Source organism: Pseudoxanthomonas sp. SE1, from assembly GCF_029542205.1.
Lineage (GTDB): Bacteria > Pseudomonadota > Gammaproteobacteria > Xanthomonadales > Xanthomonadaceae > Pseudoxanthomonas_A.
Genome location: NZ_CP113783.1, coordinates 3658502 through 3773844, shown reverse-complemented (window position 1 = coordinate 3773844; position 115343 = coordinate 3658502). Strand labels below are relative to the sequence as shown.

90 protein-coding genes, 1 tRNA gene and 3 pseudogenes (2 of these 94 running past the window's edge) are annotated in these 115343 nt (G+C 66.8%); 55 read left to right on the top strand and 39 right to left on the bottom strand.

The window, feature by feature from the left end; translation table 11 throughout:
- The 12 genes from xylB to OY559_RS17745 form a co-directional block, all read left to right on the top strand.
- A protein-coding gene (gene xylB / locus OY559_RS17800; RefSeq protein WP_277727614.1) for a xylulokinase crosses the window boundary here: on the top strand, window positions 1-365 show its final stretch. The gene continues 1129 nt to the left of window position 1, outside the view; only the last 365 of its 1494 coding nucleotides appear in the window; its start codon lies beyond the left edge, outside the window; its stop codon occupies window positions 363-365.
- 44 nt (window positions 366-409) lie between these two features.
- Window positions 410-1744, top strand: a complete 1335-nt coding sequence (xylA, locus tag OY559_RS17795; RefSeq protein WP_277727613.1) for a xylose isomerase — start codon at window positions 410-412, stop codon at window positions 1742-1744.
- 43 nt (window positions 1745-1787) lie between these two features.
- A complete protein-coding gene (locus OY559_RS17790; protein WP_277727611.1) occupies window positions 1788-3200 on the top strand; it encodes a sugar porter family MFS transporter in 1413 nt (470 codons plus the stop codon).
- Window positions 3201-3205: 5 nt separating this feature from the next.
- Complete coding sequence (locus OY559_RS17785) at window positions 3206-5761, top strand: glycoside hydrolase family 3 protein (protein WP_277727610.1); 2556 nt, start codon at window positions 3206-3208, stop codon at window positions 5759-5761.
- Between the two features lie 79 nt (window positions 5762-5840).
- Window positions 5841-7403, top strand: coding sequence for a sodium/sugar symporter (locus tag OY559_RS17780; protein WP_277727609.1), 1563 nt, complete (start codon window positions 5841-5843; stop codon window positions 7401-7403).
- 139 nt (window positions 7404-7542) lie between these two features.
- Window positions 7543-8205: a thermostable hemolysin gene (locus OY559_RS17775; RefSeq protein WP_277727608.1), complete on the top strand. Its 663-nt coding sequence runs from the start codon at window positions 7543-7545 to the stop codon at window positions 8203-8205.
- An 8-nt stretch (window positions 8206-8213) separates the two neighbouring features.
- On the top strand, window positions 8214-9704 hold the full coding sequence (locus tag OY559_RS17770; protein WP_277727607.1) for an AMP-binding protein: 1491 nt from the start codon (window positions 8214-8216) through the stop codon (window positions 9702-9704).
- The gene (locus tag OY559_RS17765; protein WP_277727606.1) at window positions 9701-10375 is read left to right on the top strand and encodes an iron-containing redox enzyme family protein; all 675 of its coding nucleotides are present in this window, start codon (window positions 9701-9703) and stop codon (window positions 10373-10375) included. Before OY559_RS17770 ends, OY559_RS17765 begins: the two co-directional genes overlap by 4 nt.
- Window positions 10375-11214: an SDR family oxidoreductase gene (locus OY559_RS17760; protein ID WP_277727605.1), complete on the top strand. Its 840-nt coding sequence runs from the start codon at window positions 10375-10377 to the stop codon at window positions 11212-11214. The genes OY559_RS17765 and OY559_RS17760 overlap by 1 nt, the downstream gene beginning before the upstream one ends.
- A gap of 4 nt (window positions 11215-11218) precedes the next feature.
- Window positions 11219-11860, top strand: a complete 642-nt coding sequence (locus OY559_RS17755) for a tetratricopeptide repeat protein (RefSeq protein ID WP_343228736.1) — start codon at window positions 11219-11221, stop codon at window positions 11858-11860.
- Between the two features lie 24 nt (window positions 11861-11884).
- Window positions 11885-12559: a response regulator gene (locus OY559_RS17750; RefSeq protein ID WP_277727604.1), complete on the top strand. Its 675-nt coding sequence runs from the start codon at window positions 11885-11887 to the stop codon at window positions 12557-12559.
- 17 nt (window positions 12560-12576) lie between these two features.
- Window positions 12577-13944: a sensor histidine kinase gene (locus OY559_RS17745; protein WP_277730051.1), complete on the top strand. Its 1368-nt coding sequence runs from the start codon at window positions 12577-12579 to the stop codon at window positions 13942-13944.
- Between the two features lie 58 nt (window positions 13945-14002).
- On the opposite strand, the gene OY559_RS17740 is transcribed toward OY559_RS17745, so the two are convergent.
- From OY559_RS17740 to nirK, 5 genes are read right to left on the bottom strand one after another with little or no spacing between them, the layout of a single operon-like run.
- Entirely contained in the window at window positions 14003-14242 is a 240-nt protein-coding gene (locus OY559_RS17740) for a hypothetical protein (RefSeq protein WP_277727602.1), read from the bottom strand.
- 59 nt (window positions 14243-14301) lie between these two features.
- Entirely contained in the window at window positions 14302-14757 is a 456-nt protein-coding gene (gene azu, locus OY559_RS17735; RefSeq protein ID WP_277727600.1) for an azurin, read from the bottom strand.
- A gap of 55 nt (window positions 14758-14812) precedes the next feature.
- Complete coding sequence (locus OY559_RS17730) at window positions 14813-15379, bottom strand: SCO family protein (RefSeq protein ID WP_277727599.1); 567 nt, start codon at window positions 15377-15379, stop codon at window positions 14813-14815.
- Complete coding sequence (locus OY559_RS17725) at window positions 15376-16158, bottom strand: formylglycine-generating enzyme family protein (RefSeq protein ID WP_277727598.1); 783 nt, start codon at window positions 16156-16158, stop codon at window positions 15376-15378. The genes OY559_RS17730 and OY559_RS17725 overlap by 4 nt, the downstream gene beginning before the upstream one ends.
- A 7-nt stretch (window positions 16159-16165) precedes the next feature.
- Window positions 16166-17227, bottom strand: coding sequence for a copper-containing nitrite reductase (gene nirK, locus OY559_RS17720; RefSeq protein ID WP_277727597.1), 1062 nt, complete (start codon window positions 17225-17227; stop codon window positions 16166-16168).
- 315 nt (window positions 17228-17542) lie between these two features.
- Between nirK and OY559_RS17715 the strand changes: the two genes are divergently transcribed.
- Window positions 17543-19507 (top strand): TonB-dependent copper receptor, encoded by a 1965-nt coding sequence (locus tag OY559_RS17715; protein ID WP_277730050.1) that lies wholly within the window; start codon window positions 17543-17545, stop codon window positions 19505-19507.
- A 200-nt stretch (window positions 19508-19707) separates the two neighbouring features.
- On the opposite strand, the gene OY559_RS17710 is transcribed toward OY559_RS17715, so the two are convergent.
- Genes OY559_RS17710 through OY559_RS17690 form a run of 5 tightly spaced genes read right to left on the bottom strand, consistent with a single transcriptional unit; the run spans window position 19708 to window position 23009 of the window.
- Window positions 19708-20943 (bottom strand): hypothetical protein, encoded by a 1236-nt coding sequence (locus tag OY559_RS17710; protein ID WP_277727596.1) that lies wholly within the window; start codon window positions 20941-20943, stop codon window positions 19708-19710.
- Window positions 20940-21206, bottom strand: a complete 267-nt coding sequence (locus OY559_RS17705) for a DUF2249 domain-containing protein (RefSeq protein WP_241045656.1) — start codon at window positions 21204-21206, stop codon at window positions 20940-20942. The genes OY559_RS17710 and OY559_RS17705 overlap by 4 nt, the downstream gene beginning before the upstream one ends.
- Window positions 21191-21340, bottom strand: a complete 150-nt coding sequence (locus tag OY559_RS17700; RefSeq protein WP_277727595.1) for a hypothetical protein — start codon at window positions 21338-21340, stop codon at window positions 21191-21193. Before OY559_RS17700 ends, OY559_RS17705 begins: the two co-directional genes overlap by 16 nt.
- Window positions 21341-21345: 5 nt before the next feature.
- On the bottom strand, window positions 21346-21744 hold the full coding sequence (locus OY559_RS17695; RefSeq protein WP_343228735.1) for a SirB2 family protein: 399 nt from the start codon (window positions 21742-21744) through the stop codon (window positions 21346-21348).
- Window positions 21745-21752: 8 nt separating this feature from the next.
- Window positions 21753-23009 carry an NnrS family protein gene (locus tag OY559_RS17690; RefSeq protein WP_277727593.1) on the bottom strand — a complete coding sequence of 419 codons (1257 nt, stop codon included), beginning with the start codon at window positions 23007-23009 and terminating at the stop codon, window positions 21753-21755.
- Between the two features lie 164 nt (window positions 23010-23173).
- Between OY559_RS17690 and OY559_RS17685 the strand changes: the two genes are divergently transcribed.
- On the top strand, window positions 23174-23416 hold the full coding sequence (locus OY559_RS17685) for a hypothetical protein (protein WP_277727592.1): 243 nt from the start codon (window positions 23174-23176) through the stop codon (window positions 23414-23416).
- A 74-nt stretch (window positions 23417-23490) separates the two neighbouring features.
- On the opposite strand, the gene OY559_RS17680 is transcribed toward OY559_RS17685, so the two are convergent.
- From OY559_RS17680 to OY559_RS17645, 8 genes and pseudogenes are all read right to left on the bottom strand, one after another.
- A complete protein-coding gene (locus tag OY559_RS17680; RefSeq protein WP_277727591.1) occupies window positions 23491-24096 on the bottom strand; it encodes a hypothetical protein in 606 nt (201 codons plus the stop codon).
- A 743-nt stretch (window positions 24097-24839) separates the two neighbouring features.
- A complete protein-coding gene (locus tag OY559_RS17675; RefSeq protein ID WP_277727590.1) occupies window positions 24840-25529 on the bottom strand; it encodes a hypothetical protein in 690 nt (229 codons plus the stop codon).
- A 161-nt stretch (window positions 25530-25690) separates the two neighbouring features.
- Window positions 25691-27313: pseudogene (locus OY559_RS17670) on the bottom strand (DUF6119 family protein).
- A gap of 183 nt (window positions 27314-27496) precedes the next feature.
- Window positions 27497-28308, bottom strand: a pseudogene (locus OY559_RS17665) (restriction endonuclease).
- 329 nt (window positions 28309-28637) lie between these two features.
- Complete coding sequence (locus OY559_RS17660; protein ID WP_277727589.1) at window positions 28638-30911, bottom strand: nitric-oxide reductase large subunit; 2274 nt, start codon at window positions 30909-30911, stop codon at window positions 28638-28640.
- 251 nt (window positions 30912-31162) lie between these two features.
- The gene (locus OY559_RS17655; RefSeq protein ID WP_277727588.1) at window positions 31163-31918 is read right to left on the bottom strand and encodes a helix-turn-helix domain-containing protein; all 756 of its coding nucleotides are present in this window, start codon (window positions 31916-31918) and stop codon (window positions 31163-31165) included.
- Between the two features lie 19 nt (window positions 31919-31937).
- Window positions 31938-33335: an oxygen-independent coproporphyrinogen III oxidase gene (hemN, locus tag OY559_RS17650; RefSeq protein ID WP_277727587.1), complete on the bottom strand. Its 1398-nt coding sequence runs from the start codon at window positions 33333-33335 to the stop codon at window positions 31938-31940.
- A gap of 103 nt (window positions 33336-33438) precedes the next feature.
- Complete coding sequence (locus OY559_RS17645; RefSeq protein ID WP_277727586.1) at window positions 33439-34422, bottom strand: precorrin-2 dehydrogenase/sirohydrochlorin ferrochelatase family protein; 984 nt, start codon at window positions 34420-34422, stop codon at window positions 33439-33441.
- Window positions 34423-34512: 90 nt separating this feature from the next.
- On the opposite strand from OY559_RS17645, the gene OY559_RS17640 reads away from it, so the two are divergent.
- The 15 genes from OY559_RS17640 to OY559_RS17570 all read left to right on the top strand — a co-directional run bounded on the left by OY559_RS17640 (window position 34513) and on the right by OY559_RS17570 (window position 50870).
- Window positions 34513-35085, top strand: a complete 573-nt coding sequence (locus OY559_RS17640; RefSeq protein WP_277730049.1) for an ANTAR domain-containing response regulator — start codon at window positions 34513-34515, stop codon at window positions 35083-35085.
- A gap of 24 nt (window positions 35086-35109) precedes the next feature.
- The gene (locus tag OY559_RS17635) at window positions 35110-36189 is read left to right on the top strand and encodes a CmpA/NrtA family ABC transporter substrate-binding protein (RefSeq protein ID WP_277727585.1); all 1080 of its coding nucleotides are present in this window, start codon (window positions 35110-35112) and stop codon (window positions 36187-36189) included.
- A gap of 418 nt (window positions 36190-36607) precedes the next feature.
- Window positions 36608-37777 (top strand): nitrate/nitrite transporter, encoded by a 1170-nt coding sequence (locus OY559_RS17630; RefSeq protein WP_277730048.1) that lies wholly within the window; start codon window positions 36608-36610, stop codon window positions 37775-37777.
- Between the two features lie 47 nt (window positions 37778-37824).
- The gene (gene nirB / locus OY559_RS17625) at window positions 37825-40245 is read left to right on the top strand and encodes a nitrite reductase large subunit NirB (RefSeq protein WP_277730047.1); all 2421 of its coding nucleotides are present in this window, start codon (window positions 37825-37827) and stop codon (window positions 40243-40245) included.
- Window positions 40246-40258: 13 nt separating this feature from the next.
- Window positions 40259-40612: a nitrite reductase small subunit NirD gene (nirD, locus tag OY559_RS17620; RefSeq protein WP_277730046.1), complete on the top strand. Its 354-nt coding sequence runs from the start codon at window positions 40259-40261 to the stop codon at window positions 40610-40612.
- The gene (locus tag OY559_RS17615; protein WP_277727584.1) at window positions 40612-43374 is read left to right on the top strand and encodes a nitrate reductase; all 2763 of its coding nucleotides are present in this window, start codon (window positions 40612-40614) and stop codon (window positions 43372-43374) included. Before nirD ends, OY559_RS17615 begins: the two co-directional genes overlap by 1 nt.
- Before the next feature lie 64 nt (window positions 43375-43438).
- On the top strand, window positions 43439-44188 hold the full coding sequence (gene cobA / locus OY559_RS17610; RefSeq protein WP_277730045.1) for a uroporphyrinogen-III C-methyltransferase: 750 nt from the start codon (window positions 43439-43441) through the stop codon (window positions 44186-44188).
- Window positions 44189-44309: 121 nt separating this feature from the next.
- Window positions 44310-45554: a molybdopterin molybdotransferase MoeA gene (glp, locus tag OY559_RS17605; protein WP_277727583.1), complete on the top strand. Its 1245-nt coding sequence runs from the start codon at window positions 44310-44312 to the stop codon at window positions 45552-45554.
- 56 nt (window positions 45555-45610) lie between these two features.
- The gene (locus OY559_RS17600; RefSeq protein WP_277727582.1) at window positions 45611-46111 is read left to right on the top strand and encodes a molybdenum cofactor guanylyltransferase; all 501 of its coding nucleotides are present in this window, start codon (window positions 45611-45613) and stop codon (window positions 46109-46111) included.
- Between the two features lie 35 nt (window positions 46112-46146).
- A complete protein-coding gene (locus tag OY559_RS17595; RefSeq protein WP_343228733.1) occupies window positions 46147-46380 on the top strand; it encodes a periplasmic nitrate reductase, NapE protein in 234 nt (77 codons plus the stop codon).
- A 21-nt stretch (window positions 46381-46401) separates the two neighbouring features.
- Window positions 46402-46896, top strand: coding sequence for a ferredoxin-type protein NapF (napF, locus tag OY559_RS17590; RefSeq protein ID WP_277727581.1), 495 nt, complete (start codon window positions 46402-46404; stop codon window positions 46894-46896).
- The gene (locus OY559_RS17585; RefSeq protein WP_277727580.1) at window positions 46893-47210 is read left to right on the top strand and encodes a chaperone NapD; all 318 of its coding nucleotides are present in this window, start codon (window positions 46893-46895) and stop codon (window positions 47208-47210) included. Before napF ends, OY559_RS17585 begins: the two co-directional genes overlap by 4 nt.
- The gene (gene napA, locus OY559_RS17580; RefSeq protein ID WP_277727579.1) at window positions 47207-49699 is read left to right on the top strand and encodes a periplasmic nitrate reductase subunit alpha; all 2493 of its coding nucleotides are present in this window, start codon (window positions 47207-47209) and stop codon (window positions 49697-49699) included. The genes OY559_RS17585 and napA overlap by 4 nt, the downstream gene beginning before the upstream one ends.
- Window positions 49700-49709: 10 nt before the next feature.
- Window positions 49710-50267, top strand: coding sequence for a nitrate reductase cytochrome c-type subunit (locus tag OY559_RS17575; protein WP_277727578.1), 558 nt, complete (start codon window positions 49710-49712; stop codon window positions 50265-50267).
- A 3-nt stretch (window positions 50268-50270) separates the two neighbouring features.
- Window positions 50271-50870 carry a NapC/NirT family cytochrome c gene (locus OY559_RS17570; protein WP_277727577.1) on the top strand — a complete coding sequence of 200 codons (600 nt, stop codon included), beginning with the start codon at window positions 50271-50273 and terminating at the stop codon, window positions 50868-50870.
- Window positions 50871-50874: 4 nt separating this feature from the next.
- Here OY559_RS17570 and OY559_RS17565 read toward each other — a convergent pair whose 3' ends face one another.
- The 3 genes from OY559_RS17565 to OY559_RS17555 all read right to left on the bottom strand — a co-directional run bounded on the left by OY559_RS17565 (window position 50875) and on the right by OY559_RS17555 (window position 61342).
- Window positions 50875-52299 (bottom strand): nicotinate phosphoribosyltransferase, encoded by a 1425-nt coding sequence (locus tag OY559_RS17565; protein WP_277727576.1) that lies wholly within the window; start codon window positions 52297-52299, stop codon window positions 50875-50877.
- An 89-nt stretch (window positions 52300-52388) separates the two neighbouring features.
- Window positions 52389-52643, bottom strand: coding sequence for a hypothetical protein (locus OY559_RS17560; RefSeq protein WP_277727575.1), 255 nt, complete (start codon window positions 52641-52643; stop codon window positions 52389-52391).
- Window positions 52640-61342: a glycoside hydrolase family 94 protein gene (locus OY559_RS17555; RefSeq protein ID WP_277727574.1), complete on the bottom strand. Its 8703-nt coding sequence runs from the start codon at window positions 61340-61342 to the stop codon at window positions 52640-52642. Before OY559_RS17555 ends, OY559_RS17560 begins: the two co-directional genes overlap by 4 nt.
- Before the next feature lie 841 nt (window positions 61343-62183).
- Here OY559_RS17555 and OY559_RS17550 point away from each other — a divergent pair.
- Genes OY559_RS17550 through OY559_RS17540 form a run of 3 tightly spaced genes read left to right on the top strand, consistent with a single transcriptional unit; the run spans window position 62184 to window position 64914 of the window.
- Window positions 62184-63161, top strand: a complete 978-nt coding sequence (locus tag OY559_RS17550) for a glucokinase (protein ID WP_277727573.1) — start codon at window positions 62184-62186, stop codon at window positions 63159-63161.
- Entirely contained in the window at window positions 63158-64168 is a 1011-nt protein-coding gene (locus OY559_RS17545; protein WP_277727572.1) for a glycosylasparaginase, read from the top strand. The genes OY559_RS17550 and OY559_RS17545 overlap by 4 nt, the downstream gene beginning before the upstream one ends.
- A complete protein-coding gene (locus OY559_RS17540) occupies window positions 64165-64914 on the top strand; it encodes a copper homeostasis protein CutC (protein ID WP_277727571.1) in 750 nt (249 codons plus the stop codon). The genes OY559_RS17545 and OY559_RS17540 overlap by 4 nt, the downstream gene beginning before the upstream one ends.
- Here the strand turns inward: OY559_RS17540 and OY559_RS17535 are convergent.
- Window positions 64911-67265 carry a GH92 family glycosyl hydrolase gene (locus OY559_RS17535; RefSeq protein WP_277727568.1) on the bottom strand — a complete coding sequence of 785 codons (2355 nt, stop codon included), beginning with the start codon at window positions 67263-67265 and terminating at the stop codon, window positions 64911-64913. The two genes, OY559_RS17540 and OY559_RS17535, sit on opposite strands and share 4 nt — an antisense overlap.
- A gap of 352 nt (window positions 67266-67617) precedes the next feature.
- On the opposite strand from OY559_RS17535, the gene OY559_RS17530 reads away from it, so the two are divergent.
- The 10 genes and pseudogenes from OY559_RS17530 to OY559_RS17485 all read left to right on the top strand — a co-directional run bounded on the left by OY559_RS17530 (window position 67618) and on the right by OY559_RS17485 (window position 85638).
- Window positions 67618-70332, top strand: coding sequence for a beta-mannosidase (locus OY559_RS17530; protein WP_277727567.1), 2715 nt, complete (start codon window positions 67618-67620; stop codon window positions 70330-70332).
- A complete protein-coding gene (locus OY559_RS17525) occupies window positions 70329-71612 on the top strand; it encodes an AGE family epimerase/isomerase (protein ID WP_277727566.1) in 1284 nt (427 codons plus the stop codon). The genes OY559_RS17530 and OY559_RS17525 overlap by 4 nt, the downstream gene beginning before the upstream one ends.
- On the top strand, window positions 71605-74964 hold the full coding sequence (locus OY559_RS17520; protein WP_277727565.1) for a GH92 family glycosyl hydrolase: 3360 nt from the start codon (window positions 71605-71607) through the stop codon (window positions 74962-74964). The genes OY559_RS17525 and OY559_RS17520 overlap by 8 nt, the downstream gene beginning before the upstream one ends.
- Before the next feature lie 346 nt (window positions 74965-75310).
- A complete protein-coding gene (locus OY559_RS17515; RefSeq protein ID WP_277727564.1) occupies window positions 75311-78397 on the top strand; it encodes a TonB-dependent receptor in 3087 nt (1028 codons plus the stop codon).
- A 228-nt stretch (window positions 78398-78625) separates the two neighbouring features.
- Complete coding sequence (locus tag OY559_RS17510) at window positions 78626-81031, top strand: GH92 family glycosyl hydrolase (RefSeq protein ID WP_277730043.1); 2406 nt, start codon at window positions 78626-78628, stop codon at window positions 81029-81031.
- Between the two features lie 76 nt (window positions 81032-81107).
- Window positions 81108-82265 (top strand): LacI family DNA-binding transcriptional regulator, encoded by a 1158-nt coding sequence (locus OY559_RS17505; RefSeq protein WP_277727562.1) that lies wholly within the window; start codon window positions 81108-81110, stop codon window positions 82263-82265.
- A gap of 120 nt (window positions 82266-82385) precedes the next feature.
- Window positions 82386-83630, top strand: a pseudogene (gene fucP / locus OY559_RS17500) (L-fucose:H+ symporter permease); the annotation flags it as partial.
- Between the two features lie 3 nt (window positions 83631-83633).
- On the top strand, window positions 83634-84659 hold the full coding sequence (locus tag OY559_RS17495) for a carbohydrate kinase family protein (protein ID WP_277727560.1): 1026 nt from the start codon (window positions 83634-83636) through the stop codon (window positions 84657-84659).
- Between the two features lie 229 nt (window positions 84660-84888).
- Window positions 84889-85335, top strand: coding sequence for an Hsp20/alpha crystallin family protein (locus OY559_RS17490; protein WP_277727559.1), 447 nt, complete (start codon window positions 84889-84891; stop codon window positions 85333-85335).
- 60 nt (window positions 85336-85395) lie between these two features.
- Window positions 85396-85638, top strand: coding sequence for a hypothetical protein (locus OY559_RS17485; RefSeq protein WP_277727558.1), 243 nt, complete (start codon window positions 85396-85398; stop codon window positions 85636-85638).
- A gap of 241 nt (window positions 85639-85879) precedes the next feature.
- On the opposite strand, the gene OY559_RS17480 is transcribed toward OY559_RS17485, so the two are convergent.
- The 4 genes from OY559_RS17480 to OY559_RS17465 all read right to left on the bottom strand — a co-directional run bounded on the left by OY559_RS17480 (window position 85880) and on the right by OY559_RS17465 (window position 90515).
- Window positions 85880-86821 carry a ribonucleotide reductase barrel domain-containing protein gene (locus tag OY559_RS17480; protein ID WP_277727557.1) on the bottom strand — a complete coding sequence of 314 codons (942 nt, stop codon included), beginning with the start codon at window positions 86819-86821 and terminating at the stop codon, window positions 85880-85882.
- Between the two features lie 53 nt (window positions 86822-86874).
- Window positions 86875-88878: a PAS domain S-box protein gene (locus OY559_RS17475; protein ID WP_277727556.1), complete on the bottom strand. Its 2004-nt coding sequence runs from the start codon at window positions 88876-88878 to the stop codon at window positions 86875-86877.
- An 8-nt stretch (window positions 88879-88886) separates the two neighbouring features.
- Window positions 88887-89639 carry a response regulator gene (locus OY559_RS17470; RefSeq protein ID WP_277727555.1) on the bottom strand — a complete coding sequence of 251 codons (753 nt, stop codon included), beginning with the start codon at window positions 89637-89639 and terminating at the stop codon, window positions 88887-88889.
- A gap of 162 nt (window positions 89640-89801) precedes the next feature.
- Window positions 89802-90515, bottom strand: coding sequence for a helix-turn-helix domain-containing protein (locus OY559_RS17465; protein WP_277727554.1), 714 nt, complete (start codon window positions 90513-90515; stop codon window positions 89802-89804).
- Window positions 90516-90771: 256 nt separating this feature from the next.
- On the opposite strand from OY559_RS17465, the gene OY559_RS17460 reads away from it, so the two are divergent.
- Entirely contained in the window at window positions 90772-91413 is a 642-nt protein-coding gene (locus OY559_RS17460; protein ID WP_277727553.1) for a BON domain-containing protein, read from the top strand.
- Between the two features lie 149 nt (window positions 91414-91562).
- Complete coding sequence (locus OY559_RS17455; protein WP_277727552.1) at window positions 91563-92108, top strand: GNAT family N-acetyltransferase; 546 nt, start codon at window positions 91563-91565, stop codon at window positions 92106-92108.
- A gap of 101 nt (window positions 92109-92209) precedes the next feature.
- Here the strand turns inward: OY559_RS17455 and OY559_RS17450 are convergent, their stop codons facing one another.
- Entirely contained in the window at window positions 92210-93055 is an 846-nt protein-coding gene (locus tag OY559_RS17450; protein ID WP_277727551.1) for a universal stress protein, read from the bottom strand.
- Window positions 93056-93151: 96 nt separating this feature from the next.
- Complete coding sequence (locus OY559_RS17445; RefSeq protein ID WP_277727550.1) at window positions 93152-95587, bottom strand: cation-translocating P-type ATPase; 2436 nt, start codon at window positions 95585-95587, stop codon at window positions 93152-93154.
- Between the two features lie 606 nt (window positions 95588-96193).
- Here OY559_RS17445 and OY559_RS17440 point away from each other — a divergent pair.
- A complete protein-coding gene (locus OY559_RS17440; protein WP_277727549.1) occupies window positions 96194-96664 on the top strand; it encodes a hypothetical protein in 471 nt (156 codons plus the stop codon).
- 143 nt (window positions 96665-96807) lie between these two features.
- On the opposite strand, the gene OY559_RS17435 is transcribed toward OY559_RS17440, so the two are convergent.
- The 3 genes from OY559_RS17435 to OY559_RS17425 all read right to left on the bottom strand — a co-directional run bounded on the left by OY559_RS17435 (window position 96808) and on the right by OY559_RS17425 (window position 99974).
- On the bottom strand, window positions 96808-98118 hold the full coding sequence (locus OY559_RS17435; protein ID WP_277727548.1) for an NAD(P)/FAD-dependent oxidoreductase: 1311 nt from the start codon (window positions 98116-98118) through the stop codon (window positions 96808-96810).
- Between the two features lie 673 nt (window positions 98119-98791).
- Window positions 98792-99574 carry a hypothetical protein gene (locus OY559_RS17430; protein WP_277727547.1) on the bottom strand — a complete coding sequence of 261 codons (783 nt, stop codon included), beginning with the start codon at window positions 99572-99574 and terminating at the stop codon, window positions 98792-98794.
- Window positions 99575-99897: 323 nt separating this feature from the next.
- Window positions 99898-99974 (bottom strand) — tRNA-Met (locus tag OY559_RS17425).
- Window positions 99975-100090: 116 nt separating this feature from the next.
- Here OY559_RS17425 and OY559_RS17420 point away from each other — a divergent pair.
- From OY559_RS17420 to bfr, 3 genes are all read left to right on the top strand, one after another.
- Complete coding sequence (locus OY559_RS17420; RefSeq protein ID WP_277727546.1) at window positions 100091-100690, top strand: RNA pyrophosphohydrolase; 600 nt, start codon at window positions 100091-100093, stop codon at window positions 100688-100690.
- A 67-nt stretch (window positions 100691-100757) separates the two neighbouring features.
- Window positions 100758-100970, top strand: coding sequence for a (2Fe-2S)-binding protein (locus OY559_RS17415; protein WP_277727545.1), 213 nt, complete (start codon window positions 100758-100760; stop codon window positions 100968-100970).
- Window positions 100971-101090: 120 nt separating this feature from the next.
- Complete coding sequence (bfr, locus tag OY559_RS17410) at window positions 101091-101567, top strand: bacterioferritin (protein WP_142126194.1); 477 nt, start codon at window positions 101091-101093, stop codon at window positions 101565-101567.
- Here bfr and OY559_RS17405 read toward each other — a convergent pair.
- The 3 genes from OY559_RS17405 to OY559_RS17395 form a co-directional block, all read right to left on the bottom strand.
- Entirely contained in the window at window positions 101534-104038 is a 2505-nt protein-coding gene (locus OY559_RS17405) for a hybrid sensor histidine kinase/response regulator (RefSeq protein WP_277727544.1), read from the bottom strand. The genes bfr and OY559_RS17405 overlap by 34 nt on opposite strands.
- A gap of 2 nt (window positions 104039-104040) precedes the next feature.
- Entirely contained in the window at window positions 104041-105942 is a 1902-nt protein-coding gene (locus OY559_RS17400) for an EAL domain-containing protein (RefSeq protein WP_277727543.1), read from the bottom strand.
- An 82-nt stretch (window positions 105943-106024) separates the two neighbouring features.
- The gene (locus OY559_RS17395; protein ID WP_277727542.1) at window positions 106025-106645 is read right to left on the bottom strand and encodes a DUF4126 domain-containing protein; all 621 of its coding nucleotides are present in this window, start codon (window positions 106643-106645) and stop codon (window positions 106025-106027) included.
- Between the two features lie 98 nt (window positions 106646-106743).
- Between OY559_RS17395 and OY559_RS17390 the strand changes: the two genes are divergently transcribed.
- Genes OY559_RS17390 through OY559_RS17365 form a run of 6 tightly spaced genes read left to right on the top strand, consistent with a single transcriptional unit; the run spans window position 106744 to window position 111014 of the window.
- The gene (locus OY559_RS17390) at window positions 106744-107478 is read left to right on the top strand and encodes a DUF6776 family protein (RefSeq protein WP_343228732.1); all 735 of its coding nucleotides are present in this window, start codon (window positions 106744-106746) and stop codon (window positions 107476-107478) included.
- 1 nt (window position 107479) lies between these two features.
- Window positions 107480-107911 (top strand): bactofilin family protein, encoded by a 432-nt coding sequence (locus OY559_RS17385; protein WP_277727541.1) that lies wholly within the window; start codon window positions 107480-107482, stop codon window positions 107909-107911.
- A gap of 47 nt (window positions 107912-107958) precedes the next feature.
- The gene (locus OY559_RS17380; protein WP_277727540.1) at window positions 107959-108687 is read left to right on the top strand and encodes a DUF6776 family protein; all 729 of its coding nucleotides are present in this window, start codon (window positions 107959-107961) and stop codon (window positions 108685-108687) included.
- A 37-nt stretch (window positions 108688-108724) separates the two neighbouring features.
- Window positions 108725-109111 carry an iron-sulfur cluster insertion protein ErpA gene (gene erpA / locus OY559_RS17375; RefSeq protein ID WP_277727539.1) on the top strand — a complete coding sequence of 129 codons (387 nt, stop codon included), beginning with the start codon at window positions 108725-108727 and terminating at the stop codon, window positions 109109-109111.
- A gap of 44 nt (window positions 109112-109155) precedes the next feature.
- A complete protein-coding gene (gene nudC, locus OY559_RS17370; RefSeq protein ID WP_277730041.1) occupies window positions 109156-110082 on the top strand; it encodes an NAD(+) diphosphatase in 927 nt (308 codons plus the stop codon).
- 38 nt (window positions 110083-110120) lie between these two features.
- Window positions 110121-111014 (top strand): hypothetical protein, encoded by an 894-nt coding sequence (locus OY559_RS17365; RefSeq protein ID WP_277727538.1) that lies wholly within the window; start codon window positions 110121-110123, stop codon window positions 111012-111014.
- 59 nt (window positions 111015-111073) lie between these two features.
- Here the strand turns inward: OY559_RS17365 and OY559_RS17360 are convergent, their stop codons facing one another.
- The 5 genes from OY559_RS17360 to OY559_RS17340 all read right to left on the bottom strand — a co-directional run bounded on the left by OY559_RS17360 (window position 111074) and on the right by OY559_RS17340 (window position 114544).
- The gene (locus tag OY559_RS17360; RefSeq protein WP_277727537.1) at window positions 111074-111343 is read right to left on the bottom strand and encodes a CD225/dispanin family protein; all 270 of its coding nucleotides are present in this window, start codon (window positions 111341-111343) and stop codon (window positions 111074-111076) included.
- An 85-nt stretch (window positions 111344-111428) separates the two neighbouring features.
- Window positions 111429-111851 (bottom strand): DUF2752 domain-containing protein, encoded by a 423-nt coding sequence (locus OY559_RS17355; RefSeq protein ID WP_277727536.1) that lies wholly within the window; start codon window positions 111849-111851, stop codon window positions 111429-111431.
- Between the two features lie 4 nt (window positions 111852-111855).
- On the bottom strand, window positions 111856-112218 hold the full coding sequence (locus tag OY559_RS17350) for a CD225/dispanin family protein (protein ID WP_277727535.1): 363 nt from the start codon (window positions 112216-112218) through the stop codon (window positions 111856-111858).
- 19 nt (window positions 112219-112237) lie between these two features.
- Complete coding sequence (locus OY559_RS17345) at window positions 112238-112537, bottom strand: CD225/dispanin family protein (RefSeq protein WP_277727534.1); 300 nt, start codon at window positions 112535-112537, stop codon at window positions 112238-112240.
- A 111-nt stretch (window positions 112538-112648) separates the two neighbouring features.
- Complete coding sequence (locus OY559_RS17340; protein ID WP_277727533.1) at window positions 112649-114544, bottom strand: MFS transporter; 1896 nt, start codon at window positions 114542-114544, stop codon at window positions 112649-112651.
- A 143-nt stretch (window positions 114545-114687) separates the two neighbouring features.
- Between OY559_RS17340 and OY559_RS17335 the strand changes: the two genes are divergently transcribed.
- On the top strand, window positions 114688-115343 hold the 5' portion of the coding sequence (locus tag OY559_RS17335; protein WP_277727532.1) for an NADH:flavin oxidoreductase/NADH oxidase. 451 nt of this gene lie beyond the right edge of the window; 656 of the gene's 1107 nt are visible here — the first part of the coding sequence; its start codon is at window positions 114688-114690; the stop codon falls past the right edge of the window.

The following is a 115343-nucleotide window of genomic DNA, read 5'->3' as shown; positions in this document are numbered from 1 at the left end:
ACAGCCTGAAGTACGGCTTCGATGCCTTCGTGCGCGCGGGCATGTGCTTCGATCGCATCGTGCTGACCGGCGGCGGCAGCAACAGCGCGGCGTGGCGGCAGATGGTGGCCGATGTGTTCGGCCTGCCGGTGGAGGTGCCCGTGCAGTCCGAGGGTGCGGCCTTCGGTGCGGCCCTGCAGGCGCTGTGGGCGCTGGGTCGTGCAGAAGGCGAGGGCGCGTCCATTGCCGACATCACGCACGAGCACATCGCCTTCGATGCGGCCTTGTCCGCCACGCCCGATGCGTCCCGCGCGCAGGCCTATGCGACGGCCTACACCCGCTTCCTCCAGCACCTCGATGCCGTCACCCCGCTGCAACGCGGCTGACGTCCCCCCCGCGACACCTCGCACAACCACAGGATCACCGCAGCATGAACACCCAGCCCTTCATCGGCGCCAAGGAATACTTCCCCGGCATCGGCCGCATTCCCTTCGAAGGCCGCGGCTCGGACAACCCGCTGGCGTTCAAGGTCTACGACGCGCAGAAGAAGGTCGGTGGCAAGACCATGCAGGAGCACCTGCGCTTCGCCGTCTGCTACTGGCACACCTTCTGCAACGCCGGCCATGATCCCTTCGGCCCGGGCACGCGCCACTTCCCGTGGGAGGCCGGCACACCGATGGCCACGGCCGAGGCCAAGGTCGATGCCGCGTTCGAGTTCTTCACCAAGCTGGGCGTGCCGTACTGGTGCTTCCACGACATCGACCTGGCGCCGGATGCGGACGACATCGGAGAGTACGAGAAGAACCTGAAACACATGGTTGCCTTGGCGAAAGAGCGCCAGAACGCGACGGGTATGAAGCTGCTCTGGGGCACGGCCAACCTGTTCTCGCATCCGCGCTACATGAACGGCGCCTCGACCAATCCGGATTTCGCCGTCGTCGCCCGCGCGGCGGTGCAGGTGAAGGCGGCGCTGGAAGCCACGGTGGAACTGGGTGGCGAGCACTACGTGTTCTGGGGCGGCCGCGAAGGCTACGCCTCGCTGGTCAACACGCAGATGAAGCGCGAGGTGGAGCACTTCGCCCGTTTCCTGACCATGGCGCGCGACTACGGGCGCAGCATCGGGTTGAAGGGCAACTTCCTGATCGAGCCCAAGCCGATGGAGCCGATGAAGCACCAGTACGACTTCGACAGCGCCACGGTGGCCGGTTTCCTGAAGGAGCATGGGCTGGCGAAGGACTTCAAGCTGAACATCGAAGCCAACCACGCCACGCTCTCGGGCCACACGTTCGAGCACGACCTGCAGGTGGCCAGCGACCATGGCCTGCTGGGCAGCATCGATGCCAACCGCGGCAACGCGCAGAACGGCTGGGATACCGACCAGTTCCCCACCGATCTGTACGACACCGTGGGCGCGATGCTGGTGGTGCTGCGCCAGGGTGGGCTGGAGGGCGGTCTGAACTTCGATGCCAAGGTGCGCCGCGAATCGACCGACCTGGAAGACCTGTTCATCGCCCACATCGGCGGCATGGATGCGTTCGCGCGCGGGCTGGAAGTGGCGCATGCGCTGCTGACCGAGTCGCCGTGGGAGCAGTGGCGCAAGGAACGCTATGCCAGCTTCGACAGCGGCAAGGGCAAGGACTTCGAGAATGGCACGCTGGGGCTGGCCGATCTGGCGGCACTGGCGGCTACGCAGGGCGAACCGAAGCAGACCAGCGGCAAGCAGGAGCGCTACGAGAACCTGCTCAACCAGTATCTGCTGCGCTGAGCGCGGCGGACCAACGACACCAGGATCGAGGAAGGGGACGGCAATGAGTCAGGCAATGACGGGGGGCGAGAACACCAGGCTGATCGTGCTGATCAGCGTGGTGGCGACGATCGGCGGGTTCCTGTTCGGCTTCGACAGTGGCGTGATCAACGGCACGGTGGATGGACTGCGACAGGCGTTCGACTCGGATTCGGTCGGCACGGGATTCAACGTTGCCTCGATGCTGCTGGGTTGCGCGATCGGTGCCTTCTTCGCCGGTTGGCTGGCGGACCATTACGGTCGGCGCAATGTGCTGATCGTGTCGGCGGTGTTCTTCCTGATCTCGGCATGGGGCTCGGGCATCGCCACCGGGTCGCTGGAGTTCGTGATCTATCGCGTGCTGGGCGGGTTTGCGGTGGGCGCAGCCAGCGTGATGTCGCCGGCCTACATCAGCGAGGTGTCGGCCGCGCAGTATCGGGGGCGGCTGGCCACGGTGCAGCAGATCGCGATCATCGGCGGCCTGTTCGCCGCGTTCCTCAGCAACTATCTGCTGGCCAAGGTGGCCGGCGGATCGGTGACGCCGTACTGGCTGGGGTACGAAGCCTGGCGCTGGATGTTCTGGGTGGAAATCCTGCCGGCGGGGTTGTTCCTGGTGGCGCTGCTGTTCATTCCCGAGAGTCCGCGCTACCTGGTGGCCAAGGGCAGGAAGGAACAGGCACTGGTCGTGCTGAAGCGGCTCTATGGCGAAGCGGCCGGTGTCCGTAAGCTGGGCGAGATCGATGCCTCGCTGGCTGCGGACCACCATCGTCCACGCCTGTCGGATCTCATCAGCAAGACAACGCGCAAGGTGCGTCCCATCGTGTGGGTCGGCATCGGCCTGGCCACGTTCCAGCAGCTGGTGGGCATCAACGTGGTGTTCTACTACGGCGCGGTGCTGTGGCAGGCCGTGGGCTTCTCGGAGAACGATGCACTGCTGATCAACGTCATCTCCGGTGCACTGAGCATCGGTGCCTGCATCGTGTCGATGTTGCTGGTGGACAGGATCGGCCGCAAGCCGCTGTTGTGGATCGGCTCGGCGGGCATGGCCGTCACGCTGGGGTTGGTCGCCTTCGCCTTCGCCACAGGCAGCCTGGACGCGGCCAGCAAGTTGCAGTTGTCCGACAGCATGGGCGTGCTGGCGCTGGTGGCCGCGAACCTGTACGTGGTGTTCTTCAACCTGTCCTGGGGCCCGGTGATGTGGGTGATGCTGGGCGAGATGTTCCCCAACCAGATCCGCGGTTCGGGCCTGGCTGTCGCCGGGCTGGCCCAGTGGGGTTCCAACTTCCTGATCACCTGGACCTTCCCGATGCTGCTCACCGGCATCGGACTGGCGGGGGCCTACGGCCTGTATACGATTGCCGCTGCCATCTCGGTGGTCTTCGTGCTGAAGTACGTGCACGAGACCAAGGGCCGCGAACTGGAGCAGATGGAAGGATGAACACCATGACGAACCGCAACTTCATGCGTGCCCGCAGCGGTGTGCTGCTGGCCGCGCTGGCATTGGCGCTGGCTGCCTGCAAGGGCGATGGCAAGGCCGGGGCGCCCGCACCGCAGGCTCAGGCGAATCCGTGGCCACAGGTGGCCTGGCCGCTGGCCGAGGACGCCGCACTGGAAAAGCGCATCACCGACCTGATGGCCACGATGACGGTGGAAGAGAAGGTCGGCCAGCTGGTGCAGGGCGACATCGCCAGCATCACCCCGGAAGACGTGCGCAGGTACCGGCTCGGTTCCATCCTCGCCGGCGGTAACTCCGATCCGGGCGGCCGCTACGACGCCGCGCCTGCCGAATGGCTGGCGCTGGCCGATGCCTTCTACGAGGCGTCGATGGACACCTCGCAGGGCGGCAAGGCGATCCCGGTGATCTTCGGCATCGATGCCGTGCACGGCCAGAGCAACATCGTCGGCGCCACGCTGTTCCCGCACAACATCGGCCTGGGCGCGACGCGCAACCCGGACCTGCTGCGCCGCATCGGCGAGATCACCGCGCTGGAAACACGCGCCACCGGCATGGAGTGGGCCTTCGCGCCGACGGTGGCGGTGCCGCAGGACGACCGCTGGGGCCGCTCGTACGAGGGCTATTCCGAGTCGCCCGAGATCGTCGCCAGCTATGCCGGCGCGATGGTCGAAGGCCTGCAGGGCAAGGCCGGTACGCCCGGCTTCCTCGACGGCCGCCACGTGATCGCCTCGGTGAAGCACTTCCTGGGCGATGGCGGCACCACCAACGGCAAGGACCAGGGCGACACGAAGATCAGCGAGGCCGAGCTGGTGCGCATCCATGCCGCCGGTTATCCGCCCGCGATCGCGGCGGGCGCGCAGACGGTGATGGCGTCGTTCAACAGCGTCAACGGCGAGAAGATGCACGGCAACAAGCCGTACCTGACCGATGCGCTGAAAGGCCGCATGCAGTTCGGCGGCTTCGTGGTCGGCGACTGGAACGGCCACGGCCAGGTGAAGGGCTGCACCAACACCGACTGCCCGGCCACGATCAACGCCGGCCTGGACATGGCGATGGCGTCGGACAGCTGGAAGGGGTTCTACGAGACCACGCTGGCGGCGGTGAAGGCGGGCACGATCAGCCAGGAACGCCTGGATGACGCGGTGCGCCGGATCCTGCGGGTGAAGTTCCGCCTGGGCCTGTTCGAGGCGGGCAAGCCGTCCGCGCGCACGGTGGGTGGACAGTTCGCGCTGCTGGGTTCACCGGAGCATCGCGCGGTGGCGCGCCAGGCCGTGCGTGAATCGCTGGTGCTGCTGAAGAACGCGGGCGGCGTGCTGCCGCTGGCGCCGAAGCAGCGCATCCTGGTCGCCGGCGACGGCGCCCACGATGTCGGCAAGCAGGCCGGTGGCTGGACGCTCAACTGGCAGGGCACCGGCACAACGCGCAAGGACTTCCCCAACGCCGATTCGATCTACGAAGGCATCGCGCAGCAGGCGAAGGCCGCCGGTGGCGAGGCGCTGCTGTCGGTCGACGGCAAGTACACGCAGAAGCCCGACGTGGCGGTGGTGGTGTTCGGCGAGAACCCGTACGCGGAGTTCCAGGGCGACCTGCAGACGCTGCTCTACAAGCCGGGCGATGACGCCGACCTCGAATTGATCAAGCGACTGAAAGCCGAGGGCATCCCGGTGGTGGCGGTGTTCCTGAGTGGACGCCCGCTGTGGATGAACCGCGAGATCAATGCCGCGGATGCGTTCGTCGCGGCATGGCTGCCGGGCTCGGAAGGCGCAGGCATCGCCGATGTGCTGCTGCGCAAGGCCGATGGCAGCGTGCAGCACGACTTCAAGGGCAAGCTCAGCTTCAGCTGGCCGCGCACCGCGACACAGTACGCCAACAACGTGGGACAGGAAGGGTACGACCCGCTGTTCGCGTTCGGCTTCGGCCTGACCTATGCGGACAAGGGCGACCTGGCCGCGCTGCCGGAAGAATCCGGCGTGAGCGGCGACGAAGGGGCGACCGGCGTGTTCTTCGCGCGCGGCGATGCCGGTTCCGGCATGGCGTTGCGTCTGGAGGCCGCCGACGGGCAGGGCGTCACCGTCACCAAGGTGCCGGAGGCATTGAACGCGGATCTGTTGAAAGTCACCGGCGTGGACCACCTGGCGCAGGAAGACGCGCGTCGCCTTGCCTGGTCGGGCAAGGGCGAAGCGGTCGCGGCGCTGCAGTCGCACACGGCGCTGGACCTGCAGCGCGAGAGCAACGGCGACGTGATGCTGCTGACCACGTTGCGCGTGGACGCCGCGCCCAGTGGCGAGGCCTGGCTGTCGGTCGGTTGCGGCACCGGATGCAGCGCGCGCGTACCGTTGGCACCGACGCTGGCGAAGCTGCCGGCCGGCCAGTGGACGCGGGTCGGCGTGCCGCTGAAGTGCCTGGCCAAGGCCGGCGCCGATGTCAGCAAGCTGGATCGGCCGTGGGCGATCGGCAGTGCCGGCACCATGACGATCTCGGTCTCGCGCGTCGCACTGGGGTCGCTGGACCAGGCGGAGCAGGCGGTCGACTGCCCGCGCTGACGGTGAGCGCATTCCCGGGCGCGCATGCGTCCGGGAATGCATCGCGGCATCGCTTGTCGTTTGGGGATAGGGGAACGGGATGACACTGTCGGGACTGGATATCGCCATCGTGCTGGCCTACCTGGCCGGCATCTTCGTGCTGGCGCAATGGGTGTCGCGCGAGAAAGCGGGGCATACGAAGGATGCGAAGGATTACTTCCTCGCCAGCAAGTCGCTGCCGTGGTGGGCCATCGGTGCATCGCTGATCGCGGCCAACATCTCGGCCGAGCAGATCATCGGCATGTCCGGCTCCGGCTATGCCATCGGCCTGGCGATCGCCTCGTACGAATGGATGGCGGCGGCCACGCTGCTGATCGTCGGCAAGTGGTTCCTGCCGGTGTTCCTGCGCAACGGCATCTACACCATGCCGCAGTTCCTCGAACAGCGGTACGGCACGCGCATCCGCACGCTGATGGCCGTGTTCTGGCTGGGGCTCTACGTGTTCGTCAACGTCACCTCGATCCTCTGGCTGGGCGCCATCGCGGTGTCGCAGGTCACCGGCATGGACCAGATGCTCGCGGTGGTGCTGATCGGCGTGTTCGCGCTGCTCTACCAGCTCTATGGCGGGCTGAAGGCGGTGGCGCTGACCGACATCGTGCAGGTGTCGCTGCTGGTGCTGGGCGGCCTGCTGGTCGCGGGCCTGACGCTCAACGAACTGGGCGAGGGCGCGGGCGTCGTCGCCGGCTTCCATCGGCTGTGGGACGCGCAGCCGGGCCACTTCGAGATGATCCTCGACAAGGACAACCCGTTCTACAAGGACCTGCCGGGCCTCAGCGTGCTGCTCGGTGGGATGTGGATCATGAACATCAGCTACTGGGGCTTCAACCAGTACATCATCCAGCGCGCGCTCGCGGCGAAGGACATCGGCGAGGCGCAGAAGGGCGTGCTGTTCGCCGCGTTCCTCAAGCTGCTGATGCCGGTGATCGTGGTGCTGCCGGGCATCGCCGCGGTGATGCTGGCGCCGGGGCTGGACAAGCCCGACCAGGCGTATCCGACGATGATGCGCCTGCTGCCTACCGGCATCCTCGGCCTGGTGTTCGCCGCGCTGGTGGCCGCGATCGTCGCGTCGCTGGCGTCGAAGATCAATTCGGTGGCGACCATCTTCACCCTCGACTTCTACGCCAAGGGCAAGCGCCAGCACGATGAAACGAAGCTGGTGCGCGTGGGTCGCATCGCCGCGGTGGTCACGGTCGTGCTCGGCATCCTGGCGGCGAAGCCGCTGCTGGGCAGCTTCGACCAGGCGTTCCAGTACATTCAGGAGTACACCGGCTTCTTCACCCCGGGCATCGTGGTGATCTTCGTGCTGGGCCTGTTCTGGAAGCGCGCCAACGAGGCCGGCGCGCTGGCGGCGGCGATCGGTTCGTTCGCACTGTCGATCGTGCTGAAGCTGGCCTGGCCGGCGCTGCCCTTCATCGACCGTGTGGGCCTGGTGTTCCTGCTGGCGCTGGTGCTGGCCGTCGTCGTGTCGCTGGCGACGCCGCACGCACCGGAGAAGGACATCATCCAGACCCGCGATGTCGACTACCGCACGAGCGGCGCATTCAACATCGGGGCGGTCGCGGTGATCGCGATCCTGGTGGCGCTGTACACCGTATTCTGGTGATGCGTGGTGCGCGATGTTCAGAGGGGATTTAGATCCGCCGTGATGCGGCGCGGATTCTCACGAATTCGTGCCGGGAATCTAATGAGCGCTTAACTTCGAGCTAATCGACCCTTAATCGAGCGATTCCAGCATGCACGCCATGCACTGGATCCGCTCCCACATCGTACTTGCCCCGCTGCCGGGACGCTTCGCCAGCGTCCAGCTGATCGATCGCCACGATCCCGACCGGGACGAAGTCGAGTCGTTCATCAGCCACGTCTACCGCGAACGCTACGGCGCGGCGCTGCGCAGCTTCTTCCCCCATCTGCTCGCCTACCGCGACAGCGACGGTCGGCTCGCCGCCGCCGTCGGTGTACGTGCCGGGGGCGAGGGGCCGCTGTTCGTCGAGCACTACCTCGATGCGCCAGTCGAACAGGTGATGGCGCACCGGCAGATCGCGCAGATCGACCGCCGCCAGATCGTCGAAGCCGGCAACTTCGCCGCCACCACGCCCGGGATCGCGCGCGAACTCATCCTGCAGCTCTCGCTGACCCTGCAGTCGGCGGGCATGACATGGGTCCTGCTGGTCGCCACCCGACAGTTGCGCAATGCGTTCGAGCGCCTGCATCTGCCGATGATCGAGCTGGCTGAAGCGCGTGCCGAACGGCTCGGTGATGCCGGTGGAGACTGGGGCTCCTACTACGCGTCGCGGCCACGACTGATATGCGGCAACCTCGCAGAGGGCGTGGCCTACCTGCGGGGCAGGCACATGCCGCGGACATGCAGCGGCACTCCCGATCTTTGCCTGGCGGGGTCACCATGAGGACGCCGATGGATGTCGTCCTGCGCGAGTCCGAAGGCAGCGGACGTCCCCGCCTGATCACGGCGCAAGGCACCCTGGATGACAGGGCGCTTGCGGCACGGATCGGGCATCTCGTCGAGTGGATGACGAAGATGGACATCCGGCGTGTCGCCAGTCGCCTGGACAACGGGCCGAGCTGGTTCGTGCTGGACATGGCGATCCGTGAAACCGGCGGCGTGCATGTGCCGCTGCCGATGTTCTTCTCCGATGCGCAGGTGCTGCACGCACTGGCCAACAGCGGGGCGCAATGCGTCGTCACTTCCCGCGAGGACGCCATGCCGCCCGGCGTCGAGGCGCTGACCGGCTTCCTCGATGGCGAGCGCCTGGCATGCTGGCGTGCGCAGGCGGACGAAGCCGCGGCACCGGCGCTGCCGCATCGCACCGGCTGCATCACCTATACGTCCGGCACGACGGGTCGCCCACGAGGCGTGTGCCTGGATGCGCACACGCTGTTCGGCGTGGCCGGATCGCTGGTGGATGCCGCCGCTGCGATCGCGCCTCGCCGGCATCTTTGCCTGATGCCGCTCGCAACGCTGCTGGAGAACGTGGCCGGACTGTATGCCGCCCTCCTGGCGGATGCGGAGATCGCGCTGCCGTCGCTGTCCGAGATCGGCTACACCGGCGCGACCGGCCTCGACGTGCCCACGCTGCTGCGTTGCCTGCACCGCTACCAGCCCGAAAGCGTGATCCTGGTGCCCCAGTTGCTGTTGGCACTGGTGATGGCGGCGGAGCAGGGTGCTCCCTTGCCCGCCTCGTTGCGCTACATCGCGGTGGGTGGTGGGCGCGTGGGGCCTGGCCTGCTCGCGCGTGCGCGCGTGCTCGGCCTTCCCGTGTTCGAAGGTTATGGTCTGACAGAGTGCGGTTCCGTGGTGTGCCTGAATCGCCCTGGCGCTACGCGCGATGGCAGCGTCGGCCAGGCCTTGCCGCATGCCGGTGTCTCGATCGTGGATGGCGAGATCTGCGTCGACGGTGCACGCGCACTGGGTTATCTCGGGGGCGACCCGCTGGAAGAGGGGCCGTTGCGCACGGGCGACCTGGGTTATCGCGACGACGAAGGTTTCGTGCACATCACCGGGCGACGCAAGAACGTCTTCATCACCGCCTTCGGGCGCAATGTGTCGCCGGAGTGGGTGGAGAGCGAGCTGCTGGCGCATCCGGCCATCGCGCAGGCGGTGGTCTGGGGCGAAGGCCAGGCGGACAACGTGGCGGTGCTGGTGCCACGCCGGCCCGACGTGGACGACGCGCAGATCACGCATGCACTGGGGGAGGTCAACGCCGGACTACCCGACTATGCACGCGTCGCGCGCTTCGTGCGCGCCGCCCCGTTCACCGCGGACGCGGGCCTGGTGACCGCGAACGGCCGTCCGCGCCGCGCCGCCATCCTCGACCGCTACCAGGCCGATGTCGACGCCTGCTATCGCCTCATCCCGAACGTTTCCCCCTCCGGAGTCACCGCATGAGTTTCCATGACGAGCTGGTCGCACAGACCATGCGCGAGCGCGACAGCCTGCTTTCCATTCCCCTCATCCAGTCCGCGCTGGCGGGCAGGATAGCGCGCGAGGATTACGTGGCCTTCCTCACCCAGGCCTATCACCATGTCCGCCACACGGTGCCCCTGCTGATGGCCTGCGGTGCGCGCCTGCCCGCGCGTCTGGAATGGTTGCGCACGGCGGTCGGCGAGTACATCGACGAAGAGATGGGGCACCACGAGTGGGTGCTGGACGATATCGCGGCATGTGGCGAAGACCGCGCCGCGGCCGCGATGTCGTCGCCGTCGTTGGCGACGGAGCTGATGGTCAGTTACGCCTACGACACCATCCAGCGCGGCAATCCGGTCGGCTTCTTCGGCATGGTGCTGGTGCTGGAGGGCACCAGCGTTGCGCTCGCCACGCGCGCCGCCAACACCCTGCAGACCTCGCTCGACCTGCCGCGCAATGCATTCGGCTACCTGCTGTCCCATGGCGACCTGGACATCGAACATGTCGGGTTCTTCAAGCGCCTGATGGATCGCCTGGACGACCTGGGCGACCAGGCGGCGGTCATCCATGCCGCACGACGCTTCTACGTGCTCTATGGCGACATCTTCCGCACCCTGCGTGCCGATGGCATGCGCCTGGCCGAGGCGGCCTGATGGAACTCGCCGGCAGAACCGTGATCCTGACCGGCGCCAGTGGCGGCATCGGCCAGCCATTGTGTGCGGCGCTGGTCGCCGCCGGTGCGCGCGTGCTTGCCGTGGGGCGCGACGAGGCTAAGCTGCGCCGGGTCGCGCAACACATGCCTGAGGGCAGTACGTCGTGGGTCGTCGCCGATGTGGCGACGGAGGACGGTCGCGCCCATCTGCTGCGCGCGGCGCAGGCCGCGAGCCCGCTGCCTTCGGTGCTGGTGCTGGCGCACGCGCAGGCGGCATTCGGCCTGTTCGAAGAGCAGGACCCTGTGGAAATGGAGCGGTTGGTGCAGACCAACCTGGTGGCGCCGATGCTGCTCGCGCATGCCTTGCTGCCGCTCCTGAGGACGCACGCATCGGCCGCCGTGGTCGTTGTCGGCTCCACCTTCGGCAGCCTGGCGTTCCCCGGCTTCGCGGCTTACAGCGCCAGCAAGTTCGGCCTGCGCGGACTGACCGAAGCGCTGGCAAGGGAATACGCCGATACCGGCCTGCGCTTCCAGTACCTGTCGCCACGCGCCACCCGCACGCCGTTCAACACGCCCGCCGTCGATGCGCTGAATGCCGAACTCAAGGTCAGCAGCGACGTGCCGGCCGAAGTCGCGCGCCAGCTCGTCGCGGCCATCGTGCAGGGCCGGTCGCGCATGCAGATCGGTTGGCCGGAAAAACTGTTCGCGCGCATCAATGGGCTGGTGCCCGGACTGGTCGATCGCAATCTGCGCAACAGCCTGCCCATCGTCCGCCGGCATGCGCGACGACCACGATCATCCACCGAGGAGAACATCCACCATGAACCACGCTTACGGTAAGTCCATGCTCTTCCTGATTCTCATGTCGACAACGCTGCTGGTCGGGATTGCGCTGGCAGGCGAACCCGGCGCCACCACGACCGGCCAAGTACGCGACCGTTGGGCGCAGATCAACTACCAGGTGCCGAAGGCACAGCGCGAACCGGCTTTCGAAGAGCTTGCGCGCCAGGCCGCGAAGATCCGCGAGGCACACCCGCACGATGCATCCGCGCTGATCTGGGAAGGCATCGTGCTGTCGAGCCTGGCAGGCGAGAAGGGCGGGATGGGGGCGCTCGGGCTGGTGAAGCGCGCGCGTGCCGATTTCGAGGCGGCCATCAAGATCGCGCCTGACGCGCTGGATGGTGCGGCCTACACCAGCCTGGGCGCGCTGTACTACCAGGTGCCGGGCTGGCCGCTTGGCTTCGGCAACGACGACACGGCGCGCGCCATGCTCCGCAAGGGGCTGGCCATCGATCCGGATGGCATCGACGCCAACTACTTCTATGCGGATTTCCTGCTCGACCAGAAGGACTGGACAGGCGCGCGCGCGGCGTTCCAGAAGGCGTTGGCGGCACCGGCGCGGCCAGGCCGGGAAGTGGCCGATGCCGGTCGCCGCCGCGAGGCGGAGAGCAAGCTCAAGGACATCGCCGGTCACCTTGCCAACTGAGGGGACGGGCACCAGACTGGCCGCATGCGCATCCTGCTGGTGGAAGACGACCCGTTGCTGGGCGAAGGCATCTGCATCGCCATGCGACGCGGTGCCTTCGCGGTCGATTGGGTGCAGGATGGTGCGAGCGGACTCACGGCGATGCGCGATGGCGAATTCGACCTCGTGGTGCTGGACCTGGGATTGCCGCGGATGGATGGCATCGAGGTGATACGGCAGGTACGCGCTGCCGGGAACCCGGTGCCCATCCTCGTGCTGAGCGCCCGCGAACGGCCGTCCGATCGTACGCTGGGGCTGGACGTCGGTGCGGACGACTACCTGGGAAAACCATTCGATACCGCCGAACTGCTCGCCAGGGTGCGTGCGCTGATCAGGCGAAGTTCCGGAAGGGCGACCCCTTCGCTGGAAGCGGGGCCTCTGCGCCTGGACCCGGCCACGCTCACCGCGACCTGGAAGGGACGAAGTGTCGATCTGACCCGGCGTGAGTTCGCACTGCTGCGCGTCCTGATGGAGCAGGGTGGCCGCCCGATGGCGCGCGACACGATCCAGCGGCACCTCTATGGCTGGAACGAGGATGTCGCAAGCAACGCGGTGGACGTGCATGTCCACCAACTCCGCCGCAAGCTGGAGCCGGCCGCCATCCGCACGGTGCGCGGCATCGGATATGCCCTCGGCGACGTTGCCGGAGACGCTGCATGAGATCGATGCGCGCGACGCTGCTGTTGCTGCTGCTCGGCACGCTGGGCATCGTGATGTCGGCGGCTGGCTGGCTCAGCTACCGCGCGGGTCTGCAGGAGGCTGGCGAAATGTTCGACGCCAGGCTCGTGCAGTCCACCCGCGTGCTCGTGAGTCTGGTCGACGAGCCCTTGAGCGAGCTCAATGCCTATCCGGGTGAGCCGATCGTCCTGCGCGGCTGGCATGGCGAGGCCCGGGGCGTCGGCGAAGCGCTCGCCTTCGATGACGGCCACGCGTACGAGAACAAGCTCGCATTCCAGGTGTGGGACTCGGAGCAGCGCTTGCTGCTGCGTTCGGACAGCGCCCCGACGACTCCGCTGGCGGTGGCTGAACCCGGGTTCTCCGATGTCGTGATCGAAGGCGCACGCTGGCGCACGTTCACGCTGCGCTCGTCGAATGGCCGTTGGTTCCAGTCTGCCGAGCTTTCCGATATCCGCCAGGAACTGGCCACCGATATCGCGGGAGGGACACTGCTTCCCTTGCTGCTGGCGCTTCCGCTGATGGCGCTGGTGATCTGGTGGAGCGTTGCCTTGGCCACGCGCTCGCTGCGTGGCCTGTCGATGGAGATCGGCCAACGCCATCCGGAGCGGCTGGTGCCGCTGGATCCCGCCGATGTGCCGCGCGAGGCGCAGGGGCTGGTGAGTGCCATCAATGGATTGCTGCAGCGGCTGGACGTCGCGCTCGCACGCGAGCGCAACTTCGTTGCGGACGCCGCCCACGAACTGCGGACGCCGATCAGCGCATTGAAGGTGCATGCGGACAATGCGCGCCACGCCCTCGACGAACAGGATCGGGCACAGTCACAGGAACTGCTCGGCATCAGCATCGAGCGCGTGGAACGACTGGCGTCCCAGCTTCTTTCGCTCAGCCGGGCCGAGAGCCTGGGAGGCGAGCGCGAGCGTTCCAGGCTCGATCTCGATGCGCTGGTGAGGACGGAGGTGGATGAACTCCGGCCGTTGGCGGAGCGAAAGAACCAGGAGATCGTCCTGACGCTGGAAGGCGTGCAGCTGTGGGGAGACGAGTTCACGCTGGGCCTGCTGGTGCGCAACCTGATCGAGAATGCGCTGCGCTATACGCCGGCAGGGGGCGTGATCGAAGTGCGGATCTTCGTCACGGGCACGCATGCGGTGCTCACGGTGGAAGACAGCGGCCCAGGCATCCCCGAGGACGAAAGGGAACGGGTTTTCGACCGTTTCTACCGCCGTCTGGGCGGGGGAAGCGACGGCAGCGGGCTGGGGCTCGCCATCGCCGCAGAGGCTGTCACTGCCCACGGTGGTCGCATCCATCTGGGGGGTTCCGCGCGCCTTGGCGGCCTGGTCGCACGCGTGGAGCTGCCGATCAACAAGTGAGCGGACGGATCGGCACGGGGTTGGTCGTCGGGATGAGGCTGGCGGCAGGTAGTCCCGGTCACCCGCTGCATCCACCGCAGCACACCGACGGCAGGCGTTCGATGGTGTCGGGCGTGACGCGATGGCCCGCCTGCGCGAGGGCCATCAGCAGTTCCACCGCGAGTGCGCTGGTGGAACAGCGCAGGCATCCTGACGGGGCATCCAGGTCCAGCACCGCTGCGGGATCCAGGTCCTGCAGGTGGCGTTCGATGACGGCCAGGTCGATGGGGGCATCGCCCAGGCGGATGAGATATTCCATGGCCTGCACCACAAGAAAGATGCACCGCCCGCAGGCGGCGCATCATCTGACGGATCGGATTACTTGGTGACGACCAGCTTGCCCTTCATCAGGGTGGAGTGGCCGGGGAAGCTGCAGAAGAAGCTGTAGTCGCCGCCGGCGGTGAGTTTCTTGCCCGGGAAGGTGATCTTCGTCTTCTGGCCGCCGCCCACCAGCGAGGTGTGTGCGATCACGCGTGCGTCGCCTGCGGGCACGTAGGCGCCGGCAGCGCCCGCCTTCATGCCGTCGCGGGCGACGCCTGCCAGGTCGGCGGTCTTCGACACCACCACGTTGTGACCCATCGCGGCGACCGGCAGCTTGCCGCTGTGGATCAGTTCGATGGTGATGGTCGGGCAACTGGCGGAAACGGTGGCTTCCTTCAGGTCGAACTTCATCGCATCGTCGCCCTTCAGGCTGACGGTGCAGTTGCCGGCGGCGTGCGCCATGCCGGCGGCGCTGAGCAGGGCGATGGCGACGAAGGTACGGGACAGGTTCATGGAGAGGCTCCTTGGGGAATGATGAGGATCGGGAAGAGGTGTGGGTGCCATGTCATCACGGCTCGGCGAGCACTGCCTTGACCTGGATCAGGAACGCGGGATCCGCCGCGGCTCCGGTCACCTCGCTGCGCGCACGCACGCGGCCGTCGGCGTCCAGCAACACCAGCATGCTGGTGTGGTTGATGCTGCCGTCGTCGCGGAAGCGGTAGCGCACATCCAGCACGCTGGCGATCGCACGCACGTCGTTGCCGGCGGGCGCCAGGAACTGCCAGCCCTCCGGCACGCGATGGCGGCGGGCGACCTCCTGCAAGGCGGCCGGCGTGTCGCGCGCCGGGTCCAGGCTGACCATCACCATGCCCAGCTTCGCCCGTTCGCGCGGCGCGAGCTGCTTCTGCACGCTCTTGGCGTTCTCGATGATCAGCGGGCACATCAGGTGGCAGTTCGTATAGAACATCGACACCACACGCGGCTGGCCGCGCAGCGACGACCACGCGACGGGTCGGCTGCCGGCATCCTGCGTTGTCGCCTGCAGGTGGTAGACCGAATCGCCCGGCAGCGACTGCGCGTGCAGGCTGCCGGCAAGGGCCAGCGTGGCGGACAGGAAGAAGGACAAGCGTTTCATGGCGTACTCCTTGCGCAGCGGAAACCGAGGTTGCCCAGGGTGGCCCCGGGTTGCAGTGCCGACAGCAGGACGAAGCGCTTGACCACGCCGTAGTCGCCGGGATCGTTGAAGGCCAGCGCAGTGGCGCCGCAGTAGCGCAGGCTGTCGCCATCCTGCTGGCCGCGACGGTCGCCATCGCCCAGCAGCGAGGCGTAGTCCTCGCTCCACTCCCAGTACGCGCCGTGCAGGCCCTGGATGCCGTATGCATTTGCTGGCGTGTCGGGCGCCGCATCGATCGCATGCGGCGTGCCGTCGTTGACCTGGCGCATCCGCCATCGCGGATCGCCGCGGGCGTCGCGCCGGGTCGCATCGGCCGCTGCCGCATATTCCCACTCCACGAAGCGGGGCAGGCGCGCCTGCTGCTCGCGGCAGTAGGCATCGGCGGCGTACCAGTTGACGTGCACGGCCGGGGCGTCCGGATCGACGCCATCGCCCGGGGCATCGGCGCTGGCCCAGTGGCCGAGATATCCCGGGCTGGCGAACACCGTGGGAATGCGGTCGCGTCGCCACTGCGACTGGCGCGCGACGAAACCGGCGAACTCGTGGTTGCTGACCGGCCGCGCCATCAGCGAGAACGAAGCCACCCGCACCACGCGGGTGGTCTCTTCGAAACGTACCGAAGAACGGAAGTCGCCGCCCTCGACGTGCCGGTACCCGTTGCCTGCATCGCCGGCAATGGCGAGCGCCGACGCCATGGCGAGCAGGAAGAGCGAGGCGGTCGAGGGCAGCGTCCGTTTCATCGATGGCTCACTTCCTGTCGGCCGGCTTGGCTTCCGGGTACTCGATGTCGTGCTGCTGGCCCGTGTAGATGTCGGGGTTCTTCTCGCCCTCCACCTTCAGGATGCCCAGCGAGCCCTTGTGGAACGTGCGGAAGATGCTGTGGTCCACCAGCACGAAGTTGCCCGGCACGTCCGCCTTGAACTCGACCATGGCCGAACCGCCCGCCGGGATCAGCGTGGTCTGCACGTTCTCCTGGTACTTGCTGCCGCCTTCGGTGTAGACCTTGTCGAAGATCTCGCCGATCACGTGGAAGCTGGACACCAGGTTGGGGCCGCCATTGCCGACGAACATGCGGATCGTCTCGCCCGCCTTGGCCGTCAGCGCGTTGTCGCCCTGCAGCGCGTCCACCGAGCCGTTGAACACCACGTAGGTCGGATGTTCGTCGATCGCCTTCTCCAGGCTGAAGGGCTGCAGGCCGGGTTCGCCGTACGCGCCTTCGGTGTAGAAGTCGCCCTGCACCACGTAGAACTCCTTGTCCACCGGCGGCAAACCTTCTTCCGGCTCGACCAGGATCAGGCCGTACATGCCGTTGGCGATGTGCATGCCGACCGGCGCCATCGCGCAGTGGTAGATGTACAGGCCGGGATTCAGCGCCTTGAACGAGAACTGCGTTTCCTTGCCTGGCAGGGTGAACGTCGCTTCGGCGCCGCCGCCCTGGCCGGTGACGGCATGCAGGTCGATGTTGTGCGACATGTGCGAGTCGTGGCGGTTCTTCAGCTTGAACTCCACCGTGTCGCCCTTGCGCACGCGGATGAAGCTGCCCGGCACCGTGCCGCCGAAGGTCCAGAAGTTGTAGGTCACGCCATCGGCCATCCGCATGTCCTTCTCGATCATCTCGAGGTCGACGACGACATGGGCCGGCGTCTTGCGCGTGAGCGGCGCGGGCACCATCGGGGGCGCCGTCAGCACGGCATGGATGGTTTCGCCGGCCGGGGCGATCCTGTCGCTGGCGAGCGCGGGAATGGCGAACATCGCAGCGAGCGCGCCGGCGAGGGCGCAGGGGAGTACATGGGGATGCAGGCGTTTCATGGCGCTTTCCTTCGATGGGTCGTGGTGGGTGTGCATCCATGGTGGAAACGCACTGCGACGCCGACGTTGATCTGGATCAATCGTCGACGGCCGGAAGCGGGAATTCGCGCATCGGCTTGACCAAGGTCAAGCGCGTCGGGGGCTGCGACAACGCGTCGCATCTGCACTCCAGGGTGCGTCGCGAGAATGGGCGCATCACACGAAGGGAGATGCGCCATGACCCGTAACCTGCTTGCCGTGGCCCTGCTGGGCGCGCTCGCCAACATGCCGTTGGCGCATGCGGGCGACTCGCATGCCGCGACGCACGCCGATGCGATGCCGACGACCACGCTGGACGGCATCGTCGTGGTGGGCGTCGCGCCCGCGATGGCGACCACCTTCATCACCGACCCCAAGCTGCCGCGCCAGCCGGTGCCCGCCAGCGATGGCGCCGATTACCTGAAGACGATCCCCGGCTTCTCCACGCTGCGCAGTGGCGGCACCAATGGCGATCCGGTGCTGCGCGGCATGTTCGGCTCGCGCATCAACCTGATGACCAACGATGGCGCGATGAGCGGCGCATGCCCGTCGCGCATGGACAACGCACTGTCGTACATCGCGCCGGAAACCTACGACCGCCTGGTCGTCATCAAGGGGCCGCAGACCGTGCTGTGGGGCGGCGGCGCTTCCGCCGGCACGGTGCGCTTCGAGCGCGAGATCCCGTACTTCGCCGAGCCCGGCGTGCAGGCGTCAGGCAGCGTGCTGGCCGGCAGCCACGGCCGCAACGACCAGGTGCTGGACATCAGCGCCGGCACGCCGCGCGGCTACGCGCGCGTCTCGGCCAACCGTTCCGAAGCCGACGACTACGAAGACGGCAACGGGGAGCGGGTGCCTTCCGCATGGAAGAAGTGGAATGCCGATGCTGCGCTCGGCTGGACGCCGGGCGAAGATACCGTGCTGGAGCTGAGCGCAGGCATCGGCGATGCGGAGGCCCGCTATGCCGGGCGCGGGATGGACGGCGCGCAGTTCGAGCGCGACAGCCTCGGGCTGCGCTTCGAGAAGAAGCACATCGGGGGCGTGCTGGACGCCGTGGTCGCCAACGTCTACCAGAACGACGTGGACCACGTGATGGACAACTACACGCTGCGCGATCCCGACCCCACCGGCAGCATGCCGATGCCGATGGCCAGCAACGTGGCGCACCGCACGCGCGGCGGCCGCGTGGCGACGACCTGGCAGAAGGATCGCTGGGAAGTGACCGCCGGCCTGGACCTGCGCGCCAGCCGCCACAGCAAGCGCAGCGCGATGGGACGCGGCGCCTATCTCGCCATGCCGTGGTCGGTGGACGCCAAGTTCCAGAGCTGGGGCGCCTTCGCCGAATCGCACTGGCACATCACCGACAAGCACCACCTGATGAGTGGCCTGCGCATCGATCGCGCGGAGGCGCAGGATCTGCGCGCCATCACCGCCGGCATGATGCCGGCGCCGAACCCCACCGCCGGGATGACACGCAGGGAATCGCTGCCCAGCGCGTTCGCCCGCTACGAGTACGACATGGGCGGCCGCTGGGGCGCGTATGCCGGCCTCGGCCACACGCAGCGCAAGCCGGACTACTGGGAACTGTTTTCGCCCACGCGCGGCCCGGTGGGTTCCGCCAATGCCTTCGCCGGCGTGCAACCGGAGCGCACCACGCAGCTCGACATCGGCGCGCAGTACAAGGGCGCGAAGGTGGATGCGTGGGTATCGCTGTATGCCGGGCGCGTGCAGGACTTCATCCTGTTCGACTACGCCGCCGGGATGATGGGCAGCACCACCCGGGCCCACAACGTGGACGCGAACATCCGCGGCGGCGAAGCCGGCATCGACTGGCGCCCGGCGCCGGGGTGGAAGCTTTCCGGTTCGGCGTCCTATGCGTGGGGCGAGGTGCGCGACACCGGCATCGCACTGCCGCAGATGCCGCCGCTGGAAGCGCGCCTGGCCGCCAGCCGCGAACACGGGCCGTGGACATGGGGCGCACTGTGGCGCGTGGTGGCGGCACAGGACCGCGTCAGCACCACGCAGGGCAACGTGGTCGGACGCGATCTCGGGCCGAGCGCGGGCTTCGCAGTGTTCTCGCTCAATGGCGGCTACCGCTTCAGCGAACGCGCGCAGCTGACCGCCGGCATCGACAACCTGTTCGACCGCGCCTACAGCGAACACCTCAACCTCGGCGGGAACAGCGCCTTCGGCTATCCGGCCGATCCGGTACGCATCAACGAACCCGGCCGCACCGCCTGGGTGAAGCTCAACCTGCGCTACTGACGCGAGGGAATCGGCGGGCATCGTCGCCGGGCGGTCGTGGCCCCTCAATGCCGTTCGTGGAGAACCTGTCGAACCGCGCTCTTTGCGAGAGATCAACGGGCCATGGTCGCCCTGCTTCCGCGTGGAAAGCGTGGTTCGACAAGCTCACCACGAACGGGTCTGTCGTTCAGAACTTCCCGCGCGCGAAAAGTAACGGAGAATCAGCCATCGTCGCGCCGCCACGTCGCCGCCTGCCGCCAGCAGCGCCATTGCCCGTGCAGGCTCAGCGCATAGGCGAGCGCGATCGCGAAGCCGGCGGTGCGGGCCAAGGCCGGTACGAGCGCGGCCATCACCAGCAGCAAGTCCGCGATGACATGCACGGCGAACGCGCGTCGCTTGTCCGCTTCCGCGAACAGGCTGCCCACGCCCGGTACGCGGATGCCCCGCGGGATGCGCTGGCGCAGTGCGATCCAGGTCAGGAAGCCGGTGATCTCCAGTGCCATGCCCACGACCAGCAGAGGCAGGCCGACGCCGAGGACCAGCGTACCGACCAGCAACAACGGCATGCCGGACCACAAGGCTGTGACGCTCGCGGCAAGCAGGGCTGCACAGCCCGCTTGCCAGAACCGGCGCAACGTGGGATTGCGGCGATGCGGTGCGCGTGCCTGCAATACGAACACGGCGATGCCGAAGACGGCGAAGGGCCATGCCGCCACGCGCCACGCCGCGTCGGGCAGCAGGTTCACCTGTGCGGCGGCCACGATGCCGAGCGTTGCCAGCAGGCTCGCCTGCCACACGCGTGACGCCACGGACGACACCGCATGCGTGCCCTGCAGCATCGGCAGTGTGATGCTGCCCACGGCGGCCAGCAGGCCCAGGACCCAGCCCAGCGTGCCGAACACCGCATGCAGGTCCACCAGACCAGGCGGCGCGGGCACACGCCAGCCGGTGCGTGCAGCAAGCAGCAGCAATCCCAGCGCCGTCGTCATCGCCAGCGCGATCAGCGCCAGCCCGATGCCATGGCGGACGACGCGCTGCCCGTTGCCTCGCAGGACGGCGACCAGTGCCAGCGCCGTGAACACCGCAAGCGATCCCCCGAGCAGCACGCCGGCGGGCACGGCGCACGCACGCGCCTGCGATGCCAGGGTCGCCAGCAGCAGGACGACGCCGAGGTTGAACATCGCGTGCAGCCACGGCACCAGGCGAGGGCAGGGAAGCGGACTGCCCGCCGCCACCGGCAGGAACTGCACCAGGCTGCCCAGCATCGCGTTGCCGAGCAGGCCCAGCGCGAGCATGTGCACCAGCACGAGCGTGGCCGGCGTCCAGCGCGAGAGCAACGCCACCTCGCCCTGCCACGCCAGCCACAGGCCGGCGACAAGGCCCCAGGCCAGCGCGAACTGCAGGAAACGCATCGGCACCAGCGACGGAGGCGCCTGCGCGAACGCCAGACCGCTCATGCCGCGCGCGGCGGTTCCAGTGCGTGCCTGTCCTCTGCGTGGCAGATCGCGATGCAGGCGCTGCCCGTGGTGCCCGCGTAGACGTGGTAGGCGAAGCCTTCGTCATCGAGGATCGGCAGCAAGGGCACGGGTGGATGCGGTGTCAGCGCGACCAGCCGCTCGCCGCGCCGCAGTGTGCGCAGGCAGTCGAGGATGCGCTGCATCGGTTCGGGTGCGGCCAGGTCGCGCAGATCCAGTCGCAGCAGGGTCACGGCATGTGCCATGCGTCGTCCTCCGTTTCGTCCCGGCTGGATGCGCAATCGAGCAGTACCCCCGCCGCATCCAGCGATTCGCGCACGCAGCACGCACAGGTGCCGAAGGCGTCCGGCAGCAACGAGGTGTCCAGTGAAGTGTCCATGACGTTTAATTCCCCAGCCAGAGCAGCCAGCCCAACGGGTCATGCGCGCGCGCGATGCCGTAGACCTGCAGGAAGCACAGCACGGCCGCGCCCACCAGCAGCGCACGCGCACCGGCCCCGCGTGCGGGACGGAAGGCCGCGATGCCCAGCCCGACATACGCGACAAGAAAGGCGATCTTCGCCACCAGCCAGCCATTGGCGAACAGGCCGGACGGGAGGATCGTCAGCAGCATCATCGCGCCGGTCAGCAGCACCGTGTCGATGCTGTAGCTCAGGTAGCGCACCGCCGCCGCGCGTGGCCAGTGCATGCCGGCCAGCAGGGCGAGCGCACGCAGCGCGAACAGCGTGCCGCTGGTCATCGCGGCGCCCATGTGGACCAGCTTGATGTCGGGGTAAAAGGTCATCATGGCGCTCATCCCGGCCGCCCGTCCGCGCGCGGACGCAGGTAGATGCCGCCGATGCGACCGACCCACGGCGCGAGCGCGAGCAACCAGCCCACTGCGGCCGCCGCCTGCCACGCCATCGCATCCGGCGCGAGGTCGGCGATGACGCGCATCACCGCGACCGCCTGGATCGCGACGAAGGCGAACCACGCCACGCTCGGCATCACCAGCGGCCGTCCCGAGTGGCCCTGCGTCACCCGCGTCACCATCGCCACCAGCAGGCTGCCGAAGAACCCGATGAACATCGCATGCATCGGAGCGCGCCCCAGCACGAAGTCATCCGTTGCGAGGAAGGTCACGCTCTGCACCACATACAGCAGGAACGTCACCGGCAACCACGCGGTGCCGATGAACAGCACGGCCAGCAGGCCCGGCATCCTGCCGCGAGGCCACCAGCGATGCACCGCCCATGCGGTGAGCACGAGCAGCGGCACGTCGGCCAGCCACAGCCATGCATAGGCGTGCATCAGTTCCAGGGCGAGATGCAGCATCAGCAGCGCCCACACCACGCCCAGCCACGGCAGCGAACGCCACGGCACGTAGCCCGGCACCACGTTGCCGGCGAAGAACGGGAACATGCGGTGCGCCACCGTCACGTACACCGGCAGCAACAGGCCGAAGCTGCCCAGCTTGATGCTGGCGAAGGCCCACGTCGGTGACGCGCCCAATGCGAAGGCGACGAACATCACCAGCCCCAGCCAGCCCAGCAGCAGGCCGGCGAAGCACGAGCGCGCATGCCAGGTCTTCGCGCTGTCGTCGGCAAGCAACCGGCCGAGTGTCAGCAGCGCGGCGGTCCAGCCAGCCAACGCCATCCACAGGCCGACGGTCAGTCCCGCCTGCCAGCCTGCGACGCCGAGCAGGATCGCCACCTGTCCGCCCATCAGGCCCAGCCCCACCGGCACGTAGTGCCAGCGCTTCAAGTCGGCCATGCCCATCCAGCGCGGGAACACGGTCAGCAGGAAGCCGAAGATGAAACTGGGCAGCACCAGGTACTGCATCAGGAATGCATGCAGCCAGCCGGCGTAGATCGCGGTCTCGGGCATCGTCCACAGGCCCCAGCGCGTGGCCACCAGCCACAGCGCCCACCACAGCATCGCCAGCAGCACGTTGCCGGCGCCGACGAAGAACATCATCCGGTGCGGCGCGTGTGCGAGCCACGCGGGCGACAGGCCGGGCATCGGCGGTGCGGCACGCGGGCGGGGTGGAGGCACGATGTCGATCTTCATGCAGGCAGCTTGCCCGCGCCCGCATGCGCTCGCCTTGACATGGGTCAGGCGGGCCGCGATTCGGTGGCTGTCGTCGTCTTGATTCGGGTCAAGGCTGCGCGACTGGCAAGCCCCTACAGTTCCGTCACCCGCGCAAGCGCGCACCAACGACGACAGGAAGCCCGATGTCCGACCACGCCCCCGCATCCTCCGAGCAACGCCAGCAGGCCATGACCGAGGCGCTTCGCGCCTGGGACCCCGAAGCCGAAGTGACGATGGAATCCGGCACCGGCCGTCTGGTCGTGATGACCACGCTCCCCACCGAACGCGTGATCGCCATCCTCAAGGAGGCCGGCGAACATGCAGAAGCCGGCGACGATGAATCGCGCGGGCATAAGGCGGGGCAGTGTTGTGGAGGGTGTTCGTAGTGAGCTACGCCCGCTCGTGAAGCTGCCTTGCCTACCGGCGGCGTGCGTGGCCCCTCGCGACCCCGACGGACGGATCAGGTTCCCGCGTCTCCTGTGGGGCAGTTCAAGTAGGACGTGAGGGCCTGCTCCCAAGCCGCCGCTCCGTCGAAGGCTTCATCGAGCCCGTCGCCATTGTCCGGCAAGAAGGCGCCCATGCCGTGCTGGATCATGTAACGGGGCACGTAGTCAGGCGGACCGATCCGGCGGATTTCCGTGCACGAGGCGGCAAGACGTGCCGGATCTTCCTTCATCTTCATCGTGGCTTGCTGCAACCCGTCCTTCTTCTCTTTGGGGAGGGGGCCAAGCGCCTGCATCTGCAGCACGGTGATCGCCTGGTGCGCGCTTCTGTCGGTCACGCGAAGCATGTCGAAGCGCCCGTAAGTGCCTGCAAGCGCGTACAGCAGGGTGGCGTTCTCCAGGCTGCCGGCAGCGACGCAAGCGGCAACCCCCTGGTAGAGGTCCGCCGGCGTATGGGTGCTTCTGGCGGCGGTGGAGTCGATGCAACCGAGTGGATTGTTCGACTCAAGGTTGCCTTCGGTCTGGTGATCGACGACAACTGCAGTGTCGTTCCGAGTGCAACCCGCTACCCAGCATATCGCTGAGATCGCGAGCAGAGAAAACGCCGTCCTTGCGAATGCCATGGGATCTCCGGAGATTTCGTGGATAACGGAACGTGGATGGGTTGGAGCAAGTGGCCAGGGTAAGGCCAAAGGCCGCATCCGGGGAAACGTAACGCATCCGTGTAAAGCGCTCCCGGGCGCGCTGCGCTTACCCGGGCTACGCTGGCTAGCTTCGGTGTGATGGAGGGCAAGAAGCGATCAACGTCACCGATGTGCTTAGGGTTCTCCGCGGGGCTCGATATTTGAGCCCTAACGCCTGAGTTAGGCCGCGCCGCGAAGCGGCGTCGGCTTGAATGAACTGTTAGGATGCACCCTGCGCATACACGCGCACTGCGTTTGCTAGATTGGAGTGAAAGGAGTCAGATTCTAAGTCTCTGGCCTCTCCGTCAATGATCGTTTGGGTGATTGCCATCTCTCCACTTCCGTCCCGTGGTAGATGAATCTCTAGCCCGCAGGCGCACTGCAAAAAGGTCTCGCCGACTGAGATGACGGACTTACTGGTCATGGGTCCGCAGCCAAGGTGCGTGAACTGATAGTCAGAGAACGATATGAATCTATCGTCATTCGGGTCAAAGACGGATATTTCGACCTTCATGGCAGCCTCCATAGCGGCCCAATGCCGGACTTAAGCGAGTAGCCTGGGTAAGGCCAAAGGCCGCCCGGGGAAACGTAACCCATCCGTGTAAAGCGCCCCGGGTGCGCTGCGCTTACCCGGGCTACGCTGGCTAAACCGTAGGAACTACCGCTTCGGTTTGAATAAATTATTAGATCTCCGGCATGAAGCGTTCATATGCAATCCCCGGCTGGGTCTGGTAGTCGCGCTTGCAGTGACACGCGCGTCGACATGAGCGTCTTTCTATTGGAATGTCGAGTCCGGCGTCACTCAAAGCCAACTGTAGAGCCCCATAGGCGGCACTGAAGAGATCAACATCCTTGTCAGTCTTCATGGCTGGATCATCCAGAATAATCTTCTGCAGGTAACCATGAAATGGCAACTCACCGCCACAGTGACGAAAAACGATCATATGGTCGAATGTTCCATAGGTGAATTCGTTGCGCAGCTCCTCAGAAGATTGAAACCAACGCTGTTCTTTGGATTTCCCTTGCCATTTTGTTGGGTTTTCTTTCGTTACCCAGATGCGACCGGTGTATGTTTCCGAGATGATGGCCGCATCAAATACAAATAGAACAGGTCCGTAATGGTTTTCTCTTCTCGCTCGATCGTGGATATCGACCGAATCGGTAAAAACGTCGAACCAGATGCTATAGCGTTTATCTAGACCATCTGACGATTGCCTGGTCTGCTCTAGACCCCTATTTTTGATACTTCCACGCGATAACAAGGACTTCGCCCTTATGAAGTGACACGCCGTTAGCACGGTATTTGCATGGTGTACATGCGTCACGTTCTTTGCGTCTAAAGCATCAAAAACGGATTTCGATGGAAGGTCCATGAGAGATATAAAGTCTGAATTGAGTCGACTCGCGAAGCGCGTTTAGCTTGAATGAGCTTTTAGAGCACGATAGGTTGGGCAGAGCCTGCGAACCCCAACGTCATGTCAACCGAATTGATGCGGTGTTGGGGTTCGCCGCGCTCACTCCAACCTACGCACTGTTACCTGCCCTTTCTCCTTTTTGGAACCTTCCCTGGCGCCAACTTTACCTTCTTCACGAAGTCCTCGTCGCAGGAGATCTTTGCCACCATGACAGCTCCAAACCCGAGTTCTCGTAAGCGCATGCAAACGCTCTTCAAGACGACTTTCGCAAAAAATGGTAGATGCAAGCCAGGCTTCTGGGATTGACTGATGATGGCAAATACCACGCTGTAGTCCTTGACATCACGAGGTACCGCGTCAGGCAGAGCAAGCTTGTGAGTATCACTTAGCTTCTCATTGACGAGACCCACGTATGGTTCGTGTGCCTTCAAAAGCTAGCCTGACACCAGCCCTTGGTTGAAGAGATGTCCCAGCACGCTTGAGCTGCCGTAGTGCTTGACGTGCAGAAGCACATGCCGTCCATACGCGTCGCAGAACTCAACCTTATTGTAGATGCCACCAACAGCCAGCAGCTTTTTGTCCATCAGATCCCATTCCCCACCACTGCGGGAAACTAACTCTTTGTTGTAGTGATCTTCGCTGTCATGGTTATAAACAGGCAAGGCTCGCTCAAAATGCGGAATGTCCGCGACGTAATCGGACACGCTCCGTACAAAATTCTTATCGACTTCGAACCAATGGCCTGCGGAGAGAATGTAGGACTTCCCGTCGTGGTCGATCTCGCAATGGATGCAGCGATAAATGGGCCAACGATCGACGGGCTGCTCTTCGTCATTGACCGACATCGCATGATGTAACCGCAAGAACTCGATACTTGGATGCTCATTGGGGTACTGCCCAACCAATCCTGGCAAGTGCAAGTCAGAGGCGACTCCTTCCTTCTTTGAGTGGGTGAACTTGAATCCATTGACAACAGACCAGCCGACGACATCAGGGACCGCGAGCCAACAGTCATCGACAATCCCTTTACTGGCCCACGCTATCTGAAGCTTCTCAACGAGCTTGTCATTCAACGTTTGCGCCAACTCTCCCTTTGGCCGCAGCTGCCTGACCTGATCTACCCAAGGGAAGGTCGTCTGATACTCCTTGGATTCAAACGCTCTCAAATATCGGCGAAGCAACGGACGCAGTTTGGAAATCTCGATGTCGATCGTTACTGTCAGGGCGTCCGCACCTGCCAACTTTCGGCCAAGTTCAGTTCTATCTGGTCTCCCCACGATCCCTCGAATTAGGTCCCGTTCGATGTTGATCCCAAACTCAAGGGCGGCAGCAGCTTGGCTGGTCTGTACTCGGCTGTTCTGATCATCGACGAATGTCCGCTTGTCGATACTTCGCAGCGCATTCGCCGACACTGAGTTGAGCGTGACCAGTAGGCCGAAGCGCTCTTCAAATGCTTCTGGCTTAAGAATAAATCGTCCCTGGCCGAAGGTGATTGCAAAGAACCGGTTGTCTACCTTTACAACGAAGGCAGCGGAAGTTGTCTGCACGTTTCCTAGCTTACGGATATCTACATAGTCATCAAAAAGCTTTGCCCATTTCGGCGGTCTTGGTGGATTCTTCCTTGTGAATAGCACGCCATAAATTGAATCGCCTCTTGATATAACGTGCTTATCTACCGCACTTGCGACTGCATCTTCAGGGGCCTTAACGCTTTCTCTCAAAAGATAGACGGTGATCGACATACTTGCTCCCTTTGCATCAATCCATGTCGGAACCAAACGGTGAACAAGTAGCCCGGGTAAGGCCAAAGGCCGCACCCGGGTAAGTGCAGCGCATCCGTGTCAAGCACCCCGGGTGCGCTGCGCTTACCCGGGCTACGTTGGCTATCTCGATGAGGACCAGATTGCGAAGCAAGGCAGGCCCCCTCATCGCGTCCCCCTGCACACCGGAAACACCGGGCACCCCCAAAACTTTCGCCCGTGCGCCGATTGCTCCGCCGCACCATCGCCGCATCGCAGCGTGGACACGTCGGTGCGGATGAATCCTTCGATCCTTCCGTACTGATCACAGGTTCGCCCCTTGCCTGCACACCTTCGGCAGCGCTGTCCGTCCGCTGCACTTGCCGGATCATTGCCAGCAAGGCAGGCCCGTCTATCAACGCAATCGGCTTGCCTGCCGCAAACCGCGCCGCATCCGGCGTGAATCCCCCCAGCGCCGCAATCCGCACCTCATCCGCACCGTGATGCGCCAACAAACCGTACATCTCGCGCACCGCGCTGACCGGCACACGCTCGCGCCGCCACTGCTTGCATTGCAGCAGGATGCGCCGGCCCTCGCGGCGCAGCACCAGATCGATACCGCCATCGGCCCCACCCAGGCCCGTTTCTTCCACGGCGTAGCCGCGGCGGCGGAACGCTTCGCCCACCAGCCGCTCGAAATCGCGCCAACCCAGCGCGGCCATGCTGTCCAGGCCGGTGCGCGTATCCAGCAACCGACGCGTGTGTCGCGCCCTGAAAAACGACATGCCGGCCGCGATCACGCACAGGCCCAGGAAAACCCACGCCAGCGGCAGGAACGGATTGAAGTCCCGGAAGGCACCGCCCATCGCACTGTCGCGCGCGAACAGCAGCGGGATGCCGTGCGCGACGGCCAAGTAGCCCACGCCCCCCAGGCACAGCCCGACGGGCCATGGCAGTGCAGCCAGGTTATCGATGAAACCGCGACCACCACGTCCCATGTGGCTTCCCTTTTCACCCCGTGACGGACCATAACGCGATCAGCGGGGCCGCGCACCATCGGCCCTGCGCCGTTCGTCGGGAATCGGCATGTTCGTGCATGCGCGCGTCGAGTGAGGGGTGTGGACGTTGCGCCGGGAGAGCTTCCGGACGCGCGTGGGTCTGCAGCTTCGGCGCCCCTCATCCGGCCTTCGGCCACCTTCTCCCCGTGAACGGGGAGAAGGATTCCAGTCTGATGCCCGCGCACAAAAAAGAGCCGCTTTCGCGGCTCTCGGGCTGCAACCTGCAGCAGGTGGCCCGGCCTCCCCACCCGGAGAGGCCGGTTCCAGGGTCAGGCTTCGCTCGGTTGCGCGGCGGGCAAGGGTTCGCGGCGCGGGGCCAGCCATAGGCTGGCCACGAACCACACCAGCGCCAGCGCGCCCACGCTGAAGAGTGTGTCGGCCGGGACGCGCATCCACACCAGCATGTCCACGATCGGCTGCTGCATGAACTCCGCCGAGCGCGCGAACCAGTAACCATGCTCCAGCGCCGCATTGAGCTGCAGGATGCCCAGCGGCAGCAGCGTGAGCAGCGACATGCCGGCCAGGCCGATGTTGAGCGACCAGAACGCGGTCTTCAGCAGCTTCTCGTTCCACACCACGTCCGGCTTCAAGCCTCGCAGGCAGAACAGCATCAGCCCGATGCCGAGCATGCCGTACACGCCGAACAATGCCGTGTGGCCATGGTTGGGCGTCAGGTTCAGGCCCTGCATGTAGTACAGCGGCAGCGGCGGGTTGATCAGGAAGCCGAACAGGCCCGCGCCCACCAGGTTCCAGAACGACACCGCGATGAAGAACTGGATCGGCCAGCGGTAACGCTGCATCCATGGCGTGGCCTTGCCCATCTTCCAACTGTGGTACGCCTCGAAGCCCACGTAGGCCAGCGGCACCACTTCCAGCGCCGAGAAGCTCGCGCCCAGCGCGATCACCGCCGTCGGCGTACCGGTGAAGTACAGGTGGTGCAGCGTGCCCAGCACGCCACCGGCCATGAACACGATGGTGGCGAACAGCACCGCCACCGTGGCGGTCTTCGTCTGCAGCAGGCCCAGGCGGGTGAACAGGAAGGCGATCACCGCCACCGCGAACACCTCGAAGAAGCCTTCCACCCACAGATGCACCACCCACCAGCGCCAGTACTCCACCATCGACAGGTGCGTGTGCTCGCCCCACATCAGGCCGGCCGCGTAGAACAGGCCGATGGCCACGGTGGACAGGAACAGCAGGCTGACGATGCTGCGCGATTCGCCGCCATTGCGGATGGCAGGCCATAGCGCACGGCCCACCAGCACCAGCCAGAGGGTCAGGCCGATGAAGAGGAACCACTGCCAGAAGCGGCCGAGGTCGACGTATTCCCAGCCCTGGTGGCCGAACCAGAAGTTGTGCTCCAGGCCGAGCTTCTGCATCACCGCGAACCATTGTCCGGTGAACGCACCGACCACGATGATGATCAGGCAGGTCCACAGGAAGTTGACGCCCAGGCGCTGGAACTTCGGTTCATGCCCGGAGATCGCCGGGCCGATGTACAGGCCCATGCCCAACCACGCGGTGGCGATCCACAGCACCGCGAGTTGCGTATGCCAGGTGCGCGTGAGCGAGTACGGCAGGATGTCGGCCAGCGCGAAGCCGTAGGCTTCCTGGCCTTCCACCTGGTAATGCGCGGTGATCGCACCCAGCAGGATCTGCACCACGAACAGGGCGATGACCACCCAGAAGTATTTCGCGGTGGCGCGCATCGAGGGCGTGATCCTGATCTTCGCAAGCGGATCGCTATTCGGCAGCACCGGCGCCATCTCGTCGCCGTGGTTGACCGCGTAGTGCCAGCCCAGCAGGCCGATGCCGGCGATCAGGAACAGCACGCTGAAGACCGTCCACATGAAGGCGCTCGGCGGCGGCGTGTTGCCGACCAGCGCATCCGCCGGCCAGTTCGCCGTGTAGCTGATCTTCTCGCCAGGACGCTCGGTCACCGACGACCAGGCCGCCCACCAGTAGAACGCGGTCAGCTGGCGACGGTGTTCGGCATCGGGCACGGTGTCGTTGCGCATGGCATAGGCCTCGCGCAGGTCGCCGGTGGCCGGATCGGCGGAGAACAGGCTCTGGTAGTGCAGGCCGACCGTGGCGATGGCGTCGGCGCGATCGTTCGACAGCGTGATCGTGCCCGTTGCGGCGTCATGGGTGTTCGGCCGCATCAGCGCCTGCACGCGTGCGGCATACGCCGCCTGCGTGGCGGCATCCAGTTGCCTGTAGCTGTCCGCGCCGGTGTCGCGCTTCGCCCATCCATCCAGGATGGCCTCGGCCTCGCGGTGCAGCCAGTCCGCGCCCCAGTCGGGCGCCACGTAACCGCCGTGGCCCCAGATGGAACCGAGTTGCTGACCACCGATCGACTGCCACACCTGGCGGCCGGTCTCGATGTCCTTGCGGGTGAAGATCACCCGGCCGTCCTCCGCCACGACCTGCTCGGGCAACGGGGGCGCCTGGCGATGCACTTCGCTGCCGACCCAGAGCAGGACGGCGAACGACGCAATGAGCAGGGCCGCCAACCCCACCCACAACTTGCGTGTCGAATTCATGATGCGGCTCTCCTGAAGGAACGGCCGCATCATCGGCGCGCCGGCCCGGGGGCTCCATGACGCAGGTCAAGCGGGGGTGGAATCGGGGAGGTGCGCTTCTGTAGGAGCGCCCTCGGGCGCGATGCCCCGGCTCCAGAACTTACCGGCCCGTCTGTAGGAGCGCCCTCGGGCGCGATGCTCATTCTGCGGCCCATCAACAAGCCAGGAGCATCGCGCCCGAGGGCGCTCCTACAAGAGCCATCACCCCTGCCTCAATCCCGCAGCACGGCGAGCGCGAGGGCTTCCAGGCGGGGCAGGTCGAGGATCTCGACGTCGCGCTGCTTGATGTGCAGCAGGCCGTCCTTCTCGAAACGGCGCAGCACGCGGCTGACGGTTTCCGGGGCCTGGCGCAGGTAGTTGGCGATGTCGGTGCGCGCCATGGTCAGCTGGAAGCGGCGCGGCGAGAAGCCGCGTGCGGCCAGCCGGCGCGACAGGCCGATCAGGAACGCGGCCATGCGTTCGTCGGCGGTGTTGTCGCGCGCGAACAGCGAGGCCACGCCGATGTCGCGACTCATCAGCTTGAACAGGTGCGCCTGCAGGTTGGGCAGGCGCGCGGCCAGCAGCGCGATCTTGGGGAACGAGAACCGACACAGCATCACCGTGTCCAGCGCGATGGCGTTGCACGGATAGCGGTCGCCGTGGATGGCGTTGAGGCCGATCACCTCGCCGGGCAGGTGGAAGCCCAACACCTGTTCGTGCCCGTTGCGGTCGATCTGGTAGGTCTTCACCGTGCCCGCACGCACCGCGGCGATGGCGCCGAACGGATCGCCTTCGCGGAACACGTGCTCGCCCGCGCGCAGCGGGCCGACGTGTTCGACCAGCACGTGCAGGTCCATGAGCGCGCGCTTGTCCATGCCCTCGGACAGGCAGGCCTGCGAGAACGCACACGTGGAGCAGAAGTGCAGGGCATCGCCATCGTCGGCAACCACGCTCGCGTCGGTGCGCGGGAAGACCAGCGGCGAGGTCATGCGGATACTCCCGTCGAGGTCACACCGTGCGCGAGAAGCGAGGCGTCGAGGCTGCGGCGGTGGGCAGGTAGCGGTCGAAGCACATCGCGATGATACGCAACAGCAACCGCCCGTGCGAGGTCGCGCGCAGTCCATCGGCCGCCAGTTCGACCAGGCCGTCGTCTGCGAGCGGGCGCAGGCGCGCCAGGGCGTCAGCGAAATAGGCCGTGAAGTCGATCACGTGGCGCCGGCCGAGGTCGCGGTAGTCCAGTGCGCCGTCGCACATCAACCGCTGGATCACGTCGGCGCGGATCACGTCGTCTTCTTCCAGCCGCATGCCGCGCCACACCGGCAGATGGCCCTGGTCGATGGCCTGCTCCCAGCTGCCCAGGTCGCGCGGGTTCTGGCTGAAGCTCGGGCCGATATGGCTGATCGCGCTGACGCCAAGCCCCAGCAGGTCGCTTTCGGCGTGCGTGGTGTAGCCCATGAAGTTGCGGTGCAGGTCACCGCGTTGCTGGGCCAGCGCCAGGCTGTCGCCGGGCAGGGCGAAGTGGTCCATGCCGATGTAGACGTAACCGGCTTTACCCAGCTTGTCGATCGCGCATTGCAGCAGGCCCAGCTTCACCTCGGGCGAAGGCAGGTCGTCGGCGTTGATGCGCTGCTGCGGGCGGAACATCGACGGCAGGTGCGCGTAGCTGTAGATCGCCAGGCGGTCGGGCCGCGCCTCGAGGGTGATGTCGAGCGTGCGCGAGAAGCCTTCCAGGCTCTGCTTCGGCAGGCCGTAGATCAGGTCCACGTTCACGGACTGCAGGCCGTGCGTGCGGCAGGCCTCGATGATCGCCAGGGTCTGCTCGACGCTCTGGATGCGGTTGACGGCGCGCTGCACGTCCGGATCGAAATCCTGCACGCCCAGGCTGGCGCGGTTGAAGCCAGCGGCGGCGAGTTCGCCCACCTCGTCCGGCGTGATGAAGCGCGGGTCGAGCTCGATCGAGCAGTCCAGCCTGGGAGCGGGCGCGAACGAGAACTGCCGGCGCAGCACGTCCATCACTTCGGCGATCTGCGCGGGCGACAGGAAATTCGGGGTGCCGCCGCCGAAGTGCACCTGCTCCACGTCGCGGTCGCGGTCGAACAGCGCCGACGTCATCGCCACTTCACGGTACAGCCGGGTGAGATAGGCGGCGCCGCGCGCGGTGTCGCGGGTGATGATGCGGTTGCATCCGCAGTAGAAGCACGGACTGGTGCAGAACGGGATGTGCAGGTAGAGCGACAGCGGGCGCGGGATCGGGTCGCCGTTGGTGATCGCCGCCATCTCGCGCAGGTCGGCTTCCTGGAAGCCAGGCGAGAACTGCGGCGCGGTGGGGTACGAGGTATAGCGCGGCCCCGGCGTGTCGTAACGCCGCAGGAGCTCGGGATCGAACAGGGAGGACAGGCTGGCCATGCATGCAGCCTAGGCAGGCGCCGCTGGGCTGTCCTTGATGTGGGTCAATCGGCTGCGGCTTTCCGTCGCAGGCTTCAGGGTTGTGATGGCGCGCGCCTGCGGATCAGCGCAGGCGCCGCGACTGTCCGTTGCATTCGATCAGTTCCAGCATCGCATCGGCGCGGGCGTCATCCAGCGCGGACAGCGGTGACGTGTCGGGCCACAGCACGACCACACGCCTGCCCGCTGCCACCTGGGCGATGAGCGAGTCGGGCACGTCGCTGTCCAGCGTCGCCGCGACGCTGCGCGACGCATCGCGTCGCGCCAGCATGACGACCGCATGCTCCATGCTGTCGTGGAACAGGACATGGTCGGCCTGGTGCATCGCGCGCATTGCGTGCAGCGTGAGCTGGGGTGCGTTTCCACCGGGTAGCGTGATGAGCGTGATGGCGCCGCGCGGTGGCGGTGCGTCCCTCGACTGCAGCGCCGACAGCAGTACCCGTTCCGCGCCCCCGGTATCGGCGTTGCGCAGCCGCGCCATCACCTCGCCGTCGATCTGCGTGTCGTACCAGTGCCGTCGTTCGGCCAGGTCGGGGAAGCGTTGGCGGATCGCTTCGCGGTGGCGCGCGAACAGGGCGGCCAAGCCACCCCAGGCGTCGTCGAGCTGCGATTCCAGTTGCCGGCCGAGTCGCCGCGCCAGCATCGGTGCCGCGCCGGAGGAGGAGATCGCCACCAGCAGCGGATCGCGATCGACCACCACCGGCACCTGGAACGTCGACAATGCCGCATCGTCCACGACATTGACCAGCCGCTTGCGCGCCGCGGCTTCGCTGGCGAGCCGGGCGTTGAACACGCCGTCGTCGGTCGCAGCGACGACCAGCCATACATCGTCCAGCCACTCGGGCTCGAACGCATCCGCGAGATGCCGCACGCGCCCGGCCGCGATCCAGTCGGCCAGTTGCGCGGACACGTGCGGCGCGCACACGCGCACGCGTGCGCCCGCGCGCAGCAGCGCTTCCACCTTGCGCGTGGCGACCTCACCGCCGCCCACCACCAGCACGTCGCGCTGGTCCAGGTCGGCGAACAGCGGATACAGCGGCATCGGCATCTTCCCGGCGAAGGGGCTCGCGGTTGCGTTTGTTGCATGGCAACATGCGGGCGAGAGCCACGTCAAGCCACCGAGCCATCCCCCACGATGCTGCGCGTCCTGCTGGTCAACGACACCGACAAGCCGATCGCGGAACTGCGCGAGGCGCTGCTGGCGGTCGGCTATGACGTGCTGCCGCAGGTGGCGACCGCCGCCGGGTTGCTGAAAGCGGTCCAGGTGCAGCAGCCCGACGTGATCATCCTCGACGTCGACTCGCCATCGCGCGACATGCTGGAACAGCTCGCGATGCTGCACCGGGAGGCACCGAAGCCGGTGGTGATGTTCGCGTCCGACGGCGACGACCGCCTGATCCGCGATGCGTTGGGTGCGGGCGTGGCGGCGTACATCGTCGACGGCCTGGCGCCCGCCCGGCTGGCGCCGATCCTGCGCGTGGCGATGGCGCGCTTCGAACAGCAGTCGCACGTCCGGCAGAAGCTGGACGACCTTGAGCAGCAGTTGCGCGACCGCAAGGACATCGACCGCGCCAAGGGGCTGCTAATGGACAAACGCAACATGAGCGAGGCCGACGCGTATGCCGCCTTGCGCCAGCAGGCGATGAAACAGGGCCTCCGCCTGGCCGACGTGGCGCGGCGGATCATCGCGATGGCCGACCTGCTGGGATGAAGACATGTCGATGAAGGCACGACGATGACACCGACCACCGCCCCCGGGCACCGCACGCTCGACATCGGCTTCATGCCGCTGGTCGACAGCGCGCCGCTGATCGCCGCGTCGCGGCTGGGCCTGGACCACCGGCACGGGCTGCACCTGCGCCTGCACCGGCAGGCCTCGTGGGCCGCGATCCGCGACCGCTTGCTGTCGGGCGAATTCGATGCGGTGCACGCGATGGCGGCGATGGTCTATGGCGTGCAGACCGGCATCGGCGGACCGCGCGCCGACCTGGCCATCCTGATGGGCCTGAACCAGAACGGCCAGGCGATCACGCTGTCGCCGCCGCTGGCCGAGGCGGTCGCGGCCGGCCGTCCACTGGCGGATGCGGTGCGCGCGCTGTCGCGCAAGCCGGTATTCGCGCAGACGTTTCCCACCGGCACGCATGCGGTCTGGCTGTACTACTGGCTGGCCGCGCAGGGTGTCGATCCCGTGCACGGGATCGATGCGGTCACGCTGCCGCCGCCACAGATGCCGGATGCGTTGGCACGCGGCGAACTGGATGGCTTCTGCGCGGGCGAACCGTGGGGCGCGCAGGCCGAAGCCATCGGCGCGGGACGTCGCGTGATCCGCAGTGGACAGCTCTGGCCGGGGCACCCGGAGAAAGTGCTCGCGTGCCGGCGCGACGTCGCTGCGCTGCAGCCCGAGGTCGCGCTGGCCCTGACGACCACCGTGCTGGAAGCCTGCCGCTGGCTGGACGATCCCGCACACCATGCCGATGTCGTGGCGTGGCTGGCGGAGCCCGATGCCATCGGCCTGCCCGCCGACCGCATCGCGGCCTGCCTGCGGCCGCGCGACGGCGAACAACCCGGCGAAGGCTTGCGCTTCCACGCGGATGGAGACGCGAATTTCCCGTGGTTGTCCGATGGTCGTGGCTTCCTGCGGCAGTTCCGGCGCTGGGGCTGGTTGCCCGCGGCGCGCCATGCCGGCGACGACGACTGGCTGCACGACGTGCATCGCCTGGATACCTACCGCCAGGCGGCACGCGCGCTTGGCGTGACGGTACCCGCGCGCGACGAGCGCCATTGCGTGCTGTTCGACGGCACGCCCTGGGGCTGAGCCCCGACGCGTTTGTCGCGGCGCACGATCGCGGTGCGCCCTTGCACTTGCGGAGTGCGTCGCGCGCGTTCCCGGATCGATGGCCGGTGGCGTGTCCACGCGGATTTCAACGCTAACGGATTGAATTCTTTCGCCATTCGCGCCGCGACATCGCAAGCCACGGGATTGGCACGGCGCTTGCGTAGGTAATCCGCGTGGGCGCAACGGCGTGCCCATCACAACCCGATATCGCGGTAGGGCCAATGGCGGTCCGATCGCGTAGACAACGGCGTCTTTCCGGTGCGAACCGGAAGGCGCCTTTTTTTGTTCCCTCGCTGCAGTCGTCCACCTTGCCGCGGACGGTGTCCACCGTCCGCGTCCCCACCTGGAGATGGCGTGAATGAACCGATCGTTCTGGGAGGCCGGGCACACGCCCACGCTGTTGTCGGCCTTCCTCTACTTCGACCTGAGTTTCATGGTGTGGTACCTGCTGGGGCCGATGCAGGTGCAGATCGCCGAAGCACTGCAATTGGACACCCAGCAGCGCGCCTTGATGGTGGCGGTGCCGATCCTGTGCGGTGCGTTGCTGCGCCTGGTACTGGGCATCCTTGCGGACCGCATCGGCGCCAAGCGTACCGGCCTGCTGGCGCAGGCGCTGGTGATCGGCGCGTTGCTGTGTGCGTGGAAACTGGGCGTGCATGATTTCAGCCAGGTGTTGCTGCTCGGGATGATGCTGGGCGTCGCGGGCGCATCGTTCGCGGTCGCATTGCCGCTGGCATCGCGCTGGTATCCACCGGAACACCAGGGCACGGCGATGGGCATCGCCGGTGCAGGCAACTCGGGCACCGTGCTGGCGGCGCTGTTCGCGCCCGCGCTCGCCGCAGCATTCGGTTACCAGACCGTGTTCGGGTTGGCGTGCATTCCACTGGTGCTGACCCTGCTGGTGTTCGCCGCGTGCGCGAAGGAGGCGCCCGGCCGGGTGGTGCGCAAAGGATGGGCCGACTATGGCCGCGTGCTGGTCGGAAACCGCGATGCGTGGTGGTTCATGTTCTTCTACGCGATCACCTTCGGAGGCTTTGCCGGCTTCGCGAGCGCATTGCCCGGCTATTTCCACGACGAGTTCGGTTTCGATCCCAAGCTGGCCGGCTGGGCGACCGCGGCCTGCGTGCTTGCCGGGTCGGCGATGCGTCCGCTGGGAGGCGTGATCGCCGATCGCGTCGGCGGCACACGCACGTTGTTGGCGGTGTATCTGTCGGTGGCGCTGCTGGTCGCGGCGGCCGGCATCGGCATTGGCGGACCGCTGGGCGCGGTGAGCCTGTTCGTGCTGACGCTGCTGTGCCTGGGGGCGGGCAACGGGGCGGTGTTCCAACTGGTGCCGCAGCGCTTCGGTGCCGACATCGGCGTGATGACCGGCTTGATCGGCATGGCCGGTGGCGTCGGCGGTTTCCTGCTTGCCGCCGGCCTGGGCGTGCTGAAGCAGCAGACCGGCGGATACGGACTTGGCCTGTGGGGTTTCGCCTGCATCGCCCTGCTCGCATGGGGGCTGCTGCGCGGCGTCACCCGGCAGTGGCGCAACCAGTGGGCGGCGCTCGGCGCCGCGCGCGTCTGAGGAGCACGACGATGAAGAAGCCACGGTTGGTAGTGGTGGGCAACGGCATGGCCGGCATCCGCACGCTGGAAGAGCTGCTGAAGCTGGTGCCGGACATGTACGACATCACCGTGTTCGGCGCCGAACCGCATCCGAACTACAACCGCATCCTGCTGTCGCCGGTACTCGCGGGCGAGCAGGACTTCGACGACATCGTGCTCAATCCGCTGTCGTGGTATGCGGAACACGGCATCCGCCTGCACCTGGGCAAGGAAGTGGTGAAGATCGACCGCGTGCGCCGCTGCGTGATCGCGGCCGACGGCACGGAAGCCGAGTACGACCGCCTGCTGCTCGCGACCGGCTCGCTGCCTTTCATCCTTCCGGTCCCGGGCAAGGAGCTGAAGGGCGTGATCGGTTATCGCGACATCCACGATACGCAGACGATGATCGACACCGCGAAGGTGAAGCGGCATGCGGTGGTGATCGGTGGCGGCCTGCTGGGGCTGGAGGCCGCCAATGGACTGAAGTTGCGCGGCATGGACGTGACCGTGGTGCACCTGGCCGGCTGGCTGCTGGAACGCCAGCTCGATCCGGTGGCGGGGGCATTGCTGGAGACCTCGCTCAAGGCGCGCGGCCTGCAGTTCCGCCTGGACACGTCGACCAGCGCGCTGATCGGGAATGCCGACGGCGAGGTCTCCGCCGTGCGCTTTTCCGACGGCGAGGAGATTCCCGCCGACCTCGTGGTGATGGCGGCCGGCATCCGGCCCAACACGGCGCTGGCACAGGCGGCGGGCATCCATTGCAATCGCGGCATCGTGGTGAACGACACGTTGCAGACGTTCGATCCGCGCGTGTACGCGGTAGGCGAGTGCGCCAGCCATCGCGGCATTGCCTACGGTCTGGTCGCGCCGCTGTTCGAGCAGGCCAAGATCTGCGCCAACCACCTGGCCACCTACGGCATCGGCATCTACAAGGGCTCGGCGGTGTCGACCAAGCTCAAGGTCACCGGCATCGACCTGTTCTCGGCCGGCGATTTCATGGGCGGCGAGGGCACCGAGGAGATCGTGCTGTCCGATCCGGCGGGTGGCCTGTACAAGCGGCTGGTGATCCGCGACGACAGGCTGGTGGGCGCGTGCCTGTACGGCGACACGGGCGACGGCGGCTGGTACTTCAAGCTGATCAAGGACGGCGCCGGCATCGATGATCGCCGCGACCAGCTGGTGTTCGGCGAGAAGGCGCTGGGCGACGCCGGTACCGCGGGCCAGGATCGCGCGGCCAGCATGGCCGACAGCGACGAGGTGTGCGGATGCAACGGCGTATGCAAGGGCGCCATCGTCAAGGCGGTGCGCGCGCAGGGCCTGTTCACTGTCGACGAAGTGAAGAAGCACACCAAGGCGGCCAGCTCCTGCGGGTCCTGTACGGGGCTGGTGGAGCAGATCCTGATGAACTGCCTGGGCTCCAACTTCCAGGAAACGCCGAAGACCAAGGCCGTCTGCGTGTGCACCGATCTGAGCCATGGCGAGGTGCGCCAGGCGATCCGCGAGCACCGGCTGGTGACGCACGCGCAGGCCTACGCGTTCATGGGCTGGCGTTCGCCGAATGGCTGCGCCACCTGCCGGCCCGCGATCAACTACTACATGCTGTCGACATGGCCGCGCGAAGCGGTGGACGACCCGCAGAGCCGTTTCATCAACGAGCGCGCGCACGCCAACATCCAGAAGGACGGCACCTTCTCGGTGATCCCGCAGATGAAAGGCGGCGTGACCAACGCCTCCGAGTTGCGGCGCATCGCCGACGTCGCCGACAAATACGCGGTGCCGATGCTCAAGGTGACCGGCGGCCAGCGCATCGACCTGCTGGGTGTGAAGAAGGAGGACCTGGTCGAGGTGTGGCGCGACCTCGGCATGAAATCCGGGCACGCCTACGGCAAGTCGATACGCACGGTGAAGACCTGCGTGGGCAGCGAGTTCTGCCGCTTCGGCACGCAGAACAGCACCCAGATGGGCATCGACCTGGAAACGATGCTGGCCAACATGTGGAGCCCGCACAAGGTGAAACTGGCGGTGTCCGGCTGTCCGCGCAACTGCGCCGAATCGGGCATCAAGGACGTGGGCATCATCGCGGTGGACTCGGGTTGGGAGATCCACGTGGGCGGCAACGGCGGCATCAAGACCGAGGTCGCCCGTTTCCTGGTGAAGGTAAGGACCGCGGATGAAGTGAAGGAGTACACGGGCGCCTTCCTGCAGCTGTACCGCGAACAGGCCTACTACCTCGACCGTACCGTGCACTACCTCGACCGCGTGGGGCTGGACTACGTGAAGCAGCAGGTCGTGGACGATGCGGACAACCGCCGCGCCCTGTTCGAGCGCCTGCTGTTCTCGCTCGAAGGACTGCCGGATCCGTGGGCCGCACGCATCGCCGGCACGCAGGCGCGCGAGTACGCACCGCTGCGGCTGGATCGCCAGATCCCCGCCACGGTGGAGGACTGACATGGGCGTGATCATGTCGTGGGTCGAGGTGTGCGCGCTGGATGACATCCCGTTGCTGGGCGCGCGCGTGCTGGTGCGCGCAGGGCAGGACGACATCGCGCTGTTCCGCCCCGCCGGAGATCGCGTGTTCGCGCTCGCCGACCGCTGCCCGCACAAGGGCGGGCCGTTGTCGCAGGGCATCGTGGCCGGCGACAGCGTGACCTGTCCGTTGCATGCATGGCAGATCGCGCTGGACAGCGGTCAGGCGTGCGCCCCCGATGTGGGATGCGTACGTCGTTTCGATGTGGAAGTGCGCGACGGCATGGTCTGGCTGTGCCTGGCGGCAGCGCTGGATGCCCCGGCCGCCACGGCGGAGGCGCTGGCCTGATGGACGGCGCCGGCACAGTCAGTGCGCGCCGGACGACGCGTTCGACCTGCTGCTACTGCGGCGTCGGCTGCGGTGTGCTGATCCAGACGGAACAGGATGCCGATGGCACGCGGATCGTCGGCGTGGAAGGCGATCCTGCACATCCGGCCAACCGGGGCCGCCTGTGCAGCAAGGGCCTCGCGCTGGCCGACAGCGCACGCAGCCTGCAGGGGCGCGCACGGGTGCCGGAGTTGCGCCATCGCCGCGGCGAGGAGCGCCGTCCGGTCGACTGGGGCCTGGCGCTGGACACGGTCGCCGACCGGCTGGCCGACATCATCGCGCGGCAGGGGCCGGACAGCGTGGCGTTCTACTTGTCGGGCCAGCTGCTGACCGAGGACTACTACGTCTTCAACAAGCTGGCGAAGGGGCTCATCGGCACCAACAACATCGACACCAATTCTCGCCTGTGCATGTCCAGCGCGGTGACGGCCTACAAGCTCGCGTTCGGTGCCGACGGTCCGCCCACCTGCTACGACGATCTGGAGGCGGCGAAGACCGTACTGTTCGCAGGCAGCAATACGGCGTACGCGCATCCGGTGCTGTACCGGCGGTTGGAGGACGCGCGTGCGAACGATCCCGATGTGCGCTGGATCGTGGTGGACCCGCGCCGCACCGACACCGCCGCGATGGCCGACCTGCACCTGGCGATCCAGCCCGGCACGGACGTGGCGCTGTTCAACGGCATGCTGCACCACCTGGTGTGGGAGGGCTGCATCGATGCGGACTTCATCGACACGCATACCGCGGGCTTCACCGATCTCAAACAGATGCTGCGCGACTACACGCCGCGGATGTCGGCGGATATCTGCGGTATTCCGGCGGCCGATCTCGTGACCGCGGCGGAGTGGTTCGGTCGCAGTCCGGCAGCGCTGTCGCTCTACTGCATGGGCCTGAACCAGTCGGTCCACGGCACCGACAAGAATCTCGCGCTGATCCACCTGCACCTGGCGACGCGGCAGCTTGGACGACCCGGTGCGGGTCCGTTCTCGCTGACCGGCCAGCCCAATGCGATGGGCGGGCGTGAAGTCGGCGGCATGGCCACGATGCTGGCGGCACACCGCGAGATCGCCAGTGGCGAAGACCGTGCGGAGCTGGAGGCGCTGTGGCGATTGCCTGCCGGTCACCTGTCCGCGCAGCCGGGGCTCGCGGCGGTGGAGTTGTTCGAGGGTCTGCGCAGCGGGAAGGTCAAGGCGGTGTGGATCGCCTGCACCAACCCCGTGCATTCGATGCCCGACATCGGCCGCATTCGCGAGGCGCTGCAGCGTGCCGAGTACGTGATCGTGCAGGACGCCTTCCGCGACACGGACACCGCGCCCTTCGCTGACGTGCTGCTGCCGGCGGCGACCTGGGGTGAGAAGGACGGCACGGTGACCAACTCCGAACGTCGCGTCACGCGCGTGCGCGCCGCAGTGCCGCCACCGGCGCAGGCGAAGCCGGACTTCTGGATAGCACGCGAAGTGGCCCGCCGGCTGGAGGCAAGGCTGGCGATACCGGGGGCGCCGGCACTGTTCGATTTCGACGATGCCGGTGCCGCGTTCGACGAGCACCGCCGCCTCACCGCAGGGCGTGACCTCGACATGAGCGGCCTGGACCATGCGCGGCTGGATGCCGACGGGCCGCAGCAGTGGCCGTTCCCCGTCGACGCGTCGCAGGGACAGGCACGCCGCTACGAAGACGGACGCTTCGCCACGCCGGACGGACGTGCGCGCTTCCACACCACGCCGTACAAGCCGGTCGCCGAACCGACGTCCTCGCGTTTCCCGCTGCGCCTGCTGACCGGCCGCCTGCGCGACCAGTGGCATGGCATGTCGCGAACGGGACGCGTGCCGGCGCTGTTCGCGCATGCGCCGGAGCCGGGCCTGCGCATGCATCCGGAGGACGCGGCGCGGCGCGGCCTGAAAGCGGGCGAGCTGGTGCGCATGGCCAGCAAGCGCGGCGAGCTGGTGTTGCCGCTGGAACTGTCCGACGAAGTGGGCTCGGGCACGGTGTTCGCGGCGATGCACTGGAATGGGCAGTTCCTGTCCAGCGGCGGCATCAACGAGGTGAGCCTGCCTGCCGTCGATGCGCGTTCGCAGCAGCCGGAACTCAAGCATGCGGCGGTGCGCGTGGAGCGTGCGGAATTCGGCTGGCACCTGCTCGCCGCGCGCCGCGGCGATGCGCTGGCGATGCGCGCCGCCGTGCAGCCCTTGCTCACTCAATGCGGCTACGCCGCGCTCAGCCTGCAGGCAGAGGCCGGCGCACTCGATGGTGTCGCTTGGCTGGTGGTGCGCGCGGCGTCCGCGTCCGCGTTTCCGGAGCCATGGCTGGCGGCGCTGGCGTCGGCCCTGGCACTGGTCCCCGGCGCAGACACGCTGGAGTACCGCGATGCGCGCCGTGGTCTGTCGCGCCGCGTCGCGTGGCGGGGGCTGGCGCAGGAGAGCTTCATCGACGGCCTGCAGTGGATCGACACGCAACCGTCCTCGCAGGCGGCGTCGCTGCTGGCCACGGCGGTCGCGGGCCAGGCGTGGCACGCGTCCCGGCTGTCCGCGTTCGCCGGCACCACGCTGGGCGCACGCGACCCCATCGTCTGCGTCTGCCGGCAAGTGGGCGAATCCGCCATCCGCGCGCGGGTGGCGGCCGGTGCGGATGTCGCGGACCTCAAGCACGAACTCGGGTGCGGAACCGTGTGCGGTTCCTGCCTGCCGCAACTCCATCGCCTTGCCGCCGTGCCGGCACGCGCGTGACATCAACCATTTACAGAGGATGCCGATGCACAACGACTCCCTTCGCATGCGCCAACCGGCCGACGTGGTGCTGCTGTCGGCCGGTCCGGGCGACCTGGACCTGCTGACCCTCAAGGCGGTCAAGGCGCTCGCGGCCGCAGACGTGCTGCTGCTGGACGAACTTGTCGACCCGCAGATCGTCACGCTCGCGCCGTACGCGCGCGTGGTGCGCGTGGGCAAGCGGGCCGGATGCCGTTCCACGCCGCAGGCCTTCATTTGCCGGCTGATGCGCCGCTACGCATTGCAGGGCTTGAATGTGGTGCGCGTGAAGGGCGGCGATGCCTTGATGTTCGGGCGCGCGGGGGAAGAGATCGCATTCCTGCGCGCGGCGGGCGTGCACGTGCGCATCGTCAACGGCGTCAGTGCGGCCTTCGCGGCGGCGGCGACGCTGGGCGTGTCGCTGACCCACCGGGAGCATTGCCACGGCGTCACCTTCGTCACCGCGCACACGCATGACCATGGCGAGCCGGACTGGGCGGCGCTGGCGCGCAGCGGCACCACCCTGGCCATCTACATGGGCATGTCGCGGCTCGCATCGTTGGCGGCGGGGCTGCTGCCGCACCTGCGCGCGGACACGCCCGTCGCCATCGTGCAGGGCGCCAGCCGCGGGGACGAACGGCGCGAACTGACCACGTTGCAGGCCCTGCGTGATGCGCCGCCGGTGTTCGACGCACGGCAGCCCGGCGTGGTCCTGGTGGGGTCCGCACTGGCGGAGGCATTGCACGTCGTCGGGCACGTGCCGCTTGCCGCCGGGGCGGTGGCGGCCTGCGGCTGAGCGCGGCATGCGCGTGCGGCCGCGATTGGCAATCGCGGTGCCCGCGCACTAGGCTGTCGACGATCCGCCGTCGGCCTTCAGGGAGCGGCCGACGATGTCGCGGCACGGACCGGGAGGCGCAGTGATCGGATACCACGAAGCGTTGGCGCGGGTGCTGGAGGGCGCGCGCCTGCTCGCCGTGCAGCAGGTCGCGCTCGCCGCAGCGACAGGTCGCGTGCTGGGCCGTGACGTGGTGAGCGGCAGCGCATTGCCGCCGTTCGACAATGCGGCGATGGACGGCGTCGCGCTTGCATCGGGCGGACAGCCACAAGCCATCGGCAGCGAGTGGGAGATCGCGGCCCGCATCGGTGCGGGCGACATGCCGCGGGACGATGCGGCATACGCGTGGGAGATCATGACCGGCGCGCCGCTTCCCGCGCGCGCGGACATCGTGGTGCCGGTGGAGCGCATCGAGGCGCTCGCCATGCGGGACGCAGGGGCACCGCGCATCCGGCTGCTGGCGCAGGCCGAGCCGGGCGCGAACATCCGGCGCCGGGGCGAAGACGTGCCGGCGGGATGCGTGGTGCTGGAACAGGGCACGCTTGTCGGCGACCCACAGATGTTGCTGCTCGCCGGGCTCGGTATCGATCGGGTCGAGGTGGCGCGCCGCCCGCGCGTAGCCGTGCTGGCGACTGGCCGCGAACTGGTGGCGCCGGGCCAGCCGTTGCCGCCGGGCGGCGTCCATGACGCGACCTCGCCGTATCTCGCCGCCGCCCTGGCGACCGCGGGTGCGGAAGCCGTCCGCGTCTTGCGCGTCGGCGACGAGGTGGCGGATTTCCAGACTGCGCTCGATACGGCGCTCGCGGACGGCGTCGATCTGGTGCTGAGCACCGGCGCGGTATCCAGGGGCCATTACGACTTCATTCCGTGCGCACTGGATGCGCGCGGCGCGGAGCGGATTTTCCACCGCGTGGCGTTGCGCCCCGGCAAGCCCGTGTTGTGTGCGCGGTTGCGCGAGGGGCCGCTGTTCGTCGGCCTGCCGGGCAATCCGCTGTCGACGGCGGTGGGTTTCCGCTTCCTGGTCGAGCCGCTGCTGCGCGCATGGCTGGGCATGTCCGGGGAACAGGAATGCCGGTTGCCGCTCGCCGCCGCATGCAGCAAGCGTGCCGGGCTGCATGCCGCTTTCCATGCCACGCTGCGCTGCGACGGGGAAGGGTGCATGCGCGTGCATGCCGGCGCGGAGCAGGCCTCGTTCCGCCTGCTGCCTTTCTCGCGATCTTCCGCATGGATCACCCTGCCTGCCGAAGCGGAGCACGTCGACGCTGGCACGCTCGTGCAGGTGCATGGCTACAGCCATCTGCGGCCCCAGCCGTGGGCCCCGGCGTGAATCGGCCGTTGCCCGCGTGGCGCGCGGTTCTCCTTGCGGGTGGGCGATCGTCGCGGATGGGCACGGACAAGGCACTGCTGCCCTGGGGCGACGGCACGTTGCTGACGCACATGCCTGCGTTGCTGCGGGCGGCGGGGGCACGCGAGGTGATCGTCAGCGGCGATCGTCCCGGCTTCGACAGCGTGCCGGACGCGCAGCCCGATACCGGTCCGATGGGTGCGCTTGCACAACTCGCCCCACGCCTGCGGGATGGCGCGTGGATCGTGGTTCCGGTGGACATGCCGTTGCTGTCCATCGAACTGTTGCACGCATTGCTCGCGACCGATGCTGCATGCACGTGCGTGGAAGGCCATGCCTTGCCGATGGCGCTGCGCCTGGATGCCGACGTGCGCGCCACGCTGGAGCAGATCGGCGACCTCACGGGACGTGCGTGCTCGCTGCGAGCGCTGCAGCAGCGATTGCACACCGTCCATCTGCCGTCATCGCCATGGAAGCAGGTGCTGCGCAACTGCAACACACCGGAAGACTGGGCCGCGCTGCAGCATCCGACTTCCTGAGCTTCACCATCCGATGACCGGGGCGGGCCCGCTGCATGAATGTGATAGCCTGCGGCCGCAGCATCGTCGCACCAGTACCCACCTGCAAGGTAGGCAACATGGAGCAGAGCGAAGGATCAGCCGTTGCGAGCAAGCAGCAGGAGCGCACCGCGTTCCTGTTGCTGACGGTGGTCATCTTCCCGTTGATGGCCGTACTGATCGTGGCGGGGTACGGCTTCCTCGTGTGGATGTGGCAGCTGCTGTTCGCCGGTCCGCCGACGGGACCCTGAGCGATGGACGATGTCCGCTCGATGTCGCGTCGTGCCCTGCTGTTCGGTCGCGCGGCGACAGTACCGGCATCCGTCGTCTTCCGTCCGCCCTGGGCCAGGCCCGAGGCTGAATTCACGCACGCCTGCACGCAGTGCGATGCCTGCGTGCGCCAGTGCCCGCAGCAGGTGCTGGTGCGCTGCGCGGACGGCTTGCCGCGTTTCGACGCGACGGCGGGCGAATGCACGTTCTGCGGCGAATGCGTCGCCGCCTGCGACAGCGACGCGTTCGCTCCTTCCCTCGATCCCCCGTGGACCATCGTTGCCCAGGTTGCGGATCGCTGTCTGTCGGCGCACGGCGTGGTGTGCGCCAGTTGTCGCGACGTGTGTCCCGCCTCCGCCATCCACGTGCCGCCCGCAGCACGGGGTGCGGCCCTCGTCGACGCGGAGCGCTGCACAGGCTGCGGTGCCTGCGTCGGCACGTGCCCCGTGGATGCCATCACCCTGCAGCACGCACCGGCCACGGAGGCCATCGCATGAGCCCGCCAGGCACTGAAGCCGAAGTCCACATCGCCAGCTTCGTGGTCCAGCACCGCGACAGTGCATCCACTGCGCTCGCCGCGATGATCGACACGCACGACGATCTCGAACTCGCACTGGCCGGCGATACGCGCAGCGTGGTGATCTGCGAATCCGCAGACCGCCATGCGGTGATGGAGCGCGTGGACCAGCTGCAGTCGGTGCCGGGGGTGTTGAACGTGCTGCTGGTCTACCACCATGCCGAGCCTGCGCGTGCGCTCGATGAGCCCCTTCCCAGCCTCTCCATCCTGTCCCCGACCGGAGCCACGCCATGAGCACACGCCGCGAGTTCATCCGCCACAGCGCGCTGGCCACGGCCGCGGCGGCGGCCGGGCTGCCGCTTGCCGGGAGCGGCAGCAATGTGGTCACCGAAGGCGACCGGACAACACTGAAGTGGGACAAGGCGCCGTGCCGCTACTGCGGCACGGGCTGCGGGGTGAATGTCGCCGTGAAGGAAGGGCGCGTGGTGGCCACGCACGGCGACGTGCATGCGGAAGTCAACCGCGGCATCAACTGCGTGAAGGGCTACTTCCTGTCCAAGATCCTGTACGGCGCCGACCGCCTGACCCAGCCGCTGCTGCGCAAGAAGAACGGCGCGTACGCCAAGGATGGCGATTTCACCGCGGTGAGCTGGGACGAGGCCTTCGACGTGATGGCCGCACAGTTCAAGCGCGTGCTCAAGGAGAAGGGCAGCGACGCGATCGGCATGTTCGGCTCGGGCCAGTGGACGATCTTCGAGGGCTACGCCGCCAACAAGCTGATGAAGGCCGGCTTCCGCAGCAACCACATCGACCCGAACGCGCGCCATTGCATGGCGTCGGCGGTGGCGGGGTTCATGCGCACCTTCGGCATGGACGAGCCGATGGGCTGCTACGACGACATCGAGGCCGCCGATGCGTTCGTGCTGTGGGGCTCCAACATGGCCGAGATGCATCCGATCCTGTGGACCCGGGTGACCGACCGGCGGCTGTCGCACCCGCACGTGAAAGTGGTGGTGATGTCCACCTTCGAGCACCGCAGCTTCGAGCTGGCCGACATCCCGATCATCTTCAAGCCGCAGACCGACCTGGTCATCCTCAACTACATCGCCAACCACATCATCCGCACCGGCAAGGTCAACCAGGCCTTCGTCGACAGGCACACCACGTTCAAGCGCGGCAACGACGACATCGGCTACGGCCTGCGCCCGGAACACCCGCTGGAGGTCAAGGCGAAGAATGCCAAGGACCCGAACGGCGGGCAGCCGATCAGTTTCGAGGAGTTCGCCGCCTTCGTGGCGCCGTACACGCTGGAGAAAGCCGTCGAAATGACCGGCGCGGAGCGTGGCTGGCTGGAACAGCTGGCCGAGCTGTACGCGGATCCGAAGACCAAGGTGATGTCGTTCTGGACCATGGGCTTCAACCAGCACACGCGCGGCGTGTGGGCCAACAACATGGTCTACAACATCCACCTGCTGACCGGGAAGATCGCCACCCCGGGCAACAGCCCCTTCTCGCTCACCGGGCAGCCGTCAGCCTGCGGCACGGCGCGTGAAGTGGGCACCTTCAGCCATCGCCTGCCGGCCGACATGGTGGTGACGAACCCTGAGCACCGGAAGCATGCCGAGGAGATCTGGAAGCTCCCGCACGGTACCGTCAATCCGAAGGTCGGCTACCACGCGGTCGAGCAGAACCGCGCGCTGAAGGACGGCAAGCTCAATGCGTACTGGGTGATGGTGAACAACAACATGCAGGCCGCCGCGAACCTGCGCGAGGAGACCTGGCCGGGTTACCGCAATCCGGACAACTTCATCGTCGTGTCGGACGCATACCCCACCGTCACCGCACAGGCGGCGGACCTGATCCTGCCGGCGGCGATGTGGGTGGAGAAGGAGGGCGCCTATGGCAACGCCGAGCGGCGCACCCAGTTCTGGCATCAGCTGGTGAAGGCGCCCGGCGAGGCGCGCTCGGATCTGTGGCAGCTGATGGAGTTCTCCAGGCGCTTCACCACCGACGAGTGCTGGCCGGCCGAACTGCTGGCGGCCAACCCGCAGTACAAGGGCAAGACGCTGTTCGATGTGCTGTACCGCAACGGCAACGTGGACAGGTTTCCCACGAGCGACATCGAAGCAGGTTACACCAACGACGAATCCGCGCTGTTCGGCTTCTATGTCCACAAGGGTCTGTTCGAGGAATACGCCGCGTTCGGCCGCGGCCACGGCCACGACCTGGCGCCGTTCGACGACTACCACAAGGCGCGCGGCCTGCGCTGGCCGGTGGTGAAGGGCCAGGAGACGCGGTGGCGCTATCGCGAGGGCGCCGATCCGTACGTCAAGCCGGGCAAGGGCTTCGAGTTCTACGGCAACAAGGACGGCAGGGCGGTGATCTGGGCGCTGCCGTACGAGCCGGCCGCCGAATCGCCGGATGACGAGTTCGACCTGTGGCTGGTCACTGGCCGCGTGCTGGAGCACTGGCATTCGGGGTCGATGACGATGCGCGTGCCGGAGTTGTACAAGGCGTTTCCGGCGGCGGTGGTGTTCATGAACCCGGACGATGCGAAGGCGCGCGGGCTCAAGCGCGGCGACGAGATCATCGTGGCGTCGCGGCGTGGCGAGATGCGCTCGCGCGTGGAGACGCGCGGCCGCAACCGGATGCCGCGCGGGCTGGTGTTCGTGCCTTGGTTCGATGCCGGCCAGCTGATCAACAAGGTCACGCTGGACGCGACCGATCCGATTTCCAAGCAGACCGACTACAAGAAGTGCGCCGTCAAAGTCGTGGCCGCCTAGGAGAACGCCCGTGCAGAACAAGCATCTCTGGATCGCGGTGGGGCTGACCGTCGCCCTGATGGCGCTGGTCTTCGTGGCGGGATGGATGACAGGTCGCCCGGACGGGCACGAAGCCCCGGTGGTGGCGGTGTCCACACCCGTGGACGCGCGCGCGGTCTTCGTGCCCGGCGCGGGCCAGATCGATGCCCTCCGGCGCGGCGTGCCGGTGGACAAGGAGGGCCATCCCCCGCCGATGGCGCACGTGGAGAACGCCGACCTGAGGCGTGCACGCGCCTACCCGATGCAGCCGCCGACCATCCCGCATGCGATCGACGGCTACCAGGTCGACAGGAACAGCAACCGCTGCATGCTGTGCCATGCCCGCGCCAACGCGGCCACCTTCCAGGCGCCGCCGGTCAGCGTGACGCACTACATGGACCGCGACGACCAGTTCCTGGCGACCATCTCGCCGCGCCGCTACTTCTGCAACCAGTGCCACGTGGTGCAGACCGACGCGCCGGTGCTGGTCGCGAACCAGTTCCGCGATATCGACAGCGTGCTGTCATCGCCCCCGGCCGCGGAGGAGTAGCCCATGTGGTCACGGACCAAGCAGCGGGTGCTGGGCCTGTGGCGCACGTTGCGCCTGCCCAGCCGCCATTACAGCCTGGGTTTCCTGACGGTGGCCGGGTTCCTGGCGGGCATCATGTTCTGGGGTGGTTTCAACACCGCGCTGGAAGCGACCAACACCGAAGCGTTCTGCACCAGCTGCCACGAGATGCGGGACAACGTCTTCGAGGAGCTGAAGACCACCATCCACTACACCAACCGCTCGGGCGTGCGCGCCACCTGCCCCGATTGCCACGTGCCGCACAATTGGACCGACAAGATCGCGCGCAAGATGCAGGCATCGAAGGAGGTCTGGGGCAAGCTCTTCGGCACCATCAACACGCGCGAGAAATTCCTGGACGAGCGCCTGATCCTGGCCACGCACGAGTGGAACAGGCTGAAGGCGAACGATTCTCTGGAGTGCCGCAACTGCCACGACTACGATTCGATGGACCTCACCCGCCAGGGCTCGCGCGCGGCGCAGGTGCACAAGCTGTGGCTCGGCACCGGCAAGAAGACCTGCATCGACTGCCACAAGGGCGTCGCGCACCACCTGCCCGACATGACGGGCGTGCCGCAAGGGTGAGGGCCTACAGCCGCGCGGCTTCGGCGCGGGCGCGGATCTCGGCGAAGGTCCAGTCGCGCAGCAGGCGGCCGTCTTCCCACACGGTGACCATGGCGTCGTCGTAACCGGCGGGCTTCTCCACGTCGTCGAGCGATGCGGCGGCCGGTGGCACGGGCACGGTACGGAAGCCGCCGTACTCGCGGTGCCGCAGCAGCGTCATCCGGCCACGCTTGCTCTGCTTGCCCTTGTCGGTGACGGGATCCTTGTAGACGTCGATCCACTCGCCGTCGACGCGCGCGGCGGAACACTTCAGCGCGAACTTCTGCGTGTCGCGGTCGAGACGCTGCAGCAATGCGCCCCCCATGCCGAAGGCCAGGTTGTCGGTGGCGTAGCCGGCACTGGTGATGCGTTCCAGGATGGCGCGCAGGCTGGTGGGGTTGATGCCGTCGCCCTGGATCACGCGCACATGGTTGAGCACCCGGTAGCCCTTGCCATTGACCGTGTGGCCGAAGGCGTCGTCCAGCAGTTCCAGGCACTGGTGCACCACCGCGACCGGGTCGCCGGAATCGGGGCGGATCACCACCGTCGCGCCCGATGCGATCACCTCCTGCCGCAACGTGGTACCCCAGTGTTCCCTGATGGCATGGAAGATGTCGTAGCTGTCCGACACCACCGCGACGATCGCGCCGGGCTTCGCGAACTGCCGCAGCATGTTGCGGTAGGCATCCACCTCGTGTTCGCGGCCCCAGCTGGTGATCGTGCTGTGTTCGGCCGCCGGGATCGAGAAGCCGGCCATCGGTTCGTGGTAATGCGCCTTCGCCAGCAGCAGGCCCGACACGGTGTCGGTACCGAGGAAGTTGACCAGGTGCGCCGCGCCGCCGAGGGCGGCGGACTCGACGCTGGAGACGCCGCGGCTGCCGAAGTCGTGCAGCTTGAAAGGCAGCTGGCCGGCCGGATCGACGCTGGTGCGTTCGAGGAACTGCCGGATCGTCTGCTTGGCGTGCCAGCTGATGGTGGCCACGGTGATCGGGTACCAGATCCGCAGCAGCATCGTCTCGACGTACGACGGAACCCAGAATGCGTGCGGATCCGTGGATTCGATCGTCATCAGCGCCTGGTGCGTGGGCACCACCGTGCCTTCGGGCACCGCGCGGATGCGGAGGGGCAGGTGGCCGCCATGGCGGTCCACGATGTCGCGCCAGCCGGCCTCGTTGAACGGCTCGCCGTGCGCGGCGAAGACATCGCGTGCCTCGTCCACGTCGGCATGGGTGACGGGACGCGCGAGGTATTCCTTCAGGATCGCCTGCAAGCCGAAGAACACCGTGCGGTCGTGGATGCCGCCGCGCGATTCCACATAGAAGAACGTGGCGTCGGTGCCTGGCGGGTACTGCAGCCAGTGGCTGGCCTTGTAGCTGTCGGTGTTGAGCAGGAGGTTGCTCAGGCATCGCATGGCAGGGGTTCCGCGACCGTGGGGTGCACAGTGTCGCAGTCGCTGCCACGCGATGCCACGCGACGTCGGCAGCGTCCGCGTCGCGGCGCCTACCGCACTCCATCCCGCGGCGATGTTCCGAGTGCATCCCAGCCGCGCGTCGGTTTGCCGTGGGCGACAAGCATCGCATCCAGACGCTGCCGCACATGATCGCGGTCGTGGTCGGCGGCGTGGCCCAGGATGTCCAGCGCCAGCGCTTCGAACTGCGGCCAGAACTGCGCCTCGTGGCGGAGGTGCTGCAGCCAGGGCGGCAGCATGTCCGCCAGACGGTCCAGGTCCGCGTCGAGTTGCGCGCGCGATTTCATGCCGGTGCGCGCGGCCAGCGCGCCTCCACGCGATGCACGCTGCCGTCGTCCACCAGCGCGAACCGGAGACCCGACTGCTCAGTGCCGTCCAACCGCAACGTCGCCGTGCCGGTATCGACCTGCTGCACGGAGATGATGTACAGGCTGGCCCCGAAGCGGTAGCGAAGTTCGTACGCCGGCCAGTCGCGCGGCAGGCAGGGCGCGAGTGCAAGCTCGGCGCCGATGCGCTGCAGTCCCAGCAGCGATTCGGTCAGCAGGCGGTACATCCAGCCGGCCGAACCGGTGTACCAGGTCCAGCCGCCGCGGCCCACATGGGGCGCCACGCCGTACACATCGGCCGCCAGCACGTACGGCTCCACCTTGTAGACGGCGGTCGAGGCGGGATCCTGCGCGTGGTTGACGGGATTGATCATGCGCGCCAGTTCCCATGCGCGCTCCGTGTCGCCCTGGCGCGCGAACGCCATGGCGGCCCACACCGCGGCGTGGGTGTACTGGCCGCCGTTCTCGCGCACGCCGGGCACGTAGCCGCGGATGTAGCCGGGATCCTTCGGCGTCTTGTCGAAGGGAGGATCGAGCAGCTGGATCAGGCCCGCCTCGCGCTTCACGAGGTAGCGGTCCAGCGACGCCATGGCCTGCGTGGCGCGGGCCGCATCCGCCGCACCCGACAGGACCGACCAGCTCTGCGAGATCGAATCGATCCTGCATTCATCGCTCTGGCGCGAGCCCAGCGGCGTGCCGTCGTCGAACCAGGCCCGCCGATACCACTCGCCGTCCCAGGCATGCGCCTCCAGGTTGCCGCGCAGGCGATCGGCGTGCTCGGCGCATTCGTCGGCGAATGCCTCATCGCCGCGCAGGCGCGCAACGGCGATGAAGCGCTGCAGTGTGTCGTACAGGAAGAAGCCCAGCCATACGCTTTCGCCACGTCCCGCTTCACCGACGCGGTTCATGCCATCGTTCCAGTCGCCGGTCGCGATCAGGGGCAGGCCACGCTCGCCGAGCAGGCTGCAGCCACGCCGGAGCGCCAGCACGCAATGCCGGTAGAACGACTGCCGCAGGTACGACGTCGCCGGCATGTCGTAGTAGGACTCCTCGTCGGGATTGACCGGGCGTCCGTCGACGAAGCCCACGTCCTCGTCCAGCACGCTGGCATCGCCCGTCACTTCCAGGTAGCGGCAGGTCGCGAACGGCAGCCACAGGTAGTCGTCCGAACAGCGTGTCCGCACGCCGCGTCCCTGCGGGGGATGCCACCAGTGCAGCACATCGCCCTGCGGGAACTGGTGGGCGGCGCACAGCAGCAGGTGCGCGCGGGTCAGCGCGGGCCTGGCATGCAGCGTCGCCATGGTGTCCTGCAACTGGTCGCGGAAGCCGAACGCGCCACCGGACTGGTAATAGCCGCTGCGCGCCACGTAGCGGCATGCGAGCGTCTGGTACATCAGCCAGCCATTTACCAGCGCATCCACGCTGGCATCCGGCGTGCTGACCTGCACCGAGGTGAGCAGTCCGCGCCAGTGGATACGCACGGCATCCAGGGCATCGTGCGCGCCCTGCGCGCCCTGCACACGCCGCGCGAGCTGCAGGGCTTCTTCATGGTCCTTGCCCATGCCCAGCCGGAACACCGTCTCCGACGCTTCGCCATCGGGCAGGGAGAGCGGCACCTGGATGGCGGCGCAGGGATCGAGCCCCACGCCCAGGCGGCCGGACAGGCGTTCGCGCTGCATCGCCGCCGGAGCGCCCATGCCGCCGTTGCGTCCCAGGAATTCCGTGCGGTCGCCGGTGAAGCTGCAGCCACTGGCGTCGGTGTCGAAGAAGGCGACCCGGCCGCCGAACTCCGTGTTGTACGGGTTGCGCGCCGTCAGTACGCCGCTGCCGGCATCCTGCTCGGTGATGACGTGCATCTGCGATTTCACGCGCAGGTCGCCCAGCACCCATTCCACGTAACCGGTGGCGGAAAGCCGGCGTGCGCGGCCGGACAGGTTGCGCACCTTCAGCACCGAGTACTTGACGGCATCCTCGACCGCCACGTACACCCACAATTCGCTGGCGATGCCGTCCTCGACATGTTCGTACACGCTGTAGCCGAAGCCATGGCGCGTGCGGTACGCGCCGCGTCCCCGGCATGGCAGCGGCAGCGGCGACCACACATGCCCGGTGTCCTCGTCGCGCAGGTAGAACGCTTCGCCACCGCTGTCGGCGACCGGGTCGTTGTGCCACGGCGTGAGGCGGAATTCGTGGGCATTCTCGAACCACGTGTAGCCGGCTATGCTTTCGCTGACGACCGTGCCGAACCGGTCGTTGGCGAGTACGTTTGACCACGGTGCCGGTGTCGGACTGCCCTCGCGCGTGACGATCACGTACTCGCGTCCATCGGCAGCGAACGCACCGGTCCCGTTGTCGTGGAGGAATGCGGTGGCCACCGCTTCGAATGGCCATGTATCGTCGCCTTCGCCGACATCGGCGGGCGGGGGCAGTCCGGTCGACGTTTCCGGTTCCGGCAGCGCCGCGCGCTCTTCCCGCGGCCCCTCGGCCAACAGCGTCGGCATCAGGCGTTCGACCGGTTCGCGACGGCCGATCTGGGATGCCAGCGAGCCCGACTGGTCGCTGACGATCACCCGCGCCACCGATTGCAGCAGGATGCGGTCCTCCTGCGACATCTGGTGGCCGGGGCGCACGAAGATGCCACCCGGCCGATCCAGTACGTTCGCCTCAGGATCGGACGAGATCATGCCCAGGATCTGGTCCTGCAACTGCTGCCGGTAGCCGGCCTGGCTCTCGTTCCAGATCACCAGGTCCGCACGCAGGCCCTTCAGGCGCCAATACGCATGCGCCTGCACCATCTGGCGGACCAGGTCGATGTTGTCGGCATCGGAGATCTGCAGCAGCACGATGGGCAGGTCGCCGGAGATCGCGTGGCCCCACAGGCCGGACTGGCCGCGCTGGTTCTGCAGCAGCACATCGGCATCGGCGCGCAGCAACGGGTGCGCGTACACGATGAGGCCGGCCAGGCGCTCATAGAGCTGCGCGTCGGCCTGGGAGGCGTTGATCTGGCGCCGGACCACCTGGCTGTGGGTCCACGCCAGGTCGAAGACGCGGTCGGCCAGGCGGCGGTCCCGGTACTTGTCGATCAGGTCGGCGCAGGCATCGCGGTCCAGGCCCACGCCGTGGACCATGTCGATCATCGCGGTCTGTCCCGGCGCGAGTTCGATCCGGCATCGGATCGCCACGATGGGATCCAGCACCGAGCCTTCGCTGTCCGAAAGCGCCTCCTGGTCGGTGAGCGCATGCGGCGCGCGCGGCGTGTTGCCACGGCCCAGGAAGCGTGCGCGGTCGGTCTCGTACGAGATCGTGCCGATGTCCGCATCGTGCACCGCCACCAGGTGGAACATCCACGGCGGCACTTCATCGTGCGCGCGCGGTCGGCGCGTGCACAGCAGTGCCTGCTTCTCGCGCACGATCTCTGATTGCACGAACAGGTTGCTGAAGGCCGGGTGCAGTTCGTCGGCGATGGCGGGCGCCAGCACCACCTCGGCATACGTGGTGATCTCGATGGTGCGCGTGCGCCGGCTGCGGTTGCTCAGGCGCAACCGGCGCAGCTCGATGTCGTCCTCGGCGGAGATGGCGATCTCCAGATGGCTTTCGTAGCCGCGCTTGCGTCCGCGGAACTCGGCCTTGGCATCGGAGAAGATCGCTTCGTACTGCTCGACCGGCGCGCAGGTGGGTTGCAGCGAGGTGGACCAGTACTCGCCGCTCTCCACGTCGCGCAGGTAGCAGAAGCTGCCCCAGTTGTCGCGCGTGCCGTCCTCGCGCCAGCGCGTGACCGCCATGTCGCGATGGCGGCTGTACCCGCCGCCGGCGCTGGTCAGCAGGCCGTGGTAGCGCCCGTTGGAGAGCAGCTGCACGGCGGGGCGCGAGGCGCCCGGGTCGCGGAAGATGCGCAACTGGGTTTCCGACTCGATCGGTGCGGCGCGCGTGCCGAGCGTTTCGGCTTCGTGCGGGTGGAACACGCCCGTATGCGGGATGCGTTCCTGCAGCAACAGCAGGGTGGCCTGGAACTCGGCATCGGCCACGAAGCGCCGCTGCATCGGCTGCTGGCGCAGCAGGTGGACGAGCGAAAGGAAGCCCATGCCCTGGTGATGGGCCATGAACGAACGCACCACCACGTATTCCTGTCCGGGCGGAACCCGGGCCGGCGTGTAGTCGATGGCTTCGTACAACCCGAAGTGTCCACCGAACCCCAGCGCATCGAGCCGCTGCAGGTTCTGGCACGCTTCCTCCGGCGCCACCATCAACGCCATCATGCTGGCGTACGGCGCGATGACCAGGTCCTGGCCCAGTCCCCGCTTCAGGCCCAGCCCGGGCACGCCGAACGCGCGGTACTGGTAGTTCATGCGGGCGTCGACGGTGTTGTAGCCCGACTCGGAGATGCCCCACGGCACGTCATGGCGCGCACCGTGCGCGATCTGCGCATCCACGGCATGTCGCGACGTCTGGTCCAGCAGCGTGTCGGGGTAGCTGGGCATGACCAGCTGCGGCATCAGATACTCGAACATCGAGCCGCTCCACGACAGCAGCGTGGCGTCGCCGTTGACCTCGGTCAGCAGGCGACCCAGCGCGAACCAGCTTTCCTGCGGCAACTGGCCCTGCGCGATCGCGACGAAACTGCACAGGCGCGCCTCCGAGGCGAGCAGGTCGTAGAAGCTGCTGTCGAGCCGGTGCTCGTCCAGGTTGTAGCCGATGACGAGCAGGTGGCGCGCGCGGTCGTAGAGGAATTCGTACTCCATCAGCGAGAACTGCCCGGCGATGTGCGCCAGGCGTTCCAGCTGGTGGATCCGTTCGCGCGCGCGCCGGCCTGCCAGCGGGTTGGCCGATCCTTCCTGCAGCTCGCGCAAGGTCGGAATGCGCTGGCCATCGCCGGTGCCGGCGTCGGGGAGCAGGAACTGCAGTTCCGCATGCGCGGATCGGCAGCCTTCGACCAGCGCCGTCGGCCATTGATGCGGGTGGCCGCCGTCGGTATCGGCCGCGGGCCACGCCGACGCGATGTCATCCGCCTGCGTGGCCAACCGGGCCAGCACGCGTTCGGCTTCATCGACGGTCGCGGGCGGCTCCAGCCGCGCCAGTGCCAGTGATGCGCGGAACGCATCCACCGCGCCGGCCAGCGCAGCGCTTTCCGCGGGCACGTCCTGGCGGGCGTCTTCCAGTACGGCCAGGGTGTCGGCCAGGCCGGTGAACGTGCTGGGCGCCAGCACCGGCGCATCGACCAGGGCCAGCAGGCCCTGGCGCAGCGTCAGCAAGTGGCCTGCCAGGTTGCCGCTGTCGACGGTGGAAATGTACGCCGGTGGCAGGGGCTGCAGCGTCGCGGTGTCGTACCAGTTGTAGAAGTGCCCGCGATGGCGTGGCAGCGCATCCAGCGTGTCGAACACCAGGCGCGTACGCGCCATCACGCCGCCGGTCTGCAGATACCCGAAATCGTGCGCGGCCAGGTTGGCCAGCAGCGACAGCCCGATGTTGGTGGGCGACGTGCGCCGCGCCACCACCAGCGCGGGGTGTTCCTGCACGTTGTCGGGCGGGAGCCAGTGATCTTCCGCGCGCACATAGGTTTCGAAGAACGCCCAGGTGCGGCGCGACAGTTTCCCGAGGAACGCCAGCTGCATCGCGGACAGCTTTCCGTCGCGCTGGCCCGGCGGGCGACCCAGCCACGCCATGATGGCCGGCGACACCAGCCAGAGCGCCAGCAGCGGGGCGGCGACCCACAGCGCTGCCGGCTGCTTCAACGCCAGCAACGCGGCGATGGCGGCGGCGATCAGGGGGGCTGGCGCCATGCTCAGCAGTTCGGCCTTGATGCCGCTGCCCAGGCTGCGCTCCACCTCGCTGGAAGGATTCCATTGCAGCAGATGCCTGCGCGTGACCAGCAGACGCCACAGCGTGCGTACGATGGCGGCCAGGCTGAAGAAGGCCTCGTAAGGCAGGCAGGCCACGTTCACCGCGGCGCGCAGCAGTTGCCGCAGGCTCGATCGGCCCACCTGCAGAAGATGCGTTTCCAGTGGCATGTCCACCGGGATGGCGAAGACATCGCGGAGTGCCGGAACCAGCACGGGCAGCGCCCAGAGGCTCAGCAGCCATGCCGTCCACACGAGCGGGTCGGGCGAGAACAGCCAGCCCAGCACCAGCAGCACCGTGGTCGCCGCCGGCACCAGGCTCCGGCGCAGGTTGTCGAGCAGCTTGCCGCGCGACAGCCACGACAGCGGGTTGCGCTCGCGCCCGCCCCCGTGGCGCGGCACCCACGGCAGCAACCATGGCAACAGCTGCCAGTCGCCGCGGATCCAGCGATAGCGCCGTTTCACGTCGGCCGCGTAGCGCGACGGATAGTCCTCGAACAGGCGCACATCGCTGACCAGGCCGGCACGCGCATAGCAGCCTTCCAGCAGGTCATGGCTGAGGATGCGGTTGTCGGGGAAGCGGTCGGCGAGCGCGTGCTCGAACGCATCCACGTCGTAGATGCCCTTGCCGACGAAGGAGCCTTCGCCGAACAGATCCTGGTACACATCCGAGACCGTGCGCGTGTACGGATCGATGCCGGGCTCGCTGCCGAACATGCGCGCATAGCGCGAGTTCGGCCGGCCGCTGAGGCTGGTGCCCACGCTGGGCTGGAGGATGCCGTAGCCGCGCACGACGCGGCGACGATGCCGATCGAATGCTGCCTGGTTGAGCGGATGCGACAGCGTGCCGGCGAACTCGCGCGCGGCATCGCGCGGCAAGCGCGTATCCGTGTCCAGGGTGATCACGTAGCGCACCTGCGACAGCACGCCGGTGTTGCCGGTCACCTGCAGGAACTCGTCCGTGTTTCCACCGCGCAGGAGCCGGTTCAGGGCCGCCAGCTTGCCGCGCTTGCGTTCGTAGCCCATCCAGCGCCGCTCGCGTGCATTCCACTGGCGCGGCCGGTGGAACAGGAAGAACAGATCGCCGCCGCCATCCTCCGCCCGCTCCGGCGCATAGCGCCGGTTGAGTTGTTCGATCCGTTGCGCCGCACGCGCGACGAGGGCCGCATCGCCCGGCAGCACGGCATCGTCCGCATCCAGGAAATCGGTGAGCAGCCCGAAATGCAGGTGGCGGTCGCGATTGGCCAGGAAGCGCACTTCCAGCGCTTCGACCAGGCTGTCCACGCCATCGGCGCTGCCCAGCATGCTGGGCACCACTACCAGCGTGCGCGATGTCGCCGGAATGCCTTTGGAGAAATCCATCCTCGGCAGGGGGCGTGGCGGTACGAGCAAGGTCGCCGCCCAGTTCACCAGGGCGATGCCCAGTTCGCTGAAAGCGAGCAGGGCGAGTGCCGCCGGCAGCCAGACCGGCACGCCCTGGAGCGGGGATCCGGCCTTCAGCAGGCCGTAGGTGAACAATCCGATGATGGCGGCGATGGGCGCCAGATAGGCCAGCAGGGGAATACGGCGCGGACGCAGACGTACCCGTCGTCCGCCGGCGAGGTACTCCGCCACCGCGGCCTGTGTACGGGCAACGCCGTCGTCCACGAGATAGAAGCCGACATGGGCCTGGTAGCCCATCGGATCGGACGCGGCGGCGGTCTGCGCCAGTTGCAGGGCGATGTCCGCCACCTCCTTTTCGCCGACATCGGCCAGGCGGGCGATCTTCTCGACCACATGCCGATAGCTGTCGCGCGTGCTGAAGTCCATCAGCGCGTAGGTGCGGGCCGGGTCTTCGCGCAGGGCGCGCTCGACCACGCTCATGTCCTCCACGAACTCCCGCCAGTCCATGTTCGCCAGGAAGCGCAGGCTGCCGATGCTGTTGCTGATCGATACCTGGTCCGCCGCCTGCTGCTGGCTTTCCAGGTGGACAAGCTCTTCGATGCGATGGCCACCGTCGGCGACCCATTGTTCCAGCCAGGTGATCGGCATGGACGAAACGCCGCCACGCCCCTGCAGGCCGCGCATCAGCTCGGACACGAACGCGCCGGTCAGCGGTGGATCCGAGCGCGCCATGTCGGCGATCACCAGCACGACGTCCTTGGGGCTCTCCGCCGCGGTGCGGTTGAGTTGTCCGGCCCACTCGCTGGCCAGCCTGTGGTCGGCGCCATCGCGCATCACGCGCACCGCCATGCGGCGCAGATTGTCGATCAGTGCGAGCCGCAGCATGATCGGGATGGCCCACAGCTCGCCGAGCTTCAGCGGCGTGATGGACTGGTAGGCGGCGAAGAAGCGGCTGAGGGTTTCCGCATCGATGCGGCCGTCGCCATGCGCGATCGCTTCCAGCGAGAGATCGTAGACGCGCGGCAAGCCGGAAGAATGGCCTTGGCTGAGCGAGGGAAGCTGGCGGCTGTAGCCCTTGGGCAAATGCCGCCGCGCGGTCAGTACCTGCTCTTCCACCAGGTAGTAGTTGTCCAGCAGCCATTCGCCGGCCGGCGTGATGCGCATGTCGTCCTGGACCATTCGCGTGAGCAGCGCGCAGACGTCGTCCAGCAGGCCTTCGTTCTCGGCCAGGCGGTCCAGCAGCCGTTCCGGTCCGGGACGCGCGTGTATCCGGTGCGCGCGCGCAAGGGAGCGGCCGTGCACTTCCATCTGCTCGACATTGAACAGCTGCGCGCGCAAAGGGGCTTCCGCGCCCAGGGGCTTCTTGGTGGCTGCGCGACGCCAGCGCCACAAGCGTCGACGCAGGCGCAACCAGTGACTGAAGACCCTCCAGACCTGGGGCATCGGAAATCCTGTGGGGGCGGGCGACCGACGTGGAACCCATCCTTGCACGCGCCCCGGCATGCCGACGTGAAGGGGGACAGTGCGGGGAGCTAAAACTGCGGCGGCGAGCGCCTGGAGTCTCGATCGGGCCGTTCGCGCCAATCGGAACCGCGGACGTCGGAGCTTGCTTGTGCACCCGTCGGGGACGAGTTCATTGCCGGGAGCAGGACCGTACTCGATGCCCCGGGAACCGATATCCAACAATCCCGCCACGCCGACGCCGCTTCACGGCGCGGCTGGATTCACGTGATGGCTGATGTCCGCTTGTGGCCGAGGCGGGGTAAGAACTCCGACCGACAGCGACTGTCGTGCAAGGACTGTCCGGAAGCGTGGTTCGTGTGCCGTGGAGAATGCGATCTGGGCGGCAACCGGCAGCCAGGCCCGTTTGCGTGGACTACGGCACCGACTGCGTCTGGAGCAGCCGCCTGTTCGACGACGCGCGCACGCTGGCGGGCCATGGCAGGCGTCGCGGTCGTTGCAGGTGCGCGAGTTCCCCGATGCCGCAGCGCCCGTGCTGAAACGCTGAAGCCAGGTGAATGCTGTCGCCGGACCGGTGTGGTGGAGCGTGGCGGCGATGCCCGGGAACGGATCGTGCTCCATGCGGATGACAAGCACGGACATGTTCCGCGTTGACTGCTGTCCCGGCCTTGGCGGCCGAGCATGTTTCCGGCCGGGTCCCGGTGCAGCCCTCCATCCTTTTGAAACGATCCAAATCGAACGTATAGTGCTGCGTCTCCGAACGTGACCCCGGTAGCGGCCGGGTCTTTCCATGGATTCTGCACAGCACCGGAACGCTTGCCTCGTGGCCGACGTTGGGGGCACCCACGCCCGGTTGGGCTGGTGTGCCCCGCGCGACCCGATCGACGTGCGGGACATGGCGATGTACCGCTGCGCGGAGCACGCGTCGCTTGCCGCCATCCTGGAAAACTACCTGCTGCGCCTCCGCTCGACCGCGCCGGGCGTCCGGGTGACGTCCGGTGTGGTCGCCATCGCCGGTTTTCTCGATGGCGAGCGCCTGGTCAATGCCAACCTGCCGTGGAAGGTGTCCGTGCGTGGCACGGCGCAGGAAGCCGGGCTGGGGTCGCTGCAGGTGATCAACGATTTCGAAGCCGTCGCGCGCGCCATTCCCGGCGTGCAGCGCAGCGCGCTGGTGGCGCTGGTCGCGCAGCAAGACCCCGGCATGCAGTCTCCGGCCCTTGTGCTGGGGCCGGGTACCGGGCTGGGCGCGGCGCTGTGCCTGGATGCGCAGGGCAGCCAGGTGTTGCTGAGCGAAGCAGGCCACGCGGCGCTGGCCGCCAACACCGCCGTCGAACTGGACGTGTTGCAGCGTCTGTCGCGGCGTTGGTCGCACGTGGACAACGAGCGTGTGTTGTCCGGCAGCGGATTGATGCATCTGTACGACGCGCTGGCCGATGTGCGCGGCACCGTGCCGCACTGGAAGCAGGTCGCACCGCTGGTGGAAGCCGCGCATGGCGACGATGCACTGGCGCGGGAAACGCTGGCCGTATTCTGCGGCTGGCTCGGTAGCCTGGTCGGCGACCTGGTGCTCACCGTTGGCGCGCGCCAGGCCTACCTGGCCGGCGGCGTGACCCGTCACATCGCGCCGTTCCTGCACCAGGGCGACTTCGCGCGGCGGTATGCGGAAAAGTTCACCGGCGCGCGCACGCCGCCACCGTTGTGGCGCATCGACCATGGGCAGCTGGGACTGGTAGGTGCGGCGATGCATGCGCGCACGCACCGGCCCGCGCGCGCTGAACCAACATATGAGGAGCAGGCATGAACGGCAGAAGAAAATTCCTGGGCCAGGCGGCGTTGTCCGCTGGTGCATTGGCCTTGTCCGGCCGGTCGGCGGGCCAGACATCGGGCAGCACCCCTGCGGGTGCGCGCGTGGTGTCCACGTGGGATTTCGGCGTGCAGGCCAATCAGCCGGCATGGAAGGTGCTGGCCGCGGGCGGTGGCGCACTGGACGCGGTGGAACAGGGCGCCCGCTGGGCCGAGACGGACCTGTGCAATCCCACCGTCGGGCGCTGCGGCAATCCTGATCGCGACGGCATCCTGACCCTGGACGCCAGCATCATGGACGGCGATGGCCGCTGTGGCGCGGTGGCGGCGCTGGAGGACATCGACCACCCGATCAGCGTCGCACGGCAGGTGATGGAGAAGACGCCGCACGTGATGCTGGTGGGCGATGGCGCACAGCAGTTCGCGGTGGAGCAGGGTTTCAGCAAACAACGCCTGCTGACACCACAGGCAGAACAGGCATGGCACGAATGGCGCGCGCGCACGGAGTACAAGCCCGAGATCAATGCCGAGCGCCGGCAGCGGCCCGGCGACCGCGACAACCACGACACGCTCGGCATGCTGGCGATCGACCGCCATGGGAGGCTGGCGGGCGCCTGCACCACCAGCGGCATGGCGTGGAAGATGCACGGTCGCGTGGGCGACAGCCCCATCATCGGTGCAGGCCTCTACGTGGACAATGAGGTCGGCGCGGCCACCGCGTCGGGCGTGGGCGAGGAGATGATCCGCAATGCGGCCAGCTTCCTGGTGGTGGAACTGATGCGGCAGGGCCGTTCGCCGATGGAAGCGTGTCGCGAAGCCATCGCGCGGGTGGTGCGCAAGCGGCCGGAAGCCAGCAAGTCGTTGCAGGTCTGTTTCCTGGCGTTGAACAAGCATGGCGAAGCCGGCGCGTTCGCGCTGCACCCGGGCTTTGTCTACGCGGTCTGCGATGCGCAGCGGCAGGACGCATTGCTGGCCTCCGGGGCCGTGTACGGCGAGGGCGCATGAACGCACGCGCGCCACGGCGGCTGGAGATCGCCGCCGACTCGCTGGGCTCCGCGCTGGCGGCGCAGGAGGCCGGTGCCGACCGGGTGGAACTGTGTGAAGGCCTGTCGTCCGGCGGCACCACGCCGTCGTACGGCACGCTGGCGCTGGCGCGCGAACACGTGCGGATCCCGTTGTTCGTGCTGGTGCGGCCACGCGCGGGCGATTTCCTCTACGACGCGCGCGAAACCGAGGTGATGCTGCGCGACATCGAGATGTGCGTACGGCTGGGCTGCGACGGGGTGGTGATCGGCGCGCTGCAGGCCGATGGTGGCATCGACCTGCCGTTGTGCGAACGACTCGTGGCCGCAGCGGGTCCGTTGCAGGTGACGTTCCACCGCGCCTTCGACGCGGCGCGTGACCAGGCGCAGGCATTGGAACAGGTGATCGCCCTGGGTTGCCAACGCGTGCTGACGTCGGGCGGTCAGGCCACGGCGGTGGACGGCGCTGATCGCATCGCCGCGCTGGTAACGCAGGCCGCGGGCCGCGTGACGGTGATGCCGGGCGCCGGCATCGACGCCGGCAATGTCGCCGCACTGGCGACGCTGACCGGTGCATGTGAATTCCATGCCTCGGCCAAGGCGCCGCGTGTTTCGTCGATGGGCTTCCGCGGTCCGGCCTTGCACGGGCTGGCGCCGGACTGGTCCGAGACCGATCCGGCGCGTGTCCGCGCGCTTCGCGCAGCGCTGGATGCGATGGGTCGACCCTAACGGGACATCGAGTACGGCCGCTGGGCCGGATCGGTGGCCCAGGTGGTGTCCGGTTTCGCCTGCATCACGAAGCGCAGTTCGCCGCCGGCGAGGATCTCGTCATGGGTCAGGTACGCGCGCGTCAGCGGCTTGCCGTTGAGGCTGGCGCTGCCCACGTAGGCATGCGTATCGTCCAGGCCGTCGGCGATGATGCTGAAGCGCTTTCCGTTGGGCAGGTGCAGCGTTGCGCGCGGCAGGAACGGGCGGCCGATGATGTACTGGTTGCTGCCGGGCGTGACCGGATAGAACCCCAGGGCGGTGAACACGTACCACGCCGACATCTGCCCCAGGTCGTCGTTGCCGGCCAGGCCGTCCGGACGTGCTGCGTACTGGCTGGACATGATCTGCTGCAACCGTGCCTGCGTGCGCCATGGCTGGCCCGCGTAGGCATACAGGTAGGCCACGTGATGGCTGGGTTCGTTGCCGTGCGCGTACCAGCCGATCAGGCCGGTGATGTCCTCCATGTGCGCGAACACCGACGCATCCACCTTCGCATCGAACACCGCATCCAGGCGCGCCAGCAGGGCCTCATCGCCGCCATGCGCCGCGGCCAGGCCGGCGACGTCCTGCGGCACGTACCACGAGTACTGCCATGCATTGCCTTCGGTGTAGTCGGTGCCATAGCCACTGGCGCCGGGATCGAAGGGCGTGCGGAAACTGCCGTCGCGCTTGCGCGCACGCATGAAGCCGGTGTCGGGGTCGAACGCATGCTTCCAGTTGGCCGCGCGCTTGTCGAAGGTCGCGGCGACATCGGCCTTGCCCATCGCGCGCGCCATCTGCGCCACGGTCCAGTCGTCGAAGGCGTACTCCAGCGTCTTGCTGGCTGCTTCGCCTTCCTCGTCGATGGGCACATAACCCAGCTCGCGGTACTGCGCGATGCCGTCGTACGGCCCGTAGCTGGCGCTGGCTACCATCGCCTGCAGCGCTTCCTCCGCATCGTAGCCGCGGATGCCTTTCATGTAGGCGTCGGCGATCACCGGCACCGCGTGGTAACCGATCATGCACCACGTTTCCTGCCCATGGAACGACCATACCGGCAGCACGCCGTACGGGCTCTCGCGGCGCGCGGCCAGCAGCGAATTGACGAAGTCGTTCGTGCGTTGCGGCGGTTGCACAAGCGTGGCCAGCGGATGCAGGGCGCGGTAGGTGTCCCATAGCGAGAAGGTCGAGTAGTTCGTCCAGCCTTTCGCCTGGTGCACGGCATTGTCCGGGCCGCGGTAACGCCCGTCGCTGTCCATGAACAGCGTGGGGCCGAGCAGCGTGTGGTACAGCGCGGTGTAGAAGCGGGTGCGCTGCGCCGGGTCACCCTGGGCATCCACTGCACCCAGCGCGTCACTCCATTGCTGTCTGGCGGCCGCGTGCATGCCGTCGAAATCCCAGCCGGGCGCTTCTGCGTCGAGATTGGCGATGGCGCTGTCTTCGCTGACCGGCGAAATGGCCACTTTCACCAGCACGGGTTTGCCGGCGCCCGGGGCCAGATCGAACGCGGCGACCAGCTGCCGGCCTTCGATCTGCGCGCGCTGGCGCGGATCCTTTTCGCCGGGCGGCGGGAAACCCTTGTAGGGGATGTCCTGCTCGGTGTTGTGCAACGCATGGCCGGTGACCGGCTGCGAGAAGCGCAGCGCGAAATACAGCTGGCGTCCCGGCGCCCAGCCCCGCGTTTCACGGAAGCCGGTGACCGTGCCGTCGGCGCGTACGCGCACGCGCGACCACGACACCTTGCCGGGGTAGTCGTACATGCTGGTGCGCAGGTCCAGCACCACGTGCGCAGGCTTGCCAGCGGGGAAGTGGTAGCGGTGCATGCCCACGCGCGGGCTGGCGGTGAGTTCGGCGCGCACGTCGTGGTCGTCCAGGGTGACGGCGTAGTAGCCGGGCTGGGCGGTCTCGGTGGCGTGGCGGAAGCGCGAGGTGTAGCCGCTGCCAGGCTTGTCGGGATCGCCGCGTTCCAGTTTCAGCTCGCCGGTGGTGGGCATCAGCAGCAGGTCGCCCAGGTCGGAATGACCGGTGCCGGAAAAATGCGTATGCGAGAAGCCGACGATGGTGGTGTCGTCGTAGCGGTAGCCCGCGGCCCATCCGTACCCGTCCTTGCGTGGCTGGATACGGGTGTCGGGCGACAGCTGCACCATGCCGTACGGAACAGTGGCGCCGGGGTAGGTATGGCCTTCGCCACCCGTGCCGATGAAGGGATCCACGGCCTTGTACGCGGCCTCGCCGACGTCTGCCGCTGCCGCCCATGCGCTGCCGGCCACCGCCATCGCGCACGCCGCGAGACCCGCCAGCATCATGACCTTCGTCGCGTAACGCGTGTTCATCCTGCACCCTTTTGGATCGGTCGAATTCGGCGAAGCTAGCACACGCCCGCGAGGCCGGTCACTCGGGGTTTCCGGTGTCTGTCGACAGGAGTGCGATGCGCGCTGAGCAGGGCGCCGATGACTTCCTGTTGCGCAGCAGCATGCGTCGCCGCGCCCGGCATGCTACATCTTAGCCACGCAATTGGATCGATCCAAGTCCGGCATATTCGCAAGGCGTGCCATCGGTGCGGCAGGCGCGCCGTGCTCAGCCGTCGGACTGCCGGATCGCCGTTCAAAGGAAAGCACCCGCACGCGCGGGTGGCCGCGCAGGTGTCGAACCATGCACGCATCGACCATCAACCGGGGAGTCCACATGCCGCGCTTCATCACGCACCAGGCGGGTCGCATCCGGTGTCGCGGATGGCAGGTGCATGTCCTCTGCGCTCTGGCGCTGATCGTTGCGTCCTTCCCGGCGATGGCGCAGGCAGTGAGCGAACGCACGCTGGATGCCGGCTGGGAATTCCGGCAATTGCGCGATGGCACGCCCACGCCCGACGCCGGTCCCGTCGCAGCACGGCAATGGCATCGCGCCACGATGCCCGGCACGGTGCACACGGACCTGTTCGACAACGGCCTGATCGTCGACCCTTACAAGGGTGCGCCGGAGGCCGGCCTGCAGTGGATCGGCCTCGCCGACTGGGAATACCGGACGACCTTCGATGTGACCCGCGACACGCGCGACGCCACGCGCAGCGACCTGGTGTTCGAAGGGCTGGATACCTTCGCCGAGGTCTTCCTCAACGGCGAGAAGGTGCTGGATGCCGACAACGCGTTCCGGACATGGCGGGTGCCCGTGCAGGAACGGCTGCGTGTGGGCAGGAACGAACTGCGCGTGGTCCTGCGCTCGCCGATCGCGAAGCTGCTGCCCCAGGTGCAGGCGATGCCGCACCGGATCGCCGGCAATTATCCCTCACCCTACGGCGACGAACCGAAGGACGCGATGACCGCGAACTTCGTGCGCAAGCCGGGCTATCACTACGGCTGGGACTGGGGGCCGCGCTATGTCACGGCGGGCATCTGGAAGCCGGTGCGCCTGCAGAGTTGGGGCCGCGCGCGGATCGACACCCTGCAGCTGCGTCAGGACCGCGTCACGGAAGCGCATGCCGACATCACTGCCGTGGCAACGGTCGAGGCGGCGAACGCCGGCCGCTATCTCGCGCGCCTGTGGCGGACCGCGCCTGATGGCGAGCGCGTGCTCGCGGCGACGCAACCTGTGTCGCTGACGGCCGGCGTCAATCGCATCTCGCAGGCGATCCGCATCGAAAAGCCGCAGCGCTGGTTTCCGGTGGGCTATGGCTCGCAGCCGCTGTACCGCTTCGATCTGGAACTGCTCGACGGCACACGGGTGATCGATGCGCGGGGCGAACGGACCGGCCTGCGCAGTGTCGCGCTGCGGCGCGACCCGGACGCGCAGGGCAGGGGGTTCGCCTTCACCGTCAATGGCATTGCGATCTTCGCGAAAGGCGCCAACGCGATCCCGTTCGACATGTTCCAGCCCCGGGTCACCCCCGCGCAACTGAGGCGCGTCCTGCAGTCGGCGGTCGATGCCAACATGAACATGATCCGCAGCTGGGGCGGTGGTTATTACGAGAGCGATGCGTTCTTCGACATCGCGGACGAACTCGGCCTGCTGGTCTGGCAGGACTTCATGTTCGGCGGCGGCATGCAGCCCGCCTATGACCCCGTGTTCCGCGCCAACGTGGTGGCGGAGGCACGCGACCAGGTGCAGCGGCTGCGCAATCATCCCAGCATCGTGTTGTGGTGCGGCAACAACGAGGAAGAGATCGCCTGGAAATACTGGGGCCACGGCAAGACGTTGAAGGAAGCTGATCCGGTGTTCGCGCAACGCGTCTGGGAAGGCTACGCGCAGCTGTTCGGCCATGACCTGCGCAAGGTCGTGGAGGAGGAGGCCGGCGGTATCGGCTATTGGCCGAGTTCGCCCAGCGACGACATGGCCGAGGCGGCGAACACGCCGGCCAGCGGCGACATGCACTACTGGGAGGTCTGGGGCAATCCCGCGCGTCCGCCCTCGGCCTACCTGGACGTGACGCCGCGCTTCATGTCCGAGTACGGCCTGCAGGCGTGGCCGGTGCAGCGCACGATCGATCATTTCGCGGCGCGCGACGAACAGCGCATCGATGCGCCGGTGATCGAAGCCCACCAGAAGTTCATGGCGGGCAAGGGCAACGAGCGCCTGCTGCACTATGTGCGCATGGAGTTCGGCGAGCCGCGCGACTTCGGCGATTTCGTCTACCTCAGCCAGGTGATGCAGGCCGAGGGCATCGGGTTGGCGGCGCGGCATCATCGCGCCAGCCGGCCGTACACGATGGGCTCGCTGTACTGGCAGCTCAACGATGTGTGGCCGGGTGCGTCGTGGTCGGGTATCGACTGGTTCGGGCGCTGGAAGGCACTGCAGTTCCACGCGCGCCGGTTCTTCGCGCCGGTGACCGTGGCCGCGCTGCGCAAGGAAGGGCGAACCACCGTGAGCATCGTCTCCGACCGGACCACGTCGCGTGCCGGCACGCTCCGTCTGCGCGTCATGACGCTGCAGGGGCGTGTGTTGCGGGATGAGACGCGACGGGTCGAGATCGCACCGCTGTCGGCGTCGCGCCTCGCCACCTACGATGATGCAGAGCTGTTCGGTGACGCGTCGCTGTCGACGACCGTCGCGGTCTTCGATCTGGCCGCGGACGGCGAAGCCGCCGCTCGCGAGGTCGTCTATCCCGCGGTGGCCAAGGACATGCGGTGGCCCGATCCTGGCCTGCAAACCCATCTGCGCCAGGAAGGCGACCATCACGTGCTCGATGTCACCGCCGCGGCGCTGGCCCGCGCGGTGTGGGTCGACTTCGGCCAGGTCGACGCCGACGTGTCCGACAATGCCCTGGTGCTGCTGCCGGGCGAACGCATATCCCTGCGGATCGCCTCCGGTGCGAACCTCGAAACCCTGCGCAGCGCCCTGAGGATACGTTCGCTGGCCGATGCGCTTCCCTCCGATTCCCCCCTTCCCCGGAGCATTCCGACGCCATGACGCAGTCCGTTCCCATGCACGACGACTTCCGCAGCGAAGCCTTCCTGCGCGACCACCTCCGCAGGACCATGGCGTTCTACCATCCGCGCTGCATCGATCCGGCGGGTGGCTTCTTCCACTACTTCAAGGACGATGGACGCGTCTACGATGCCGGGCACCGCCACCTGGTCAGCAGTACCCGCTTCGTCTTCAACTACGCCACCGCGGCCCGCGAGTTCGGCGAGGAAGATCCTGCGCTGCGCGATGTGTACATGAAGGCCGTGCGCCACGGGCTTGCCTTCCTGCGCGAGCGGCATCTCGACCCGCAGAGCGGCGGCTATTTCTGGACGCTGCGGGACGGTGTGCCGGAAGACACCACGCAGCATTGCTACGGTGCCGCCTTTGTCCTGCTGGCGTATTCCATCGCGCTGCGCGCAGGCGTGGAGGAGTGCCGGGCCTGGATGGACGCCCACTGGGAGCTGCTGGAAACACGCTACTGGGAGCCGGAGCATGGCCTGTACCGTGACGAAGCCACGCGCGGCTGGCAGTTCAGCCCGTATCGCGGACAGAACGCCAACATGCACATGTGCGAGGCCATGCTGGCCGCCTACGAGGCGAGCCATGAGCGCCGCTACCTGCAGCGCGCGCTGCAGCTGGCCGACCACATGACCCGGCGCCAGGCCGCGCAGAGCGAGGGCCTGGTCTGGGAACACTACGACGCGGACTGGCAGGTCGACACCGACTACCATCGCGACGATCCCCGGCACCTGTTCCGACCGTGGGGTTTCCAGCCCGGGCACCAGACCGAATGGGCCAAGCTGCTGCTGATCCTGGACGGCCATCTGCGTGATGCAGGCGCGACGCCCGCCGACTGGCTGGTACCGCGTGCCGCGGAGTTGTTCGACCGCTCGATGGAAGCATCGTGGGACGCGGAGTTCGGCGGACTGGTCTACGGCTTCGCCCCGGAGTCGCTGCGCAAGGACATCGCAGGTCCATCGCTGCCCGACGGACGCCATTTCATCTGCGACGACGACAAGTACTTCTGGGTACAGGCCGAGTCGCTGGCCTGTGCGGCGCGCTTGGCCAGGGCCACCGGCGAGGAGCGCTACTGGCAATGGTACGAACGCCTGTGGGACTACGCGTGGCGGCACATGATCGACCACGCACATGGCGCGTGGTTCCGCATCCTGGATCGCGAGAACCGCAAGTACGACGACAACAAGAGTCCTGCCGGAAAAACGGACTACCACACCATGGGAGCCTGTCATGACGTCCTGTCAGTGCTGCGCAGCAATGCCTGACGCCGCCCGCTGCCGCGGTGCATCCGCCCGCGTCCTCGCCGCCCTGTTGCTTCTGGCCTCCAGCGGTGCCGGCGCGCGCGAGGCGCATTTCTCGACATCGTTCGAACCGGGCCAGCCCGTGCCCGTGACGACGGAAGCGGGCGGCCTGCGCCTGGCCGTGGGCAACGGCCCGGAACAGCCCTACGCGGCAAAACGCGACATGGGCTACAGCGGCATGCATGCCTTGCAGTACCGCGGCAGTGCGGCGGCGCGTGCGCGTCTGTACGCGGTCGATGTCGAGATCGGCGAGGAAACCACGCTGTCATGGATGGTGCTGCCCGAGATCATCGACGGCGATGTTGCCACCTCCACCGGCGTGTCGCTGGACCTGGTCTTCGACGATGGCACACGGCTGACGGATACCGGCGCGCGCGATCAGCAGGGGGCAGCGGTCGGTGCGGCCGGCCAGGCGGCGTCCATGACGCTGTACCCCCGGCAGTGGGCGAGGAAACAGGTCCGCCTGGGCGACATGCCCGCCTTGCGCGGGCGACGCATCAAGGCCATCGAGCTGGAACTGGCCCCCGGCTCGCGTGCCGGCGCGAGTGGCTGGATCGACGATATCGCCCTCGCCGAAACGCCGCGCACGCTGGCGCAGCGTCCCAGCGACCTGGTATTGACCAACCGTGGCACGCAGTCCAACAGCACGTTCTCGCGCGGCAACAACATTCCCGCGACCGCAATGCCGCATGGCTTCAACTTCTGGGTGCCGGTCACCGACGCGGGCACGCTGGCATGGCTCTATCGCTGGAGCGAGCACAACGGTGCCGACAACCGGCCGCGCCTGCAGGCGCTGTCCATCAGTCACCAGCCCAGCCCGTGGATGGGCGACCGCCAGACCTTCCAGGTGATGCCATCGTCCACGCGCGGCGTGCCCGATGCCGACCGCGAACGCCGGGCACTGTCGTTCTCGCACGACAATGAGCTCGCCAGACCCCATACCTACCGGGTCGATTTCGACAACGGCATTCGCGCCGAGATCGCGCCGAGCGAACGCGCGGCGATCTTCCGGTTCCGGTTCCCGCGCGGCGGGGATGCGAACCTCCTGTTCGACAACGTGGATGCACGCGCAGGCCTGACGCTGGACCCCGGCACGCAGACGCTGCACGGCTACACCGAGACCCGCAGCGGGCTGTCGAACGGCGCCACCCGGATGTTCGTGTACGCGACCTTCGACCGGCCGTGGGCCGACAGCGGTGCGATCGAGACCGGACGCCCCACGCACTACATCAAGTTCGCGCGTGGCGACGGCGATGAAGTGAACATGCGCATCGCCACGTCGCTGATCTCGGTGGAACAGGCGCGGCGCAATCTGGAACAGGAGATCGGCACGGCGGATTTCGACACCGTGCGCGAGCGTGCGCAGACGGCATGGGATGCGCTGCTCGGGCGGGTGACGGTGGACGGTGCGAGCGAAGACCAGCTGACGACGGTCTATTCCAATCTCTACCGCCTGTTCCTGTATCCGAACATCGCGCATGAGAACGTCGGCAGCGTCGAACAGCCCGACTGGCGGCACGCCGACCAGAACAGCTGGTCCAAGGACAATACCGGCGGCGATGCGCTGCGCACGTCCGCGCCGATCCGTACCGGCAGGATCTACGTCAACAATGGCTTCTGGGACACGTTCCGCACCAGCTGGCCGGCTTACGCGCTGTTCGCGCCCGGGCGCGCCGGCGACATGATCGACGGCTTCCTGCAGCAGTATCGCGACGGCGGCTGGATCGCCCGCTGGTCGTCGCCCGGCTATGCGGACCTGATGGTCGGCACCAGCTCCGATGTCGCGTTTGCAGACGCCTGGCTCAAGGGCGTGCGGGGCTTCGATGCCGGGGAGGCCTACGAGGCCGCGCTGCGCAACGCGACGGTGGTTGCGCCCGTGTCCAACGTGGGGCGCAAGGGGCTGGTGCATTCGATGTATCGCGGCTACGCGGACAATGCCGTGCACGAAGGCCTGTCGTGGACCCTCGAAGGTGCGATCAACGACTTCGGCCTGGCCCGGTTCGGCCAGGCGCTGGCCGCCGATGAAGGCGATCCTGCGCGCGCGCAGCGCTATCGCGAGGAGGCCGAGTACTTCCAGGCCCGCGCCACCGACTATGCGCACCTGTTCGATCCGGCCACCCGGTTCTTCCGGGGGCGCGATGCGAAGGGGGCGTGGGGGCAGTCGGCGGCGGACTTCGATCCGCGCATGTGGGGCGGCGACTACACCGAGGCCAATGCATGGACGTTCGCGTTCACCGTGCCGCACGACGTCGCGGGACTGGCGACGCTGCTGGGCGGGGAAAAGGCGCTGGCGGCTCGCCTGGACGAGTTCTTCGCCACGCCTGAAACCGCGGGCCGCGAGTTCGCGGGCACCTATGGCAACGTCATCCATGAAATGACCGAAGCGCGTGATGTGCGGATGGGCATGTACGCGCACAGCAACCAGCCTTCGCACCATATTCCCTGGCTGTATGCCGCCACCGGGCAGCCCTGGAAGACGCAGCGCATCACCCGCGACGTGCTGCGCCGGCTTTACCTGGGCAGCGAGATCGGCCAGGGCTATCCCGGCGACGAAGACAACGGCGAGATGTCGGCGTGGTACCTGTTTGGCATGATGGGCTTGTACCCGTTGCGCATGGGCGCGCCGGAGTACGTGATCGGCTCGCCTGCGTTCAAGCGTGTCGATGTGCGGCTCGAGAATGGGCGCACGCTTACCGTCATCGCCCACGGCAACGACGACCGCAACGTCTATGTGCAGTCGCTGAAGCTCAACGGTCGTCCGTGGGATCGCGCCTGGCTCCGGCATGAGGACATCGCCAACGGCGGCGTCCTGGAATTCGTCATGGGCAGCACGCCGTCCACGTGGGGAAGCGGAGCCGATGCGCTTCCTCCCTCGATGACCGCGCCGGGTGCGGCGCCTGCGGGCCTGACGGATGCGTCGCGCAACGCGGAGGCCATCGCGCTGGCGGGGCACGCGCCGTCGGCCGTGTTCGACGATGATGCCGCCACCTCGCTGCCCTTGCCGGTACAGGCGACGATCGATGTCCGGTTCCGGACGGCGACCCGCGCGAGCCACTACACCATCACCAGTGGCAGCGCGCCGTTGGCGGGGCTGGGCTGGAAGCTGCAAGGGCGCAACGGGACGGGTTCGTGGGCGACACTGGACGAACGGCGCGCCGAGGATTTCAGGTGGTCGCAGCAGCTCAGGCCGTTCCGTATCGGCAGCCCCGGCGACTTCCGTGAGTACCGGTTGCAGTTCACGAACGGTGCGGTGATCGACGTTGCGGAGCTGGAACTGCTGATGCCGACCACGGTCCTGAGCGTATCCGAGCGATAGGGTGGTCACCGTCCCTTGTCGTGCACCGATGAGGGACGGACAGGGTGCGATGTCAGCGATCCTGGATCGCGTGTCCTGCACGTGTCACCGGAGATGCGGAGGGGATGCTGCGCGGCAGCATGCATGCACTGAAACATTATGGTAATTATTCGCGCGGCGGAATTAGACCGATCTAATTCCGGCATAACTGGCAAGTGGGAGGGGGAGGCGCAGCGGAAGGGTGCGCTTGCCGGATTGTGTGGACGTACTGCCTTCCAAGGAAAACAGATTCATCGAACCGGAATTTTGGATCGATCCAAACAATTTTGCGTCAGCAGCTAATCAATCTTGGGAGAGGGTGATTGAAATGAAAGGCACGCCACACGTACGCATCCGCAATTCTCTATCCGCCGCCATCGCCGTCGCGCTGGCCACCGTCGTACTGCCGGGCGTCGCGCTCGCGCAAGAGGCGACGGCGGAGCAGGGCGGTTCCGCCGCCACGGACCTGGACAAGGTCACCGTCACCGGCTACCGCTACTCGATCGAACAGAGCCTGGACCAGAAGCGCAACGCGAACGCCATCGTCGAGGTGATCACTGCCGAGGATGTCGGCAAGTTCCCCGACAAGAACGTGGCCGACGCGCTGCAGCGCGTGCCCGGCGTCATCGTTACCCGAGACGGCGGCGAGGGAAAGAATGTCAGCGTCCGCGGCCTTTCCTCGGAACTGACCCTCACTCAGCTCAACGGCAACTACATCGCCACGGCCGAGTCCAATGGGGACCCGACCCGGTCGTTCAACTACATGCTGCTGCCGTCGAACATGCTGTCCAGCGCCGAGCTGTTCAAGACGCCGGAAGCGCGCATCGATGAAGGCGGCGTCGGCGGCACCGTGATCCTGCACACGCGCCGGCCGCTGGAACTGGAATCCAACACCGGCTTCGTCTCCGTTGACGGTACCTGGGCCGACACCACCAAGAAGACCGACGGCCAATTCTCGGGCTCGTATTCGTGGCACGACAAGGACGACCGCTTCGGCGTCTTCGTCGGTTACACGCAACAGAAGCGCACCACGCGCACCATGGGCGCCAGCACCGAAGGCTGGCAGTGGTACGGCCGCGACGAAGGCGGCACCGCCGTCGACGTCAATGGCCAACCCTCCGACTTCAACTCGAACTGGTGGGGCGGCACGGGCTTCTGGGACCAGAACGGCAACTATTACACCGGCTTCATGATGCCGACCTCGGTCAACCTCAACGTCAAGGAAGAAGAACGCGAGCGCAAGGGCGGCCAGTTCACCCTGCAGTTCAAGCCGACCGACAACCTGACGCTGACGGCGAACTACTTCCGCTTCGACCTGTCGCAGGACTCGCAGACCAACACGCTCAAGGTGCCGGAATGGAACATTGCGCGCTACTTCGGTGACGGCAACTGGCGGGGCGGCCGCCTGCTCGACGGGCTGAGGTTCGATCCGAGCGGCACCATCGTCACTGGCGCGGACTACAGCCTGCATCCGGGCAAGACGTATTACTGCAGCGAGGACGAGGCCGTCGCCGCCGGCATGGCGCGGGGTGGCTGGGGTTCGGACGACTGCACCGTGCCGACGCCGCAGATCACCGGCAGCTACAACATCGAGGAGTCGTTGTCGCAGACTGCCGACTTCGCGGCCGAGTGGCGTGGCGAGTCGGTGGATGTCTCGTTCAAGGGCGGGCGCACCTGGGCCAAGGGCGGTCCGGAGCTGCAGTTCGCAGTGCCGCTCAAGCCGCGCCGCCAGAATGCGGACGGCAGCTGGACGAACGGCAACTTCGCCAGTTCGTGGGACCTGACCGGCACGCCGACGATGACGTTCTCGCCCGAACTGATGCAGAACCTGCAGAACGGCATCCTGCAGGTCGACTTGGGGTCGACCGGTTCGTCCTGGACCCGTAACAGTACCGAGCAGAAGTACGCCCAGATCGATACCACCTGGTACACCGACGGCAAGTTCCTGGAGTCGATCCAGTTCGGCGTCAAGGGTCGGGATGGTGGCATCCACCGCAGCACCGGCAACAGTTACTGGGTGTGTCCGGGCACCGATCCAAGCGACTATGAGAATCGCTACTGGAATGGCGGCTGCAACAGCATCGCCACCCAGTTCTCGCCGGATTTCCTGTACCAGATGGGCAACCTGGCGGGCGGCATCAATGCCAGCGCCTATCCGGCCATCAACTATCCGGCCTATATCGCCTACCTCAACGGTACGTACGGCCCGATGCAGACCCGGGAGGAGGACAACTTCGTCTACAACGTCGACGAAGAGATCTATTCCACCTACCTCCAGGCCAACTTCCGCACCGAACGTCTGCGCGGCAACATCGGCGTGCGCATCGTGGGCACCAGCCAGCATGCCGACTCGACGGACAAGGTCACGTCCTACAACGACTACTTCTTCGACGATGCCGCCGGCAACCCGCTCGCCTGCCTGCAAGGCGCTACCACACCTGCCGGGGCACCCACAGGGACCTACTGCGGCAGCGAAGGGTACTGGCGGCTTACCGACAGGGTGGGGCGGCCCGAGACGTACGAAATCAACGCGCTCGACCGCAGCTACACCGACATACTGCCGAGCTTCAACCTGGCCTACGACCTGACCGAGAACCTGGTGCTGCGCGCAGCCGCGGCCAAGGTGATCTCGCGCCCAAGCTACGCCGACATCGCCGCACCCGGCAGCCTGAACTACTTCAGTCAGGAGTATGTCGACGACCGCCGCCTGACCGGTGGTGCGGGTGAGTTGGGCTGGTACGGTTCCGGCAGCAACAAGCGACTGGAAGCGTACAAGGCCAACCAGTACGACGTGGGCCTGGAGTGGTACTTCCAACCGGGCTCGGTGGTGGGTGTTGGTCTGTTCCGCAAGGACGTCAGCAACTTCGCCGTACCGGTGATCGCCGACGTGGAGATGGTCATCAACGGCCAGACCGTGACCGTGCAGAACTACTCGACGGACGCCGGCGGTCGCGACGCGGTGTCCCAGGGTGTCGAACTGTATGCGCAGCACACCCTGGATTTCGGTCTGGGCTTCCAGTTCAACTACACCTACAACGACACCAACGAAGCGGCGATCACCCTGGGCGACGGTACCGAGCTCGGCGAGTCGCCGCTGGTCGGCAGCGCCAAGAACCAGACCAACTTCACCGTGTTCTACGAAGCGCAGAATCTGTTGCTGCGCGCCTCGTACAACCGGCGGGGCGAAGTGGTGCAAGGGCTGTTCAACGGCCTGAACGTCTACGAAGAGCCGTACTATCAGATCGACCTGAATGCGGCATACAACATCACCCCGGCACTCAGCATCAGCGCATCGGTGCTGAATCTGACCGAGGAAGAGACGCGCTCGCACCTGGGCAACGACACCAAGGACCGCTTCTACACCAATGGTTATGCGGGCCGCGTCGCTTACCTGGGCCTGACATACAAGTTCTGAGGACGTCCTCCGTGTTTCCCCCCATGCTTTCTCTCCCGCTTGGCGACAAGCGGCGTGGGGTGGACGGCCCGGCTACGGCCGGGCCACTTTCCATTCGTTGCGGCGGCACGGATGCCGCCAACCCTATTCCGGCTTGCGCAGGGATTCCGCGCAAGCCTTCGGTGAACTGCGATGACCTGTGAGCGCATGAAACGAGAAAAGACCCTGACGATGCTGGGCTCCCTGTGCATGCTTCTGGCGCTGGTGGTGCCCGCGACCGAAGCCGCGCCGCCGCGACTGGCCGCGGAGGTCAACACCTTCATCGGCAGCAAGGACGACGGCAACACCTTTCCGGGTGCGTCGGCGCCATTCGGGCAGATCCAGGTCAGCCCGATCGGCTCGCATTACTCCGGTTGGCGCTACGACGACCCGCAGATCCGCGGCTTTGGCCACTCCTTCATTTCCGGCGCGGGCTGCTGGGAACAAGGGGGCCAGGTGTCGGTGCTTCCGGTCACCGGACGGATCGGTCCGGGCGGCGAATTCGACACGGCCGACGCCAAGACCTTCGATCACAAGCGCTACGGTTCGCGCTACCGCCATGACGGCGAGAACGGCCAGGCTGGCTACTACAAGGTCCGCCTGACCGACTACGGCGGCATCGATGCCGAAACGACGGCACTGACCCGTGCCGCCGCCGAACGCTATACCTTCTCCAGCCGCGGCGATGGCCACGTGCTGGTCAACGTGGGGCAGGCGAACGAGCGCCATGCGGTGACCGGCAGCCTCATCAACGTCGTGGGCGACCGCGTGGTCGAAGGCAAGCTGGTCACCAAGAGTTTCTGCGGCGGCCACCAGTACACCACGTGGTTCCGCCTGGAGTTCGATCGCCCGTTCAAGGCCTTCGGCACCTGGGGCGAAGCGGGCGGCGTGGCGAATGCACGCCACAGCATGGAAGGCGAGGGCAAGCCGAACGGCGCATGGCTGACATTCGACCTGGGCGGCAATCCTTCCGTCACGGCCATCTCGGCCATCTCGCACGTCGATGCCGAGGGCGCGCGGAACAACCTGCGCAGCGAAGGCATGCAGGGCGGGCGGCTGCTGGGTTTCGATGCGATGCGCGGGCGCGCGCAGTCGGCATGGGACAAGGAACTGGCCAGCGTGCGCGTGCAGGGCGGCAGTGCGGATGATCGCGCCGTGTTCTACACCGCGCTGTACCACGCGTTGCTGCAGCCGCTGACGGGCAGCGATGCCGACGGCCGCTACCGGGGTTACGACGACCGCATCCATCGCGCCGATGGCTGGACCTACTACGAGTACTTCTCGCTGTGGGACACCTACCGCTCGCAGAACCAGCTGGTTGCGCTGCTGCGGCCGCAACGCGCCGCCGACATCGGTCGATCGCTGCTGGCCATCCGCGAGCAGGGCGGCTGGCTGCCTCGCTGGGGGTACGCCAGCTTCGAGACCAACATCATGACCGGCGACCCGGTGACGCCGTTCCTTGTGGACCTGTGGCGTTTCGGTGCGATGAAGGGGCGCGAAGCGGAGGCGTATGCTGCGCTGCGCGAGAATGCATTCGGCGTACCGCCTCTGAACTCGCGACATGCGGGTCGTTCCGGCAATCCCCACTATCTCCAGCACGGCTTCGTGCAGTACGACCGCGCGTTCCCCTCCAAGGGAATGGATGTGGATCCGCACCACGGCGGCTCGGCAACGCTGGAATACGCGCTGGCCGACTGCTCGCTGTCGCTGATGGCCGACGCGCTGGGTCATGGCGATGACGCGGCCGTGCTAAAGCGGCGTGGCCGCAACTGGCGCACGCTCTGGGATGCGGACATCCGCGATGAGGAGGCCGGCTTCAGTGGCTTCCCGCGTCCGCGCACCGAGGACGGTCAGTGGTACACGCCGGCGGATGGCCGCTACGGCCCGCGTTCGCACCACGGCTTCCACGAGGGCACGGCCTGGCAGTACCAGTGGCTGGCGCAGCAGGACGTGACGGGGCTGGTCGAGGCGATGCACGGGCGCGAACAGGCGGCACGCCGCCTGGACACCTTCTTCGCCTACGACGCGCTGCTGGCCGATCCTGCCGGCGCCGCACGCAAGGAATGGGTGGTGGGGCCCTACAGCTACTACAACCAGTACCGCTACAACCCCAACAACGAGCCCGACCTGCACGCGCCGTGGATGTACACGCTGATCGGCCAACCCTGGAAGACCGCCACGGTGCTGCATGCCGCGCAGCGGCTGTTCACCAACGCGCCCAACGGCGTCACCGGTAACGACGATCTGGGCACGATGTCGGCGTGGTATCTCTTCAGCGCCATGGGCCTGTATCCCGTGGTGCCGGGCACGGGTCAGTTCGTGCTGCATCCCCCGCGTTTCGCACGCGTCGACATCGATCTGGGTCAGGGCCGCACGCTGCGCATCGACGCGCCGCAGGCGGACGGCAACACGTTGCAGTACATCAGCAGCGTGTCATTGCGTGGCCGTGCGCATCCGTCCGTGTGGCTGGATTGGGAAAGCCTGCAGCAGGGCGGCCGCCTGCAGGTGGCGCTGACCGGCACGCCGCCGCAGCAGGGCTGGGGTACGCACCCGGAGGATCTGCCTGCATCACCCTGCGCTGCGGATCCGGCCACGTTGCCCGGGGTGGGTCGATGAGTCAGCGTGCCGTCCCGGTTTGCGTGCTGGCGCCATGGTTTACGCTGGGCGCCTCCACGGGAATGGATCGATCCAGATGAGCCAGAAGCGTCCCCCTCGCGCCGGCGCCACCGGCAAGGCCAAGTCCGCCTCGTCGCGGACCGCCAAGCCGGTCAGCAAAGTGGCGAAGAAGACCCGGGAAGCGAAGGCGGCCACGCCCGAGCGCAAGCGCGACAGCCAACGCGTGGTCACGGTCACCGATATCGCCAATGCCATCGGTGTGTCGCGCGCGACCGTGTCGCTGGTCTTGCGTGGCAGTCCACTGGTGCATGCCGACACACGCGCCCGGGTCGAGGCCGAACTGAAGCGCCAGCGCTACGTCTACAACCGCAGCGCGGCCAACCTGCGCAGGCGCACGTCGTCCAGTGTCGCGCTGGTGATCAATGACCTGTCCAACCCGTTCTTCGCGGAATTCGCCGCGGGCGTGGACGAAGCCCTGGGTGGACAGGGCTTCGTCACCCTGCTGGGCAGCACCGGCGAATCGCCGCAGCGTCAGCAGGCGGTGCTGGCGTCGCTGATGGAACACACGCCTGCGGGCGTGATCCTGTCGCCCGCCGAAGGCAGCGATGCCGCCGAACTGCGTACCGTGCTGGACGCACGCAGCCATGTGCTGCTGTTCAACCGTGAGCTGGCCGGCGCGGACGCATGGGACTTCCTGGCGCTGGACAACGAACGCGGCGCACGCATGGCGGCCGAACACCTCATCGGCCTGGGCCACCGCCGCATCGCCTTCTTCGGCGGCCATGCCGATTCCAGTTCGTGCCGGCAGCGGCGCGCGGGGTTCGCGCAGGCGATGGCCGCAGCGGGTCTGCCGGTGGAGCCGCAATGGCTGATCGAATCGGCGCCCAACCGGCTGGAAGCGGCCACGCGCACCGGTGCGCTGTTCGGTGAGCGCGCCAGTCCGACCGCCGCGGTCTGCTACAACGACACGGTGGCGCTGGGCCTGATGCTGGGCCTGGCCTCGCGCGGTATCCAGCCGGGCCGGGGCTTCGCCGTCACCGGCTTCGATGACATTCCCGAAGCGGCGATGATCACGCCGCCGCTGACCACGCTGTCGGTCGATCCGCGCGAGCGCGGCCGGCAGGCGGCGCGCATGCTGCTGCAGCGCGTGGCCGATCCCGACGCTGCCCCCCTGCGCACGATCGCGCCGGTGCGCCTGTGCATCCGCGAAAGCAGCGGCGTGCCGCGCCCATGACGCTTCCCCTTTCTTCTTTTTCCCCATTCGCCCGTTGAGGTCTACGACCGCATGCCGATCGCACCATCCCCGCACTCCGTGACCTCCCCCCGGTCCGCCTCGGCGGTCACGCCGCGCGCGGCGCTGGCCGTGGTGACCACGATCTTCTTCATGTGGGGCTTCCTGACCTGCCTGAACGACATCCTGATTCCGCACCTGAAGGCCGTGTTCGAACTGAATTTCGCGCGCGCGATGCTGGTGCAGTTCACCTTCTTCGGCGCGTACTTCCTGATGTCGCTGCCGGCCGGCCGGCTGGTCGCGCACCTGGGCTACAAGAAGGGCATCGTGGCCGGCCTGGCCATCGCCGGCGTGGGTGCACTGGGCTTCTGGCCGGCAGCGGAACTGCGCGTGTACGAAGCCTTCCTGGGCGCGCTGTTCGTGTTGGCCACCGGCATCACCGTGTTGCAGGTGGCCGCCAATCCCTACGTGGCGCTGCTGGGGCCCGAACAGACCAGTTCCAGCCGTCTTACGCTGGCACAGGCGCTCAACTCGCTGGGCACCGCCATCGCGCCCCTGATCGGTGGCCTGCTGATCCTCGGCAACACGGTGAAGAGCGCCGACCAGATCGCTGCACTGCCTGTCGCCGAGCAGGTCGCCTATCGCGCGCAGGAAGCACAATCGGTGCAGGGCCCGTATGTCGGGCTGGCGGTGGTGCTGTTCCTGTTGGCGCTGTTCGTATTCCTGTTCCGCCTGCCCGCGCTGAGCGAGACCACCGAGTCCGCCGATCCGGTGCGGCACACGCTGGGCGACGCGCTGCGCCATCGCCACGTGCGTTTCGGCGTGCTGGCCATCTTCTTTTACGTCGGTGCGGAAGTGGCCATCGGCAGCTTCCTGGTCAACTACCTGTCGATGCCGGCCATCGGCGGTTTCAGCGAACAGGAAGCCTCGCGCTACGTGGCGGCGTACTGGACGCTGGCGATGATCGGGCGTTTTGCCGGTTCGGCGATCATGGTCCGCTTCTCGCCGCGCAGACTGCTGGCGCTGTTCGCGGTGGCCAACGTGGTGTTGCTGGCCACGACGCTGTTGGGCAGCGGGGCCCTGTCGCTGTACAGCGTGGTGGCGGTGGGCCTGTTCAATTCGATCATGTTCCCGACCATCTTCGCGCTCAGCATCGAGCGCCTGGGGCCGCTGACCAACAAGGCCTCCAGTCTGCTGATCATGGCCATCGTCGGCGGTGCCGTGGTGCCCTACTTGCAGGGTGTGCTTGCCGATGGCATCGGCGTGCAGGCGTCCTTCCTGCTGCCGCTGGTCTGCTATGGCTACATCGTGTTCTACGGCCTGTCGGGTTCGCGCCCGGCACCGGCCACGCAGGCGCAGGGAGCGTAAGCCATGTCGAAGATCGTCTGCTTCGGCGAGGCCCTGATCGACCTGCTGGCCCAGCCGCCGGCCACATCCGACACGCCGCGTGCGTTCCTCCAGTACGCCGGCGGTGCGCCCGCCAACGTGGCCGTGGCCGCAGCGAGGCTGGGCGCGGACACGCATTTCGCCGGCATGCTGGGCAACGACATGTTCGGCGACTTCCTGCTGCAGAGTTTCATCGCGGCCGGCGTGGCGACGGATTGCATCGTGCGTACCAGCGCCGCCAAGACCGCATTGGCGTTCGTGGCGCTGGACGAACGGGGCGAGCGCAGCTTCAGTTTCTACCGTCCGCCCGCCGCGGACCTGCTGTTCCGCAGCGCGCATTTCGTGCCTGCCTGCTTCGGTGGCACCGGCAGTTTCCATGTCTGTTCCAACAGCCTGACCGAAGCCGCCATCGCCGATGCGACCCTGGACGGCATGGCGCGTGCGCGGGATGCCGGGGCGATGGTCAGCCTGGATCTCAACCTGCGTCCGGCGTTGTGGCCGCAGGACACGGATCCGGCCCCCCGCTTGTGGCAGGCGTTGTCGGCCGCCGACCTGGTCAAGCTCTCGCAGGAGGAACTGGATTACCTGGCGCAGCCGCTGGGTGGCGGCGCCGAGGGCGAGGCGGCCGTGCGGGCGCGCATCTTCGAAGGCAAGGCGCAATGGCTGATCATCACGGATGGGGCGGCGCAGATCCGGTGGTACACACGGCAGACATCCGGACACGCACCGAGTTTCCGCGTCGAGGCGCGCGATACCACGGCGGCCGGTGATGCCTTCGTTGGCGGATTGCTGTTCCGCCTCGGGGAGCTGGGTGGCGATGGCCGGGGTTTCCATGCCTTCTGCGAGCATCAGGAAGGCCTCGCAGACGCCATCCGCTTCGGCGCCGCGGTGGGCGCGTTGGCGGTGACACGCAAGGGCGCATTCGCCGCCATGCCGTCGTTGACCGAAGTGAACCAGCTCCTGCGGGAGCAGCACCACGATTCCGCCGCGCGTGCGCTGAGAGAGGGCTGACAATCCTCTGGAAGCGCTGCGTCGTGGAGCCGCGCGCCGGGATGCAGACACCCGATGAGTGGAGCTTCCGGCAAGGTGCGTTGTCCCCTGCCTCGACCTGAAGCCGGCGCGGTGAGGCAATCACCTTCAATACTGAAACATTGACCGAGATCAAGACCTTCTCGCAGCCGCTGCGCATAGTGGCGGCTCGGCGGTTCATGGCGGGCCGCCACCTTTGCTGGAGAGTCCCATGACAATGCCTACCCGCTGGAACCCGTTTCGCCAGAACAACCGCTTTAGCGTGTTCCCGGAATTCAATGACCTCCTGCGCAACGTCAGTACGCATGGCTTACTGACGCGCCAGGATGAGAACATGCTGGAGATGCGGATGAGCGTGTCCGAGGACGACAGCGGATACCTCGTCAGGATCGACGTGCCGGGCGTCAGGAAGGATGACATCGACATCTCGATCGATGGCAATCAGGTTACCGTCAGCGCCGAGTTCGCTCGCGAGAAGAAGAGTGAGGATGAGAAGCCGCTCTACACCGAGCACTACGAAGGCCAGGCCTACCGCTCCTTCACGTTGCCCTCGGAAATCGACGACACCAAAGCGGAGGCCCACTACGACGGTGGCGTGCTGAGCCTGAGGCTGCCCAAGAAGGCAGGCAACGGTTCACGCAAGTTGGCGGTCAACTGACGCTGCTCACGGCCCCTGCACTGCTGAATCCCGGCAGGGGCACTGGAATGGAGAACGGCGATGCAACGCACCCGAACCCGTCCCGACAGCACACGGCAAGGGTCGCTTCGATCCGGCCTCGAAACCCGCAGCGCTGGCGAGGCGACCACCGAACCCAAGGCCGCGCATGCTCCGGCGGATGCCCCCATGCTGTCGGCGCTGAACCGGGTGCGCCGCTATATCGGTGAGCACCCCTGGATCATCCTCGGTGGGTTTGCCGCACTCATGCTGGTGGCAGGCGCCCTGTCGCGCGGCCGTCCTTAGGGAATGGCCACGATCATCCGCGTGACCGCTTCGACAGGCAGTCGCGACCTCAGGCGATGCTAGGGCTGGCTATCGTTGGGGATGGCGCGCGCACTGGGGCCGCGATGCATCCGATCGGAGCCAGAAGCCACGGACCCAAGTGCGTTGAGGGAGACACGGCGACATGCTGCAACAACCAGCGAGCGGTGCCGTCGGAGTCATTGCTGCACTGGAATGAGGCATTCCCGTTCCCCGGGACGGATCACCGGCGCGTGATGGTGCGGTCCTGACCGCGAGACGCCGGTATCCATGCGGGGCCTCCGTCGAGTCGGGTGTGCGAAGGCCGGATCTCCTGATCAATGCAGGGCTGTAGGGCGGCGATCAGCCTGGCATGTGCGACGAGCGTGCAGTTCCCCTGTTCGTCGTAGCCACGCATGGCGTCCCCCGGAAGCGGGTCGAGTGCATCGGCTGCATCATTGGCCAGCAGGGCCAGGCCGGGATGGGGATCCAGGGCAGTGACCTGGGGATGGCGGACGCCCTGCTTCAGCACTTCGGCAATGAGCGGCGCAGGCATTCTCCTGCGCCTCATGCGATCTGCGAACGAGTCGCGCGCCGAAGGTCCATTCATGCCTCCACGCTCGGCCGCCAAGTCGATGTTGCCGCGAAGAGAGCCTTCGGCCAGCAGCGTGGCCACGGTCATCGCGAACTGCCGTGCCGCTTCCGAACCATAGGGCATCTCCAGCATCCGGAATGCATCTGCCAGGCCGACGAGGCCCACACGGAGACTGCCGACATTGTCACTCCCATAACAAACGAGGGCGTCGTCCAGAAAGCGCGTGGCGAGCGCCGCAGTCTCGACCAGCCGGCTCCGGTCGAAGCAGGGCATGCCCATCCCGTCGCCGCTGACGAAGGCGGCGACATTGATCGCAGCGGCCGGATCCGATAGGCCCCGGTATGCCACGTCCGTTCCCGCGACCCGCAGCAGGCGTTCGTCCGGCAGCAACTGCCATCGGTTGAACGCCGTCACGAAGCGGTGAGCCCACAGTGGAGCCATTGAACCTTCCGCCGCCGCGACCGCATCGGCTACCCGTCGCCATGTCGCGTCGATGGAGGCATCGCGGGATCTCCCGTCCTGCCGCCAGCGGTAGCGCGAATCCCACGCCTCAACGGCAGCCAAAGACGTGAATCTGGTGACCGGTACCATGAGCGTTGCCCCCCGAACCTGTGCATGCATTCTGGTGGCCAGGGCGCTCGGCCTTATTGATCCACGTCAATCCTCTTTTGCCTGCACGCGTCGCTGAGGCTCCGGTGCAATGCCGCAGCGAGATCCTCGCGGCTGTAGGGCTTGCGCAGCGGCGCCAAGGTCGGTGCTTCGATAGGGTCCAGCGCCAGGACATCCTCGTATCCCGACGTGAGCAGGATGCCCAGGCCCGGATGGCTGGCCTTGGCCGCCTTGGCCAGCTCGACGCCGTTCATGCCGCCACCGAGCATGACGTCGGTGAACAGCAGCCGCACCTCCGCATTCCCTGAAAGATGCTCCAGGGCATCTGTGGCGGAACCCACTGCGCTCGCGCGGTAGCCCAGTGATCTGAGAAAGGCCAGAGCGATGTCGCGAACCGCGGGTTCGTCCTCGACCACCAGGACGAGCTCACCGTGGCCTTCCTGGGTGAGTCGAGGGGACTCGTTGCTGGTGGCGATGGCAACGGGTGCCGCGGGGAGGAGCAAAACGACCCGGGTACCGTGCCCCAGGCGGCTGTCGATCCGCAGCTTGCCGCCACTCTGTTCCGCAAACCCGTACACCATGCTGAGTCCCAGTCCGCTACCGCGGCCGGCGGGCTTGGTGGTGAAGAATGGTTCGACCGCACGCGCCATTGTCTCTGTCGTCATGCCGTGGCCAGTATCGGTGACGGAGAACATGATGCAAGGATGGCGCACCGTGACTCGCGAATCCGTTTCGACTTCGAGCTCCGCCTGCCGGGCGCTCAGGCGGATTTCACCACCCTGCGGCATGGCATCCCGCGCATTGAGCACCAGGTTGAGCAATGCCGAATCCAATTGCGCGGCGTCGGCATGGACGGCCGGGATCGTTGGCGGACACTCGACGATCAGCCGGATGGAATCACCCAGTGTCCGCCGCAACATGTGCTCCAGGTCCTCAAGCAGGCGGGGTGGCGACACGGCACTCGGACTGAGCCTTTGGCGACGGGCGAATGCCAGCAGCTTCCGTGTCAGCTCAGCGCCACGACAAGCGGAACGTGATGCGCTGGCAATCAGGTCGGCACTTTCCGGATCACCCGAGGACCGGTCTGCCAGCAGTTGCAGGCTGCCCGACATCACCGTCAGCAGATTATTGAAATCATGGGCGATGCCGCCGGTCAATTGCCCGATCGCATCCAGCCGCTGGGCATGGGCGAGCTGCTCCTCCGTCCGACGGCGCTGGATCATGCCGGCGACCAGGTTCGCGATCGAGCGCAACAAGTGCATGGCATCGTGATCGAGCGCGCGTTGCCCGGCCGAGCGCACCACGATCACGCCCATGGGGTGGTCGCGGTCGATCAACGGGACGACGGCACCGCTGCCTTTGTCGCCTCCCAGCAGCGGCAATGGCAACATTGCGGTCTGCAGATCGTCGATCACCCGGGGACGGCTGCTGCTCAACTGCTGCCAGTGCTCGGGAACCTCGAACAGTCCGCGCGAAAGCGCGGGCGCACCGAAGCAGGCCTGTACCTCCACCAGTGGCTTCTCCCTGAAGAAGGCGATCGCGACCGCATCGGCGCCAAGAGCGGCGGTCAGCAGCTGGGGCAGTCGCGCGATGAGTTCATCACCATCGGCGAGCTCGACGGCCTCCTGACCGATGCGCGCCACAAGTGCATCGTGGCGGGCACGGACCAGTGCCTCCCTCGCGCGCTGGGTTTCGGAGATGTCGCGGATCGAAGCCAGATAGCGTGGCCCTTCATCGGTCTGCAGCGGACTGAGCGCGATCTCGACCGGGAACTGTGCGCCATCGCGCCGCTGGCCGATCAACGCCATGCCCGCGCCTCCCATGGGCCGGATCCGTGGCATTCGCATGTAGCCGCATCGATGGGAGCGATGCCGCTCGCGCGCATCTTCGGGGATCAACTGCTCCACGCCCAGCCCCGTCAAACCGTCTTCGGCGTAACCGAACAGCCGCTCGGCCTGCCTGTTCGCGATCGAGATGCGGCCGGTTTCATCCACGACGAGGAGTGCATCGGGTACAGCGTGGAACAGCTGGGGAAACAAGAGGGGCCCTAACCAGCGGGCGCTGGAGCGGCGAGCATGTAGCCGACGCCGCGGATCGACTTGATGATCCGTGGGTGTGCAGGGTCTACCTCGATCTTGCGACGCAGCCGGTTGACCTGCATGTCGATGGCCCGATCGAACGGTCCCGTTTCCCGTCCGTGCGTCGCGTTCATCAGCTGGTCGCGGCTCAGCACCTGGTTGGGCCTCCTCAGCAAGGCGAAGAGCAGTTCGAACTCGCCGGTAGTGAGCTCGATGTCACAACCGTCACGATCGATCAGGCGGCGAGCCGACGTATCCAGGCGAAGGCCGAAGAACTCGAATCCGCTCTTCGCATGCGGCGCCAGGTGCCCGGGCGGCGGGGTACGTCGCAGCACGGAACGGATGCGGGCGAGCAGTTCTCTCAGGTCGAAGGGCTTGCTGATGTAGTCGTCCGCGCCTAGTTCAAGGCCGACCACGCGGTCCACCGATTCACCGCGTCCACTGACGATGATCAAGGGCCCCTGCCAATAGTGGCGAAGTTCACGGACCAGGCCGAGTCCATCCGTGTCCGGCAGCCCCAGGTCCAGCAGGATCACATCGACTTCAGTCGTTTCGAGCAGTGCGCGAAATCGGGCGCCGCTCGCAGCGACAGTGACCGTCAGGCCATGATTCTCCAGGTAGCGCGACAACATCCGCGTGATCTCGGCATCGTCATCCACCATCAGTACGCGCGGCCGGAGGCTTCCAAGCGCATCGTCGCAATGGGAGATGCGGTCCGGCATTGTAGGAGAGGCCTCTGGACGAAACGGGGAGGGACACACCTATCCCGATACGGCGATTTCACCAAAGATGCAAACACTATCGATATCGACCCGATGAACGGCACAAACAGGGCAACCTGACAAGGCGTGCCTGTACCGTCACCTGGCCCCATCTGCTGAGCCCTACGAACGGGCCAGCACCAACCTCAGCCCGGTTTCATCCCGGATGAGGATGTCGCGTCGATCAACCGAGATGAGGCCCTGGGCATCGAGGCGGGACAATGCGCGTGTGACGGTTTCAAGCTGAAGCGACAGGAAGCTGCCCAGGTCAGCCCGCGTCATGCGCAGCAACAGGTGCTGGGCACTGAAGCCCAGCATGTGCAATCGCGCCGCCAGGTCCAGCAGGAATGCGCCCACGCGCTGCTCGGCACTGAAGCGTCCCATCGCCAGCATCCAGCGCCCGTCCCGCCGTATCTCTGCCGCAAGCATCCCCGTGACATGAGGCAACAGGTCGCGTCCCTCTGCCTTCAGCCACGACAATGGCAGCTCCCAGACCTCGCTCGTATCCAGCGCGACCGCATCGCAGGCATGCACCGGCATGTCGAAGGAGTCGATTCCCAGCAGCGCACCGCGAAGATGGAATCCGGTGACCCGTTCCCAGCCATCCTCGCTGAGGACACAGGTCTTGAACAGGCCCGCATGCACGAGGTACAGGGCACGGCATGGCTGACCGGCGCGGAAAAGCCGTCGCCGGGCCTGTACCAGGCGACGCTGGAGGGGCGCCCTGTGCAGCAACGCGTCGATGCTCTGCAGATCGACATGGCCGACCGGCGGTTGGCCAAGGTCCGGAATCCATGCGGGCGTGCAGGATTCCGCGAAGTCACGAGTATCCAGCATCACGGCAGTCCTGGTGGGGGTGGGACACTCACGCTATGACACTTTCCCCGCTCGCCGACATCCATCCCGTTACGGCCTGTAACAGTGTGTAACAGGCGGAGACCGGGACAGCCCACTTGAAGGACATCGCCCGCCTGACCGTTGCCGCTTGTCATCCGAGCGACTCGACAGGTTGTTGATCCAGGTCAAGTCGCGCGCGCGCGCGTGGCGGTCAACTGGATGACGCCGCGGATCCTGCGGACAAGAGGATAAGAACATGAATGACAAGCAGCTGCGTCAGGCAGTCATCGATGAGCTCGACTTCGAGCCGAGCCTCGACTCCGCCGATGTCGGAGTATTGGCAGAGGATGGCGTGATCACACTGACGGGACACGTGCCCACGTACTATCAGAAGCTGAGCGCCGAACGTGCGGCCTGGCGGGTCAAGGGCGTCAAGGCGATCGCTCAGAATATCGAAGTCCGTTTCGCAAGCGATACCAGCGACGAGGAAATCGCCAAGCGGGCCTTGGGCGTGCTCAAGTGGAGCAGCACCGTGCCATCGGACATCCACCTGACAGTGAACAAGGGGTGGATCACGCTTGAAGGCAAAGTCGACTGGCAATATCAGCGCACTGGTGCGGAGAGTGCACTTCGCTCATTGAGGGGCGTGACGGGCATATCCAACAACATCGTCATCAAGCCCACAGTGCAGGTCCCGGTGGTCCAGCAGCGGATCGAGGATGCATTGAGGCGCAGCGCCGACGTGGAAGCCAAGCAGATCCGTATCGCGGTGAAGAACGGCGACACGGTGACGCTGGACGGCAAAGTCGATACGTGGAGCGAGCGGGTGGCCGTCGAACGGGCGGTGTGGTCGACACCGGGCGTCAAGGATGTGATCGATCACCTGGTGATCACTTGAGCACATGTCCGGGATGCCGCATGAGCACTGTGCTCCGGTCCTGATCGGACCGGAGCATGCTGCTTTGCGCCAGGGCCCTGGGGAGATCCGGGGGATGCTCGGTCATCTTCATTGATCTACAACGCACATGCATGCAAAGGACGCTTCTCATGAACGATACGACGCTGCCCGACGCATCGAAAGAGTCGGATGTCTGGTACGAAACCTTGCGCGATGGCCATCGCGTCCTCGTGCGGCATATCCGACCCCAGGACCGCGAGGCTGAGCGTGAATTCATCGAGTGCCTTTCCAATCAAGCCAAGCACTACCGCTTCCTCGGTGGGGTGCTGCATCCCAGCGAGAACCTCCTGTCTCAGCTCACTGTCCTGGATCGATCACGCGAAGCCGCGCTGGTGGCCATCGAGGCCGGGCGCGGCGACGGTTGCATGCTCGGCGTCGCCCGCTACAGCGCTGGCGCCGGCAGCTTGCGGTGCGAGTGCGCGGTGACCGTAGCCGATGCATGGCAGCACAAGGGACTGGGGACGGTGTTGATGCAGCGCCTGATCGAAGTTGCACGAGCCAACGGCATGAAGACGATCTATTCCATGGATCTTGCCGACAATGCGTCGATGCACGATCTTGTCCGCGGTCTGGGTTTCGATACGCGTCCCGACCCGGATGACGCCTCGCAAGTCATCCACGAATTGCGACTGTAGACTCACGCTGCGAGCGGGCAGAGGATATCCGTCGCGCCAGCCGATGCACCGGCTGGCGCGGCGTTCCTGCCTCCGCGCGCACGCTGCAACCTCCCTCATGGTCAATGCGCGAAGAGGACAGGAAGATGCGCCGCCCGCAACAGGGTGCGTGTCGCGCCACCCAGCAACCATTCGCGAGCACGCGAATGCCCGTAGCCCCCCGCCACCAGAAGCTGCGCGCCCGACTCCCGGCAATGCCGTAGCAGCGTCAGAGCGACCGACTCGACGATCAGGGGCTTGCTCACCATGTTGACATCGAGGTCGTGGCGGGCGAGATGAAGGCTGATGGCCCGGAGGTCGGGGTCCTCTTCGCCCTCCGCTTCCCCCGGGCGCTCCCTTATACGGACCACGTCGACCGATGCCGCCGCTGACATCAGGGGGAGCGCATCGTTCACGGCCCTGGCGGCTTCTTGCGAAGGATGCCAGGCGACGACGACGTGCTGCGCTGCGGACTGAATCGCGGCATGGGAGGGCACCATCAGTACCGGTCGCCCACTTTCGAACAACAGCGCTTCAAAGTACCTTTGGGCCATGCGGGACGGCTCGTTGTCCGGATTCGCGACGCCCACGACAGACAGGTCGGCGTAACGGGCCTGGAGAGCTGCAAGATGGCTCGGTTCCTGGAGCATCGATTCTTCGAGGCGAACCTCCCATGAGATCCCCTCCTTCTCCAGGCGGGTCCGGAGCTTGGCTGCGTTGCGGTTCCCGGTCTCCCGCAGCTCATCGTAGATGGCGAGCATGCTCGGTTCAGGCGTGAGTCCCCATGGATCGATGGTGGGCTGGGGGAGGCTGACGGGTTCCAGCACGGTCAGGTGGGCCTGGAATCGCGACGCCATCGCGATGGCGTGCGTGAGCGCGTCATCGTCGCCGGGCGTCGCGGTCATGGGAAGAAAGATGTCTTTGATCATGGCGGGATCCTCGGGTGGGCTGTGCGTACAGTCGTCCACGAGCCAAGGCTGCGTATTGACCTGGATCAACAGCGATGGTGTCGAGGAACTCGCACCTCATCGATGCGGGGATGCCGGTGGCCTCGATCCCATCGTCCTTGCGATGCCGTCAGCGACGAACAGGAGCACGGGCGGCAACAGAACAGCGACCAGTGTCAATGGCACGGGCGGGGATTCGAATCCTGACCAGCCCGACACGCTGCGCACCTGCGTCGCCACGCCCGTCAGGACGGAAGCGGCGAGGACGATGGACCAGAATGTCGGATTCCGCCGGCGCCACCATGCCTTCCGGCCATGAAGTGTCCGGTTGGCCACGATGAGCGAAAGGTTGCCCATCACCAGAGCGATGAAGGCGAGCGCACCATTCTGCGCCGCCGCGAGCCCGCTACTGCGCCCCAGCATGTAGACGACGCTCACGGCAAGCAAGGCGATCAACCCCTGCGCGAAGCTTTCGAACAGCAAACGGGTGCCGAGCAGGTGGTGCGAGGGGTCCCGGGGCGGACGGTGCATCACATCATGGACGCCAGGCTCCTGTTCGAACACCAGCGTGGAGGCCGGATCGATGATCAACTCAAGGAACACCACGTGCAGGGGCAGCAGCACGAGCGGATCACCCAGCAACAGCGGCAATAGGGCGAGCCCGGTGATCGGTACGTGGACCGACAGGATGTAGCGCACGGCTCTGACGATGTTGTCGTAGATGACGCGTCCATTCCTGATCGCGCGGATGATGGTGACGAAGTTGTCGTCAAGCAGCACGATGGAAGCGGCTTCCCGGGCCACCTCGGTACCCCGCTTCCCCATGGCGATGCCAACGTGTGCCGCCGCGAGTGCCGGCGCATCATTGACGCCATCCCCGGTCATGGCAACAACATGACCGGCCTGGCGGAGTTCGTCGACCATGGCCAGTTTCTGCTCGGGCTTCACCCGGGCGAAGATGTTGGCCTCGCCGCAGATGCCCGCCTGTGCGGCGATCGCGCGGGCGGTCTCTGGATGGTCGCCTGTCAACATCACCACGCGCACCCCTGCAGCGAGTGCCTCCCTTATCGCCTCCGGGACGCCATCGCGCAGAGGATCGGCGAAGCCGATCAGTCCCCGCCATTGCAGCGGACAGTCCTGCAACGTCGCTGGGGCGGCCTCAAGCCCGGTGGCGGTCGCAACAGCAAGCACACGCAGGCCGCGCCGTGCCATGGATGCCGCGCCGGCGAGCAGTCCGGCACGTTGGTCAGGTTGCAACTCGCACAGGGCGGCCACGGTTTCCGGCGCACCTTTGCAGTAGACGTTGACATCCGGCCGGTCCAGAGAAGGGCGCCACGCGTGGCCGACCACGGGCAATGGTCGCATCAAGGGATACTCCCGCACGCGCTGCGCGCCAAGTGGGCGCGCGGCTGAAGGGCGGTCGCCCACCGCGGTCCGCAAAGCGCGCTCCATGGGGTCGACCGGATCGTCCGCACTCGCGGCGTCGCCGCATTCGATCAGGCTCTGCGCATGCGGCGGAAGCGGCACGGGCAGCATGATGTGTCCCTCAGGCGTCAACAGTTCCGCCACGGCCATGCGGTTCTCGGTCAGGGTCCCGGTCTTGTCCGTACACAGCACGGTCACCGCGCCAAGGGCTTCGATCGCGGGCGGGCGACGGACCAATGCCTGATGCCGGGCCATGCGCCATGCACCGAGGGTCAGGAACACCGAAAGCACGACCGGAAATTCCTCCGGGATATTGGCCATCGCCAGCGTGATGCCCGCGAGGGCGGCCTGCAGCCAATCGCCATGCACCGAAAAATGGAGGATGACTACGCTGGCGCTGACGACGAGCGCGAGCAACGCGAAAACGGTGATCGCATGTCGTATCTGCCGCTGCAATGGGGTAGGCGGAGTGCGCACGCTGCCCAGCGCCACGCCGATGCGACCGATGGCGCTGCGGGCACCAGTGGCGACGACTTCCGCCAGCGCGTGTCCGCTCAGGACAAGCGTTCCAGCATGGATCCTGTCTGTTGATGCAGACCCTGCGGCGCGACGTACCGGCATGGACTCGCCTGTCAGCATTGACTCATCCAGTTCAAGCTCAGAGACATGTCCATCGCCTGTGGGCAGCAGACGGGCGTCCGCAATCACCCGGTCTCCTTCCGCCATCAACAGAATGTCGCCGACGACGATGTCTTGCGCAGGAAGCAGCACGCTCTCACCGTCGCGACGCACTCGCGCGCGGGGACTGCTCAGGTCGCGAAGCGCGTCCAGCGCACGTTCTGACCTGTATTCCTGATAGAAGGCCAGCCCGATCACGAGCAGAACCGAAACGGCCAGAACCGATGCCTCGGGAAGATCTCCCAGCACCAGGTAGATCGCTGCGGCCGCAACGAGCAAGGCCAGCATGGGTTCCCGGATGACCCCCGCGGCGATGCGCAGGCTGCTGCGACCTTCGGCTCGCGGCATCAGGTTGGGGCCATTTTCCTCGAGTTTGCGTCTCGCATCGGCGGAGCTCAGGCCAGCGGGCATCGTCTGCCCGGGTCGTGAGTATGACGCCGCCGAGCCTGCGGTATTCACGGGCCCGGTAACCATCGGCGCGGCCTCGTCGGAGCGCGGACGCAAGGTCGCGCTGCCCGCATTGTGTCGCCGCCGCATGCGGCAGATAACCAGGGCGCAGCGAGATGGTCGTGTAGAACCCGAGACCGGGGCGGTATCGTTCCCATACCGATGACGCGTGCCTCAGAGTGTGTCGGAGTTGGAAGCGAGGGCATTGGCAGTCCATCCGGGTGTCATGCGTGCGGACGCGTCGATCCCCATGTGCATACGATCCGGTCGCTACCGGAGACTGCAGATCGCACTGTTGCGATGCGCGACCAGCGGTGGGTAATGGTGGTTTTTTTCATGCGAAGTTCCTGCCAGCCATGGATCCTGAGCCTATCGTCCGACTTGTGTTCCGTTCTTGATCCCCATCAAGAACACTGCGATGAAGCGCCTGCGCATCCGCACCATGAGTCGGGCAAGGCCTTGAGGTGATGCCTCACCGCTTGTTGACCAGGATCAAGAGAAGCACCACGGAAGCTTCTTAAGGTGCGGGTACGCCAATGTCGGCGGACTACGACCTCAAGGAGTAGGGCCATGAAGAAGACAGCGACGACATGCCTGCTTGCCGCAATCTTGCTGGTGGGGGCGACTTCCGCGGTTGGCTCGGAGCGCGATCTGAGCTGCGCACTCGAGTTCAGTTCGAAAGAATGGTCGGCCCTGTATGCCAGTGTCGTGGGCGAGGGCACTGTCACCTGCAAGGATGGCATGTCCATTCCCGTGGCGATTCGAGCGAATGGTGTCGGCATAACGGCCGGGAAATGGAAGATCACCGACGGAACGGGGAAGTTCACCGATGTGGCCAGGATCGATGATGTGTTGGGCCATTACCTGGCATTGAGCGGAGATGTCGGCGTGGTCAAGGCCGGCACCGCGCGCGTGCTGAGCAAAGGCAAGGTATCCCTCGTATTGACGGGAAAAGGCGAGGGGTTCGATATCGGGATCGCGATCAGCGATTTCAGGATCAGCCGGCGGAACCCACGCCCCAGCGAGAAGGGCGACATCTGATTCCGGAGCGCGATACCGGGATCGAATCCGTCCTGCCTCCCGCGGATGAAGCCTGTCGTGCCTGTACGCGGCAGGCCGTGGTGCGAGTCCGGCGTACCCATCGCACACTGGATTGCGTCAGGCATGCCCCGGGTGTCCGAAGATCAACCCGATTTGCGCTTGGGATGCTCCGGAGCAGCGTGTGGCTTCAAGCGTTCGATCCCAAGCATGGCGAGGACGTATTTCTCGATGACAGGCTCACTGGTGCCATGGCGCATCTTGAACAGGAAGTATTTCTCGAAGGCGACCTTGGCCAGATGCACCCAGTGCCCCTCGCGCGTCCAGGTGACGTTGCGCGGCGGGATCTGCGGCAAGGCCACGAACGCGATGCCCGAATCCCCCATGTCGGCCAGGCAGACGGCATTCCACGTACCCTCGAACGTGGCGGGTTTGCCATCGAGTTCGGCCTGGATGTTGCGCACCAGAGTCGTCACCATCGATTCGATCATGAAGCCGGTCTTGGGCGCGCCGGTGGGCACCGGCGTGCTTTCGACCGGAGGAATGGCCACGCAGACGCCGGCGGCGAAGATGTTGCGATGGCGGACGCTGCGCTGGTGGCGATCGACCAGGACGAAGCCGCGCGGGTTGCACAACCCGTCGACGGCCGCGACGGCATCTACGCCCTTGAAGGCCGGCAGGAGCATCGCGTAACGGAACGGCAGGACGTGCTCGTTCTTCGGTTCGCCGTGCGCGTCCACTTCCTCCACCGACATCTCCGTTTCACGGACGCCGCGTACCCGGGCGTTGTCGATCCAGCGGATGTGCCGCTTGCGCAACTCCGATTCCAGCATGCCCTTGGAATCGCCGACGCCTCCCAGCCCCAGGTGGCCGACGTAGGGCTCGCTGGTGACGAAGCACATGGGCACCCGGTCGCGCAGCTTGCGCCGGCGCAGGTCGGTCTCGAGCATCAGCGCGAACTCGTAGGCCGGCCCGAAGCAGCTCGCACCCTGTACCGCGCCGATCACGATGGGGCCGGGATCTTCCAGGAAATGCTGGTAGGCCTCCCAGGCCCGCGAGGCGTGCTCGGTCGTACAGATCGACTGCGTGTACCCCGGTGCAGGCCCCATGCCGGGAACTTCTTCGAAGGCCAGTCTTGGCCCCGTACAGATGATCAGGTAATCGTAGCTGTGCCAGAGACCATCGGCGGTGCGCACGCAGTTCCCGGCGATGTCGATGTGCACCGCTGGCGAAGGCGTGAAGCCGATGTCCTTGTTCTTGAGGGGAGGTGCAGCCGGCAGAGTGAAGTCGTCTGCTTCGCGCCAGCCCACGGCCAGCCACGGATTGGAAGGCGTAAAGCTGAACCGGTCGCCATCGCCGATCACCGTGATGGGATGGTTCGGGCCCAAGGTGCTGCGCAATTCGTAGGCCGCGCTCATGCCGGCCAGGCCGGCGCCGAGGATGAGGAATCTGGCCATGACGCGTGCCTCCCGAGTGATGACCCATGATCGTCGGCGCGTGGCCGCATCCATTGACCGGGATCAACGATGTGGCCGATTCCGGCGTCGGCCTGCAGCCCGCTCAGGCCGTATCGCCGTGAGGGCGTCCATCGGACTGCGCGCGCTCGCGCCGGATCGTCTGGAACTCCTCCAGTTGGCGGCGCAGGGCATCGATGGCCTCGCTGGCGGCCACGTAGGCATCTTCGTGCGCGCGATCCGCCTCGTGACGTCCCCCTCGGATTGGGGAGCGAGGCTCGCGTCGGCCTTGCGGCGTTTGGCGGAATGGTGGTGCGAATTGGGGAAGCCCGAGTTGCGGTTAGCAGAACCTGGAGCTTGTTTGGAGTCTTTCGCTCCTAAGCCGATCTAAAGCCAGGCCACACCTGCCGAGAGCTACTTGCCCTACCCAACAAAAAAACCCGCCTGACGGCGGGCTTTTCTCAACGCGTTGATTCCGCTCGGGAATCTGGTGGCTATGGGTGGACTCGAACCACCGACCCCAGCATTATGAGTGATCGCTCGATTAGGCCAAGTGCCTGAAAATACTGAGAAAAGTCAGTGATTTCCTAAGGCGGATGGCCGACTTACGGGTAGGTAAGCTGGCCGGTAGGGTTGGGCACGCAGCTGCGCGGTCAGCTCTCCGCTCAGGGGTTACTCAGTTGTCCGGGTGTCCCAGCTTGTCGCCCGAAGACGCCAGCCGCGCGTCCCAGAACCATCCGGTGTAGACCTTCGTGCTGCCCCAACTCCAGTCGGCACCTGGCTGGACGTTCCAGTTGACGCCGCAGTCCCACTTCCCTTGGATGCGGAGACAGATACGCACGCTGAGCGGTTCGCGGCACGTGTTGGTGATCTTCCGTGCTGAGCCCTGCGGGAAAGCGGTGTTTGGGGCATCGAAGGGCTGCGTCGCACAGATCGGACGTTGTCCCGTCCCACCATTCGCTGCGGGCGCGGAGGTGTTGTTCGCAGCCTGGCGGGTTTGGCCAGTTTGGTTCGAGCTGTCTCCCGAATACTGGTCGTCGTCACTCTCAGACTGATCGCCAGCATCATTGCGCGACGATTGCCCGTCGCCGGAGTCGCGGCCGGCATACCCCTGATTAGCAGGGCGCCAAGGTTCGAGATCGGTTTGGAAACCAGCCTCCCACTTCTGGATGAAGTTCAGTCGTCCCTGAGCCGCCATAGCAGGGTTTGGCACGGCGGTGGAGCACTGCGACATACGCTGGAGCTTCGACGGGTACTTCCGGTCGATATGAGCCTTCCACGCCGAGGTGTAGTCACCACTACCGTCGACCGGAAAGGTCTCTGAAACGGCGACCACACCATCAATATAGGGGTTCGACGGGTTATCGGTGATCAGTGAAGTGCACAGCGTGGTCTGCTGCGCATGCGCAGCCAGCGGCAGAGCGCCCAGAAGCGTCAGGACGACGATAGTCCGGTTCATGAATTCCCCTGTGTATAGATGGTGAAGCTGCGCAGCCCCCCAGCCGCGCTCCCCATCGCGATTGTGAATTAGAACTGCGGAAAATCAAGGGACAGCGCATCAGGGGGCCTTCACGCGTGACCAAACATCCCTACGCGCCGCCAAGTGCGCCGGCGTGACGCATGACTGGCAAAGCCCGGGCCCGAGATGGGGGAGAGGGGCTCAAGGATGGGGGTGCGGAGAAGAGGCCCCTAAGCCGCCCGGCGCTCTCCCCATTCCATCGACCAACAAGAAACCCGCCTCGCGGCGGGTTCGTTTCAACGCGTTGATTCCGCTCGGGAATCTGGTGGCTATGGGTGGACTCGAACCACCGACCCCAGCATTATGAGTGCTGTGCTCTAACCGGCTGAGCTACATAGCCGCGTGAACCGCGTATTCTTCATTTCGACCCCCTGCCTGTCAAGCCGGGGTGCCGTGCTTGTCGCCTGCGGCAGGGCGTGGCAGAGTCGGGGACAGTAGATTTATGGAGTCCGCATCGTGATCGATCCGGACGGCTACCGACCCAATGTCGGCATCGTGTTGATGCGGCCGGATGGCCGGGTGTTCTGGGCGCGACGCGTGCGCCGGGATGGCTGGCAGTTCCCGCAAGGTGGCATGAACACGGACGAGACGCCGGTCGAGGCCATGTACCGCGAGTTGCGCGAAGAAACAGGCCTGTTGCCCGAACACGTGGAAGTTCTGGGCGTCACGCCGGGGTGGCTTCGCTATCGCCTGCCGCCGCGCGCCATCAGGCGCAACGAACGCCAAGTCTGCATTGGCCAGAAGCAGGTCTGGTTCCTGCTGCGCCTGGTCGGCGACGAAGCGCACGTCCGCCTGGACCTCACCGAGAGCCCTGAATTCGATCACTGGCGCTGGGTGGATTTCTGGTATCCGCTCGAACACGTGGTCATGTTCAAGCGCCGCGTGTACGCCAGCGCACTGGGGCATCTGGCCTCGTTCGCCCGTGGGGTCGCGGGCCCGCAAGCCATTCCCCCGCAGCTGCCCGATCCCCGGGCTTCGGTGGACGGGAACCGCTGGCGTGGCCGTGACCGGCCGGCACGTAAACGGGGCGGTACCGGCGAACCTGCCAAGAATTGACAATCATTCTCATCTTGGGTGAAATGGCGTCGGGCCATCCCGTGCCCGCCGCACTGCCACTGCCACCGTGTACGTCTGCATCTGCAACGGCGTGACCGACCGCCAGATCCGTGAAGCCGCCGCCGCGGGATGCACCACCGTGGCCGAACTGACCATGCGCACGGGCGCGGGCGCCAACTGCGGCAGCTGCCTAGACATGGCGATGGACGTACTGCAGGCCGCGCAACCTGTGTCGCGTGAGCCGCTGTTTCCCATCCTGACGCTCTCGCACGCAGCCTGACGTCCTCGCGACCGCCTGTCGGCGGTGCGGCATCGCTCCAGAATGATCACGATTCGCGTTCCGTCACGGCGCGCGTGCACGGGCTAACCTTTGCCGTCCTTCCGCCCACGGAGCATGGCCATGAAAGGCGACGCCAAGGTCATCGAGTACCTCAACAAGGCGCTCTACAACGAGTTGACCGCCATCAACCAGTACTTCCTGCACGCCAAGATGCTCAAGAACTGGGGCTTCAAGGAACTGGCCGAGCACGAGTACAAGGAATCCATCGACGAGATGAAGCATGCCGACAAGCTGTCGGAGCGCATCCTGTTCCTTGATGGCCTGCCCAACTTCCAGGCGCTGGGCAAACTGCGCATCGGCGAAACCCCGCGCGAGATCCTGGAGTGCGATCTGGCGCTGGAACAGGAAGCGTTGCCGCTGCTGCGCGAGGCGATCGCGTACTGCGAATCGGTGGCCGATTACGTCAGCCGGCAGCTGTTCGCGAACATCCTCGATTCCGAAGAAGAACACATCGACTGGCTGGAAACGCAGCTGTCGGTGATCGACCGCATCGGCGAGCCGAATTACCTGCTGACCAAACTCGAAGGCGACGACTGACCGGTCGCTGGCGTCGGCGGCAACAGCGGCCTGCCGAGCTGTTGCGCCGCGTAGCCCTGCAGCGCCATGCGCGCGCGCGCGTACTCGGCGATGACCAGTGCCACGGCGACTGCCGGGCGCTCCAGCTTGCGGGCGCGGGCGCCCAGTTCCACGCGCTTGGCGGCGGCCGACAAGGCCATCGCGCCCACGTTGGCGCTGGATGATTTGAGCGTATGCGCGGCGTCGCGCATGGCATCCAGGTCGGGCACTGCTGCCGCCTTCTCGAGCGTACCGATCAGGCGTGGCGCGTCTTCCAGGAAGATGGTGATGATGCGCGTGGTCTCGTCACCTGCGATCTCGCGCAGTTCCTCCAGCATGGTCTGGTCAAGCACCGGAAAGCTCGGCGCCGGCGCGCGCGCGGTGGCGACAGCCGGGACCGGCGGCGCCGGCTCTGCGGCAGGCACCAGCGCAGCGTTGCGCAGCACGAAGTTCATACGGTCCGGCAGCCAGCGGTGCAGGCAGCTTTCCAGCTGCTCGCGCGACACCGGCTTGGCGAGATAGTCGTCCATGCCGGCGTCCAGGCAGCGCTGGCGATCGCCGGCCATCGCATTGGCCGTCATCGCGACAATGGGCAGGCGGGGGACGCCATCGGTGCGCTGCGCCTCCAACTCGCGCCAGCGCCGCGTGGCGGCGTAGCCGTCCAGTACCGGCATCTGGCAGTCCATCAGGATGAGGTCGAAATGCTCCACCTGCATGCGCTTGATGGCGATGTCGCCATTGGCTGCGGTCTCGCAATTGAAGCCCAGTGCTGACAGCAGCTTCTGCGCCACCAGCAGGTTGACCGGATTGTCTTCCACCAGCAGCAGGCGGGGCTCGGTGCGCATGGCACTGACGACGGCGGGTTCCGGTCCCGGAACGGGCGCCTCCGCCTCATGCGTTGCGGGAGCGGCCGCTGCTTGCAGCTCACGGGCGTCGGTTGTTCGCGGCAACTCGGGGCCAGGCAGCGGAGCCGGGTTCCCGGTTTCAGGAAATATCTCCTCCATGGCAATGGCGACCACGTCCGGATCATGTTCCGGCGCGGCACCGGTCAGCGCTGCACGGAGGTCCGCATCCGGCGACTGCCGCGACAGCAGCGTGCTGCGCGGGTGCAGTTCGGTCGGGACGGTCTCGTCGCCGTACAGCCAGACCAGGCGCAGCGGATCGGGCGATGGGCGACGTGCGATGGCGCGGTGCAGCGCCAGTGCGGTACTGCGGATGCCGCTGATGTCGGCGAGCACCGCCAGATAATCCTGCTGCGCCTGTTCGCTGACCATGCGCAGCCGGTCCAGCGCTTCCTGCGTGGTTTCCACCGCCATCGGCTGCATGCCCCAGTTGGTGGCCAGCAGGGTGAGGCGCTGCCGCAGTCGTGCATCGGGCGAGACGATCAGCACGCGGCCATGGTCCAGCGCACCGTTGTCGCGCTGGCGCAGGTCGCCGATGACCTTCATCAGCGGGACCTCGAACCAGAACGTGGAACCACGCCCGATTTCCGAAACCACGTCGATGCGGCCACCCATCAGGTCGACGATGCGCCGGCAGATAGCCAGGCCAAGCCCAGTGCCGCCGTACAGTCGGGTGGTGGACGCGTCGGCCTGGCTGAAGGAATGGAAGAGGCGATGGCGCGCGTCTTCTTCGATGCCGATGCCGGTGTCCCGCACTTCGAAGCGCAGCAGATGCTGCGCGGCGGTTTCGCCGAGCCGCCGCACGACCAGCGTGACCGAGCCGCGATCGGTGAACTTGATCGCGTTGCCGACCAGGTTGGTCAGCACCTGGCGCAACCGCACCGGGTCGCCACGGACCGGCAGGCGCACCGCGGGATCCAGTTGCAGGCTCAGTCGCAGCCCCTTGTTCTCCGCGGGGCGGTACATGAGCTGCAGCACGCTGTCGAGCAGCTCGCGCAGGTTGAACCCGGTGATCTCCAGCTCCAGCTTGTTCGCTTCGAGTTTGGAGTAGTCGAGGATGTCGTCCACGATCCGCAGCAACTGGTGCGAGGAGGCGGTGGCTGTGCTCAGCATCTCGCGCTGGTCCGGTGCCAGCGGCGCACGCGACAGCATCTCCAGCATCGGCACGATGCCGTTGAGCGGCGTGCGGATCTCGTGGCTCATCGTGGCCAGGAATTCGCCCTTCGCCATCGCAGCCGATTCGGCGGCCTGCTTGGCGCGCATCAACTCCTGCTCCAGCCGGTCGTGGCGATGCAGGTCCCGTTGCAGGCTGTCGCGTTCGGATTCGGCCATCGCCGCACGCGCCTGCACACCGGCGCGCTGCCGGGCTTCGCTGCGCGATTGCAGTCCGGTGGCGATAGCCGCTGCCAGCCCCGCTGCGCCTGTTCCGAGTGCGACGGGCAGCCAGGGACCCGCGATGCCGGCCCAATGCAGTCCCATCGATGCGACCGACGACGCGGCAAGCGCCGCCGTCACCCACGGCATCACCGGCGTCCGTCCGGTGGTGGGCATCGTTACAGCACCGCGTTGTGGAAGTCGAAACCGAGTTCGCTGCCGACCGCCTGCACCAGATTGCCCTGGATGAAGTCGACACCGCCCATCCACATGGCCGCTGCGGCCTGGGGATCTTCGATCTGCTGCCCGATCACCTGCAGGCCCTGACGGTGGGCGTTGTCGATGATCCCGCGCAGCTGGTCGCGCAGGACCGGATCGGCGTGGGCGCTGGCGTACTTGCTGGAAACACGCACGAAACCCAGCGGCAGCTGCGTCAGCAGGGCGTCGGCTTCCACCCCGGGCTCGAACTGGCTGAGGCAGAACTGCACGCCTGCCGGCATCAGCTGCTGGCAGAACTGCCGCAGCGTGACGGTATGGATCAGGGCGTCGGACAGGCGCAGGTCGATGACCAGCGACGTGCCCTCGATGCCGCGCGCGCGCAGCGCGTCCAGCAGCCATGGAGCATGCGACTCGCGCGCCAGCGAGCGCGGCGACTGCGAGACGAACAGGCGCAACGACGGTCCCACCGCCTGTCGCTCGGCCAGCACGAACAGCGCGTGTTCCAGCACCCAATGGTCGATCTGCGCGATGCCGCCCGCGAGTTCGGCCGCCGGGATCACCTGCGACGCGGGCAGCAGGGAACCGTCGGGCTGGCGCATGCGCAACAGCACCTGGTATTGCGCCTGGTCGCTGCCGGCCACGGCCACGATCGGCTGGTAGGCCAACTCGAACTGGCCATCCTCCAGCGAGATGCGCGGGGCGTCGTCGTCGACCTGGGCCGGGACGTACTCGGCCAGGCTGTCGGACTTCAGGCGGGCCTGCAACACGGCACGCTCGATCGCCTCCAGCGCGCTGCCGGCGTCGGCGAAGCCGAGGGACAACGCGGTGTAGCCGATCGAGCCGCGAAGCTTGAGCACTTCGTTGGGGCGGGTCTCAAAATCATGCCCGGCCAGCCCGTCGCGCAACTGCTGCGCCAGGGCGGCAAGGGTTGCTTCATCGACGCTGTCGGCCAGCATCAGGAAGCTGTTGTCGTTCAAGCGCGCCACCGGGTGTGGCGACGCAGCGGCAGCCAGCTGGCGCCCGGCCTGGTTCATCAGGTGCTCGAACACCGCATAGCCATAGCGCTCGCGCAGGCTCAGCGCGCTGTTGACCTCGATGAAGAACAGCCCGCCACGTCCCTGCCGCTGCAGCGACTCACCGAGTTGCTGCAGCACGAAGGTGCGGGTGGGCAGGCCCGTATCGGTGTTGAGTGAGGGCCGCGGGGCCTGCTGGGCCTGGCTGCGCTGGCGCGCGCGCTGGATGCGGTTGGACACCGCCGCGATCAGGTGGCGGGGCCGGATGGGCTTGTTGAGGAAGTCGTCCGCGCCGCTTTCCAGGACCTCGAACTGGCGTTCCGGGTCCGGGTCGCCGGTCAGGAACACGATCGGCAGGTGCAGGTATTCCGGCTGCTGCCGGAGCAGCATGGTCAGCGACATGCCATCCCGGCCGGGCATGTGCAGGTCCATCAGCACCAGGTCGGGACGGAAGCGGCGCATGGCATCGAGCAGGCCATCGGACTGCATCTGCACATCGGCCTGCATGCCGGCGCCATGCAGCACGCTCTGGGCGAACAGCGCCTGGCCGCGGTCGTCTTCGACGATCAGCACGCGATAGGGCGATTCCGGATCGACAGGTTCAGGGGGTAATTCAGCAGGCGTCGCGGCGACCGGGGCTCGTGGAGGTACGGATGACGCCGGCGGCTCGGGGGGTGTGGAGGACTGGCTGGTCATCTCGACGGGCTCTCCGGCTCCGGGTTCGGCCGCGTCTTCGGGGGCGGCATCGTCCACCCAACGGCGCCAATAATGTGCCGGCGGGGTTTCTGCGCGCAGGCGCGAGCGTGAAGGCTCATCCTGCGGGCGGGATGTGGAATCGATGGCGGACATCAGGCTTCCCCAAGCTGAGCCCCATTATGCGACGAAGTTCACGGGTGAGGCAGACCCATGATCCCCGATGCGCCGACGCCTGTCACGGGCCGGAGGTCGGGGGCGATACGGGAGCTGAAGGCGCTGGCTGCAGCAAGCGTTTCAGTCCGCGCGACACGCTGCGCCAGACCCACCAGACCGCCAGCGCGATGAGCAGCGACACACCGATCACAAGGAACAACGCAATCCAGGGGTGCGCAAAGGCCATCGCGAGGCCGCCCACGACCACGGCGTCTTCCGCCACCGAGGCGGTCCAGTTGCTGACCGGCTCTGGCGAGGTGTTCATCAGGGCACGTGAGCCGCTCTTCAGCAGGTGGCTGGTGAGCGCCACGCCGGCGCCCGCCGCCAGCGCCCCGCCACTGAGCTGGCCATCCGGGGACAGGGTGGCGGCGGCGAGGAACGCGCCTGCTGGCACCCGGGCCAGGGTCTGCAGCAGGTCCCAGCCGGAGTCCACGCCCGGGATCTTGTCGGCGAAGAATTCGGTCAGCGCCAGCGCTCCGGAGGTCCCCAGCACCCACCAGGATTCGGTCACCTGCAAGGCGGGCGGCAGATCCAGCCAGCCCAGCGCGCCGGCGAGGCCCAGCCCGAAAACGGTGAGATAGACGCGGATCCCGGCCATCCATGCCAACAGGATCCCAATTACGAAAAGATGCGCTTCGGACATGCCGGCTACTCCCGTTAGACTCATGGGCTCGCGCCACTGCGGCGAGTATAGGGGTCCCGTCTGGCTGCCGGCTGAGCGCCGCATGCCGTATGTCCGCCATGTCTGCACCTGCTCCATCTCGCTTCAGGGTTGTGCCGCGTGACGCGGCTGTGCGTCGTCGTGGAGCCTCCCTGCTGTTCGGCCTGGCGTGGGCGGGCAGTCTGGCGGTCATGTGGTTCGCCGCCAGCTACACCGCCGCGCCGCGATTGGCGAAGGCCGATGCCAATCGCATACAGGCGGAACGTGAACTGGCCGTGGTGCGTGGCGAACTGCGCAGCCTGCGCCAGCGCGAGTCCACGCTGACCCGCTCCGATCAGATCAGCCGCGCGGCCAATGCCGAAGTGCAGGATGCGCTCGCCGAACGCGATGAAGAGATCGCCGCGTTGCGTGCCGATGTGGCGTTCTATGAGCGTCTGGTCGGTTCGACCAGCCAGCGCAAGGGCCTGAGCGTGCATGTGGCCGAATTCGCACCTGAGGCGGGCGGCACCTGGCGTTACCAGATCATGCTGACGCAGACGCTGAACCGGGGTGCGATCAGCCAGGGCCAGATGCGCTTCGCCGTGGAGGGCGTGCGTGAAGGCAAGCTGGCCGCGGTGCAGTGGGACGAACTGCACCAGCAACGCAGCGCGCCGGGACAGACCTACTCTTTCCGATATTTCCAGCAGTTGGATGGCAACGTGATGCTGCCGCCCGGGTTCACGCCACAGCGCGTCAAGGTGACGCTGGATGGCGGAGACGCGGCGGTGGAGCAGGCCTTCGACTGGAAGACCGCCACAGCCGCAGGAGGCAAGTGAGATGTTCAAGACCAAGCCCATCCGCCCCGACGTGGGCGCCATCGACACGCTCATCGGGCCGCAGGTCACCATCCGTGGCGACGTGGTGTTCAGTGGTGGTCTGTACGTGGAAGGCCATATCCAGGGCAAGGTCATCGCCGAGACCGGCGAGCGCGCCGTGCTGACGCTGGCCGAGCAGGGCAGCATCGAAGGCGAAGTGCAGGTGCCGGTGGTGGTCATCAACGGCCGCATGACCGGCGATGTGCACGCCTTCGACCGGATCGAACTGGCCGCAAAGGCCCGCGTGCAGGGCAACGTGCACTACAAGGTCGTCGAGATGAGCGCGGGCGCGCAGTTGACCGGGCGCCTGGTGCATGCGGATGCCCTGCCTGCGGGCTTGCCGTCGCATGACGGTGCCGCCTTGCCGGAAGCGTGGGCCACGGCCGACGCCTGACGGGGGCATTCAGAGCCCGCTGGGATCGGCCGCGCTATCCTGCGGCCATGAATCCCCAGCCCGTACCGCCAAGTGTGCCGCCGCCCCGGCTGGTGGGGTGGCCGGTGTTGATCGCCGTGTTGGCGATGGCGCTTTCGTTTGGCGGCTGGGGTCTGTGGGAAGTGTTCGCGCGTCATGCGGGCGAGGCTCCCACGGCCGCCCAGTCGCGCGAGCAGCAACGGCGCATCGAGATGCTGGAGCAGCGAAGCGCCACGCTGGCACGCTCGGACCAGATCAGCCGCGACGCCAACCGCGACCTGCAGGCGACGCTGTCCGAACGCGACGAGGAAATCGCCGGCCTGCGCGCCGATGTGGCCTTCTACGAACGTTTCGTCGGCGCCACCGCACAGCGCCGTGGCCTGTCCGTGCACGAGCTCACGCTGCAGCCGCAGGACGAGCAGGCGTGGCACTTCACCGCCACGCTCACCCAGAACCTCAATCGCGGTGCCGTGAACGCCGGCCGCCTGCTGGTATCGGTGGAGGGCACCGAGGCGGGCAAGCTGCGCCGCCTGGGGTGGGCCGATCTGCGGCAGCAGCCCAACGCGCCCGGCGTGCCGTATTCGTTCAAGTACTTCCAGCAGGTCGAAGGCGATCTGCTGCTGCCGCCGGGCTTCAAGCCCGTCCGTGTGATCGCCCGTGTGGTGCCGCAGAGCGGCGCCGCCGTCGAGCAATCGTTCCCGTGGGCGCAGGCGGCGGCCAAGGAAGGCGCGGGCGAAGGCAGCACCGGCACACGTTGAGCTTGAACTGCCTCCCGCGAGCCCCCATTCTTCCGCCATGACCACTGTCGTTTCACTGCCGACCGCAGCCGCCGTCCCGGACTACCAGTCCATCGACCGGCCGCTGAACTTCACGCCTGCCGCGGCGGCCAAGGTGCGCGAGCTGGTCCAGGAGGAAGGCAACGATGCCCTGGCCTTGCGCGTCTATATCCAGGGCGGCGGCTGTTCGGGCTTCCAGTACGGGTTCGAGTTCGACGAGAACCGTGCCGACGACGATGTAGCCGTGGATACCGATGGCGTGTCGCTGCTGGTCGATCCGCTGAGCCTGCAATACCTGATGGGCGCGGAAGTGGATTACAGCGAAAGCCTGCAGGGCGCGCAGTTCGTCATCCGCAATCCCAACGCCAAGACCACCTGCGGCTGCGGCAGCAGTTTCAGCATGTGAATGACGGCCTGCCGCGTTCCGTGACAGGTCCCGTCTCCTCCACCATGCCGCTTACCGGCTTCGCCTTCGCGGGCGATACGCTGGATCGCGCCGACGCGCTGCGCGACGACACCGATGCGCTGACCGCATTGTGGCCGGCCGCCCGCGTGATGCTGCTGGACGATGACGGGCGCGCCATGGTCGACATGGACGGTGCGCTGCTTGCAGCTGAAGGTGCGTCGCTCGGCGGGGGGCCGGGCGCGAGCCTGTTCCTGGGGCTGAAGGATGGCGTGGCATGGTTCGCCGCGCATGCCCGGCATCATGCGGTGCAGGCGCCGTCATGGCTGGATCTGCGGCGCGCGGCCGCCGCGTGGCCCGCCTTCACGTCCGGCGTGTTCGCCATGGCGCGGGCGCTGTTGCACTGGCAATCGTCTACAAGATTCTGCAGCGCCTGCGGCGGCGCCATCACGTTCCGCCGCGCCGGTTACATCGCCCATTGCACGCAGTGCGGAAAGGATCACTATCCGCGCGTGGATCCTGCCGTCATCGTGGCGGTCAGCGATGGCGAGCGCCTGCTGCTGGGTCGGCAGGCATCCTGGCCGCCGCGTCGCTACTCGGTCATTGCGGGTTTCGTGGAACCCGGCGAGACGCTGGAGCAGACCGTTGTCCGCGAGGTACTCGAAGAGACGCAGGTGCGGGTACGCGATTGCCGCTATCTCGGCGCACAGCCGTGGCCGTTCCCGGGCGCGCTGATGCTGGGCTTCTGCGCCGATGCAGAACCGGATCCGCCCCAGGTCGATGGCGAACTCGAGGACGCGCGCTGGTTCACGTTCGACGAGATCGATGCGGCACTCGCGGGTGGAGACGACAAGGCCGGCGATGGGTTGCTGCTGTCGCCGTCCATCTCGATCGCCCGCGCGCTGATAGAACACTGGCATGCCGGCATGCGCGCGGCACGCTACGCCAGGATCCCCGACAAGACCGGGCATTAACAGGCAGCCGCGCTAGAATCCCGGCTCGGAGGAACTGCATGTCGATCACGCTTGTCGCCGTCGTGCTTGCGCTGGTGCTGGGGCATGTCGCACCCACGCTGGTCGCGGCGTTCCGCCAGTACGCATGGTATGGCGCATGGTTGCGCTGGCTGGGTGAGCGTTCCGGCGGTGCGGGCGTCTGGCAGGCGCGCTTCGGCGTTGCGCTGGCCATCGTGCCGGTGTTGCTGGTGGTCACCGTGCTGCAATGGATGCTCGACAGTCCTCTGTACGGGTTGCCGGGCCTGCTGTTCGATATCGTGGTCCTGGTCTATGCCTGGGGTCCACGGGACCTGGATGTGGATGTCGAGGCCGTCATCGATGCGCACGATGCACCCACCCGTCGCGCCGCGATCGCACGGCTCGGTCTGACCGGCGAAGCAGCGGCGCTGGATGGGCCCGCGCTGGTGGAGGCGGTGTTCGTCAACGCCATGCAGCGCTGGTTCGGCGTGCTGTTCTGGTTCCTGTTGCTGGGCCCGGTCGGCGCGGTGCTCTACCGCCTGTCGGTGCTGGCGACGCAGGGCGAATGGGCCTCGGCGTTGCCCGAAGAGAATCGCCTCGGCGCGCGCGCGGTCAAGACCGCGCTGGACTGGCCGGTCGCGCAGTTGATGACGCTGGCGATGGCGCTGGTGGGCAATTTCGATACGGTATTCACGGCCTGGCGCGAAGCCGGCGGCACGCGCTTGCGGCTTGATACCGGATTCCTCGGCTATGCCGCACGTGCCAGCGTGCGCTGCGAACTGGCCGAGGAAGCGGAGGAATATGCCGAGGAAGGCATGGTGCAGGCCATGCGCGAACTGCCCGAACTGCGCGACGCGATGAGCCTGGTCTGGCGCATCCTGCTGCTGTGGCTGGCACTGCTCGCGGTGTTCGTGATCGGTGGCTGGGTCAGCTGACGATCGCGAATAAAAAAGCCCGCAGAAGCGGGCCTTTTCTCGCTTTGACGTAGTGCCCCTTACTGGGACATTGCTGCCATGCCGCCCATCGCGAAGATGAAGATGATGTAGAGCACCACCAGCGACACGCCCGCGATCGCGGACCACATGGCCCACTTCTTCGCCTTGTCCGATGCCTCCTGCGCACCTGCCATGTCGCCCACGGCCAGTTTGCCGTTGACTTGGGCGGCGAACACGATCGAAACGATGCCGAGCGGCAGGCAGCAGAACAGGGTGGAGAGGATCGCCCACACAAGATGGTTGGGGACGTACTGCGAATTCGTGTTCATGTGCTTGGCTCCTTGAGGATGTTGAAAGTTTGGGACGGTGGAAGCGTAGGTGGACGGTGAGCGCAAGGCCAGCGTGCAACAGGTGTCAGCCCGGCGCCAACCAGGTGAACGGTATCCACGGCAGGTTGCGGAGAACCCAGAATCCCGAGAGCAAAAGCAGCCACAGGACAGGGGACGAGACGCGCTGCACGAACGGATGGAGCCACGCGGGACGCCAGCCCAGCGACCAGGCCGCCAGTACCGGAAGGAGCGGCAGCACGGACACCAGCAGGGGGTTCATGGAGAACGCCTTGCCTACCTCGCCGTGCACCAGCGCGTGGAGCGCGCGGGTGGCACCGCAACCCGCGCAGTAGAAGCCGGTGAGGGTTCTGAACAGGCAGGCAGGAAAAGGATTGCCGACCGCGTTGGGGTCGAATGTGCGCAGCAGCCAGACCCCAGCCGCCAATGCCGCCACGCCTGCCAGACCGGCAATGGCGATGCCGGCACGCTGTAGGGACGCACGCGTCATGGCGTCAACGCTGCCGCTGTGCCTGCTCAACAGCTTCCCGGAACATCACTTCGAACTGGTCGATGCCGCCGGCACTGTGGATGCTCCAGGCCAGATACACGACGCACAGCAAGGCGAACCCCACCGTCACCCAGCAAAGGATCTTTGCCACGGTGGCAGCGCTGCGCGCACCGGCCAGGTCGCCCTGACGCAGCTTGCTGTTGACCTGGGTGGAAAAAAAGATGGCAATGGCGCCCGGAATGGCGCCCAAACCGCAGCACGTGCAGAACGTCGCGAAGGCGGCGATCACGGTGACGGCAATCGACCAGCCCAGATGGTTCGGGATGTTCTGGGGAGCGGCGTCTGGAAGAGGAGGCATCGCATTCATCTGGAGATTCCTGTGGGCTTCAGCCGCTCAGTCCGCCCAGCAGACTGACACCGCCAATGAAAAAAACGAACAACAGGTACAGGACCAACGGCACCAGCGCGCAGGCCGCGGATACCAGCGCCCATAGTTTGGCTTTGCTCGACGCGTCCAGCGCCCCCGCCAGATCGCCGGCGGCGCGCTTGCCGTCCACCTGCGCGGCGAACACGATGGAGACGATGCCCAGCGGCAGGCAGCAGAACAGCGTGCTCAAGATGGCCCACACCAGATGATTGGGCACAAAGGGCGCGTGCTGCGACGGCAGCGGCGGCGTGGCACTCATGGTGGTCTTCCGAAGGCAGGTGAAACGGCGTTGATGTTCTCGGCAGGCGACAACGTCATGCCCCTGCAGTCCCCCCGATAGACTAACCGAGCGGCAGGATCGGCGAAACCATCACGCCGCATCCCCGCGCAGCGCGCGTACCCGCGCCTCCAGGACCTCGGCGGTCACGGCGGTGCCCTCCAGCGGCTCGCTGGCCACCACCTCCACGTGCGCGCGGAAACGGCGGGGCACGCGCATGCGCCCCATCCGGGTATCGCGATGGCTCCACATGCTGGCCCACATTCCCTTCAGCGCCATGGGCACGACGGGCACGGGGCGGCGCTCCAGGATCTTCTCCACGCCGGACTTGAACGCAGCTATCCCGCCATCCTTCGTCAGCGCGCCTTCGGGGAAGATGCCGACGATCTCGCCCGCCGCCAGCGCCGCGTCGATCTCCTCGAATGCACGCCGCATCAATTCCGGGTTCTCCCGCGCGCCGGCAATCGGGATGGCCTTGGCCGTACGGAAGATCCAGCTCATCACCGGGATCTGGAAGATCCTGTAGTACATGACGAAACGCACCGGTCGGGGAATCGTCGCGGCCAGGATCAGTGCATCCATGTAGCTGACGTGGTTGCAGACGATCAATGCGGGGCCTTCGTCCGGCACGTGCTTCTCGATGCCATGCAGGCGCAGCCGGTACAGCGCGCGCACGAGCAGCCAGCTGAGGAACCGCATCAGGAACTCGGGCACGATCGTGAAGATCCAGATCGCGACCAGCGCATTGGCGATGGCCAGCGCCAGGAAGATCTGAGGACCGCTCCAGCCCAGCGCATGCAGGCCCAGGCCGACCAGCGCGGCCAGCACGATGAAGCCCGAGTTTTGGATGTTGAGCGCGGCGAACACGCGCGCCATCCGCGAGTTCGCCGTGCGGCTCTGGATCAGCGCGAACAGCGGCACCACGAAGATGCCGGCGAACATGCCGATGCCGACCAGGTCGATCATGATCCGCACGCTGCCGGCCTGGCGGACGAACTCGGCCACGCCCAGACCGGCGGCGGGTGCGGCGGCCGGCCGGGCGAAGTAGAGATCGAGCAGGAATGCCGTCATGCCGAACGCGCCCACCGGCACCAGGCCGATCTCGACGGTGCGGCCGGACAGCTTCTCGCACAGCAGCGAGCCCACGCCCGTGCCGACCGAAAACAGCGCCAGCGCGAACACGTACAGCGTCGACGAACCGTCGGCCGCGCCGAGGTGCAACTTCGCGTAGGCCGGCAGCTGCGAGGTCAGCAACGTGCCGAAGAACCAGAACCACGACACGCCGAGGATGGCGTTGCGCACGGCCAGCTGCTGCTTGGCCATGCGCAGCACGGCCAGCGATTCCGGGATCGGGTTCCAGCGGATGACCAGGTCGGGCGCGCCCGCGTCCATGCGCGGGATCAGTCGCGATACGACGTTGCCGAGCACGGCGAGCAGCACGATGGCGATGGCGGCCGCCTGCGGCCCGTACGCCCCGGCCACCTGGAAGATCATGCCGCCGGCGATCATGCCGCACAGGATCGAGATCGACGTGCCCATCTCGACCAGCCCGTTGCCGCCCGTCAGTTCCTCCGGCTTGAGGATCGAGGGCAGCACGGAGTACTTCACCGGCCCGAACAGCGTTGACTGCACGCCGGTGCAGAACAGCGCGACCAGCAGGATCGGCATGTTCTGCAGCAGGAAGCCCACCGCCGCCAACGACATGATGACGATTTCCATCGTCGTGGTGATCACGATCAGCCGGTGCTTCTCGAGCTTCTCCGCGAACTGGCCTGCGATGGCCGAGAACAGGAAGTAGGGCAGGATGAAGATGGCCGGCGCCAGCGTGGCGTACAGCGAGAGTTCGCCATCGCTGGCGCCCAGGAAGAACAGCAGCGCGATGATCGCTTGCCGATACACGTTGTCGTTGAAGGCGCCCAGCGCCTGGACGGTAAAGTACGGCAGGAACCGTCGTTGTTTCAGCAGCGAGAACTGGCTGTAGCTGGACATGCGCCCTCCATGGGTTGCGCGAAGCCTAGCAAATCGCGATGGCGATGCGAGCCGATGCGCCCGACAGTGTTCCGTCGGTGGCGTTGAAGGGTGGTGGAGGCGGGGGGATAGTGGCGGCCCCACGTCGTCCGGTTTGTTCCTCCATGAGTCGCCTGTTCTCGCCCCTCGATCTGGGGCCGCTGTCGCTTGCCAACCGCATCGTCATCGCGCCGATGTGCCAGTACTCCTCCGAACAAGGCCGTGCCACCGACTGGCATGCTTTCCATTGGCCGAACCTGGCCCAGTCCGGTGCCGGGCTGGCGATCATCGAAGCGACTGCGGTCGACCCGCGTGGGCGCATCAGCTGGGCCGACCTCGGCTTGTGGGATGACACGACCGAAGCCGCGTTCGCCAGGGCGCTGGCAGCGACGCGCCGCTACTCCTCCATGCCGATCGGCGTGCAGCTGGCGCACGCCGGGCGAAAGGCGTCCACGCATCGTCCCTGGGATGACCATGGTGCGCAGATCGCGCCGGATGCACCGCATGGCTGGCAGACGGTGTCCGCATCGCCGCTCGCCTACAGCGAAGGCCAGCATCCGCCGCTGGCGTTGGACCAGGCGGGCATCGATGCCATCGTCGCCGCGTTCGCCGACAGTGCGCAGCGTGCGGTACGGCTGGGTCTGGACCTGATCGAGATCCATGCCGCGCATGGCTATCTGCTGCACCAGTTCCTGTCGCCGCTCAGCAACCGGCGCGAGGATGCATATGGCGGCACGCTGGAAAACCGCATGCGCCTGGTGCTGCAGGTGTTCGATGCGAT

Coding starts and splice junctions, on each gene's coding strand:
- xylA (WP_277727613.1), top strand. CDS start 410: ATGAACACCCAGCCCTTCATCGGCGCCAAGGAATACTTCCCCGGCATC.
- OY559_RS17790 (WP_277727611.1), top strand. CDS start 1,788: ATGAGTCAGGCAATGACGGGGGGCGAGAACACCAGGCTGATCGTGCTG.
- OY559_RS17785 (WP_277727610.1), top strand. CDS start 3,206: ATGACGAACCGCAACTTCATGCGTGCCCGCAGCGGTGTGCTGCTGGCC.
- OY559_RS17780 (WP_277727609.1), top strand. CDS start 5,841: ATGACACTGTCGGGACTGGATATCGCCATCGTGCTGGCCTACCTGGCC.
- OY559_RS17775 (WP_277727608.1), top strand. CDS start 7,543: ATGCACTGGATCCGCTCCCACATCGTACTTGCCCCGCTGCCGGGACGC.
- OY559_RS17770 (WP_277727607.1), top strand. CDS start 8,214: ATGGATGTCGTCCTGCGCGAGTCCGAAGGCAGCGGACGTCCCCGCCTG.
- OY559_RS17765 (WP_277727606.1), top strand. CDS start 9,701: ATGAGTTTCCATGACGAGCTGGTCGCACAGACCATGCGCGAGCGCGAC.
- OY559_RS17760 (WP_277727605.1), top strand. CDS start 10,375: ATGGAACTCGCCGGCAGAACCGTGATCCTGACCGGCGCCAGTGGCGGC.
- OY559_RS17755 (WP_343228736.1), top strand. CDS start 11,219: ATGCTCTTCCTGATTCTCATGTCGACAACGCTGCTGGTCGGGATTGCG.
- OY559_RS17750 (WP_277727604.1), top strand. CDS start 11,885: ATGCGCATCCTGCTGGTGGAAGACGACCCGTTGCTGGGCGAAGGCATC.
- OY559_RS17740 (WP_277727602.1), bottom strand. CDS start 14,242: ATGGAATATCTCATCCGCCTGGGCGATGCCCCCATCGACCTGGCCGTC.
- azu (WP_277727600.1), bottom strand. CDS start 14,757: ATGAACCTGTCCCGTACCTTCGTCGCCATCGCCCTGCTCAGCGCCGCC.
- OY559_RS17730 (WP_277727599.1), bottom strand. CDS start 15,379: ATGAAACGCTTGTCCTTCTTCCTGTCCGCCACGCTGGCCCTTGCCGGC.
- OY559_RS17725 (WP_277727598.1), bottom strand. CDS start 16,158: ATGAAACGGACGCTGCCCTCGACCGCCTCGCTCTTCCTGCTCGCCATG.
- nirK (WP_277727597.1), bottom strand. CDS start 17,227: ATGAAACGCCTGCATCCCCATGTACTCCCCTGCGCCCTCGCCGGCGCG.
- OY559_RS17715 (WP_277730050.1), top strand. CDS start 17,543: ATGCCGACGACCACGCTGGACGGCATCGTCGTGGTGGGCGTCGCGCCC.
- OY559_RS17710 (WP_277727596.1), bottom strand. CDS start 20,943: ATGAGCGGTCTGGCGTTCGCGCAGGCGCCTCCGTCGCTGGTGCCGATG.
- OY559_RS17705 (WP_241045656.1), bottom strand. CDS start 21,206: ATGGCACATGCCGTGACCCTGCTGCGACTGGATCTGCGCGACCTGGCC.
- OY559_RS17700 (WP_277727595.1), bottom strand. CDS start 21,340: ATGGACACTTCACTGGACACCTCGTTGCTGCCGGACGCCTTCGGCACC.
- OY559_RS17695 (WP_343228735.1), bottom strand. CDS start 21,744: ATGACCTTTTACCCCGACATCAAGCTGGTCCACATGGGCGCCGCGATG.
- OY559_RS17690 (WP_277727593.1), bottom strand. CDS start 23,009: ATGAAGATCGACATCGTGCCTCCACCCCGCCCGCGTGCCGCACCGCCG.
- OY559_RS17685 (WP_277727592.1), top strand. CDS start 23,174: ATGTCCGACCACGCCCCCGCATCCTCCGAGCAACGCCAGCAGGCCATG.
- OY559_RS17680 (WP_277727591.1), bottom strand. CDS start 24,096: ATGGCATTCGCAAGGACGGCGTTTTCTCTGCTCGCGATCTCAGCGATA.
- OY559_RS17675 (WP_277727590.1), bottom strand. CDS start 25,529: ATGGACCTTCCATCGAAATCCGTTTTTGATGCTTTAGACGCAAAGAAC.
- OY559_RS17660 (WP_277727589.1), bottom strand. CDS start 30,911: ATGAATTCGACACGCAAGTTGTGGGTGGGGTTGGCGGCCCTGCTCATT.
- OY559_RS17655 (WP_277727588.1), bottom strand. CDS start 31,918: ATGACCTCGCCGCTGGTCTTCCCGCGCACCGACGCGAGCGTGGTTGCC.
- hemN (WP_277727587.1), bottom strand. CDS start 33,335: ATGGCCAGCCTGTCCTCCCTGTTCGATCCCGAGCTCCTGCGGCGTTAC.
- OY559_RS17645 (WP_277727586.1), bottom strand. CDS start 34,422: ATGCCGATGCCGCTGTATCCGCTGTTCGCCGACCTGGACCAGCGCGAC.
- OY559_RS17635 (WP_277727585.1), top strand. CDS start 35,110: ATGACACCGACCACCGCCCCCGGGCACCGCACGCTCGACATCGGCTTC.
- nirB (WP_277730047.1), top strand. CDS start 37,825: ATGGCCGGCATCCGCACGCTGGAAGAGCTGCTGAAGCTGGTGCCGGAC.
- nirD (WP_277730046.1), top strand. CDS start 40,259: ATGTCGTGGGTCGAGGTGTGCGCGCTGGATGACATCCCGTTGCTGGGC.
- OY559_RS17615 (WP_277727584.1), top strand. CDS start 40,612: ATGGACGGCGCCGGCACAGTCAGTGCGCGCCGGACGACGCGTTCGACC.
- OY559_RS17600 (WP_277727582.1), top strand. CDS start 45,611: ATGGGCACGGACAAGGCACTGCTGCCCTGGGGCGACGGCACGTTGCTG.
- OY559_RS17595 (WP_343228733.1), top strand. CDS start 46,147: ATGAATGTGATAGCCTGCGGCCGCAGCATCGTCGCACCAGTACCCACC.
- napF (WP_277727581.1), top strand. CDS start 46,402: ATGTCGCGTCGTGCCCTGCTGTTCGGTCGCGCGGCGACAGTACCGGCA.
- OY559_RS17585 (WP_277727580.1), top strand. CDS start 46,893: ATGAGCCCGCCAGGCACTGAAGCCGAAGTCCACATCGCCAGCTTCGTG.
- napA (WP_277727579.1), top strand. CDS start 47,207: ATGAGCACACGCCGCGAGTTCATCCGCCACAGCGCGCTGGCCACGGCC.
- OY559_RS17570 (WP_277727577.1), top strand. CDS start 50,271: ATGTGGTCACGGACCAAGCAGCGGGTGCTGGGCCTGTGGCGCACGTTG.
- OY559_RS17565 (WP_277727576.1), bottom strand. CDS start 52,299: ATGCGATGCCTGAGCAACCTCCTGCTCAACACCGACAGCTACAAGGCC.
- OY559_RS17560 (WP_277727575.1), bottom strand. CDS start 52,643: ATGAAATCGCGCGCGCAACTCGACGCGGACCTGGACCGTCTGGCGGAC.
- OY559_RS17555 (WP_277727574.1), bottom strand. CDS start 61,342: ATGCCCCAGGTCTGGAGGGTCTTCAGTCACTGGTTGCGCCTGCGTCGA.
- OY559_RS17545 (WP_277727572.1), top strand. CDS start 63,158: ATGAACGGCAGAAGAAAATTCCTGGGCCAGGCGGCGTTGTCCGCTGGT.
- OY559_RS17540 (WP_277727571.1), top strand. CDS start 64,165: ATGAACGCACGCGCGCCACGGCGGCTGGAGATCGCCGCCGACTCGCTG.
- OY559_RS17535 (WP_277727568.1), bottom strand. CDS start 67,265: ATGAACACGCGTTACGCGACGAAGGTCATGATGCTGGCGGGTCTCGCG.
- OY559_RS17530 (WP_277727567.1), top strand. CDS start 67,618: ATGCCGCGCTTCATCACGCACCAGGCGGGTCGCATCCGGTGTCGCGGA.
- OY559_RS17525 (WP_277727566.1), top strand. CDS start 70,329: ATGACGCAGTCCGTTCCCATGCACGACGACTTCCGCAGCGAAGCCTTC.
- OY559_RS17520 (WP_277727565.1), top strand. CDS start 71,605: ATGCCTGACGCCGCCCGCTGCCGCGGTGCATCCGCCCGCGTCCTCGCC.
- OY559_RS17515 (WP_277727564.1), top strand. CDS start 75,311: ATGAAAGGCACGCCACACGTACGCATCCGCAATTCTCTATCCGCCGCC.
- OY559_RS17510 (WP_277730043.1), top strand. CDS start 78,626: ATGCTTCTGGCGCTGGTGGTGCCCGCGACCGAAGCCGCGCCGCCGCGA.
- OY559_RS17505 (WP_277727562.1), top strand. CDS start 81,108: ATGAGCCAGAAGCGTCCCCCTCGCGCCGGCGCCACCGGCAAGGCCAAG.
- OY559_RS17495 (WP_277727560.1), top strand. CDS start 83,634: ATGTCGAAGATCGTCTGCTTCGGCGAGGCCCTGATCGACCTGCTGGCC.
- OY559_RS17490 (WP_277727559.1), top strand. CDS start 84,889: ATGACAATGCCTACCCGCTGGAACCCGTTTCGCCAGAACAACCGCTTT.
- OY559_RS17485 (WP_277727558.1), top strand. CDS start 85,396: ATGCAACGCACCCGAACCCGTCCCGACAGCACACGGCAAGGGTCGCTT.
- OY559_RS17480 (WP_277727557.1), bottom strand. CDS start 86,821: ATGGTACCGGTCACCAGATTCACGTCTTTGGCTGCCGTTGAGGCGTGG.
- OY559_RS17470 (WP_277727555.1), bottom strand. CDS start 89,639: ATGCCGGACCGCATCTCCCATTGCGACGATGCGCTTGGAAGCCTCCGG.
- OY559_RS17465 (WP_277727554.1), bottom strand. CDS start 90,515: ATGCTGGATACTCGTGACTTCGCGGAATCCTGCACGCCCGCATGGATT.
- OY559_RS17460 (WP_277727553.1), top strand. CDS start 90,772: ATGAATGACAAGCAGCTGCGTCAGGCAGTCATCGATGAGCTCGACTTC.
- OY559_RS17455 (WP_277727552.1), top strand. CDS start 91,563: ATGAACGATACGACGCTGCCCGACGCATCGAAAGAGTCGGATGTCTGG.
- OY559_RS17450 (WP_277727551.1), bottom strand. CDS start 93,055: ATGATCAAAGACATCTTTCTTCCCATGACCGCGACGCCCGGCGACGAT.
- OY559_RS17445 (WP_277727550.1), bottom strand. CDS start 95,587: ATGCCCGCTGGCCTGAGCTCCGCCGATGCGAGACGCAAACTCGAGGAA.
- OY559_RS17440 (WP_277727549.1), top strand. CDS start 96,194: ATGAAGAAGACAGCGACGACATGCCTGCTTGCCGCAATCTTGCTGGTG.
- OY559_RS17435 (WP_277727548.1), bottom strand. CDS start 98,118: ATGGCCAGATTCCTCATCCTCGGCGCCGGCCTGGCCGGCATGAGCGCG.
- OY559_RS17430 (WP_277727547.1), bottom strand. CDS start 99,574: ATGAACCGGACTATCGTCGTCCTGACGCTTCTGGGCGCTCTGCCGCTG.
- bfr (WP_142126194.1), top strand. CDS start 101,091: ATGAAAGGCGACGCCAAGGTCATCGAGTACCTCAACAAGGCGCTCTAC.
- OY559_RS17405 (WP_277727544.1), bottom strand. CDS start 104,038: ATGCCCACCACCGGACGGACGCCGGTGATGCCGTGGGTGACGGCGGCG.
- OY559_RS17400 (WP_277727543.1), bottom strand. CDS start 105,942: ATGTCCGCCATCGATTCCACATCCCGCCCGCAGGATGAGCCTTCACGC.
- OY559_RS17395 (WP_277727542.1), bottom strand. CDS start 106,645: ATGTCCGAAGCGCATCTTTTCGTAATTGGGATCCTGTTGGCATGGATG.
- OY559_RS17390 (WP_343228732.1), top strand. CDS start 106,744: ATGTCTGCACCTGCTCCATCTCGCTTCAGGGTTGTGCCGCGTGACGCG.
- OY559_RS17385 (WP_277727541.1), top strand. CDS start 107,480: ATGTTCAAGACCAAGCCCATCCGCCCCGACGTGGGCGCCATCGACACG.
- OY559_RS17380 (WP_277727540.1), top strand. CDS start 107,959: ATGAATCCCCAGCCCGTACCGCCAAGTGTGCCGCCGCCCCGGCTGGTG.
- erpA (WP_277727539.1), top strand. CDS start 108,725: ATGACCACTGTCGTTTCACTGCCGACCGCAGCCGCCGTCCCGGACTAC.
- nudC (WP_277730041.1), top strand. CDS start 109,156: ATGCCGCTTACCGGCTTCGCCTTCGCGGGCGATACGCTGGATCGCGCC.
- OY559_RS17365 (WP_277727538.1), top strand. CDS start 110,121: ATGTCGATCACGCTTGTCGCCGTCGTGCTTGCGCTGGTGCTGGGGCAT.
- OY559_RS17360 (WP_277727537.1), bottom strand. CDS start 111,343: ATGAACACGAATTCGCAGTACGTCCCCAACCATCTTGTGTGGGCGATC.
- OY559_RS17355 (WP_277727536.1), bottom strand. CDS start 111,851: ATGACGCGTGCGTCCCTACAGCGTGCCGGCATCGCCATTGCCGGTCTG.
- OY559_RS17350 (WP_277727535.1), bottom strand. CDS start 112,218: ATGAATGCGATGCCTCCTCTTCCAGACGCCGCTCCCCAGAACATCCCG.
- OY559_RS17345 (WP_277727534.1), bottom strand. CDS start 112,537: ATGAGTGCCACGCCGCCGCTGCCGTCGCAGCACGCGCCCTTTGTGCCC.
- OY559_RS17340 (WP_277727533.1), bottom strand. CDS start 114,544: ATGTCCAGCTACAGCCAGTTCTCGCTGCTGAAACAACGACGGTTCCTG.